Raw genomic sequence first — 115,343 nt, forward strand, 5'->3', positions numbered from 1 at the left:
GCCTCGCGGACTCAGCGACAGCACGGCCCGGCCGGCGGCGAGCAGCCGCTGGGCCGCACGCGCGATGTCGGCCACGTCCGTGGCCAGGGCCAGCCGGGACACACGTGTGTGCAACGCGGCGTCGCCATGAAGCAGTTCGAAGGTGCCGAGGGAACGCAGGCGCGTGTGGAGCGAGTCGTGCCGGCGCAGTTGGCCGCTCACCCATCGGCGGGTGGTGACGAGCAGTTCCTCCCCGGTGGGCCCCCCACTCGCCAGCGCCGACAACTCGGCGTCGACGGCGGCGATCGCCCGCCGCTGGTCCGCCCCGGCGGACTGTGTGATCGTACAGGCGAGAGTCTGGGGGTGGCACGCCTCGAAGGGGCCGCCGATGAGCCCGCACGCGGCGGTGACGGCCACGGCGGCGCGTTGTTCGAGCACGAGCCGGTGCCGCAGCCGCACTTCGAGCACCGCTGCGAGCAGGACGTGGGCGACGTAGCCGGGCAGGTCGGCGGCGGGATCGGGCAGGCGGTAGCCGATGCTGGTGGCGGGCAACGGGGCGAGCGGATCGGCGTGCCGGCCGTGCAGTTCGGTGTCCGGCTCCGGCTCGTGCAGATGCGGCGGTACGGCGGTCGCGCCGGCCGGTACCGCGCCGAAGTAGCCGGCCACCAGGCGTCGGGCCGTGCTGGTGTCGAAGGCGCCCACGACGGTGAGCAGGGCGTTGCCCGGGGCGTAGTGCTGTGCGAAGAAGTCCCGGCACTGCTCGATGGTGGTACGGGCGAGTCCTGCGGCGTCGCCGTACCCGTCGTGGGCGTTGGCGAAGGTGCGGTAGAGCAGTCGCGGCAGGGCGAACTTCGGGAAGCCGCCGTAGGGGCGGGAGGTGATGTTGCGACGGATCTCCTCGGCGACCACGTTCTTCTCGGTGCGCAGTGCCTGTCCGTCGATCCCCGTCCCGCGCATCCGGTCCGCCTCGCCGGCCAGCATGCTCTCCAAGGAACCCGCCGGTCCGACCTGGTGGAAGTCCGTCGCGTCGGGACCGGTCGCGGCATTGCGGTAGCCGCCGGCCAGTTCGACGGCGTGTGCGTGATCCGCCCGGTCGGCCCGCTGGAACATCAGGTGTTCGAGGAGATGGGCGAGCCCGCTGTGCCCCGGTGGGTCGGAGCGGAAACCCACACGGTAGTGGACGGCGACGCCTACGCAGCTCCCGGTGTGTTCCGGTGCGAGGAGCACGCGGAGGCCGTTGGGCAGCGTGAAGCGCCGCAGGCGGACGTCGGGCACAGCACCGTCCGCCAGGGTGGGGCCCAGCATGGCGCCAGCCGCCAGGTCAGGGACGGGCATGGCGCCGTCCGCCAGGGTGGGGACGGGCACGGCGGCGCGCGCCCGCGGGACAGCGGCGGCACGAGGCGCGTTCACCGGTCGGCTCCGGCGCGTTCGACCGGCAGCTGTCCCCCGACGAGTTCCCGGTAGGGCCCGCAGCGGTCGAGCAGTTCGTCGTGGGTTCCGGCATCGCGTCGGCGGCCCTCGTCGATCATGACGATGTGGTCGGCCTGCCGGATGGTGGAGACGCGGTGCGCCACCATGATGACCGCACGGTCGCGGGCCAGCTCGTCCACCGCTTCCCGCAACCGGGTCTCGTTGACGCCGTCGAGCTGGGAACTCGGCTCGTCCAGCAGGACGACGGAGGCGTCGCTGAGCAGGGTGCGGGCCAGGGCAAGGCGTTGGCGCTGGCCGCCGGAGAGGTCCTCGGCGCGGCCCAGGACGGTGTCCAGACCCTGCGGCAGGTCGGCGACGGCACGGTCCAGTGCCACCCGGGCGAGGACCTCGTACAGGCACGCGTCCGTCAGCGGGGTACGTCGGCCGAGCTCCAGGTTCTCCCGAACCGTCCCCTCGACCAGTGCGAACGTCTGGTCCAGATAGGCGACATGAGCGCGGAGGCCGTCCAGGGACCACTGTGCGACGTCTCGGCCCAGCACGCGCACGGTGCCGGCCTGCGGGGCCAGGAAGCCCTCGACGAGATCGAGAGCGGTCGTCTTGCCGACACCCGACGCGCCGACGAGAGCGGTGATACCCCGGCGGGGCGCGGTGAAGGAGAGTCCGTCGAGCGTGGGCCGGTCCTGCCCTGGCCGGTCCTGCGTGGGCCGATCCTGTCCGGACCGGTCCTGTGCGGACCGGTCCTGTGCGGACCGGTCCTGGCTGTGGCTGAAGACGACCTCCTCGAACTGGACGGCGTGCGGCATGTGCCCGGTTTCGGCCCGCGGTTCACCGGGGCCCGCGAGGAGCCGGCCGGGGGCCGTGGCCCGCGCGTCCTCGGTGGGTGTGGCGAGTATCTGCTCGATCCGGGACCCTGCGGCGAAACCGAGTTGCAGCCGGGCGAACCCGTTCGCCAACAGGCTGAGCGGGGCGACCAGTTGGAGCAGATAGAGCAGGAACGCGGCGAACTCGGCGACGCCGATCGCGCCGGAGGCCAGTCGTATGCCGCTGCCCATCACCACGGCGACCAGGGCGAATTGCTGGCCGAGTCCCATGATCGGGGTGACGAACGCCTGGCGGCGAGCCGCGTCGACCGCGGCGGTCGCCGCGGTCTCGGCGCACCGCACGATGCCGGACGCCACCTGGGACTCCGCGCGATGGGCCTTGATCGTGGGCAGCGCGGAGAGCGCGGAGGTGAAGCGCTGCGCGAGCTCTCCCAGTGCCGCCTGCTGGGCGGAGGTGCTGTTGCGGATCCCCTTCACGAAGGCCGTGATCGCAAGCGCCGCGACGGAGAAGGTGCCGACGACGATCAGCAGCAGCACCCAGTCCAGGAAGCCCATGATGATCAGGGTCGCCACGGCAGTCAGACAGGCCATCGGCAGCTGGGTGACGCCGATGTCGACAACGGAACGCAGCTGCGCGGAGTCGGACGTGACCCGGGCGACCAGTTCGCCCGCGCCGACGCGGCGCGCTTCGGGCAGCGGAAGTCTCAGCGCATGGGCCGTGACGCGTTGTCGGACGGTGAGCACGGTGTGCTCCCCCGCCCTGGCGAGAAAGAAGGCCGACAGGGCGGCGGCCACCGCACCGCCCAGGGCGAGCGCCGTCATCAGCAGGACCAGGCCGGTCACGCCCTGGTGGCCGACGTATGCCTGGACGATCCGGCGCATCACCATCGGCACCGCGAGTGTGGCCCCGGTGGCGGCCAGCGCCAGCAGGACAGCGGCGACGGTGTTGGTCCGGTCGGCCAGTACATGGCGGAGCAGGTGCAGCCGAGGAGACGCGGCCAGCGGCGGCCGTGGTGCGGACATGGAACGACTCCTCGATGGGTTGAGGGAGCGCAGACCGTACTGGTCTACCCGACCCGGTCCCCCAGTTGTCAAGTGTTGTCATTTTCCTTGACATACACCTCAACGAGCCCCACTCTCTTGGGTCATGAACGTTGACATCTCTGCGCGGCCGGTGGTCAGTACGCGCCGGAGGTTCCTGCCGACGGACCCGTCCGGCACCCCCTCCGTGGACCGGTTGCTGCTTCGCCTCGGCATGGGCCGCCTCCTCGATGAGGGGCTCACTGCCCACCCCGGCCGCAACGACAACTGGGCGGGGCTCACCGAGCGCGGCCAGGCGGTCTTCGTCAAGCGCATAGGCGGCACACCGGCCGAGTCCCTACGTCGCTTCCACCGGGTCCTCGCCTTCGAGCGCGCCGCCACGGCGGCGGCGCACCCGATCCGCGCGCCACGCCTGCTCGGCTCGGACGAGGATGCCCGCCTTCTCGTCTTCGAGCTGGTGGAAGAGGCCCGCACGGGTAGCGATCTCGCCGCCGAGGACGCCTTCGACGAGGAGCTGTCCCGGCGGGCCGGCCGCACCCTCGCCGCACTGCACGTCCTGCGTCCGAACGGTGAGCTGCCCGGGTCGCCGCCGTCCGTCCCGTCGGCGAGTTGGTTCGACGCGCTGCCGTGGCCCGTGTTCGCAGCGGCGAGCGCCGGAACGCTGGAGGCGTGGCGGCTGCTCCAGGGGGACGGTGCGCTGCACGGCGCGCTGCGGGAGCTGTGGGCCGGACAGGAGGGCGCGCCCAGCACACCGGTCCACGGCGACGTGCGGCTCGACCAGTTCCTGTTCGGCTCCGACGACGCTCTGATGCTCACGGACTGGGAGGAGTTCGGTCTCGGCGAACCGGCCCGCGACCTCGGTGCGTTCGCCGGTGACTTGCTCTACCGCGCGGTCCTGAAGGTCCCTTCCGGGCTCGACCACGGGTCCGGTGGGCCCGCGCCGCACGATCAGGTGGTGCGAGCGGGGGTGGCCGAACTGGACCGCATGGCCCCGCTCGTGGCCGCCTTCTGGTCCGGTTACACCACGCTGCGCCCCGAGGCGGCTTCCGATCCCCGCCTGCTGGAGCGGGCCACCGCGTTCGCCGGATGGCATCTGCTCGACCGCCTGTTGGCGTCGGCCCGTATGCAATCGCGTCTGACGGCCGCCGAGCGTGCGGCCGCGGGCATCGGTCGCACCGCGCTCCTCACGCCCCAGGCATTCGTCACCGTTCTCGGCTGGGGAGGACCCCTCGCATGACAACCGCACCTCGCATGACAACTGCACTGGCGCCAGGGATCGTTCAGCTGCTGCGTGAAACGCGGATCGCACCGGACGGCCGCAGTGCCGAGGTGCGGCAGCGGACCCTGAACGGCGACACCCCGTACGCCCTGCGGGCCCTGCTCGCCGAGGAGTTCTACCGGTGTCACCATGTGGGGCACACCGGAGAGCCGGAACTGCCCAGGCGCCCCTCCCGCGACCCCGATTTCGAGCAACGCCTCCTCGCGGTCATGCCGCACCGCCACACCTCGCGCGTCGTTCCGCTCCTGGCCCCGGTGGAGACGGCCACGGCCACGGTCGTGCTCGACGGCGTCCGGGTGGCGCTGCCCGCCGAGCGCGTGGCGTCGGTGGGCGGGGACGGGCGGTCGGCGCGCGTACGCCTGGACGCCGCACGGGCCGCGCTGTCCCCGGGATTCTTCCTGTGCGACGGATCACGGGAACGCCGTCTGCGCTCCACCGGCATGCTCCGGGTCTATGTGCACGTGGCGGACCCGGAGTCCGCGCCTGCCGTCTGGGGCGCCGTGCTCGCGGCGCTGGAGGACGAATCGATCCCCTACCGGGCCAAGGTCTGCTCGTCGCGGACGGCGTATCCGCGCCAGGACGGCCTGGTGGTGTATCTGGGCGCGGAGGGCTGGTACGCCGCCGAGCGGGTCACGGAAAGGGTCCTCGGTCTGCCCGGAGTGGGCGGCTCGACATCGGCGTTCGTGTGCGAGCTGGCGCCCGGCGTGGGCGCGGCCTGGGAGCCGGAGGACCGCCGGCCGGGCATGGGCAAGGTCAGTTTCGGCGAGCACCGGGCGGCCGCGCTCGCGCGCGGTCTGCTCCTGCACCACGAGAAGCCGGATGTGTACACCGTCGAGCAGGCGGTGTGTGAGGCGTTCCTTGAGGCGGGGATCGATCCCGCCGGCCCGGCCCGCAACATCGACTCCCCGCGCGGAGTGCTGCCGGAAACCGCTCCTTCGCGGCCGGCGACGGCCTCCTCGTGCTGAACGATTGGATCAAGAACCGTGCCGCTGTCCGCGCGTGCCGCTCCCGCTGTGATGGTCCCGCTCCAGCCGGACACCCCTGACGACGTCCTGCCCTTCGCCGAACTCGTCGCCCGCCGCCGCGGCCGGCGGCTGTGGATGGGGCAGTCGCTGCGCTGCGACGCCCACCAGGTCTTCAGCCACCTCGCCGGCCGCGGAGTGCGCGTCCCGGTCGGTACGGGTGTGTCCCTGATGCCCCTGCGCACACCGTTCGACGCCGCGCTGCAGGCCCGCTCGCTGGCCCTGATCACCGGGCGCCCGGTGGTGGCGGGGTACGGCACCGCGACACCCGCCTTCGTCGCTTCCCTGCACGGTGAGCCCTACCGCAGCCCGCGCACCGCCGCGGGAGAGTTCCTCACCGCCGTCCGCGCCCTCCTGGACGGCGGCGAGGTGGAGCTGGAGGGGCGCTATCACCGGCTGCGCGGCTCCCTGCCGCCCACGGGTCCGCACGCGGCCGTCGAGGTCGGCGCGGGTGTGCTGCGCCCCGCGATGGCCCGTACGGCAGCCGCCGCGGCCGACGTGGCGGTCAGCTGGCTCACCCCGGCCGACTATGTGCGGGACGTGCTGGTCCCGGCGCTGGCCGAGGGCGCCCAGGACCGGTGCCCTCCCCGGGTGGCCACCGTCGTGCACATCGCCGTCGACCGTCCCGGCCGGGATCCGGCACGGCTGGCGGACGCGGTGGTCTCCGGCCATCTGGTCGCCGACCACTACGTCGACATGCTGCGCCGGGCGGGTGTGCCGCTGCGCGCCTGCGACGACCGGCTGGTCAGGGCGAAGCAGTTGGTGGAGGCCGGGGTGTTCGTGTTCGGCACGCCGGCGCACATCGCCCGGGAGCTGTCCCGGTACACCGCGGCCGGCGTCGACGAGATCGTGCTCAACACAGGCGGAGTGCTCTTCACCCACGGCATGCGGGACGCACTCACCGATGTGGAGGACGTGTTCACCGCGCTGGAGGAACGCCATGGCTGACACCGCCGACGCGTCGAGCGCGCCCGCCACGGAGTCCCCGGCCGGGCCGTGGACGGCTCCGGGCCAGGGTCCCGCGCCCGGACAGGCCGTGCCGCCCTTCACGGCCCGGCGGCTGCTGGTCTTCGGCACCGGTGCGCTCAGTGTCGCCTTCCTGCCGTTCTGGCTGAACTGGCTGCGGATCACCTACCCCAGCACCCAGGTGCGGGTGGTCGTCACCCGCAGCGCGGAGCGGTTCGTCAGCAGGGCCGCCCTGCGAAGCCTGGCGGGTGACGAGGTACTGCTCGACACATGGCCGGACGGCACCGACTCGCCGTCGCCGAGCATCGACCACGTCGAACTCGCCGAGTGGCCCGACGCGGTGGCCGTGCACCCGGCCGGCCTGCACTTCCTCGCCAGGTTCGCGCAGGGATCGGCGGACACACCCGTGCTGCTGGCCCTGCAGTGCACCCGGGCGACCATCGGGATCGCTCCGGCCCTGCCTCCCGGCGCCGAGCGCGGTCCTGCCTACCGCCGCCACGTCGAAGAACTGGGACGGTACGACAATGTGCTGCTCGCCCCGCCGCACCCGGGGCGCTCCGCCTCGACCGGCAGGAACGACGCCTCGGCCGCGGCGCCGCTGCCCGCCCTCCTCGCCCTGATCGAACGTCATCACGCGCAACGTCATCACGCGCAAGGAGCAGCCGATGAACGGCCGGGACATGCCTGACGCGAGGACAGGGCAGACGGCTCCCGGACGGCCCGCGGACGGCTGGGGCGGCAACGGCTCCGCCGCCGTCGGGCCGGCCGTCGCGGCGCTGCCCGGACAGGGGAACAGCGGTGCGCCGACTAGTACAGCGGACGAACGCGTCATCCGTGTCTTCGGTACCGCCCGCGTCCGCACGACGGTCCTCGCCCGGCGGGACGGCGGTTACGTGTGGATGCGGCGGCAAGGTCCCGCGCCGGGCGCCGCCCTGCCACGCCCCGACGCCGCCACCGCCGCGTCGTTGTCCGCGTTGTCCCGCGACGCCCCCGTGCGACTGGCCCTGGCCGAACCCGGCGGTGACGGCGTGGCGGGGCTGCGGTATCCCGTTCCCGGTGTGTTCTCGGTGGCGCGTCTGCTGCACGACCCCGCACCACGCACCCGCGCGGCGATCCGGGACGCGTGCCACGGCATCGGTGCCGCCCTGCGCCTCATCCACGCCGTACCGGCCCCGGCGGGCACCGCGATCGTGCCGTCGGCGCCGGCCCGTCTCGTCCGGTGGTTGCGCACCGGCGACGGCCCCGGGTCGTCGCCGCGGTTGTACGAAGCCGCCCTCGCGCGGCTCGGGCCCGATCGGCTGTGCCTGGCCCGCACCTGGGGTGAATCGGCGGCCGACGGACCGGGACCGCGGGTCCTGCTGCACGGCGGCCCGGCCCTCGGCGCCCTGGTCATGCCCGCGGACCTGGGCCGTCCTGCCCTGCTCACGGGAGAGGAACTGGCCTGCGGAAGCTGGGAGTTCGACGTGGCCTGGCTCTTGGCGGAACTCACGGAACTGGCGCGGGCACGAGACCTGGGCATCGGCGGCGTCCCGGCGGCGGACTATCCGGCGCTGGCCGCGGCCGTGACGGACGGCTACGGCCGACGCCCGTCGAAGCGGGCCCTGCGGCGTGCCACGGCCCTGCGAATTCTCACGCACGCGCACGATTTCGCGGCGTACGTCCAGTGGCACGGGGAACTCCTCGCCTATCTCGACCTGGCCGCCGCGGCGGTCGAGGCAGCCGAGGACGGCACACCGGTCACGGGCACGCCCTGACCTCGGCGCCGCAGCGGACGGGGCGGCGCCGCGAGCCGAGTACCAGCAGCGGCGGGTTCGAGGCACCCGCGCGGCGCTCCCGTCCAGCCGTGCCGCGGGGGACGCACAGCGGTCGGGCCGCGGCGGTGCGCCAACGGCGGCGGAGGGGTACGACGCCGACGACCGTCGGCAGCGGACACCCCGCGATCCTGCACCGGCGGGGTGGGTGCCCCGTGTCAACCGCCGTGCACCACCGCGCACTCGGCGAGCGCCTTCCATGCCTCCGCGGCCAGGTCGAGGTTGCCGGAGCGGGTCACCTCGTCCGCGAGCCGCCGTAGTTCGCGCACCGCGGTATCGAAGGAGCCGGCGGCTGCCTCCGCCTGATGCAGCAGGATCTCCGCGCGGACTCGGTCATGGAAGCTCAGCGCACCGGGCTCCTCGACGACACCGCGGGACAGTGCGGCGGCGGTGGCGTGGTCCCCTTCGCCGAAAGCGATGCGTGCCTTCAGCGCGCGCACCTCCGCCAGATACTGCGGCAGGCCGATCATCCGCAGAGCGGACTGCGCCTCGTCGAACCAGGCGACGACCTCCGGCGCCAACTCGCCGTGCACGCGCAGGTGTTGCGCGACCCCGGCGAGCCGCAGCCGTGCCCAGGCGAGCAGGTCCTCCCGGGCGTCGGCGCCCGCGACCGCCTCCTCCAGCAGGGCCAGGCTCTCCTGCTCGGCGCCCCGTCGTGCCCGGACGGTGGAGGCCGTCCACAGGATGCGGGTGCGCTGCCCGCCGGTCGCGTCGGCGGACTGCGCGAGGAGCAGGTCGGTGTGCTCGGCGGCCTCGGTGAGCCGGCCGGCCTCCACCTCGGCCGAGGCCAGTACCAGCAGCGCGTCGAGACAGCCGGTGGTGCCCTCGCCGTCGGCGAGCGCCAGTGCCTCTCTGGCGAGGAGGATGGCACTGTCCACGTCGCCCAGCGCCCGGTCGCACTCGGCCGTGGCGGCCAGCACATGCGCTTCGAGAGCGGTCATGCCCTGTTCGGCGAGCAGCGGGCGGAGCCGGAGCAGGACGCGGCGCTGCTCCTCGCGGTCACCGAGCAGGGCGTGCGCCTTGGCGAGGTGCCACAGGATCTGCCAGGCCGTGTCCGCTGCGTCGTCCGTCGCCGCGCGGGCGGCCGCCGTCAGGTCCCGCACGGCGTCGGTGGCGTTGCCTTCGTCCAGCGCGGCCATCCCCGAGGCGAGCAGCGACACGGCCCGGTCGGCGCCCGCTGCTCCGGCGAACGACTGCACGGCGACGCCCAGGCGCTCCGCGAGATGGGCTGCCGCCGCCTCGGTCGCCGGGCGGTCCCCCGATTCCAGCCGGGACACATAGCTGGCGGACACGCCGGGGCCGGCCAGGTCGGCCTGCGACAGGCCCCGCTCGGTCCGAAGCCTGCGCAGCAGGCGGCCGAAAGCCGGTTGGCTCAACGTGTTCAACGGCGCATCCACCCATCCTGTTCAGTCCCCCACGGCCGGGGAGGGTCGCGGCCCCACGGAGGTGTCACGCATTTTGACACACGCCCGAGCGCTCGTGACCGCGGGTGCGGACCGGAGGGTGAAGGGGTTCCCACGGGATGCCCGGCCCGGCAAGGCGCCCGCTCTGCCGAATTCGTGCCCTGCTCCCTTCCCACCGAAACCCACCGCCATGACAAGCATGTCACGTTCCTTGACAACCATGTGTCATTGAATGGTAGAACTGAACTGCGCCCCACGACAGCGGAGTTGAGCGTTGGGAGGCGCGCCATCCACACGAACCGACAAGGAGACCTCATGTCTGCTCAGGACCTCATGAACGGCTACACCCAGTACACCGACGCGGAGGAGCTCGCCGCTCAGGTCATCGCCACCCCCGCACAGGAGTCCACCCCGATCTGCGTCAGCTTCATCACCGGCGTCTCCCTGTCGCTGACGGCCGAACACACCTGCTGACCCCCGCCCTCGGGCGGGGCCGGCCGGCCGGTACTCCGAAGCCGTAGCGGCCGGCCGACACAGGCAGAGGGGCAGGGAGCCCGGCGGCTCCCTGCCCCTCCTGCGTGCTACGGACCCGCCGCCACACCACCGTGTGCGCCTACGCGCCCCCCGGGGGCGTGACGCTCGCGTGCAGGGCGGCCGCCCGCCCCGCTCCCGTCAGGTGACCTTTCAGAGCGAAACTGTGTCCGGCCATGGCCGCCGAGTAGCGGGCCTCGGCCAGGCGGCCGCAGCGTCTTTCCACGTCGGCCCGGTCGAGCAGGGCGACGGCCAGGGCGGTGCGGGAGTCGGTCGCGGCGGCGGCCTCGACGGCACGGTCCGCCAGGGCAGCCGCCTCCGTGGCGCGGCCCCGCGCCGCGGCGATCCTGGCCCGCAGGCCGCTCAGGTCGGCAAGCGCAGGAGCCGCCGCGACCGGTGCCGGGTCCCCGGCACCGCATACGGCGAACAGTCGCAGCGCCGCCTGCTCGGGACGGTCCGCGTCCAGGAACAACCGGGCGGCGCTACGTGCCCAGACCGTCGCGAGCCCACCGGCACACGCCCCGAGCGCGGGAAGCGCTGACGCTGCGCCCTGGCATACCGGACCGGGGCCTTCGGCGGCCCAGGCGGCGAACAGGGCAGCCATCACGGCGACACCGGGCGGCCCCGGCCGGGCGGCGGCGCGCCGGACGACCGCGAGGCAGGCCCGCGACTCGTCCCGGCGTTCCCTCATGGCCCACAGCACAGCGAGCGGGCCGTTGAGCGCCGCGACGACCTCCGGCAGTTCGGTCCCGTGCCGGTCGAGCAGACCCAGGATGCGCTCGACCGCGACGGCCGCCGGCTCGGGTCCGTGCCACAGCGACACACCGAGCATCGCCACCGCCAGCGCCCGTTCACGTTCGGCGCCGCGCTGCCGGCCGCGTTCGATCGCCTCGGCGAGCAGGGCCGCGGCCGTCGCATGGGCGCCCCGCACCTGTGCATCGCGTGCTTCGTGGATGAGCACGGCCAGGTGACTGGGGGCCTCGTCCGTCCCGGCGGCAGGACGACCGGGGAACAGAGCGGCGCCGGTGACCCCCGACGCCGCGGCCAGCAGTGTCCACCGTGCTTCCGCTTCCCGCGGCGGGAGGCAGGCCGTCAGCTCTGCGAGGTCCACTGCGCGGATCCTCCCTGCCTCTGCGTGCGCCGATGCGCCGAACGGGGCGAGAGGAGTGGCGTCGCGGCGGCTCCACCGTTCCGCTGTGACCACGGCGGACCCGGCCATCGGGGTACCGCGCGCCGGGGGCCGTCCTGATGAGGTAATGCGGCCATACCTGTTCGCACCTTTCCCGCCGCTGCTCACGCGTGCGGCTCATCAGCTGAGATGAATGACGTGATGCCGATGATTTATATCAGAACACCTGCGCGCCATGGGCCGGATCTGTTCGACGCGGTACACAACTGCTCTTCCAGCAGTCCGCCACCGAAGGGTGTGCCCTCGGCTCGCGCTGGACCCGGGGTGTACTCCTGGGCGGGCGCCGGGAGTTGCCCGAAAGGGCGGTCCGCACTGCCCCTTCCCGACGGATCCGGGCCTGGACACGCACCGACCCCCGACGGACCCTGGAAGGAGAAAGGGAAGGGGACGGGGGCGTCGTCGGACCGTCGTCCAGGGCACCCACGGGCACCCATGTGTCAGTGAGAGGACTTCGGCATTCTGCTATCGCGCGGGGAGCGGCGGATGGGCTGTTACGAGCAGGGACGCGAAGGCGAGCACGAACACGACGAATCAGTCAAGGCGACCAGGAAGGGCAACCTGGAGACAGTCTCCGAGGCGTCCATCGGGTCGTCCTCCGACGCGTCCGCCCAGCCGCCTGCGGAGCTTCCCCATCTGCTTGCGGCGGCCGCCACCGGCCGTACGGATGTGCTCGGCAGCGCCGGAGTGACCGCTCTGCAACGGACGGTCGGCAACACCGCGGTCCGCTCGGCGCTCCGGCGGAGGGCCGAGGAGCCCGAAGCGGAGACTGTGCAGCGGGGCGAGCAGCGTTCCAGCGTCCATGAGGTGATCACATCCGGCGGCGGGCAGCCCCTGGACACCGACACCCGCACGGACATGGAGGCCAGGCTCGGCGCCGACTTCTCCTCCGTGCGGGTGCATACGGGCTCGGTGGCGCACGAGTCGGCGAAGGAGGTCGGCGCCCACGCCTACACGGTCGGCGACAACGTCGTGTTCCAACGGGACAGTTACGATCCGGCTTCTCATCGAGGCCGGGTCACGCTCGCCCATGAGCTGACCCATGTGATCCAGCAGCGCTCCGGGCCGGTGGACGGTACGGAGGCTCCAGGCGGGATCCGGGTGAGCGATCCGTCGGACCGCTTCGAGCTGGAGGCGTCGGCCAACGCGGAACGGGTCATGTCCGCCCCGGCTCGGTCCCCCGATTCACCCGCCCCAGCCGTCGACTCGTCCGGCCCGGTGTCCGCGCAGACCTCCTCGGCGCCGCCGCCCGCCACCGCCACTCCGGTGCAGCGTCAGACCGAGGACGAGGACGAGGAACCGGCGGACGTGCAGGGGTCGTTCGTGCAACGGGCCACGGACTCCGCGGTGGAGGAAGAAGAGGAGTCCGCGCCCGAGGAGTGACCGAGGAGTGACCGAGGGGTGACCGGGCCGAACGCCGGGGAGACGGCCGTCCCGCAGCCGTGACCGGCCGTACGGCCGGGTCACCCATGGGCCTTCGTGGACTCCGCGATCTTGCCGCCCAGGAAGAGTGACTCGGAGCACTGGGACGGCGCCGGGGCCCCGACCGGACGCCCCACCCGTCGGCAGTTGACGGAGACGGTGGTCCTGCCCGCGGACCGCACCTCGATGGGGGTCACGAAGTGGTAGTCGGAGTCCCGGAAGTTCTCCAGCGCCAGCGTGAGCAGCGGTCCGTCCTCGCCGGAGACGACCAGGGTGCCCGCGTCGCCCTGTGGGTTCTGGATGACGATGTCGGTCAGTTCGAAGGTCCGGCCGGCGGGCACCTCGTAGGCGGTGCGCCGGGTGGCCCCACCTCCCACCGCGTCCCGCACCTGCACCCGGGCGCTCTGCGGTGTCCCGCCACCGCCGGGCCCACCGGGCTCGGCGGTCGCGGAACTGCTCGGGGACGCGGACGCGTTGCCGCCGGAACCGGCCGAGCCCGCGGCTGCGCCTGCCGTCGCACCGCCGCCGGTCTCTCCTGGTCCTTGGCCGTCGCTCCCCGTGCCGCCCGCTCCGTTCGGATTCTGGTTCCCTTCCCGGAGCGCGGACTCGACGGCCTGCGGAGTGATCGCCTCACGAGCGGCCGACCGTACCGTGGGCCGCAGCACCGAGTACCAGAGCCCGACCAGAGCCGCGGCCAGCAGCACCGCCACGACCAGGACGCGGGGCAGCCAGCGGGGCAGGATGGCCTGCTGCTCGTAGGAACCGTCGAGGACCACCGGCTGGTACGGGTCCTGCCCCTCCCCCACCCGTGGTGTCACCGCCACCTGGAAGGGGTGGGTGATCGGCGTGCCGCGCCACAGCCGTTTGGCGGGGCGCACCGTCAGCGTGGCGAACTTGGCCTGGCCCGGCGGCACTTCGAGTTCGGCCGGGCTGAAGACCAGCCGGGACCGTTCGGTGGCACCCCGGGCGGTCAGGTCGACCGTGACGGGGGTGTTGCCCCTGCTGTCGACGGCCACTTTGTGCCGTCCGCGCCAGGGGCTGTTCGAGCCGGGCGGCACCAGCTCCGAAGTGACCTCCGTGAACGGCCCCACGGTCACGGCGCGTTCGAGAACGGCCGTCTCGCTGTGCTCGCTCGTCGGCACCACACGCAGCCCGAGCGGTGTCTCCCCGGGGCTCACCTGTGAGGTACGCGGGGGACGCAGGGTGAGGGTGGCGGTGCCGGACGCGCCCGGGTAGAGCGACAGACTCTCCGGTTCCACCGTGGTCCAGCCGGCGCACGGCCCCACCACTTCGAACCTGCACTCCTCAACGGTGGTACCGGAGTTGAGCACCCGCACCGGCAGTTCTGCCTCGCCCCCGGGCTCAACGGTGACGGAAGACTCGTCCACGCTCGCCGAAACAGTCATGCGGCGCACCGTAATGTCCGGTGTGACATACCGTCACCGGCCACACAGGAACACTTTCGGGCAATCACGCTGCCCCTTGAGTCATCGCCAATTCCCTTTGGGAATCCCGGGCATTACTGTGGTTGGTCGGTAAAGGGAGACCCATGTGAATGAAATGTGTGGACCCGTGCCCCTGATCTTCCCATGTTTCATCGGAGCTCTCCCGCAGTCGCCCGAGGGGAGAGAGCGACGTGCTACAGACGAACGGAGATCGCATTACGGTGGCGCTGCGCGCCCAGGACCCGGTGTCGCAGGCCGGAGTGTCCAGCCAGTTACGCGCCCGCCCGGAAGTCCAGGTCATCGACTGGGATGAACGGGACGGTACGGACGCACCGCAGGTGGTGGTGGTCGTCCTCGATGTTCTCGACGATGTCACGTTACGTGTTCTGCGCCAGATCCAGCGGACCAGTACCGCGCGGGGAGTACTGGTCACCACCCACATCGACGAACAACAACTGGTGAACGCGGCCGAGTGCGGGTTCGTCGGCGTCGTCCGCCGCGCCGAGGCGACCCCGGAGCGCCTGGTCAAGGTGATCGGCTCGGTCGCGAGGGGCGAGGGCCGGGTCCCGCCCGACCTGCTCGGCAGCCTGCTCCAACAGGTCGGACGGCTGCAGGGTCAGGTGCTCGCACCCCATGGGCTGAACCTCACCGGATTCACCGCCCGCGAGATCGAGGTCCTGCGACTGGTCGCGGAGGGGTACGACACCGCAGACATCGCGATAAAGCTGTCCTACTCGGAACGGACCATCAAAAACGTCCTGCATTCCGTCATGACCCGACTGAATCTGCGCAACCGGTCGCACGCGGTGGCGTATGCCCTGCGCCAGGGACTGATCTGAGTACGGCCCCCGCAACGTCGTTCACAACGCCGTTTCGTATCGCTCGGCACCGCGCGGTGCCCCATGGGGCAGCCGGTCCTTCCCGAAGGACTGGCTCGCCCTCCCCTGCGTAGCACACGGACGACCCGCGAGGGTGGGGGTCCGATCGCCGATCCTGACCGTGGGGTGTGCAGTGGGTTCTGTACGGGGGTTCGTGCGCGGCGTACGAGGGTTACTGCCCCCTGCACCCGGAGTCCGGCGCTTCCGCCCGCCGCGGCCGCCCGCCGTCACCCGGCCGCATGTCTTCCCCGTCGGCGTGCTGGCCACCGTACTGCTCCTGGTGGTCGTCACGGGTGTCACCGGCGTCGCGGGCGGAGCGCCGGCCGCGGTCCCGCGTTCGGCGGTCACCCCGGCCGTGGTGGACGAGTCGCTCGACCCCGGCGGCTCCCTCACGGTGGCCAAAGAGGTCAGCACACCTGTGGTGCCGCCGCGGCCGGACATCGTGCTGCTGGTGGACGGCACCGGCAGCATGGACACCACCATCGAGGGGGTCCAGTCGGACCTGGCGACCATCACGGACCGGGTCCGCCGGGAGCAGCCCGACTCCCGCTTCGCCGTGGCGACGTACGGCGACCAGGGAGTCGACGGAGCACGGGTCTTCACGGTGCTCCAGGAACTCACGGACGACCTGGCGGCCGTACGGTCGGGTGTCGACGACCTCGACGCCACCCGCGGCGGCTTCAGCCCGGGACCCGCGGAGGACTGGATCAACGCGCTGTGGGAGATCGGCAACGGGGCGGCGGGAGACTTCCGGGAGGACGCGAGCCCGGTCGTGGTCCTCGTCGGCGACGCGTCCAGCCACGACCCCAGCATGGGTCATACGCTCACCGATGCCGTCAACGCCCTGCTGAACGTGGGCAGTCGGGTCATCGGGGTCGATGTGGAGACGGTTCTGGGCGACGGACTGAACGGCAACGGCGACAACGGCAACGGTCCCGACCAGAACCGGGAGCCGACCCACGATCCCGATCAGGCCACCAGGGTGGTCGAGGCCACGGGCGGCCGTCTCTTCCAGGACATCGACCCGGACCAGGTGGCCGACACGATCGCCGCGGGACTGACCAACCTGCCCACCACCGTCGGCCACCAGACGGTCGGCTGCGATCCGGCGCTCACCGTCGCCCTGAGCCCCGCCGACCGACAGGTGGCCAGCGGAGAGGTCGCCACCTTCGAGGAGACGATCACGGTGGCGGATGACGCTCCGCAGGGCATGGCCCTGAGCTGCACCGTCCAGTTCCTGCTCGACGGCAGGGCACCGGGTGGGGAAGCGCCCGTCGACGTCACACCGGCCCGCGCATTCCGCGGCCAGCGGATCGCCCCCGACGAGGCCGACCACGGCGAGGACGCGCTCGGCGACGGGCCGGGCGTTCCCGACGGATCGTCCTCCGGCGGCGGGACCGACTCCGGCAGCGGGTCCGGCTCGGGCGGCGGCTCCGCTGCCGGAGGTGACGGAGCGGTCTCCGGAACCAGCGCCGGTGGCGTGGCCGGTGGTACGGACGGTGGCGGGAACGGCGGGCTTGTCGGCGGCGTGACCGGCGGATCCGGCGACTGCGGCGGCGGGCTCGTCGCCGGACTGCTCGGTGGTGTCATCGGCGGCCCCGCCGACTGCGGGCACGGCGGGAGCAGCAACGGAGGGAACGGCAACGGAGGAAGCGCCGACGAGATGAACGGCGGTTCATCCGGGGGCGGTTCATCCGGGGGCGGTGGGGCCGACGGCGGATCGGACGCCGGGGCCGTCGACGGGACGGACGCCGGAACGACCGGTGGGGCGGACGGTGGTGACGGCGCAACCGGCGGCGCCACGGCCGGTGTCGGCGGCAACCAGAACGAGGGCCGGAACGACGGTGGGGACCGGACAGACGTGCCGCACGGCAAAGGAAACGACGGTGGCGACCGCCGTGACGCAGCCGACCGTGTCGGCGCCGCCGCCGTCCCCGAGGACTACCAGCAGCACATCACCATCACGGTCAACGACCTGACCGCGCCCGTCGTCACCGTCGACGACCGCACCGTGGCAGCCACCGGCGACAACGGCGCGGTCATCGACTTCACCGCCACCGCCGAGGACACGGTCGACGGCACCCTGCCCGTCACCTGCGACCCCGCGTCCGGATCGCGTTTCCCCGTCGGCACCACCCGGGTCACCTGCACCGCGACCGACTCGTCCGGCAACACGGGCACCGGCACGGCCACCTTCACGGTCAGCCCGGCCCCCGTGCCGAACGAGGCGGACCTCGCCGTACGGGCCGCCGTGTCCCCCGCCACCAGCTACACGGGCCTGACGACACGCGCCGACTTCACCCTCACCAACGCGGGGCCGAGGACGGCGCGGAACGTCGTCCTCACCACCACCTGGCCCCGGGTGAACGGCTCCGGCGACCGCACGCTGTCATCGCCGTCGCACTGCACCCGCGCCAGGCCCTGCACCATCGCGCCGGGCAGCCGCGTCGTCGTCACCCAGACCGCGGTCCACGACACCGCCGTACGCGGTGAGGTCCGCGCCTCGGTCACCGGTTCGCCCGGCGACCCGCGGCGGGCGAACAACACCGCCACCGCTCCGCTACGCGTCCTGCAGCCGAAACTGACCGTCACCCCGACCGTGGCCCGGCCCGGCGACGTGGTACTCGCCCGCGGCGCGGACTTCCCGCCCGGCCGCACGATCGCCCTCACCTGGAGCCGCGGCATCACCGCGGCACAGCCGACCGTACGGGTCGCCCCGGACGGTACCTTCGAGGCCCAGGTGCCGGTGCTGCGCAAGGATCAGTTGGGCCCGCGGGTGCTCCGCGCCCGAGTGCCGGCGCTGGACCGGATGCATGGCCCGAAGGAGGATGTGCTGATCGTGCGACGCAGCCTCCAGCCACCGGACTTCGCGGGGCGGAGGTGAGCGGCCAGCCATGATCCACGAGGTCGACGAGGCGCTGCGCACGATGTTCCGCACCGACGCCCTGGCGGGCGGTCAGGTGGCGGTGGTCTTCGACGCCCCCACCCGCGACTGGGCCGCCAAGGTGAACGCCCCCACCGTCAACCTGTACCTGTACGACATCCGCGAGGACATGCGCCGCCGTGAGCGCGGCCTGCTCAACGAGTACGACGAGCAGGGCGCAATCGTGGCCAGGCGCCGCCCGCCCCGGTTCTTCAAGCTGTCGTATCTCATCACCGCGTGGACCAGACGCCCGGAGGACGAGCACCGTCTGCTCTCGTCGCTCCTCTCCTGTCTCCTCCGGTACGAGGCGCTGCCCGCCGAACGCCTGACCGGCACACTGGGCGAGATCGGTGTGTCCGTCCCCATGACGGTCGCGCTGCCGCCGCCCGAGGACCGGTCGTTCGCCGACGTGTGGAGCGCGCTCGGCGGAGAACTCAAGCCGTCGCTCGACCTGGTGGTGAGCGTGCCGGTCACCGAGTCCCCGGTCTATCCGGCGGGCCCGCAGGTCGGCGAGGAAGGGGTGCGGCTCGGCTTCGGCGAGCTGCCCCCGACCGAACCGCCGTCCACCGGGCCGACTCGGCGGACACCGGGCGGCGCGCACCTGCCGGTCTACGGGGCGCGCGGGGGCGGCATAGCGTCGCGCGTGACGGAAGAACGCGCGGAATGACGGCCCCCACCGGCCCGGCGGAATCGGCCGCCCCGGACAGGAACCTGCGCCACCTCCTCGACCGCGCCGTCCTCATCGAGCAACGGGTACGGCGGGCGGTCCATGCCCGGCAGCTCACGGATCCGGCCCCCGACGACGCCTTCCGCGGTCTGTACCTGAGCGACGAGACGGTCCACCGGCTCCTGGACGCGGGCCCCCGCACGTTCGCCGTCACCGCTCCCGACAGCACGGACACCGGCTTCCTGGCGGAGGTGGAGTCACGTGCCGACGCGGCGGAGGCGAGTGGCCGTCCCACCCGACTGCGCACCCTCGCCCACGACTTCGGCCTCTCGCCACTGGATGTCGAGATCCTGCTGATCGCCCTCCTCCCGGACCTGGACGACCGCTTCGAGCAGTTCTACGGCTATCTCAACGACGACGTCACCCGCCGCCGCCCCACCACGGGTCTCGCCCTGGGGCTGTGCGGCCTGTCACCCGCCGACGCGGCAGCCCGTTCCCGGCTGTCCTCGGGGGCCCCGCTCCGTACGGGCGGCCTCCTGCTGGTGGCGGAACCGGACCGCCCTTTCCTGGCCCGCGCCCTGCGCGTCCCCGACCGGGTCACCGCCCACCTGCTGGGCGACGACACCGCGGATCCACGCATAGTGGACCTGTTGGTTCCACGACCGAACACACCCGGCGTCGAACCCGGCGTCGAACCCGCTATCGGTACTGGTATCGGTACCGGTCCCGGTGTGGCCCTCGGTGCCGAACCGGGCATCGGCGACCCGGCTCCGCTGGCCCGCGCCCTGGCCGCCGGTGTCTCGCTCGCGTATCTCCGTGAGGAACAGGGCGGCGCGGGCTCGGCACTCGCCGCTGCCGCCCTGGCCCACGCGGGCCACGGTGTGCTGGCCGTCGACCTGGACCGGGTGGCCCGTGACATGAACCCCGCGGAGGCGATAAGGATCCTGACCCGCGAGGCGAAACTCACGTCCTCCGGGCTGGTGTGCGCCCCCCTGGACGCGCTGGCCCGGGAGCCTGACAGGACGGAGGTCATCCGCGCGGTGACGGACGTTCCGGTCCCCGCGGTTCTGGTCGGCAGGGTCCCGTGGGACGCGGCATGGTCGACCCGCCCGCCGCTGCTGCTGCACGCCCCGCGCGTGGAGCCCACGGCACGGGCGGCGCTGTGGGCGGCGGCGTACGCCGGTCCCCTTCCCCCGGGCCTGGACGTGACGCACGTCCTCTCCCCTTTCCTGCTGACCCCGGACCAGATCGCCCGCGCGGCCCGCGCCGCGGCCCAGACCGCGACGCTGGACGGCGGCGCCCTTCGCCCGGACCATATCCGCGTCGGCGCCCGCTCCCAGAACGCGGCGGGCCTGGACCGGCTGGCCCGCCGCACAGAACCGGCGGTGACCTGGCAGGACCTGGTACTCCCCCCGGACACGCACACCCAGCTCCGCGAACTCGCGGCCCGAGCCCGCCACCGGGACCAGGTGCTGGGTGAGTGGGGCATGCGACCGGGCGGCGGCCGGGGCCGAGGTGTGACGGCCCTGTTCGCGGGCGACTCGGGCACCGGCAAGACGATGTCGGCCGAAGTGATCGCCGCGGACCTGGGCCTTGACCTCTACACCGTCGATCTGGCGACGGTCATCGACAAATACGTGGGTGAAACGGAGAAGAATCTGGAGCGCATCTTCTCCGAAGCGGCGGGAATCAACGGCGTCCTGCTCTTCGACGAGGCCGACGCGATCTTCGGCAAGCGCTCGGAGGTCAGGGACGCGCACGACCGTTACGCGAACGTCGAGAGCGCGTACCTGCTCCAGCGCATGGAGACCTTCGACGGTCTGGCCGTCCTGGCCACCAACCTCCGCGCCAATCTGGACGATGCGTTCACCCGCCGCCTGGACCTGGTCGTCGACTTCCCCCTCCCCGACGCCGCCCACCGCCGCGCACTCTGGGACCGCTGTCTGGCCCCGATCCTCCCCGGCACCACGGACCTGGACCTGGACTTCTGCGCGGAGTCCTTCGAACTGTCGGGCGGCAACATCCGCTCGGTGGCGGTCACGGCCGCCTACCTGGCCGCGGACTCGGGCCACCCGGTGACCATGGCCGACCTGATCCACGCGGTACAACGCGAATACCAGAAACTGGGCCGCCTGACACTGGCTTCGGAGTTCGGGCCGTACACGCCCCTCCTGCTTACGGGCTGAATTTACGCGGAGCCTCGCGTTGCCTGCACCTCAGAGCCGTCCGGAAATTTCAGGGCAGCAATATGCGACAGCATCCGGGCATATGACGAGAAAGCAGGTTCGCTGGACCCTTCCAGCGGCTCTCCATTGAAGAAATTATCCCAGTAGTCCTCACCCGAGAACTCGTGGATGCGCCGGTCTTCAGGGTCTCGCAGGTTAATGGCAAGGGATGACTGGTTGGTGCCGAACCACGTTGCAATGGGATACATGCCCGCCTGATCGACAAAGAGATCCCGGTCGTCCTCACCCATGACGCCAACTTTGACTTGATACCATGAAACCATGTCTGAATCCGCTGCATTGCAATCGAAATCAAACCTACTGAACCTGACGAGGATGGGCGGGAATGCAACCCGCCCGACCTGAACAAAAGAGAGAGTCTCACGCACCCGACGGAACCACCTCGGAATCTGAACGCGATCCCGCCGCGCATAATCATCGAGTTGGCGACTCGATTCCCTGATAAAGCGAAGTGACGGAAAATTCTCGACGAACCCGCAAAGCCCCTCCTTCTCCTCATCTTCCAAGGAGGATGAGTTGATCCACCTCAACGCATCACTGAACGAGCCTTCTGCCGCTTCTCCGGAATGATTGTCGTCACGCACTGATCAGTCTCCATCGGAGAGTAGGTCGATCTTATTGATGACTGCCTCGTAATTTCCTTCCTGTCGAACGCCGGTGACTTGTTGACCGTTCTTGTCCACACACTCCGGGTGTACGTCGTACGGGTAGCTCCGCTTCCCGTCCCATACCCACTGTGCGGCAACACCTTTCAGATTCGCCGCCACCCCCGCTATCTGTTCTGCACCGTCGAAAACACCCCGGACAGCCTTGTGGAAGGCAGACTCGTATTTCGTCTGCTGATCCCCTTTGTAGTAGACGGCACCCACGTGCCCCGTAGGCACCGTGAACTTCTTTCTGGACGCACCGTCAAGCGATTCCTCCACCATTCTTGGAGGCGCTTGAGAAGAGTTATGAAAGACGAGGTGAGCAGTATCACTGCGCATTTCGTGATGGAAATCGATCCACTTTTCCCCTGCCGCAATGTCGCCTGCATTCTGGGCCCTGTCGAGCACGACAAGGATGTAATCACTCGGAATCCACTCATGATGCCCCGGCATGGCATCCCGGAATCTCTTCTTCACAAATCCACGCGCACTCTTGAACGGCCTCTTGTTCCAAGCCCTCTCGAACAACTCCATGTCAACTTTCACCTTCTCCCCCTCATGCTCAACAAGCTCATGCCCGCCCGCGGCCATCTTCTTCAGGAAAGGAACGATGGAACGCGCCGTAGGAATCGCCTTGCGCAGGATCTCCTTGTAATCTGCACTCGTTCGCTCTATCACGCCCGCCGCAACGGGAGTCGGGGGGCTCGCTTTGGCCGTGACCACAAAGTTCGCAGGATCCTGGCCGGATGAACTCACTTCAAGCGCTTTGAGACCCCTCGGCCGCAGCCGCATGAGAACCTTTTTGATTATCCGATCAAGTGCCTGATGGCTGGGCACGGGCTTTGATGTGGGTGTGGCGAGGAGTTCTCCAGCCTCCCTTTTCACGTCGGCACTGCGCCGCGTCTCTTTCTCCGGACGGTTTTCCGGACGGCCCTGCGGGTTCTTCTGGCCCGGCCGACTGTTGTATCGGTCACCTGCGCCCCTTCCGCGCCTTCCCCTCCTGAGCTGGTTCCAGACCTTCTTGCCGAACCGGGCGATCCGCGCAGCGATTCTGTCAATCGCTCGGTTGACCGGTCGGGAGACCTTCTGGAAGGTCTGTCGGATCTTGTTGGCCAGCCCTCCGATCCCCAGCAGCGAAGCCAGTAGTCCGATCAGCAGGGGAATGCTGGCGGCCAACGCCGTCTCAACCATTTTCGGGACGCCCGCCGAGCCACCGCCTGCGATGGCGATCACCGCGTCCAGGACCGCGTTCACGAACTCCACGAGCTGAGCACCCTGCGTCACGATGAAGGTGACGATGTCGATGATCGCCTTGACGGCACGGACGAAGGCCGATGCCGGGTTCAGCAGGGACAGAATCCATGTGACGCCGGCGACGATGACCGTCGGGATCAAGTAGGACTTGAGTTCTTCCAGGATCGTGGACTTGAGGTCGCCCACCTCGCCCTGGATTTCCTTCGTCGCGCCGGCCGGGCCCTCCGTCGCCAGTGCCTTCGCCACCGGGACCGACTGCTCGACCTTGGTCATCGCCTGGTCCGGGACGCCCTTGCGGGTGATGCGGGCTCTGATGTTGGCCCACGTCAGGCCCAGGAGGGAGGCGATGAGTTGGATGATTCCCTTGAGGTCGAACTTCGCCGGGATCTCCAGGCCCGCCTGCACCGATGTGCCCAACAGCCATGACACCAGGCCCGATTGGAGGTGGGCGGCGATGTTCGACAGGAACTGCTGCAAGCCCGCGCCGAGCGAGCGGACCAGGTTGCCCAGGAAACCGATCGGATCCTTGATGATCCTGGTGATCGCGCTTGCGGCCTTGGCCAGGACGCCCATCAGGAGGTCCTTGAGTTGCTTGATGGTCTGGATGACGCCCACCACCGCGTCGACCGCCTTCTGGACCAGGCCCTTGTTCGCCTCCTGGAGTTTCTTGATCTCCTCGTCCACCGCGTGCAGCGCCTGGGTGTATTTCTGTGCCAGGTTCTGGACCAGTTCCTGCGACTTGTCGTTGACCTCCGATTCGAGGTCGTCGAACTTGCCCGCGAAGTCCTGGGCCGCGTCCTCGCCGAACTGCCGAAGGTCCGCGGGGAGTTTGTCGACCTCCGCCTTCAGGTCCGCACGGCCTCGCGCGATACGCGCCTTGGCCCGGCCCAGTTCCCCGCCGATCATGTCGGCGATGGACGAGATGACGCTCTGCATCAGGTCGACGTAGAGTTTTCGGGACTCCTGGAAGAGCCGGTTCGCCTTCTCCGGCATGCCCGTCAATTTGTCCTTGGCCCATTTGGCCGGGCCGAGGAAACCGCCGTAGCGCTTGCCCTTGTACTCCTTCATCCGGCGCTTCTGGTCCCTGTTGAAGGCGTCCCGGGCCTTCTTCTCACCCTCCTCGAACTGCTTGTCGACCTTGCCGTCCAAGCCGTCCAGGATCTCCTTGACGTCCCGCTGCGTCGCGTCGAAGACCTTCTGGAGCTTGGCCGTCACCTCCGCCCGCTTCTGTTCGTCCTTCGACTTCGTCTCGCCCTTGCCGCCGTCCACCGCCTTGCCCGCCGCGTTGCGCTTGGCGGTCAGCGCCGCCATCGCCGTCGCCCCGGCCCCCGCGGCACCCGCCTTCGCCGTCGCCAGCTGCTGCTTCTCCGCGGCGCGTGCCTGTGCCGGGGCCGTCGCCGAGTGCTGTTCGGCCTTCTTCTTCTCTCCCAGCGCCTCGGTGAACTGCGGCTCATTGCCCCTGGCGAGCTGCTCCTCGGTGACGTCGGCTGCCGCCATCTGCTGATCGGTGTGGTGCGGGCCCGCGGAGAAGTCCGTGACCTCCGGCGGCTGTTGCTGCGGGGTGGCGTCGGCGGCGTTCGGCGCGCCCGGGTTGGCCGGCGGCTGGTCCGGCGTCATGGGCGTGACGTGCTTTTCCTTCGCCTGTGATGTGTCCGGCGCCGCCTTGGTCGTGGTCTCGATGTCCTTGGCCGAGGACTCCTTGCCCTCGGTGACCTTGCCGTCGACCGCACCCTTGATCTTGTCCGCCTTGCCCGAGTCGGCGAACTTGTCGGCCTCGTCCAGGTTCTTCGGCGCCTGGGCGTCGATCGCGTCATTGACCGCCGTGATGAAGGCGGCCTTGTCGAACTTCCCCGGCTCGGCCGCGTTCATCTTCTCCGCGTTGGCCGCCTTGCCCTGTGCCTGCTTGTCGTCGGGCGGGGCCTTCGCCGCGGCCTGCGCCGAACGGGATTCGGCACTCGCGGCCTTGTGCCGGGCCAGTTTCTGCTTCTTCGCGGCGATGTCGGCGTTCACCCTGCGCATGCCCGGTGCCTGGGAAGGCGGCGGCTTCACCGGAGCCGTGTAGCGCTGGGCCACCAGACGGGCGACGGCCGAGTTGCCCGCCGAGCCCTGAAGCCGCCGCAGGCTGCCAGGCGTCAGCCCCCGTCCGGAGGGCGCCTGCGCGGGCGCCCCCTCCAGCGTGCCCTCCGGTGTCTGCGCCGGTGCACGTTCCGGAGCCGGGTTCGCCGACCTGGCGGACACCGTGGGCTTCGCGGGCTTCTCCGAGGCAGCCTTCACCGCGTCACCCGGCCGGCCGGATGACGACGGAGTGGGACCCTGGTGCGCGGCGCGTCCGCAACATGTCTGTCAGAGTGCGGTCCGGCGGGGCGGTCCCCCAGGACGTCCGGGTAGGGCCGCGGGCAGAGATCGCTGCCCGATCAGGCCGGCCCACTGCACCTTGGGGCAACGACGTCTGTACTCCGGTGCGGCCGAAAGCCCTGTCTCACGGATCCCGTGTCCGGGAACAATCGCTCTCGCTTCCCTGGTCAACCCGGTCAACTGGTCGACCTGGTCGAGGAGACCCGGTCAAGGAGAGTGGTATGCCGTCGTACCTGTCCCCGGGCGTCTACGTCGAAGAGGTGGAATCCGGGTCCCGACCGATCGAGGGGGTCGGGACCTCGGTCGCCGCCTTCATCGGGTTCGCTCAGCAGGGTCCGTTCAACGAGCCGACCCTCATCACCAACTGGACCCAGTTCCTCAGCGTTTTCGGCGACTTCGTCGAGGGGACCTATCTCGCTTCCTCCGTCTACGGGTACTTCGCCAACGGTGGCGGTATCTGCTACGTCGTACGGATCGGCGGCGGAGCCGAAGAGCCGACGGGGGCGGTCGAGGGCCCTGCGGAGGGGACCGCCGGGCGGGTGGGGCCCACCGCCCGGCTCGGCCCGTACTCCGTGCGGGCGCTGCCCGGCGCCACCGGAGAGATCACCGTCGAGGTGGCCGACCCCGACGGCGAGGACCCGCCCCAGGACGTCTTCACCTTGATCGTGAAACGGGACGGACAGGTCGTCGAGACATACCCCTCCGTGACCACCAAGCGCAGCAAGGACAATGTGGCCACCCAGGTCCGGGCCCGGTCGCAGCTCATCCGGCTGGAGGAGCCCGGCAAGGGGGCCGCGCCCGCCCGGCCCGCGGTGCAGTCGGTGACGCTGGCCACGGCGCCCGGTGCCGGACCGGGCGGCGGGGTCGTCGGGGTCCCCGACGCGCTGTCCGTCGACTCCTATGTCGGCGATCCCGACCAGCGCACCGGGTTCGGCGGGCTGGAGGCGGTCGAAGAGGTCACGATGGTGGCCGTACCGGATCTGATGAGTGCGTACCAGCGTGGGGCGCTGGACCTGGAGACGGTGATCTCCGTGCAGCGCGGGCTGATCACCCACTGCGAGGCCATGGGCGACCGGATCGCGATCCTCGATCCGCCGCCCGCCCTGAGCCCGCGCCAGATCAAGACCTGGCGGGAGGAGACGACGGGTTTTGACTCCCGGTACGCCACGCTCTACTACCCGTGGATCAAGGTGTTCGACCCGGCCGTCGGCCGCGACGCCTTCGTTCCTCCGAGTGGGCACATCGCGGGCGTGTGGGCACGCAACGACGAGACGCGCGGGGTGCACAAGGCGCCGGCCAACGAGGTGCTGCGCGGCGCGGTCGGTCTGCAGACGCAGATCACCAAGGGGGAGCACGACCTGCTCAATCCCATCGGGCTCAACTGCATCCGTGCCTTCCCCGGCCGCGGCATCCGGGTATGGGGCGCGCGCACGCTCGCCGACGATCCGTCGTGGCGCTACCTCAATGTGCGGCGGCTCTTCAACTACCTGGAGGAGTCGATCCTCGCGGGCACCCAGTGGGTGGTCTTCGAACCGAACGACGACGCGTTGTGGGCCCGCATCCGGCGCACCATCTCGGCGTTCCTGGTCAACGAGTGGCGCAAGGGCGCCCTGTTCGGGCTGACACCGGACGAAGCCTTCTATGTGAAGTGCGACCGCGAGACCAATCCTCCGGAGTCGATCGAGGCCGGTCAGGTCATCTGTGAGGTCGGGGTGGCCCCCGTCAAACCGGCGGAGTTCGTGGTGTTCCGGCTCGCCCAGCTGTCGGCCGGGTCGGGTGGAATCGACGAGTGACGCCACGGCCCCGAGGGCCGTCACGACCGACAGAATCCGCAGTACCCGCAGGGACTAGGAGGCTGGCATGCCGCTCCCCGAACTCGACAGTTCCGTAGGACATTCCTTCGGCCTCGAATTCGACAGTGTGCTCATCAGGCAGATCACCGAGGTCAGCGGCCTGAAGATGGAGCAGGACGTCATCGAGTTGAAGCAGAACACCGCCGACGGCAAATACGCCATCAAGAAACTCCCGGGTCGTCCCAAGGCCGGTGAGGTCACCGTCACCCGCGGGCTGACGGAGGACAACAGCTTCGAGCAGTGGATCAAGGATTCCCGGTTCGGGAAGATGACCAACGCCCGCCGCAACGGCTCGATCATCGTCTACGACTACGAGGGCATCCCGATCAAGCGCTACAAGCTGATCAACGCCTGGCCCAAGTCGTTGGAGATCAGCACCCTCAAGGCCGGTGACACCTCCGTTCTCACCGAGAAGCTGTCGATCACCTACGAGAGCGTGGAAGTCGACTGATGCGGCGTACGATCGCGACGCCCTCCGCCACCGCACCCGGAACCGCGGCGACGACGGCAACGACGGCGGACCGGACCGGGCGTGTCGACACGCTGCGCACCGAGTTCGCCTTCGAACTGCCCCGCGGCTACGTGGACGAGTCCCAGGTCGTGCACCGCAGCGGGGTCATGCGGCTCGCGACCGCCCGGGACGAGCTGATCCCGCTCCGGGACGACCGGGTACGGGAGAACTCCGCCTATCTGTCCGTGGTGTTGATCTCCCGGGTGCTGGTGCGACTCGGCTCGATCGAGGACGTCCACCCGGGGATCGTCGAGGACCTGTTCGCCTCCGACCTCGCCTTCCTCCAGGACTTCTACCGCCGTATCAACGCCGAGGGACACACCCGCGCCGCGGTCACCTGCCCCTCGTGCCAGGAGAGCTTCGCGGTGGACCTGTCCGGTGGTGGTCGCCTGGGGGAATCATGACGTACGCGGCCGACCGGCTCCACGAGGAAGTCGCGTACCTCGCCTATCACTTCCACTGGTCGCTCGACCAGATCCTCGACCTTGAGCACCCGGACCGGCTGCGGTACGTCCAGCATGTCGCCCGGCTCAACGAAGGGTGACAAGGGTGACACGGATGGGATGGCTGCCCTGGCCGGCCGGGCGGCGCGGAGGCGACCCGCGGGGCGACGGCGCCAAGGGCCCGGTGCCCGCACCCACGCCTGCGTCGGAGACGAGCCGTCCGCCGGTGCGGGCCGCCGGGTGGCGGGACCTGCCGCCGCTCCAGCGCACGATGGACGCTCCCGCCCTGGTCACGGATCCGGTGGGGTTCCGCGGTTCCCTGGACACCTGGCGGGACGCGTCCTTCCGCACGCCGCTCGGACACCTGGTGAGCCCGCAGGCCCCGTCCGGCCTGGGCCATGGTCTCGCCACACCGGCCGCGCCCGGGGAGACACCGGCGGTCGGCCGCGAGGTCCGCGCCGACACCACGGGTGGGGCGCCGCGGTCGAACCCGCCGGTGCAGCGCATGGCGGGACCGACCACCGAGGACGCGGCGCACACGGCCTCGGCGGACACGGGGCGTACGGGCTCGGCCGACGTGGGGCCCACGGTCTCGATCGAGCCGCTGGTCTCGGCCCGCCCACCTGCCATGCGGGTACGTCAGCTCATCGCCGTGCCCGTCGACGCCGCACACTCCGACCCGCCCATGCCCCGGCCACCGTCAGCACTGTCCGCCCGGTCATCGCCGTCACCGTCCTCACCCCCCTCACCGCCCGCACCGCCGGTCCAGCGGGCCGCCGCACCCGGCCGCATCGGCCCGCATGCCTTCGGCCTCGGTGAGCCGCTGGCCGAGTTGCCGCTCACCGCCCGGCGTGACGACACCCCCGGCATCAGCGGTTCGCGGTCACCGGACGAGTCCGATGCCGTCGCCGCCTCCCCCGACGATCCGTCACCGGACCCGCCCGCCCGGCCGCTGCTCGCCGACGACCCGCTCGTCGTCCGTGCGGCGGACACCGGTCCGCTGCCGGAGCCGACGGCCGCCGCGCCCCCCGTACGGATTCAGCGGGCAGCCGCGGACGGGACACCGGCAGCTCCCGAACCGGGCCCGTCGAGCGAGCCGTTGGCGCCGCTCGTCGCGCAGCGTTCGGTGCCGCTCTTCTCCGGTGTGCGGCCACCGGAGGCGCGCGACGCGTCGGCCGGACCCGAGCAGCGGGTCGTGGTACCGGTGCGCTGGTTCCGGCCCGCCGAAGGGCACCGGACCCCGGGCACCGGCCACGCGGAAGGAGCACCGGCCAAAGGCACCGCGGACTCCGTACCGGCCGTGCCCGTGCCGTCCGCCCAACGGTCACTCGCCCCGGCTGCCGCATCCCTTCCCCCGCCGGCCGTCGCACGCTCACTCGCCCCGGCCGTGTCCCGGTCGCCGGTGGCGGTCGACGCCGGTTCCGTGGCCGTCGCCGCCGGGGTGGCGCAGCGCATGGCCGACGGTTCCGTCGTCTTCCGGCCGGGGTCCGCCTCGCCCGTGCGTCCTACGCCACCGTCGCCGCAGTCATCCGCCTCCGTGCCGTCGTACCCCTCCCTACCGTCCTACGCTTCCGTACCGTCGTACGCCGCCGGGCCGCTCCCGCCGTCCGTCCAGCGCACCCGTGCCGTCGCAGCCGCCGCCGGACCCGTTCGGTCCGCCCGGTTGTTCCCGACCGTTCAACGTGACATCGAGACCACCGAGCCGGATCCCCCCGCTCCCCCGATTCCCCCGGCTCCCCCGCTCCCGCCCGGCCTGCCCGATCCGCCCGCCCCGTCGTCACCGGATCCCGTTCCCGAAGCCTCGGCCACCGCCCCGGCCACCCCCGGGGAGCACACCGACGAGCCCGGCCCCGGCGGTCCGCCGAAGGTGGACGACGCACTGGTCCGCGCCCTGTTCGTGCCGCTCAGCCGACTGCTCAAGGCAGAGCTGCGGCTGGACCGGGAACGGGCCGGACACCTGATCGACACCAGGCACTGACCGGTCTGTGACCAGCCACCGGCCGCGTGCGGACCGCACGGACCGAACACAGAGAAGGGATACGGCATGGCCGTGACCGACGACCCGGCGGTCAGCGTCTGCTTCGTCGTCACCGTGGACGGCATCGAACTCGGCTCGTTCAACACCTGCGAGGGCCTGGGCTGTGAGGTCGTGCTGGAACAGCGCGAGGAGGGCGGCAACAACACCCATCTGTGGCAGCTGCCCACCCGCCTGAAGTACCCGAACATCAAGCTGTCCAGGCCGCTGACCCGGGAGACCGAGAAGGTGGCCAAGTGGTTCGCGAGCATGACCACCGGGATCAAACGCAGGACGGCCCACATCGAGGCACGTACCGGTGACGGACGGCCGGTGGCGAAGTGGGGGCTGCTGGAGGTGGTGCCGGTGCGCTGGACCGGGCCGGCGTTCAATCCGGAATCCCCCAAGGTGGCCATGGAGACGATCGAGATCGCCCACCACGGCTTTGTGACGATGGAGGACTGACCTGTGGGTTCCCCGGTGGCGTTCAGCGCGGCGGGCGCGGGTGCGGTCGCCGCCCAGGGGGGCGGGGCCCGGCCCAAGCTGGAGCACGCGTACCTGGAGCTGCGCACCCCGCCGCCGGGCGGGAGTCTGACGCCCGGCGGGCCGTGCGGGCGGATCGACTTCCAGTTCAACCCCAAGGAGCTGTCCCTGACCAAGGCGGCGGCCTGGAAGCGCACTCCGGCGAAGGGGGCGAAGAGCGCGGGGCCGCCGGAGTACCAGGGGCCGCAGCCCAGCAAGCTCACGGTGGAGATGTTCTTCGACGCGAGCGACACCCAGGACACCAGTGTGGTGACCGCGGTGGAGAAGCTGTTCGCGTGCTGTGTGCCGACGAGCGAGACACGGCAGCAACAACGGTCCTCACCGCCCTGGGTGGTGTTCCACTGGGGCGGACTCACCGGTTTCCCCGGTTATGTCAGCCAAGTGCAGGCGAAATACACCCTGTTCACCACGTCCGGTGTGCCGATCCGGGCGGTGTGCCAAGTGACCATGGAGGAGATCGCCGGGGAGACCCCGGGGCAGAACCCGACGTCGGGCGCTCTGCACGCGCGCCGTGTGCACCGGGTGCGTACCGGGGACTCGCTGGCGCTGCTGGCCTGGCGTGAGTACGGCGACCCGGCGGGCTGGCGGGCGATCGCGGAGGCGAACGGCATCGACGATCCGATGCGGCTGCCGGAAGGGCGCGAGCTGCTGCTCCCGGCGCTGGACGAACTGGAGCGGGCCGAGGGGCGGCACGGCACGCGCGGCGACGGACACGGCGGCGGACACGGCAGAGGTCGGTGAGGCGGGCGTCATGGTGAATCAGAGCGTGGCCAAGTCCCTGATGGTGGAGTTCGGCGGCCGTCCGCTCCCGCAGGCCCTGGCGAACACCCTGGTGGAGGGGTACGTGGACGACAGCCGTACCCTGCCGGATCTGTTCCTGCTGCGGTTCCGCGACCCCAGCCGGGTGCTGCTGGACCACACCGGGGTGCGGATCGGTACGGAGGTACGGCTGCTGGCCAGCGCCGACGGCGGTCCGTCGCCCCGTCCGCTGCTGACCGGGAGCGTGACGGCGCTGGAGGTGGAGATCGACGACACCGGGACCTACACGGTGGTGCGGGGACTGGACGAGTCCCATCGTCTCTTCCGGGGCCGCCGGGTCGCGGGCTACCAGAACATGACGCTGGCCGACATCTGTGTCCAGGTGGCGCGGCGGGCCGGGCTGCAGCCGGGCACGATCGACGTGGCGGGCCCGGTGCTGGAGCATGTGGCGCAACCCAACATCACCGACTGGGAGTTCATCGGCTCGCTGGCCGAGGAGGCGGGCGTCCAGGCGTTTGTGACGGATGGCCGGCTGCATCTGGCCAGGCCGACCGAGGCGGGCGGCGCCCCGGACCCCTCGGCCCGCGCCGAGCGCAACCCGCTGGTCCTGGAGATGGGTGACAACCTGCTGCGCTGCCGGGCCGGGGTGTCGGCCGCCGAGCAGGTGTCCGCGGTGGAGGTGCGCGGCTGGGACGTACGGGCCAAGCGGCCACTGATCGGCCGCGCCGACGCGGGCTCCACGGCGACGCTGGCGCTGGGGGTGACGGCGGCCGAGGTGGCGCGGCCGTTCGGCGCGGCCGACTTCGTGGTGTCGGACGCGCCGTACGGGAACCAGGCCCAGGTGGACCAGGCGGCGAAGGCGCTCGCGGCGCGGATCGCGGGGTCGTTCGCCGAGCTGGAGGCGGTGATCCGGGGCAATCCACAGGTGCGGGCGGGTGGCGCGGTCACCCTGGCCGGGGTCGGCGCCCCCTTCGAGGGCCGGTACACCGTGACCTCGTCGCGGCATGTGTTCGACCCGGTCCGCGGCTACGAGACCTGGGTGACGGTCTCCGGGCAGCAGGAACGCTCGCTGTTCGGGCTGACCGGCGGCGGCCCGGGAACCGGTGCGGCGGCGGGGGCCCGGTGTTCCGGACTGGCGAACGGCACGGTCACGGACACCAAGGACCCGGAGGGTCTGGGCCGGGTGAAGGTGCGCTTCCCGTGGCTGTCCGACGAGTATGCGAGCGACTGGGCGCGGACCGCACAGGCGAGCGGCACCGGCGGCGGGGAGGCGTTCATCCCCGAGGTCGGCGACGAGGTGCTGGTCGGGTTCGAACAGGGCCACCTGGACCGTCCCTATGTCCTCGCCGGGCTCTACAACGGGCAGGACAAGCCGGGCGGCGGGGGCGGCGGACCGGGGCAGGGTGCCGGTCCGCAGGCGGCGGAGGGCACCGCGGCGGTCGACCCCACCAGCGGGGCCGTCACCAGGCGTGCGTTCGGTTCCCGCAGCGGCGACAGGCTCGAACTGCTGGACGCCGCGAACGGCCCGCAGGGCGTACGGCTGTCGACGGGTGACGGAAAGCTGAGGATCAGCCTCGACCGCCGGGGCACCACCGTCGTGGTGCACAGCGACGGCGCGGTGGAGATCGAGGCGAAGGAACAGGTCTCGATCACGGCGGGCAACGGGGTCGCGCTGGACGCGGGCGGTGGAACGCTGGAGCTGACCGGCGACTCGGTGAAGCTCACCGCCCGTACCGGTGTCCACGTGGACGGCGGCAACGGCCAGGTGAAGCTCGCCACGGGCGGCGCGGTGGAAGTACGGGGCAACCAGGTGGCGGTGGCCGGCACCACCCGCACCGAGCTTCGGGGCGGCAGCACGCTGTCCGTCAACGCGCCACTCGTACGCATCAACTGAACGACGATCGCAGGCAACTCATCGCCAGGAACCGCAGGAACGTGATGAACCAGGCAGGGGGCACAGCACATGCCAGCAGCCGCACGCGTCGGTGATCCCACCGGGCATCCCGGGGTGGTCGGCCCGCCCGGAGAGCCCACCGTGCTGATCGGCGGGCAGCCGGCGGCCACCGTGGGCACCCCGCACCAGTGCGCCTCACCCGCCGCACACGCCCCGTCCACGATCGCCCCGCCGGGCAGTTCCAGCGTGCTGATCGGCGGTCGGCCCGCCGCCCGGGCGGGTGACAGGGCGGTCTGCGGTGCGCCGATCACGGCCGGGTGCCCGACCGTGCAGATCGGAGGCTGACCTGATGGGACGTCAATTCATCGGTGCGGGCTGGGCGTTCCCGCCACGCACGGACGCCACCGGCAGTATCGCGCTGGTCCGGGACGAACGGGAGATCGAGGAGTCGATCCGGCTGGTCCTGGCCACCTCACCCGGCGAGCGTCCGATGCGCCCCGAGTTCGGCTGCGCGCTCGGCGACTATGTGTTCGCGCCCGCGGACGCCGGTACGGCCGGGCAGCTCGCCTACGAGGTGCGGCTCGCGTTGGAGCGGTGGGAGCCGCGGATCGAGGTGGCGGACGTCGCCGTACGGTTCGACGAGGCGGACAACGGGGTGCTGTACATCGTCATCGGCTATGCGGTACGCGGCACCAACGACCCGCGCAACCTCGTCTTCCCGTTCTATGTGATCCCGGACGGTGCGGGAGCGGGCGGGGGATCCCTATGACGCTGCCCAGCCCCAACCTGGACGACCGGCGCTTCCAGGGCCTGGTGGACGAGGCCAAACGGCTGGTGCAGCAGCGCTGTCCCGAGTGGACCGACCACAATGTCTCCGACCCGGGAGTCACCCTGATCGAGGCGTTCGCCACCATGGTCGATCAGCTCGTCTACCGGCTCAACCGGGTACCGGACAAGAACTATCTGGCCTTCCTCGACCTCATCGGCGTACGGCTGTATCCACCGACGGCCGCCCGCACCGAGGTCACGTTCTGGCTGTCCGCACCGCAGCCCGACACGGTGCGCGTGCGGGCGGGTACGGAGGTGGCCTCGGTGCGCACCGAGGCCGAGGAGGCCGTGGTGTTCACCACCGGCCGGGACCTGTCGGTGGTGCCGTGCGAGCTGTCGCATCTCATCACCTGGCCGGCCATCGGCAACGCCACTGACCGGTCCGAGGAGTTGGCGCTCGGCCGCGATGTGCCGTGCTTCGGCCCCACGCCCGCCCCCGGGGACTGCCTCTGCTTCGGGCTGTCCGCTCCGGTGCCGGGCTGCGCGGTGGTGCTGCGCCTGGACTGCCGGGTGGACGGCGTCGGGGTCGACCCGCGCCGCCCGCCCCTGCGGTGGGAGGCGTGGGACGGCACCGCCTGGGTGGCGTGCGAGGTGGAGAAGGACGACACCGGGGGGTTCAACAAGGCGGGCGAGGTCATCCTGCACATGCCCGCCGGGCACACCGCCTCGGTGGTCGCCGGGCGGTCCGGCGGCTGGCTGCGCTGCCGGCTCGTGGAGGCGGCCGCGGACCGGCCGACGTACGTGGCGTCTCCGACGGTGCGCCGGGCGAACGCGTTCAGCATCGGCGGCACGGTGCAGGCCGCGCACGCCGAGACCATGGCGGAGGAGGTGCTGGGCCTGTCGGAGGGGATTCCGGGGCAGGGTTTCCGGCTGGCCCGGCCGCCGGTGGTGGCGGGCGAAGAGCCGTTCGTGGTGGAGGTGGCCGAGGGACCCGGCTGGGCGGGGTGGACCCGGGTGGACGACTTCGCGAACTCCACCCCGTACGACCGCCACTTCACCCTGGACCCCAACTCCGGTCAGGTGGACTTCGGTCCCGCCGTACGGGAGGCCGACGGCACGCTCCGGCTGTTCGGCGCCGTGCCGCCGAAGGGCGCCCCGGTGCGGGTGCGGTCCTACCGTACGGGTGGCGGACACCGGGGCAATGTGGCGCGGGGCGCGCTGCGGGTGCTGCGTAGTTCGCTGCCGTTCGTGGCCCGGGTGGAGAACCGGCGGCCGGCGCTGGGCGGGGTGGACGGCGAGACGGTGGCGAACGCGCGGGTGCGGGGGCCGATGACGCTGCGCACCCTGCACCGGGCCGTGGTGCCGCGTGACTACGAGTTGCTGGCCCGTGAGGTGGCGCCGGACGCTGCCCGGGTGGCCTGCGTGCCGGCCGGCCCGTCCGGTGACCGGGATCCGGGCCGGCAGGGCAACGAACAGGCTGGCGGGGTACGGCTGTTGGTGGTGCCGGCGGGGCGGGACGATGCACAGGGACGGATCCGGTTCGAGGAGCTGATCCCGCCGCGGGACACCCTGGCGATGATCGCGTCGTATCTGGACGAGCGGCGCCCGATCGGCACCCGGCTGGCCGTGGAGCCGCCGTACTACCAGGGCGTCACCGTGGTCGCCTCGGTGGTGGCGGGCCGTGGCGCGGCGGCCGACCGGCTGCGGGACGCGGCCCTGACCGCGCTGTACGGCTATTTCAACCCGCGCACGGGCGGGCCGGACGGGCGGGGCTGGCCGTTCGGGCGGCCCGTGCACTCCGGGGAGGTGTTCGCGGTCCTGCAGCGGGTGCCCGGTGTCGACCTGGTCGAGGACGTACGGCTGTTTCCGGCGGACCCGGTGAGCGGGCAGCGCGCCGAGGCCACCGCGAGGATCGAACTCGACCGGCATGCACTGGTGTTCAGCTACGAGCACCAGCTCCGGGTGCGGGAGGCGTGAGTGCGCGAAGGACTTCCAGGACTGCCGACGCCCCATCCGCTGCTGCATCAACTGCCCGCGGTCTACCTGGAGCAGCCTTTCGTCGAGCGGTTTCTGAGCGCGTTGGACGAGGTGCTGGCGCCGGTGCTGCTCACCCTGGACAACCTGCCCGCCCATCTGCATCCGCGGACCGCGCCCGAGGATCTGCTGGCGTGGCTGGCCGAGTGGGTCGCGGTGGAGGCGGACCCGGAGCGGCCGCTGGACCAGCGTCGCGCCCTGGTGAGCGGTGCGGTGGCCCGGCACCGCGAGCGCGGTACGCGGCACGGGCTGGCGGCGGCGATACGGCTGGAGACGGGCATCGAACCGGAGATCGAGGAGAGCGGCGGCACGTCCTGGTCCGGTGAGCCGGGGTCGGCGCTGCCCGGGTCGGCGCGTGCCTGGGTGAGGGTGCGGCTGCGGGTGGCGGACGAAGCGGCCGCCGCCCCGACGCGGGAACGGCTGGAGCGGCTGGTGGCCACCGAGGTGCCCGCGCATGTCGCGTACGAGGTGGACGTCGTCGTGGCGTCGGACGGGACGGGTGCGTGATGATCTGCCCCGAGTGCGGTCACCGCAATGCGGCGGTTACTCGCTTCTGCGGCTCCTGCCAGGCGTTCCTCGGCTGGGAGGAGGACGCGGCGGAGACGCCGGACGGCACCACGGAGGGTACGGCGGAGGGTGGGCCGGAGCGGGACGGAAACCGGCCGCCCGACGCGACGGCCCCGCCCGCTTCTCCACCGCCCGCGTCTCTCCCATCTCTCCCATCTCCCCCATCTCACCCGTCGCACCTGTCTGCGCCGGCCGTGCCACCGCCGTCGCCCGCCTCCGTCCCGGCCCCGGCGGACCCCGAGGGGCGGGCGGCGGCCCCGGTACGGCCCGGCGACCCCCGGCGCGACGAGTCCGGCGGCGGACCGGACCACCGCCCGGACCACCGCCCGGACCCGCCGGAGACGGCGACCACGCCCGCTGCCCCGCCGAGTTGGGCACCGCCCCGTCCGGACACCGCGCCGCGCCCGGCCGCTCGGCGCTGCCCGACGTGCGGTCGGGAGAACCCGTACGCCCGAAGGCTCTGCGTCGGCTGCGGCGCGCTGCTCGACCCCGCGCCGACGAGGACACCGACGCCGGATGTCTCTCCCTCGTGGTGGCGTCGGCTCGTGCCAGGCCGCGGGGAACGTCCGCTGGCCGCCGGGAGCCGACCCAGGTCAAGGCGTCCCAGGTGGCCCAGGCCGCGCCTGACACTGCCGGTGCTGCTGCTCGTGCTCGCCGCCGCGGCGTGGCTGGCCCGTTCACACCTGTCCGGTGTGCTCACGTTCACCGAGGACCGTGCAGGTGATCCGAAACCGCTGCACCCGATGACGGTGAGTGCGTCCAGCGAGTCGCCGGCCCACCGGGCGCAGACGGCCTTCGACGGGTTCAGCAACCGCTATTGGGCGCCGGCCGGCCGCGGGTCCGGCGCGGGGCAGTATCTGGACGCGGAGTTCGACCGTCCGGTGCGGCTGCGGAAACTGCTGATCACTTCGGGGAGTTCGGCGAAGGAGGACGAGTTCCTGACCCAGGCACGGCCGTCGGAGATCACCATCACCCTGATCTCCGCGAAGGGCGAGCGCACCACCAAGGGGATCAATCTCAACGACGCGCCCGGCCAGCAGAGTTTCGACGTGCGCGGCTCGGACGTGACACGGGTGAGGCTGACGGTGGACGCCGCTTACGGGGTCCGGGCCGACCGCCGGGTCGCCGTCGCCGAGGTGGAGTTCTTCGGCCGCCAGTGACCGCCCCGCACACCCCGTGCCGCGGAGGCGGCCCGGTGGGCTGGGGTGCTCGGGGCGTGGAAACGCCGACTTGAGTGCGCGTGCGACGTGCTTCAGGATCCTCTCATGATGTCTGAGCCACGTGACCAGGGCGAGCTTGTGGTGATCGGTGAGGCAGGCAAACGCTTCGGGCTGAGCGTCTCCACCCTGCGCTACTGGGAGGAACGCGGCCTGATCCACGCGACGGAACGGCGTGGGGGGCGCCGTTACTACGGCCCCGATCAGCTGCACCGCATCGGTCTGATCCAGATGTGGCGGGAGACCGGGCTGATGAGCGTGGACGAGATCGCCGTCGCCCTGGGCGGCGAGGGCGACTGGCGCGAGGCGGTGCAGGGACGCGTACGGGCGATCCAGGAGCAGATCGAACGGTTGCGGGTCGGCCAGGCGCATCTGGAGCACCTGTTGACGTGTCCCCGCGACGCTCCCGCCCTCGAGTGCGAGTACCTGCGCAAGGCGGTCGCGGAGCGGATGAGAGGCAACCCGGTCACCCCGGAGGATCTGCGCCACGACGGCGACGGGGATGCCGGGCCGCACCGCGGCCACCGGGCGTCCGCGCAGAACGGCCGTCGCACGTCCGCGTCACCGGCTCAGCAGAGCACGACGCGATAGATGCGCAGCCACTCGGCGGTCTGCAGCAGCAGGGCGAGGGTGTCCCGGACCCGCCACATGCCGGGACTGTCACAGGGGCGGTCGAGCAGCGCGAGCAGCGCGGCACGATCGACCAGGGGCGCCAAGGCCGAGTCCCGGTCGGACAGTTCGGCGCGCATCTGTTCCCGCAGGCCGGCCTCGTAGTCGGGATGTACGTTCACGGGGAACGATGTCTTGCGGCGCTCCAGGACATGGTCGGGCAGGGCGCCGGCCATCGCGTCGCGGAGCAGCCCCTTGACTCGGCCGCCGGGTGACTTGAGGTGCCACGGCGTGTTCCACAGGTATTCGACGAGCCGGTGGTCACAGAACGGGACCCGGACTTCGAGGCCGGCGCGCATGCTCGTCCGGTCGGTGAAGTCGAGCAGCAGCGGCAGCCAGCGTGTGAGGTTCAGGTGGAACAGCTCGCGCATCCGGGTGCCCAGCGGATCCTCCTCCCCGGCAAGCCGCGGCACCTCGGTCATCGCCTGTGCGTGGTCGTCGGTCAGATGCCGGGCGATGCGCCGCTTCAGGTCGTCGTTGAGGACGGGGCAGACGGCCTGGGGAATGGCCGCCCAGGGAAGGGCGTGCTCGGCGCGGGCGGCGGGCGAGTGGAACCACGGGTAGCCGCCCAGCGACTCGTCCGCCGCCTCGCCCGAGAGGACGACCGTGACCTCCTTCTTCACCGCCCGGAACATCAGGTACTGGGCGGCGTTGATGTCCGCGAAGCCGGGCACGTCGCGGGCGCGCAGCACCTCGGAGCGCGCCCGCAGCACGTCCTCGGTGGGCAGCAGGATCTCCGTGTGCCGGGTCCGCAGTGCCTGAGCGACCAAGTGGGCGAAGGCGGAGTCCTGTTCGGGGCGGGTGGCGTCGGGGGTGAAGTACTTCTCCTGGTCCTGGAATCCGACCGAGTAGGTGGCGGTGATGCCGTGGCCGACCCGGTCGGCGGCCAGAGCCGTGATCGCGCTGGAGTCGAGTCCGCCGGAGAGCAGGGCGCCGATCGGCACGTCGGACACGAGCTGCCGTTCCACGGCGTCCTTGAGCAGCTGCCGGACCGTACGGACGGTGGTGGGGTAGTCGTCCGGGTGCTCATGGCTCGCCAGCTTCCAGTACGGCCGTTCGCGGCAGCCGCCGACGTCGGCCAGGACGAGGTGTCCGGGACGCACGGCGCGGATCCGGCGGAACACCGACCGGCCGGGCACAGGGGTGACGCACAGCATCGCGGCGAGCCCGTCCTGGTCGACCTCGGGCGGTGCGAAGGGATGCGCGAGCAGCGTCTTGAGTTCGGAGCCGAACACCACCCCGTTCGGGTAGGGCAGGAAGTACAGCGGTTTCACGCCGAGGCGGTCACGGGCCAGCAGCAGCGTTCGCGGACCGGGATCCCAGAGGGCGAAGGCGAACATGCCGTCGAGGCGGGTCACACATTCCGGTCCCCACTCCAGGTAGGAGTGCAGCAGGACTTCGGTGTCCGAGGAGGTGCGGAAGCGGTGTCCGCGGGCGGTCAGCAGGCGGCGCAGCTCGCGGAAGTTGTAGATCTCGCCGCTGAACGTCACCGCACAGGGCGCCTCGCCGTCGCGCGCCGCGGTCATCGGCTGTCTGCCGCCCTCGACGTCGAGCACGGCGAGCCGGCGATGGCCCAGTGCCGCATGGCGTGACAGCCAGGTACCGCCGTCGTCCGGGCCGCGTGAGACGAGTGTCCCGGTCATCGCCTCAAGCACCTGGTGTTCGTTTCCCAGGTCCCGTTCCCAGTCGGCCCAGCCCGCGATTCCGCACATACTCCCTCGCTCCTTTTGGGTGGGACGGTTGCTTTGTTCGTCCCGTGTTGCGAGGTTCGCAGCTCAAGTCGGCTTGAGGTCAACCCGGGGTTGTCCCCGCCGGCCATCGCCCTTGCCCAGCCGACGCCGGACGGGGCACGACCCGTCACATTCGCCAAGTGCGAAGGTTTCTAAGTGTTCTGGACGTGGGCAAGGGCCAGGTCGAGCAGGTGGCGGAGGCGGGTCGGGCTGGGGGCGACGGCGGTCGCAAGCAGCGCCGGTCCGTTCGCGAGCGGGGCGATGACAGCGGCGCCCTCTTCCGGATCGCCGCCGATCAGGTGCGCTTTCCCTGCCGTGGGGGCCTCGGGATGGACGACGAGGAGCTGTCCGGTGGCCCGGTGTCCGCTCAGCACCGCGGGACCGTCCCAGGCGGAGGTCGGATCGCCGTAGGCGTTCTCCTGGTCGAGGAGCAGTCGGCCGTCCCAGCGCACCGTCAGGCGGGTGCTGAGGGATCCGGGCGGCTCGGCCGTGCGGCCGAGGAGTTGTTCCTCCCTGAACAGCAGCCGGGAGGTGGGGGCGAGGTCCAGGACGTAGGACTGGCGCAAGGTGCTGCCCCGGGTGCTGATCAGAGGGTGGGGCAGCCAGTGCAGGCGGGCCCGCTCCCCGACGGTGAGCCGTACGTCGTAGGTGGCGGGCGCGGGTGTGGAGCCGCGTAGCGCGAGGGTGGCGGCGGCTGTCGTCACTTCCAGCTCGGCGTCGGCCTCGGCCTCGATGTCGAGCCCGAGGCGGTCTCCTCCGAGTGGTGCGCTCATCGCAGCGATCACCCCGACGCGGGCAAGGCCGCCGCGGGTCCGCAGTTTCCGTAGGTGAAAGGGGCCGTCGGAGTGCAGCAGCGGCAGTGTCGTCGTATGGCCGTTGTGGGCGGCCCGGATACGGGCCGTGGCGTGGACGGCCGAAGGGGCGGGTGCGGCGGTGGACTGTTCCGGACGGTAGGTAGCGGTCCGGGAAGGCCGGTGGACCGCCCCGGCCGACGGTCGGGTGGGGCTTTTCATGCCGCTGCCCCGGTGCGCCACACGGCCAGACGTCCGGTGACCCAGTCGGCGACCGGCCGGATTCCGTCGGCCGAGGTGAGGCTGGTGAAGGCGACCGGCAGGGCGCCGCGCTGCTTCTCGGCGTCCGCCGCCATGCGGGCCAGGTCGGCGCCGACGTAGGGAGCGAGGTCGGTCTTGTTGATGACGAGGAGGTCGGCGGTGGTGATGCCGGGTCCGCCCTTGCGGGGGATGTCGTCGCCGCTGGCCACGTCGATCACGAACACCTGTGTGTCGACGAGCCCACGGGAGAATGTCGCGGTGAGGTTGTCCCCGCCGGACTCGATGAGGATCAGGTCCAGCGGCGCCAGGTCCTGCTCCAACTGCTCGGCGGCTTCCAGGTTGGCGGAGATGTCGTCGCGGATCGCGGTGTGCGGGCAGGCTCCGGTCTCCACGGCGGTGATCCGTTCCGGCGGGAGTACGGCTTCCCGGCGCAGGAACTCGGCGTCCTCCCGGGTGTAGATGTCGTTGGTGACGACGGCGATGGACAGCGTGTCGCGCAGCGCACGGCACAGCGCGGCCACGGTGGCGGTCTTGCCCGAGCCGACGGGCCCACCGAGCCCGACGCGCAGCGCGCGGCGACTGCCGTCGGGGCGGTGGACGTCGGCGCTGTGGGTGTGCCGTTCGGGCAGGGTCGCGGGATGGTCGAGGTGCACGGCGGCTCCAAGGGAAGGTCAGGAGGCGAAGAGTCGGACGGCCCAGGCGGCGTGTTGCTCCGCGGTGATGTCCAGCAGCGGAGCCGAGGCGGACGGCAGGACAGCGAGGCCCTCGGCCGGAACACGGGCCGCCGCGGCGGCGGCGATCGCGGCCACCTCGTCGACCTCGGGCGCGAGCCGGGCGAGCAGCGCGGTCGCGTCGAACGGATCGAGGCTCAGCAGGCGTACCGCCGCGGTCGCCGGTCCGCCGATGCTCTCGTACGCGGCGCACTGCGCGGCGTCGGCCACGGTCAGCGCGGCGGCACGTGCGGTGACGCCCAGCACGACGGGCTGGTGCGCTCCGTGCGGCCGGACGGCGGCGAGGTGGTCGAGGGCAGGTGCGGGCCAGGTCGCCCGGGCGGCCCGCAGCAGTTGCCGGCCGAGTCTGCGGGCGATGTGCCGCAGCGCCGGCATGGGTGTGCGGGCGTCGGCGGCCTCGTCCAGTTCCACGGGGTCGTGGCCGGCGGCCGCGGCGGCGGCGAGACCCGCCGCCGTCAGTCCGGTCGTGTGCAGGCGGCCCCGGCAGAACGCCTCCAGGCTTCTGGGGTCGTACACGCCTCCGGAGGCGACTGCCGCCTCGATGCCTCCGGAGTGGGCGTGCCCGCCTGCGGGGAAACGGCCGTCGGCGAGGACGAGCAGGGCGGCGTGGCTCATCGGGTCGGTGAACCGCCTTTCTCGGGTGAGCCGGTCCGGCGGTTTCGGCGGGCCGGACCGGGGAGCCGATCAGAACAGGAAGTAACGCTGGGCCATGGGCAGTTCGGTGGCGTAGTTCCGTCCGATCTGTTGTCCGTCCACGGTGGTGCGCACATCGCTGGTGGTGGCGCCGCCGATGGTGACCTCGAAGGAGTCGGGGTCGATGACGATCTCCGGCAGGCCGTCGTTGTGGACCATGTCGGCCTTGGTCACCTGGCGCGTGGACTTGATCGCCCGTAGCGGCTTGAGCAGGCCGATCCGTGACAGTTCGCCGTCGACGGCCGCCTCGGACACGAAGTTGAACGAGTTGCTCCTCGGGGACCGGCCGGTGAAGCCCCAGACCGGACGCGGCAGATACGGCTGCGGTGTCGGGATCGAGGCGTTGGCGTCGCCGATCTGCGCGTACGCGATCTGTCCGCCCTTGATGACCATGTGGGGCTTCACGCCGAAGAACTTGGGCTCCCACAGGACCAGGTCGGCCAGCTTGCCGTTCTCGACGGAACCGACCTCGTGGTCGATGCCGTGGGTGAGGGCCGGGTTGATCGTGTACTTGGCGATGTAGCGGCGGGCCCGGAAGTTGTCCGCCTCCGCGTCGTCCTCGTGCAGATGCCCGTAACGGGCCTTCATGACATGCGCGGTCTGCCAGGTCCGCATGATCATTTCGCCGATGCGGCCCATGGCCTGCGCGTCGGAGGACATCATCGAGATGGCGCCCATGTCGTGCAGCAGGTCCTCGGCGGCCATGGTGGAGGGCCTGATCCGTGAATCGGCGAACGCCATGTCCGCCTCGATCTCCGGATTGAGGTGGTGGCAGACGATCATCATGTCGACGTGCTCCTTGACGGTGTTGACCGTCAGGGGCCGGGTCGGGTTCGTGGAAGCAGGCAGCACGTTCGGCCGGCTCACCAGGCTGATCATGTCGGGCGCGTGCCCGCCGCCGGCCCCTTCGACATGGAAGATGTGCAGGCTGCGGTACTTGTCGCCGTCGATCTCGCGGCCGTCTCTGGTCGCGGCGAAGGTGTGCTGGACGAACCCGGACTCGTTCAGCGAGTCGGCGTGCAGGGCGACCTGGACGCCGGTCTCGTCGCAGACGCGCAGTGCCGCGTCGATCACCGCGGGCGTGGCACCCCAGTCCTCGTGAATCTTGAATCCGAGGGCACCGGCGGCCACTTGGTCGTGCAGCGCCTTCTCCGAGACCGTGCTGCCCTTGGCCAGCAGGCCGATGTTGACCGGGTAGGAGTCCAGCGCCTCGAACGTCCGCTGGATATGCCACTTGCCGGGTGTCACGGTGGTGGCCGTGCTGCCTTCGGCGGGTCCTGTGCCGCCCCCGATCAGTGTGGTCACTCCCGAGGCGAGCGCTTCGTGGATCTGCCCGGGGCACAGGAAGTGCACATGGGTGTCCACGCCGCCCGCGGTCAGGATGCGCCCGTTGCCGGCGATCACCTCCGTCTCGGGCCCGACGACAAAGTCCGCGGCGCGTCGGTCGTCGTAGGACCGTGGCGACATCGTCTCGGGGTTGTAGCCCCGGCCGATCGCCTGGATACGACCGTCGCGCAGTCCGACGTCGGCCTTCACCACTCCCCAGTGGTCGAGGATCAGCGCCCCGGTGATCACCGTGTCCACGGGTGATCGGTCGTCGTCCCGGGGAATGTGCGACTGGCCCATCGACTCGCGGATCACCTTGCCGCCGCCGAACAGCAATTCGTCACCGCTTCGGCCGGGGCCGCCGCACCAGTCCGCGTCGATGCGCAGGACCAGGTCGGTGTCGGCGAGCCGGATCCGGTCGCCCGTCGTCGGTCCGTAGAGATCGGCGTACCGGGACCGGGCCAGCAGGCCCGGGGTCGGTTCAGTCCCGCCGGCCATCGAGATGCGCCTCCTCTTCGCTCTTGCCCGCTTTGAGACCCCTGACGACGCGTTCGCCGGCGACCGGCACCAGATACACGGTGTGCTGTTCTCCGGGGCTGGGCTCGAAGCGGACGGAGGTCCCGGAGGGGATGTGCAGCCGCATGCCGTGTGCGGCGTCACGGTCGAAGGAGAGTCCTTCGTTGACCTCGGCGAAGTGGAAATGGGAGCCGACCTGGACCGGACGGTCCGAGGGATTGCTCACCTCCAGCCTGACGGGCTCGTGGCCTTCGTTGTACGCCACCGCGTACTCGTCCTCGTCCGGGAGCAGTTCCACCTTCCCTGGATGCACGGCCACCTCCTCGGCCGCCTCGTCGAACGGATCGTGGATGGTCACCAGCTTTGTCCCGTCGGGGAACGTCGCCTCGACCTGAACGTTGTTGATCATCTCCGGTACGCCGTCCATGACCTCCTCGCGGGTCAGGACGCGGCGTCCGGACTCCATGACCGAGTCGACCGTGGCACCGGCGCGGGCTTCCTCGTACACGTGCGCCGTCAGCAGCGCCATGGCCTCCGGATAGTTCAACCGCAGTCCCCGCTCGCGGCGCCGACGGGCCACATCCGCCGCCACGTGGACCATCAGCCGCTCCTGCTCATGCGGAGTCAGATGCATGCGGCACGCCCTCCTTCCTGTTGTCCGCCTGGGTCATACGGCTACGACGCATCGGGAGGACCGGAGCTGCCCACGCGTCAGCGACCGCAGGACGATCATCGAACACACACCGAACGAGCAGGCGGAGAAATCGCTCATTGCCCCCGATGGGATGAAAGAGATGCACGGGTGGCGCAGGGGGCGCATGCGTGGGTGGTCGGAGCACGTGGCCGGTGTGGCTGGTGTGCCTGATGTGGCCGGTGTGGCCGGTGTCGAGACGATCGGCGGCCACTCACGCCGGGCCTGATGCTGCCGCCCACCCGGGACAGCCGACCGGAGAAAGCACAGGAGTTCCCGGATAGAACTCCGCGCAACGGGGAGGACACCCCGGAGATTCGCGCGGCGGAGGCCGCCCGGCGCAAGGTCCGCCAGGAGGGGCCGTGGCTCGGGAAACGGGTGGGAGACAGTGAGCGCACGACGGTGGCCACGCCGGTTCGGTGCGGGGGCGCGCGGGTTCGGTGCAGGGGCGCGCGGGTTCGGTGCGGGGGCGCGCGTCGTCGGGAAGACCGCGGGCGTGGTGGTCGTGACGGCTGTGGTGGCGCTGCTCGTCGTCTTCGGGTACGGGTTCGTCCGGCAGGCGCTCGACGGGCTGAACGAGACCTCCACGGTCGCCGCGCACGGACGCACGACCGAGGGAACCGTCCTGGCGAAGGACGAGGTGACCGGGCCCCAGGGAAGCCGCACCAAGAGGATCGAGGTGCGGTTCACCACGACCGCCGGGACGTCCTACCGGTTCTGGGAAGGCGGCGAGGCGGAGGTCGGTGACACGATCCGCGTCCGCTATCAGCCGGGACATCCCGAGACCGCGACCACCCACTCCCTGACGGGCAACAGGCTCGGATACGTCATGCTGGCCCTGATAGGGCTCGCGCTCATGGTCCTCATGCCGCTGGTCGTCCTCGTACCTGCCTGGAACGCTCTCCGCGACCGTCGTCGAGCGGTGCGGAAACCGTCGGCGACGGAATGACGCCGCCGCCTCGGCAGCGCCCGCGGCCGGACCGACTCGCCACCCGAAGTGATGCCTGCCTTGAGGCCCCTCACGGAGCCACGGAGCCCGGGAGCAGACGTTCACGGTGAGATTGTGTTCGACCGCGCGCCGCCCCCGACCAGGCACAGTACAAAATGACAATCGGTCTTTGTCTGACGAAGTCGCTTGTGCGGCCACCCTGTTCATAGAAAGCGGAGGACACGTGCTCCAGTACGAGAAGGAGTTCGATCCCGTCGTCGACGGTCCACCGGCGCACGGCCGCACGGGGCGGAATCGTTCGGCGTCCGGTTACGCGGCGGACGACGAGGTGTACGTCTTCGACGACGACCGGCTGGTGCTGGCCGTCAACGTGGCGCTCAAGACCGGTCGGCCCCTGCTGCTGTTCGGACCTCCGGGGTCGGGGAAGTCCTCGCTGGCACCCAATGTCGCGCGCATCCTCGGCTGGCAGTACCACTTCCATGTAGTGACGGCACGAACCGAGCCCGAGGACCTGCTGTGGCGCTTCGACGCGCTGAAGCGCCTCAACGACGCCCAGGCGCAGACGCTGAGCGAGGACATCGGGACCTACTACAGCCGCGGACCGCTGTGGCTGGCCTTTGCGGACAGCGGCCCGCAACGAACCGTCGTACTCATCGACGAGATCGACAAGGCGGACCCTGACCTGCCCAACAGCCTGCTGGGCCCCTTGGGTTCGCTGTCCTTCCCCAAGCCGTGGGACGACGGCAGCCACGTCACCGTCGCCGAAGAGCATGCTCCCCTCGTCGTCATCACGACCAATGACGAGCGGGAACTGCCGCGGCCGTTCCTGCGCCGTTGCATCGTCTTCGAACTGGGCTCGCCCTCCAAGGAGCATCTTCTTCGTGTGGCCGAGAAGCACTTGGGCACGCACTACGACGAGGAGCTGGCCGAGCGGATCGCCGATCACCTCATCGAGCTGCGCAGCAGCCCGTTCGACGCGGCAGGTCCCAGCACCGCGGAGTATCTGGACGCTCTCAAGGCCAGCCACCAGCTGAGAGTGACACCGGGGACTCCCGAGTGGGACGTGCTGGAGGCGGTCACGCTGCTGAAGCGGCGTGACGGAACCGGCGGTCCCGCTTGAGCGCGCGAGGCGGTGTCTTCCTCGGTGATCTGGTGAAGGCCGTATCCCTGTTGAACGCGTGGGACCCGAAGACGGCCCTGTCGATCGCCCACCTGCTGGGCATGGGCTCTCGGCTGACGGAGCGGCCTGTGCCCGGCGATCTCCCCGCCCAGTCGCCGGCCGACGGGGAGGCTGCTCCCGCAACCCGGGAGGACGGGAAGCCGCGGGCGGCCGGGCCCGTCGGCCCGCCCGTCGCGGCCGTCACCGGCCACCTCCCTTCGGACGGCGCCGACGCAGTAGCCGGGGACGCCGTCCCGGTTCCGAACGAACAGTTCGAGCCGCCGACGCCCGCCCCCACCCTGGAAAGACAGTGGAGTCCGGCACCCAAGTTGACGGAACGCCCGCTGTCCTTCTCCTTGGCCCTCACCCGGCCACCGGTGGGCGACACGGTCCGGGAAGCGCCTGCGGCAACGGAGGACGGCGCCGACGACGCGCCCGGGGAGACCGGCGTCGATTCGCGCGAGCACGCGTGGGAACCGCCCTGGAGTCCCGAATGGGCGCGGGGCGTGATGGTCGCCGCCGTGTCGGCTCCCGTCGCGAGCCGCAGGATCGACCAGCGTGCTCTGGTGCGCGGGGTCTCCCGGCAGCAAGTGCTGCGGGCCGTGCCGTGGCAGCGCCGCCCCAGCACGCGGCGCGGCGTGCAACTGCTGCTCGACCACGGCGCCGCCATGGCCCCGTTCCGGGACGACCGGCGGTGGCTGCACGGGCTGATGGGCAGTGTCGCGGGACGCGATCGCATCGAGGTGCTGCGCTTCACCGGCTCTCCCTCGCGTGGCGTCGTCCGTGCCGACTCCGTGGTGCAGGAGGTCTATCGAGCGCCCGCTCCGGGGACTCCCGTGGTCCTTGTGTCCGACCTCGGCAAGGTTCGGCCGCCCTTCTCGGGGGACGCCACGGCCCGGTTCGACGAATGGGTGGACTTCGTGGATCGGGCGCTGCGCTGCGGTTGCCTTCCGGTGTGCCTCACCCCGTTCCCGGCCGCGGCGTATCCGGTATCGGTGCGCGAGCGGGTCGCACTGATCCCGTTCGATCGGCGTATCTCCCTGCGGCACGCCCAGGAGGCGACACGGAGGATCCACCGACTGCTGGAAACGCGATCATGACAGAGCCGAGTGCGGCCCGGACCATCGCGTACTTGTCGCGGCACCGGCCCGAGCTGGTCGAACTCGCCCAGTGCGTCTCGCTGGCGATCAGCGTCGACCGGAACTTCCTGCGCAGGGCGCGGCTGCGCTTCCTGCCCCGCACGACGGCCGGCCTTGAGGCCGAACTCTGGTTCTCGCCGATGGTGGAGGCGGCCGGCAGCCACGCCCTGCTCCTGAACACCGACATGGCGGACCAGTTGCGCACCGAACTCGCGCGGCACAACGACGACCTGCTCCGGCAGATAAGGGACTTCACCGCCGCCGAGCACGCCCGGGCGCCGCTCGTCGTGCGGCTCTACGAGAGGTCCCTGTGGTCCTGCCTTGCCGGGGCCCGATCCGCCGACCCGGAATCGGCGCGCCTCGCCCAGCGCGTCCTGCTGACGGTGTCGGGTACGAATGTCGCCGAACAGGTCGCCGACGACATGGGGCGCTGGGTTCTGCACTACGGACACCGGTTGCCCAAGCGCCTGATGGAACGCGACGACCTCTGGCAGATCCAGGTCGCCTCCTGCGAGCGGCTCGGCCTGGAGCCGCCCAGGGACCCGGTCGGCCGGCCGACGGCGGTGACCGCGGAAGCACGGGCGCGCGTGCAGCAGACCATGGCCGTCGGGGTGACGGTCCGCTCGGACGGCATCGTCCTCAGCCGGCCCCCGGCGAGCGGGAGCCGCATCCTGCGGGCCAAGGGGACCAAGCACCGGGTCCGCATCGACGCCCTGAGTTCGCTCGGCCATACGCCGGAGCCCGTCCGCCTGGAGATCCTGGACAAACAGAGTGTGCATCTGCCCTTCACGGTGGTACAGCGGATCGGCCCCGACGGCGAGGTGCGGATGAGCCTGAGCCACCCGGGAACGGCACTGGAGGTCGCGGTCTCCCCGTTCACCGGCACGGGCCCCGACCGAGCACACTGCGCGGTGCTGCTGCCCGACGGCACGATCGCCCTCCACGGCGGAGACGGGTCGCAGAGCGCACGGATCGCACCGGAGCCGGAGTCCGGCGCACGCGAGGGGTTGGCCCTGTCCGCAGACGGTTCGGTCGTGTCGTTCGTCCAGGACGGCCGCAGGGTTCACCGACCACTGCGGTCCGGCGCGGCGAGCTGGACCGACCCGGCCGAGGAACGCACGAGCGAACCGGTGGCCGGCTCCGGGGACGGCCGTGTGACCGCCGAGGCGACCGCCGACGGCCGGATCCTGGCCATGTTCACCGGACCATCCGGGAGACCGCGTACGCGGGTCGTCGGGCAGGTGCCCTGGCAGGCGACCTCACTCGCCATCGACAGGGACCGGCACGTGGTGGCGGTGGTCGGCAACGACCTGACGCTGTTGGAGTTCCCCCTTCCCTCGGAGTTCCTCGACGTGGCAGCCCGCGACGACAGACCCCGGGAGACCGTGCTGCGCTTCTGCGCGAGCCGCATCTTCGGTGTCGGCGACGGAAGTTGGGTGGTCGCCGGGAGCGGCGGCCCCGTCGAGATAGGCACGGAGGACGGCCTTGGTTACCGCGTCACGCCGGATTTCGAACCGGCCCACGACACCGCCTCCGTGCCCGCGTGGGGCCGCGGCTGTGTGCTGGTCGAGACGCCGGTCGCCCTGCTGGAGACTCTCGCGGAGATGTATGGGGTGGACTGCCTGGCGGTGGAAGAAGTCGCCGTCGCGGACGAGTTCACCGGGCGCCTGGCGGCGGCTCGCCGCCGTCATGCCCTGCGGATCGTGGTCGGACTGGATGTCACCGGGCCGCCGGACGAGGTGCTCGACGCTGTGGTCCACTGGCTGGACCAGGGGGCGGACGGTCTGCGGCTCACCGGCACCGCAGGCGTCGAGGCGTCCCTGCTCGATGACGTACGGCACCTCCTCGACGGTTATGACGACCGCATGCTGCTGTGTGCCACCCCGCCCCCGACCAACCACGGCAGCGGGTTCCAGGTGGCCCCGGCCTCGGCGGTGATCTCGGCGCTCGGCTTTGCCCTCCGTAGCCGCTCCATGGCAGCGGGCGCCTTCGAGCGGTCCATGGCCCAGCTCAGAAGCGAGATCAAGGTTGCCTTCCCACGGCCCGCCGGAACGCCTGGGCGTCATGAGCCGACTCAGTGGAGTCTCGCGCTGCCGCCCGCACTGCCGACGACCGTCCTGAAAGTGGCCGCGGCCATCGTGCTCTCGCTGCCGGGCTGTCCCGTCCTGCCCGGCGGCATGCTTGTGGAGGACGCCGCGGGCGGTCTCGCGCTGCGGCCGCTGCTGGAGCTACGGCGCCATCACCTCGCGCTGTCCCGCGGCGACTGCGAGGTACTCGACGTGGACACCCCGCATGTGCTCGCCGTGGCACGCCGGCACGGTGACGACACGGTCCTGTGCCTCGTCAACGTCGCACATATCCCTACGGTCGCGATGCTCACGCCGGGGCGGCTCGGGGGCGTGGCGCGGCTCCAGGATCTCTTCAACGGCTCGGTCCTCGCGCTGTCCGATGGGACGGCACTCCCCCTGAGCATGGCCGCGAGCTCCGTTCGCTGGTTCCGGATGCTCGCACAATGAGTACGTCGACGCCCCACCGCAGGAGCCCGTCCATGGCGCGCCCGAGAATTTTCGTCAGTCACAGTTCCCACCCGGACAAGTGCGCTCCGGCCAGCTGCGCGTGCGTCGCCCACCGCGACGCCATCGTGGCGCTGTTGGACGAACTGGGCTGCGATCCCGTCATCGACCAGAGTCTGCTGCGCACGGGCGACGAGTGGCACCGGAAGCTGATGGTCGAACTGTTCCACTGCCAGGGCACCGTGCTGCTGCTGTCGCCGCACGCCCTTGACTCCAAGTACGTCATGGAGGAGGCGATGCTGTCCACGATCCTGCGGGAGGTGACCGGGGGACGGTTCGTGCTGCTGCCGGTGATGCTGCCGGGCGTTCGACGTGCCGACCTGGAGCAGAGCCGACTGGCGGGACTCGGCCTCGGCCGCCTCGACCTGGCCAGGTGGTCGGGATCCGCACAGTCCGACGCTGCGCCGGTCAGGCTCACGGACCGGCTGCGGGCACTGGTGGAGTCGCACGGCTCCCTCCCCTACCCGGAGGTGACGGAGTACTTGGCGGGCCGCATCGAGAACGTGTCGGCGCCGATGCTGTCCAAGGTTGCCCGGCAGCTCGGCATGGAGCACATCGCCTACACCTCCGACCATTCCAACTACGTTGTTTCCGCTGGCCTGTTGAGCGAACGTCCGGTGGCGGAGTACGGCGCCGAGTGCTCCATGCGCGAGGCCCTGAGAGAGCTGCTGCCCCATCTTCGACACAAGGACCACCGTCAGGAGGTCGTCGACGTGGTGGTGCCCTTCGCCCGTGTGCCCGGCGCGGCAGCAAGGCAGTTGCACACCCTGTGCGAGACCTTCTCGGAGGGCCGGGTCGCTGTGCTGACGGCGACGAACGTCAAGACCGCCGAGATGTATGTACGCCGTGCCAGCGAATCCCCCGCCCCTTGGCTCCGGCACACACCCGTACCGCGGCCGGGCATGGATTTCGTCGACAGCCTGATCGCCGAGATCCATGAGTTCCTCGTCGACCAGTTCCTCGGATTCGACATGCACGAGGACGAGTTGCGCCGCTGGCTGGCCCGCGAGGAAGAAGAGTCCGGGCCCGTCACCATCGTCCTGGGCGTGCAGCCGGACGCCGAGCTGCTGCGCCGCCTGCTGGCTGCCTTTCCGCATCTGCTCTTCCTCTTCGTCCACGAGCAGGCGAACGTCGACGGCGCCGCGGCGGACCTCATGTGTCTGGAGGCTCTGTCGCCGGGCCAGGAGCGCGACATGTTGGGCACGTACCGAAGGTTGAGCCGGATCAGCCAGTAGGCCGGGGCCCGACGCGCACCCGCACCGTCGCCAGGGCACTCCGCAGTTCTTCGATGTCGGGATCGCCGTCCGCCGGCGCCTCCCACAGGTTCAGTTCGCGCAGCCGGCCGGCCCCGGCCAACGCTTTGAGGGGCGGCACCGGATGGCCGGGGCCGACCTCGATGAACATCACTCCGGTGCCGGCCGCCCCGGCCCAGTCGCGGAGGGAACCGCAGCCGGTCACGGTGAGGAAGCGAAGCCTCTGGCAGCCTTCCAACTCGTCCAGGTGCGACAGCGTCGCATTGTCGGCGATCACCAGGGAGCGCAGCGCGGGCAGGTCGCACAGCGTACCGAGGTCGGCGACGGCACCATGGCAGACCACGTGGTGGACATGCGCGCTGCCGGCGAGCCGGGCGAGTTCCTCGCTTGAGCGGACCACGACGTTCCTGGTCGGCGCGGAGGCATCGGTGTCCTTCGTCGTCCACGTCCGCACCAGGTGCCGCTGCACGGCGGGCCGGTGCGGAGCCCAGGATCCGGCGGGACGCTCGGGGAGTGATCCGGCGATACGCCGCTCCGAGACGCTCACCGGGCGCCGCTCCTGCGCGACCTCCCCGGCCCGGGACCTCTTGTCGTCGTACATCCGTAGATCCGCTGTCCGCAGCACTTCCTCGACCGGCGTCCCACAGGCCGCCCAGGCACAGCCGAAGCTGGCTTCGACCCGTACGACGCGCCCCTCGATCCGCATGGGTGCCCTCAGCGCCGCTCTGAGGGAGTCGATCAGCTCAGGCGATTCCGTCGGGCCGATCCCATCGATCAGCATGACGAACTCGTCGCCCCCGTATCTGGCGACCGTGTCGTCGTCACGCAGGAAGTTCCGCAGCCGTCGTCCGACCTCCACGAGGACCGCGTCGCCGAAGGGAGGACCGAGACGCTCGTTGATGGCGCGCATTCCGTCCAGGTCGCAGAAGAACACCGCGAGCCCTTTCGTACGCTTTTCTCTGTCGCCCTCGGGCGCGAAGGTGTGGTCATGGCCGTCGGCCGGAGTCAGGTCAGGGGCCGGGCACAGTCTGTCCGCCAGCCTGGCGCGCGCTTCCCCGGCGTTCGGCAGGCCGGTGAGCGCGTCGTGGGTGACACGGTGGAAGAGGTCCAGTTCGCGGCGCTTGCGCTCGTGGATGTCCTCGACGTGGGTGAGGAGGAAGCGGGGGCCTTCGGCGGCGTCGGCGACGACGGAGTTGCGCAGGGACACCCAGACGTATGAGCCGTCCCGGTGCCCGAGCCGCAGTTCGGTCCGGCCGCCCTCCGGCGAGGTCCGCAACAACGTGCCGATGTCCTCGGGATGGACGAGGTCGGAGACCGAGTAACGGCGCATCGCGGAGGCGGGTCGGCCCAGCATCCGGCACAGCGCGTCGTTGCTGCGCAGGATGCGCCCGTGCTGGTCGCCGCCCATCTCGGCGATGATCATGCCGGAGGGGGCGTACTCGAATGTCTGCCGGAAGGACTCCTCACTGGCGCGCAGGGCCTGCTGTTCCCGCTCCAGCCTGACCAGGGCCTTCTGCATATTGCCTCTGAGCCGCGCGTTGCTGATCGCGATGGCCGCTTGGAAGGCATACATCTGGAGCGCTTCACGGCCCCAGGCTCCGGGGCGCTGCCCGTTGCGCGGCCGATCCACGGAGATGACCCCCATGAGGTCGCCGTCGTTTCGGACGCCTGGCGTGTACAGCGGTGCGAAGAGGCGGTCGCCGCGCTGCCACTCGTCGGCGTTCCAGGGTGCGGGTTCTTGCGCGTACCGGGGCAGGTCGTCGCCGTCGAGTTCGCGTCCTTCGGTGGCGGGGACAAAACGTAGCTCGCCCCATGCCTCGCCGCCGGCCAGCCGGAGTTCCCAGATCTCACGGGACGCGACCTGCCCCGTCTTGTCCGCACCGTCGTCTGCCTCGCCGCCGGCCGAGGAGACGACGAGGTCGCCGTCCGAGCGCACGAGATGGACGCTCGACAGCTCGTAACCGAGGCCGGTGAGTACCCCGTCCGCGACGCTCTGCAGCGTGTCCGCGAGGCTCCGAGCGGTGTTCATGTCCGCGACGGTCTGCTGCAATTGCCGCAGAGAAGCGAGTCGCACGAAGGGCTCGCCTTCGTCGACCGGCCCATTCGCCCCGTCCGCCGGTGGATGTGCCGCCGCCACGCGTACCCCCAACTCCCGTGTCTCCCCAGAGGGTTCAGGATATGAGGCCAAGGGCAGCTGAACATCTGCCCGGATTCGGCGAATTCGGCACGCGGGCGGTGCGGGGCCGCGGTTACTGATGGGACGTCGGCGTTGTCGGCGGTGAGAGGCCGCCCGGGCTAGTCAGCGGCCCACTTCGCCATCCATGCCTCGTTCTGCGCGGAGATCACGAGTTCGCAGCGGCTCACGAAGCCGTCGTCCGCCGCCGCGTCGGACCGCTGCCGGGCGGACCAGCGGGTCAGCAGGCGGTCCAGTTCTGCGGCGGTACGGGAGAACTCCAGCTCCTGGTACGCGTAGCGGGCGGCCGCGGCATGCGCGGTGACGGCCGCGCTCACCGTGGTGATCGTGCCCACCCACAGCGCGGGCTGGTCCACACCGAAGGCGGCGGTCACCGCGCCCAGCACCACCGCTGCCGCCGCGAGAAACAGTTCGCTGCGTCGCACGACGGCGCAGCGGCGGCTCATCAGCACGGCACGCGGCCGGTAGTAGTCGCGGATCTGACCGGCCAGGCGCACTGCGGCGTAGGACTCCACATCGGCGATGTCGGGCAGGGGGCGCTGCCGGGGTGCGAGACCGATGGTCAGGTGGGCCAGGTCACCGGCATCGGCGAGGATGCGGTGGGCCCGGTCGAGGAGCGTGCCCGCACCGCCGGTGCGGTAGGCCCCGGCCCCGGCCAGGCAGGTGCAGACCTCGCTCTTCAGCGCCTCACTGACCGAGCGCAGCCGGGTCCACTCCCGTAGTGCGGCCGGACCGGACCAGGTGGTGGCGAGGGGGACGAGCCCGGCCGAGATGGCGGCGAGCATGACCAGAGCCCGGCCCGGGACGGACTGCCAGGACATGACCTGGGAGCCGAGGGTCGACAGCGCCGCCGCCACGATGCCCAGCGTCAGTCCGAAGGCACGCGCCCTGCCGATCGCCGCCTTGGCCGAGTCGGCCGCCTGTGACCAGACACTCTGCTGGTCCCAGACCTGTCGAACCGCCGTATCAACTGCTTCCGCCATACGAGTGATTCTGCCAGCCTTGACGTGACGTCTCGTCATGGTCCGGGGCTGACGGAGGGGGAAGTCATGACCGAGGAGCGGCAGCCGTCAGCCGGCCGGCGACCGCCGCGACCGCCCACCCGGCTGCGCCAGTCGCGCTCCCTGGGCCTGCTGCTCCAGGTCGTCGGTACCGCCTCGGCCGGCCTCGGGATGGCCAGTGGAGCGGTGGCCTATCGGTCGCTGCGCACCTGGCGGGCCGAGCAGGGATGGCTCACGACCGCCGTCGAACTCGCGCTGATGGTGTGCCTGCTGGCGGCCGGGCGTTGGGCGATCCGGCAGGGGTACCGGCACCGGGCCGCGGTCCTGCGGCCGCTCACCGAACTGCCCGAGGACGAACCGGTCGTGCTGTTCCTGCGTTCCTTCGCCGACGACGCCGGGCTCGCCCGGGTCCAGCACGGCTCGATGCGGGACGGCCCCTGGGCGGCGTCCACCGAGACCGAGGAACAGCAGTTGGCCCGCGCGGTCGCGCCGTTCGGCCGGATGGTGGCGCTGGGCCGCCCCGGCGACCGGCTTCCCCAGCCGGGCGCGGGACGCCATTACAGCTCCGACCTGGCCTGGCAGCAGGAGGTGCTCGCGGCTCTGGACCGAGCGTCGCTCGTCCTGCTGGCCTGCGGTCCGGGGCGGCAACTGCGGTGGGAGGTGGAGCAGATCGTCGCCCGCGGCCGACCCGAACGGCTGGTGCTGATCGGTGTGCGGGACGCCGATCAGTACGAGACCTTCCGGCTGGTGATGCAGGACGCCTTCCCGAAGGGCCTGCCGCCCTCGGCGCCGGTCAGGAGGGACCGGACGGACCCCCCGGAGACGTATGTCCGCGAGGCCATCTGGTTCGAGGCGGACTGGACTCCCCACCTGGTCCCGCTCGGCAGCGACGACCCCGAGATCGAGGCGCTCTGGCTGCTCGACCGCAACGCCTGGGTGGAGACCGCCTTCCCCCTGGCCGTCCGGCCGGTCTTCCTGCGATCCGGTCTCGCCCTGCCGGGCCTGCCGATGGGCCGTACCGCGCGGCCCCGGGCGGTCAAGGCCGCGGTGCCGCTGCTGGCACTGGCATGGGGGGTGTTCCTGGCCGAGTTGGGGGGCGGACGGACGGGCAACATCCCGGTGGTGCTGGTCATCGCGACGGTGGCCGGTCTGCTGCTGTACCGGACCTGGCGGGCGGGACAGGTCACGACGGGGTTCCTCAAGCTGTACTCAGGATTGTTCGGGACGGTACTCGTGCCGATGTCCTTCCTGGGCGGCTCCGCCCTCCCCGGGCCGCTGGCCTTTCTGGTGGGGCTGGGGCTGATCGCGGGCGTACTGCTGCTCAGCCGGACGGACGTGCGCCTGTGGCGCGCCTCGCACGGTGCGTACCGGCGGACGGGGGGTGCCGGTACGGCGGCAGCGGACGGCAGAGCGTCACCGGAGGTGCGGTAGGCGCCCGGCGCCTGCCGCGTTGCAACCTGTCGAGCCACCTCGGTGACACGGGACCACCGGGCGGCACAGCCGCCTCCTCCGTCACAAAGAGGCGCATTCGGCGGTCCGGAGCGCCCTGGGGTAGCGGACGGGGTCACGTCCGCGCGTTCGGCGAGCGGATTCTGCTTCCCGCCACCCCCTCCTCACTCGTGTGGGTGATGACTGCGGACGCTCCCAGCGGGATGCTGAATATGCGTGTGCATGGGGACGGCCGTTCGTCCTGGTTCCTTTTCCGCTTCTGGTTCCCTTTTCGGTTCCGTTTCCGTTTCCACTTCTGGTTCCCTTTTCGGTTCTGGTTCCCTTTCCGGTCCCTGTTCTGGTTCTCGTCCGGCCCTTGCCCTGATTCGTGTCCTGGTTCTTGTCCTGGTTCTTGTCCTGGCCCTCGTCCTGGTCCGTGTTCCGGCTGTCACACAACAACCCCTTGCGCAGGTCCCCCTGTGCGCCCCCGAACGGGGCCGGTGCGGCCCCCCGAAGGACGGGGGTCACCGGCGGTGTCTTTCCTCCTTCTTCTCACCTTCTCCGGTCCGTGCCGCCGACCGCTGCCCGCGCAGGGCGGGCGGCACGGGCCTTCTCGGAATTCTTCCGGTTCCGCTCTGTTGTCGCTCTGTGTGGAGGAGTTGCCGTGGCCGAGCGCTGCGCTGTCGTGTTCCCGGGGCAGGGGGCCTACCTGCCCGCTGTTCTCGCCCGGCTCGCCGTGGATGAACCGCTGGTCGAGGAGACACTGCGCCTTCTGGACGCCACCGCCGTCCGCCTGGGACGGAACGCCCCCTCCCGCTTGCTGCTCGACGAACAGGCGCCGACATTGGCCGAGTTGGCGGGCGAGGCACCCGCGGACCTGCACACGGCGCTGTTCGCCGCCGAGATGACGCTGTTCCGATTGTTGACGGAGCGTCATGGCCTGCGTCCCGACGTGCTGCTGGGACACAGCTTCGGCGAGTTGGTGGCCCTGACCGCGGCCGGTGTGTACGGGCTGGAGGAGGGCATGGCGCTGGTCGCCGCCCGCGACGAGGCGTTCGCCGCCCGCCCGCCGGAGCGCGGTGGAATGCTGGCACTTGAGGTGTCCGCCTCCCGCGCCGAAGGACTGCTGGTGGGTCTCGGGGAGTGGGAGGTGACCCTGGCCGCGGACAACAGTCCTCGTCAGTGCGTGGTGTCCGGCCCCGCCGAACCCTTGGGCCGGGTACGGCGAGCCGCCGAAGCGGTCGGGGTCAGGGCGACGGCGCTTCGGGTCCCGTACGCCTTCCATCACCGCATGCTGGCCGCCGTGGCGGGCGACTTCACCCGCCGGGCGACCTCGTTGCGGGCCGGGCCGGCGCGGCAGTTGCTGCACTCGGCGATCCTGGGACGGCGGGTGGACGACACCGACGCGGTGGCGGACCTGGTCGCCGCCCATCTGGTGCGGCCTACGCGGTTCACCGGCGCAGTCCGTCTGCTGCACGCGGAGGGGGTGGAGGTGTTCGTGGAGTGCGGCCCTCGCGGTGTGCTGAGCGATCTGGTGACGGCGACGGTGCCGGGCGTGCGGGTGGTCACGCCGCTGCGACGCCGGGTGAGCGGCGCCGAGTTGGCCGAGGCACTCGGCGACCTCGGCCCGACGTCGGCCCGCCCGGCGCCCTCGGTTCACCGGCCCCCGGCCGCCTGGACCGGGACCGGTGCGGCCAAGGACCGTACGACGTGGGCGCGTGCGGGTTCCGCGGCCACCGGGACCGTGACCGTGGCCGAGGATGCCGCCGGGGCCGTATCCTGCGCAGCCGCCGACACCATGGCCGAGGAACCCTCGCCGGGTACGCGGACGCTCCCGGACCGGCGGTCCATCGTGGCCACGCTGCGGACCCTGTACGCGGCGGCGCTGGGGTATCCGCCCGAGGTCCTGACCGACGATGCCGATCTGGAGGCGGATCTGGGGGTGGACTCGATCAAACAGACCGAACTGTTCGCCCGGGCCGCCGCGCGTTTCGGACGCACCCTGCCGCCGGACGGCTCCCGCCTGACCAGCTGCACCACACTGGACGCGCTGGCCGGGCTGCTGAGCACACTGCCCGCGGACGGCCTGCGCGCGGGGGTGCCGGCATGAGTGGCCGACCCGAGGTGCCCGCGGCACGGGATCTGACCGGGAAGATCGCCTTGGTGACCGGGGGTGGCAAGGGGGTCGGTGCGGCGATCAGCCGTGAACTGGCCAGGCACGGCGCCTTCGTGGTGGTCAATTCCTTCCACTCGCCCCGGGCCGCCGAGGAAACCGTCGCGTCGATCCGTTCCGCCGGGGGGCGGGCGGCGGCGCTGCGGGCCAGCGTCGCCAAACACGACCAGGTGACCGCGATGTTCGCGGCACTGGCCGAGCGGCACGGCGGTGTGGACATCGTGGTCAACAACGCCGCGCGGGGCGTGTTCGCCCGCTTCGACGATCTCAGCGACTCCGAGTGGCAGCGGGCGCTGGACACCAACGTCCACGGCGCCCGCTGGTGTGCCCTTGAGGCGGCACCGTTGATGGCCGCGCGCGGCGGCGGTGCCATCGTGAACGTCTCGTCCATCGGCGCCGCACTTGCCATGGACAACTACCTCATGGTGGGGGTGTGCAAGGCGGCGCTGGAGGCGATGACCCGGTATCTGGCCGCCGATCTCGGCCCGTTGGGAATCCGGGTGAACACCGCCTCGGCGGGGCTGTTGGACAATTCCACGGCCGCCCTGTTCCCCGGTGCGGACGCCCTGCGGGCGACCTGCGCGGCGGCGGCCCCGCTCGGCGGGGTGGGCCATGAGGACGACCTTGCCCGGCTGGTGGCCTTCCTCGCCTCTCCGCAGGCCCGCTGGATCTCCGGGCAGTGTCTGCTGGCCGACGGCGGACTGTCCGTGGGCCGCGCCATGCTCACCCCGAGCCACCCCGAGCCGTCCACCGCCCCGACTCCCCCACCTCCGTTCCACACCGGTGCCGCACCAGCTCCTTCCCCTCCGTTCCACAACGGTGCCGCCCCGGCCGAGAACCCACCGGCCGACGCCCCGCACCCCGCCCCCGAACGACCTCCCGCCCCCGTCGAGCCACCACCCACCGACGCCCCAACCCCCTCTTCCGTACGACCTCCCAACCCCACCAGGGCGCCATCCGCCGACGGCCCACCCACCTCTTCCACACGGCCCGCCAACCCCACCGCGGCACCACCCACCCAGAACGCGGCCGTGGTAAGCGGTGACGGCGCGGAGCGGGTGGCGGCACACACGGTGGCCGTGGTGGGCATGGGTCTGGTGGCCCCGGGCGCCGAGGGACCGGACCCGCTCTGGCACCGGCTGATGGAGGGCATACCCCAGTTCAGCGAGCCGGGAGAGCGGTTCCCGCTGGAGCATTTCTGGTCGCCCGAGGACATCGCGGACCGCACCTACAGCCGGGTCGCCGGTTACATCCACCCCGCGTCGGACGCCGAAGAGGACTTCCTCACCGTCTGGACGCGAACCGCGCTTCTCCAGTGCGACGCCCCGCGCCTGGCGTCCGGCGCCGGCGTCCGCACCGCGTGCTTCGCCGGTGCCTGGGCCGAGGGATCGCAGCACATGGAGGAGAGCCTGCTCGTCGAGGCCGCGGCCGACGGCATCGCGGAGCACTGGAGCGGGAGCGCGGCCGAGAATCCCGAGACGCTGCGTGCGCTGCTCGTCCGCTGGCTGCGGTCCGTCCACCGGCACGCGGGCACGCCGACCGGGCACCTGCCGTCGGCGGCGCTGCGTGCCGCCGTCGCGTCGCTGCTTCCCGCGCCGACGCCGGTGCAGGTCGTCGACACCGCGTGCTCCTCCGCGCTGTACGCCATCGACCTGGGCGCCCGCGCCGTGCTGGACGGGGAGTGCGACCTCGCCCTGTGCGGCGGGGTGTTCTCCCTGGGACCGCGCTACAGCGTGTTGTTCTCCCGACTGCGCGGGCTGAGCCGGTCGGGTGCGGTCCGTGCCTTCGACGCGCACGCGGACGGGGTGCTGTTCGCCGACGGGGCGGCGTTCGTCGCCCTCAAACGGCTGGATGCCGCCCGGGCCGACGGCGATCACGTTCTCGGGGTGCTGGCCGGGTTCGGCGCGGCGTCCGACGGGCGTGGCCGGGCCGTCCACGCCCCCAACGCCACCGGTCAGGAGCGGGCGCTGGCCCGCGCTCGCGCCGTGTCCGGCGTCGTACCGGAGCAGATCGACTGGGTGATCGCCCATGCCACCGGCACCCCGGTCGGCGACCGGGTCGAACGCGGCGTGCTGTCGGGGCAGTTGCCGCACGCCTGGTGCACGTCGAGCAAGTCGGTGTTCGGCCACACCGGTTGGGCGGCCGGTGCGCTCTCGGTCGTCCATGCCTTACAGGGTCTGGCCCACTCCACGATCCCGCCGCAGATCCCCTACCGCTGTCCCGACGACGCGCCGCCGCTGCGGGTGCCGACCGATCCGGTGCCCTGGCCGCGCCCGGCCGACCGGCCACGGACGGTGGGGGTGTCGGCGTTCGGGTTCGGCGGGACCAATGGCCATCTGCTGCTCCAGGACGCCCCCCGGCCCGGCGATAGAGCACCGGCCTCCCTGCCGGCCCTCGTCGAGGACGATCCGGTGGTGGTCGTGGCCTGGTCGGCCCATCTGCCCGAAACCCCGGACGCGGCGGACGTCGCCCGCCGCCTGGCCGATGGCCAGAACCCCGCGGCACGGCGCTCGTTCGGAGCCCGGTACCCGCTCCCGTCCTTCGCCGAGATACGCATCCCCGCGCGCACCGCCGCGGGCGTCGACCGGGCCCAGCTGATGGCGTTGCAGGCCGTCGCCGCACTCGTCCCGCCGGATGCCTCGCCCTGGTGGGAGGGGCTGCGGGAGACGTGCGGGGTCTTCGCCGCGCACGCCGGTGTCCCCGCCGCCTCGCCCGATATGACCGTCCGCTGCCACGCCGCCTCGCTGGCCGAGGCCACCAGGCACCCGCTGCCCCGCGGGCTCGATCGCGCCGAGTTGTCGAAGGCCACCTCGGTGTTCCTCGACGCGGTGCGCGAGCGCACCGGTCCCGGGGAGGACACCCTGGCCGGGCTGATGCCGAACGTGATCCCTGCCCGGGTCGCCGCGCTGCACGACCTGCACGGTCCCACGATGACACTCGACACCGGGCTCACCTCGGGCCGCAGCGCCCTCCAGGCCGCCGCCGCGCATCTGCGGCGCGGGGAACTGGAGATGGCGCTGGTGCTGGGCGTCAACGGCGCCGCCGGTCCTCTGTTCGCCCGCCTGCACGACATCGGCGGGTCCCGGGAGCCGGCCGAAGGGGCCTTCGCCCTGGTGCTCACCCGGGCATCCGTCGCGCGCGCCCGTGGCTGGCCCCTGCTCGCCGACCTCGGCACCCTGTTGGACCGGCTGCCTGTCGAGCACCACGAACCGGACGAGTGGAGCTACCTGGGTGCCGACGACCTGGTAGCCGCCCTACGGCACCTCGTCGCCCGTGTGCCGGTCCCCACGTCGGCGGCTTCGGCGCCGACGGCTTCGGCCCGGCCCACCGAGAGCGCCCCGGCTCCGGTCACCCGGCGGCACACCCTGAGCTGGGAGCCGGCCGGACCATGCGGCAGCGGGGTACGGCCGTTGCCGGCCCGCACCCTGGTGATCAGCGACTCCCGGTACGCGAGCGGTCTGCGCGCCAAGGTCGACGCCGGAGCTTCCTGCCGCCTGGTCGCCGTCGACGGGGACCAGGACCCGCAGCAGGCGGTCGACCGAATCCTGCGTGAGAGCCCGGAGGGGTTCCGGCATCTGCGGGTCGTCGCCGACCTGCACTCCGCGCCCGCCTGGCCCGCCCCGCCCACCACCGACGTACTGGCCGTGCAGGAGGCGGCGTTCTGGGCGGTCCGTGAACTGCGTGACCGGATCGCCGCGGGCGGCACCGTCGCCGTGGGGGTGACGGCGCCGTTCCTCGGCGAGGAGGCCGCCCCGCACGCCCATCTGTTCACCGGCTTCGTGAAGTCCCTGGCCTGGGAGCTGACCGGCTGCACCATGCGCGCGGTGGTGGGCGACAGCACCGAACCCCAGGCCGTACTGGCCGCTCTGGAGGACGAACTCGCCCGCCCCGCCGACGGGTTGCCCGTGGTCCGTCATCGCGGTGCCATCCGTTTCGTCCAGCGTCTCACCGAGGACGGCTCTCCCGTGGCGGGCGGCGCCCCGCCGCTCGCCCCCGCGGCGGTGGTCGTGGCCACCGGCGGCGCCCGCGGCATCACCGCCGCCTGCCTGCTCGGCCTGGCACGTCACGTACCGCTGCGGGTGCACCTGGTGGGGTCCAGCCGCCCCGGCGACCTACCGGACGACCTGCTGCACACCCCCGACCAGGAGCTGCCCGCGGCGCGCGCCCGCTACATCACCGACCAGCGCTCCCGCACGCCGCGGCGGCCGGTGGGCGAGATCAGCGCCGCCTTCGACCGCCTCCTGCACGCCCGTGAGTCCGCCCTGACGCTACGGGCCCTGGGTGAGTCCTGCGGCGCCGACCAGGTCCACTTCCACAGCTGCGACGTCACGGACGCGGACGCCGTACGCGCCCTGGCCGACGCCGTACGCGCCCGGGAGGGCCACGTCGACCTGCTCGTCAATGGCGCGGGACTGCACCACCCGGGCGACATCACCCGCAAGACCCTGCCCGGCATGCGCCGTATCCGCGACGTCAAGCTGTCCGGCTACCACCATCTGCGCGCCGCGTTCACCGGCGCGCTCGCCCCGCGACTGTGGTGCAACTTCGGCTCGGTCACCGGGGTGGCCGGACTGCCCGGCGAGAGCGACTACTCACCTGCCAACGACTTCCTGTCCGCCGCCGCCCAGGTCGGCGCCGACGGCGAATTCACCCTCGCCTGGACCATCTGGGACGAGACCGGCCTCGGTTCCGGAGCCATCGTGCAGTCCCACACCGCCCGCACCGCGCGCCTGTCCCGTATGACCACCGCCGAAGGAGTCGCCCACTTCCTGACCGAACTGCGTCGTCGCGCTCACGGCGAGGGCGGGAAGGACCGGCTCGTCACCTTCATCGGCGACGCCGAACACCGCTCCTTCGACGCCCGTTTCCCGGGCCTGCGCACCACCGGGCACCCCGACCGACACCACCCGACCGCACCCGCGCACACTCCACGTCCCACCGATGACGCCCTCCCGGCCGGACCGCCCAGCAAACCCACCCCGGCCGGACCGCCCAGCGAACCCACCCCGGCCCCACTACCCGGCGAGCCCACCCCGGCCGAGCTGCTCGGCGAACCCACCCCGGCCCAACTGCCCACCGAACCCACCCCTGCGGGGCTGCTCGGCGAACCCGCCACCCGCCACGCCGACCACGCCATCTGGCACCTGGTCCTCGACCTGGACGCCCACGGCTTCCTGCGCGACCACTTGGTCGACGGCAAACCCACCGTGCCGGGTGTGATGCTGGCCGACATCGCGGTCCAGGCAGCCCGTGCCCTGGCCCCCGGACTGCCGCCACGCGGCGTCGACGCCCTCGCCTTCAGTGCCTGGGTCCGCGCCCGCACCGACGGCAAACCCGCCCGATATCGCGTCGAGGCCCGTCGTCGCGGTGCAAGGGCGGCCTGCGCGGTCAGTGTGACCATCCGCTCCGATGTCGTCGCCCCCGACGGACGTGTTCTGGCACGCGACCGGGAGCACTTCCGCGCCACGGTCCGACTCGGCGGCCCGGTCCCGCTGCCCGAGCCGTACGGCCCGCTCACCGGACCGCACCGTACGGTCGACGATCCGTACTACGACACTGCCTCCCCGGTCCTGCTCACCGGCGTCTTCCGCGCCACCGACCAGTGCCGCACCACCGGCTCGGGCGCCGGCGCCCGCTGGTGTCCCGGCCCGGAGCGGCTGTCCGCGCTGCCCCGGCTCGCCACCCCGGCGGTCCTCCTGGACAGCCTCGCCCGCACCTCCGCGCTCGCTCCCACGCCGGACGGACACCACGCCGTCGCCGTCCCCCACCACATCGAACGCATCGCCCTGTACGAGTACGGCGACGACCACGACCTGGTCCGGACCCACCCCGCCGGGCTGCGGCTCCACCACTCAGCCGCCACCGGCACCAGCACCGCCACCACCCAGGACGGCCATGTCGTCGCCCAGATCTCCGGCATGCGCGCCACCGTCCTCGCCCGTGTCCCGGCCCACGCCCCCGCACCGGCCGATGCGACCGAGGTCCCATGACGCCGACGGTGCACACACTCGCCGGTGCCCGCCACTGCCGGGTGACCTCAGCGGCGGGCCCGGTCGACCTCTGGTGGCACCTCGGCCCGCAGGGGCGTCCCGTGCCCGGCCGGGTCCTGCTGCGCCATGCCGTCGCGGTGCGACACGCCCGTCCGCCCGGCACCGTCACCGTGGTCCGCGATCCGCTCGGCCGCCCCATGCTCGCGCCGGGACAGGACCTGCCTCCCCAGTACCTCACCGCCGCCCACTGCGGGCCCGTCACCGTGGCCGCGCTGATCGCAACGCCCCGGGACGGCACCCGGATCGGCATCGACATCGAGCATCTGGCCTCCCTCCCGCCGCCGGTGCTGCTGCGGTGCGCCCTCCGTCCGGGCGAGCGCGCCGCGTTGGCGGACCGGCCCACGACCGTACAGCGGGCGGAGTTCCTGACCCTGTGGACGGCCAAGGAGGCCATCGCCAAGGCCCTGGGCTGGCCTCTGCTGCGTGCCCTGGTCGACGTGGAGATCACCCTGCGCCCCCGGCCCGCCCTGGTCCGGCTCGGCCCGGAACCGGCCCCCCTGGGCTGGCAGTTGCTGCCCCTGGGCCTGCCCGGGATTCCGCACACGGTCACCCTCGCCACCCACCACCCGCCACCCGGTCCACAACGGGAGAGCACATGGACCTCACCGGCAAAACCGCACTGATCACCGGGGCCACCCGCGGCATCGGCCTGGCCCTCGCCCATGCCCTGCACGCCCACGGCGCCCGGCTCGTCATCACCGGCCGTTCCAAGGACAGCGGCCGCGCGGCTCTCGCCCTGCTGGACGCCGGAGACGACGTCACCCTGTGCGTGGCCGACGCCACCGACCGGGCCGACGCCGAGCGCGCGGTCGACGAGACGGTGGACCGCTACGGGCACCTCGACATCGTCGTCAACAACGTCGGCGGTGCCACCGACTTCGCCACCGTCGCCGACATCTCCGACGACACCTGGCACCACACCCTTGCCCTGAACCTCGACTCCGCCCTCTACACCACCCGCCGCGCCCTGACCCACCTGGTCCCGCAGCGCTCGGGTCGCGTCATCAACATCTCCTCCATGGAAGGCCGCGACCCGGACCCCGGTCTGTGCGCCTACGCCGCCGCCAAACACGCGCTGATCGGATTCACCCGGGTCCTGGCCAAGGAGGTGGGCCCGTACGGCGTCACCGCCAACTGTGTGTGTCCCGGCGCCGTCGAGACCGACTGGTTCACCGAACAGGGTCCCCGGGCCGCGCGTGTCCTCGGCACCGACTACCCCGGCCTGGTACGCCACTTCACCGGCCGCACCGCCACCGGCCGCCTGACCCGGCCCGAGGAGGTCGCCGCCGCCGTTCTGCTCCTCGCCTCCCACGCCGGCTCCGGCATCACGGGCGCCTGCATCCCCGTCGACGGGGGCACCACCGTGTGAAGAGATCACTTGATCCATGACGTTCCGTGGCGGTTGGTCAGGTCGGTCCGGTCGGCAGCGACGATATTGAGTTGAGGGGGCAGCCAGGGCGGACCAGAATCCCCTCCCATGCCGAACGTCTCACCCACCAGTCCCCGACCCGTCGCTCTCGTCACCGGTGCGGGCGGACGCACGGTCAACATCGGCGCTGCCGTGTCCCGTCGCCTGGCCGAGACGGGCTGGGACGTCGGCTTCACCTACTGGCACCCCTACGACAACGACCAGCCGTGGGAGCCCGAACCCGACGCGCCCGACGCGCTCGGTCGCGAATTGGAGGGCCTGGGCGCCCGATACACCTCCATGGAAGCAGACCTCGCGGATACGGCCGTCCCCGCGACCGTCTTCGACTACGTCGAGAACAACCTTGGGCCGGTCAGGGCCCTGGTGATGTGCCACTGCGAACAGCAGGACCTGAACCTCCTCACCACGACCGTGGAGAGCTTCGACCGGCACTTCGCCGTGAACGCCCGTGCCGCATGGCTGCTCATCCGCGAGTTCGGGCGGCGCTTCAAGGGCACGGCCGGCGACACCGATCCCGGGCGCATCATCGCCTTCACCGGCGACCATGTCGTCGGCAACCTCCCCTACGGCGCCAGCAAGGGCGCCCTGGACCGCATCACCCTCGCCGCCGCCCACGAGTTCGCCCATCTCGGTGTCCGCGCCAACGTCATCAACCCCGGCCCCATCGACACCGGTTGGATGACAGATGAGGTTCGCGCCTCCTGCCGCGAACAGACACCCGCCGGTCGCCTCGCCGGCCCCGAGGAGCCCGCCGATCTCGTCGCCTTCCTATGCTCCCCACAGGGCCGGTGGATCAACGGCCAGCATCTCTTCAGCAATGGCGGCTTCCGCACCGCTCTCTGATCCCAGCCGGGGAGATCGAGTCATGCCCGCCATGAAGAACTGCCGCAGTGAACACAGGACTTCGTGTCGCGTGATCGCTATGCTGCGACCATGGCAGGTGGTCGCGGCTCGGATGCGGGCAAAGGCGGCGGCATCCGAAACAACAGACCATCGGTAGCTCCTGGGTACGCATCGCTGCCCGCCGGGACGGATCCCCGGACTCTTTCAGTCACGAGAGGGAGTCGCTTTTATGTCGGCTGACTTCGTACCAGCGATTCTGGAAGAGTTGCGGTTGACTCCCCAGAAGCCCGATGTGCCCTTGGAAACCCGCTCCGGCGCCTGGGTCCTCGCCGTGCTCACGGCCGACGGCCAGGCCGCCTACCTCAAGGCCACCCCCGCCCCGCTGGATACACAAGCGATCGCGCAGGCGCGGCGAGAGCTGCGCTTCTACCAGAATCTCGCCTCGATCATGCCGGTGCGCACGCCGGGGCTGCTCGCGTGCCGGGACACTGAGGACGGGGTGGCCGTGCTGCTGGAGGCAGTGGGCGAAACGAATCCGGCTGCGGTGTGGACAGCGCCCATGTGGGCGGAGTTGGGTCGTGCACTGGCTCGCCTGCACACCATGGCGCCACCGAAAGGTGCGGAATGGAATCGGCCCGATGTATTGAAGGAGGCTCTCGCCGAACCGGACCTGGACCGGATCAACGATTTCTGGGGTGGCATGCTCCCGCAGCTCACCGAACTCCTCGCCCGAAGAAATGAGTTGTCGGACGAGATCAGTGCGCTCCAGCCCGTCTTCACCCACGGCGACTGTCATGTGGGGAACCTTCTGCACTCCGCGGGATCACTGGTCCTGTGCGACTGGCAGCAAGCCGGCATCGGCCGGGCCGTCTCCGACCTGTCGTTTCTCAGCGTCCGCGCCACACCCGCAGGCGTGACGATTCCCTCCGCGCTGATCGACGCGTATCTGGAGAACCGGCCGTCCGAACGCGGGATTCTGCGCCACGCACTCGTGGCGGAGGAACTGGGCACTTTTGTCTTCCTCTGGCCGCCCTTCGCTGCCTTCAACAGCCGCCTGGGGATCACCCGCGTCCGGCACAGGACTCTCGCACTCGCCGAGCAGTGGCTCGACTCCAAGACAAAGGTGAATGGAGCCTGATGTGAGACTGCTCTTCATGCCCTACCCCTCGACTTCCGGCACCTGGGGCTGCACCGTCTACCACTTGGCCATCGCCCAGGAAGCCAAGCGGCGCGGTCATGATGTCGTGTTCCACGCCTGCCCACCCAGTTCACGCCTGCTGGTCCAGAACGGTTTCGAGGTACGGTCCTTCGACGGGGCGGTGGGCAGCTCAGAGACCAGTGCCGTCAACAACATCTACGACGTGTTCACCTTGCTCGGCCTGGACGATCCCGGTTACTGGCAGTATTTACTGGAACGCGAACGAGAAGTCATCGAGGCCGTCCGTCCCGACGTCCTGATCGCCGGCATGCGGCCCACCGCCACCATCTCCGCCCGGCGTTTCGGGATCCCACTCGTCGGCCTGGCGGCGGTCGGCACCGATCCGCGGCTGCAAACACCTCCTGCCGATCAGCCGTTGGACGCATTGGCGCGGAAGGCCGCCCAACCGTATCTCGATCAGCCGGTTGATTCCTTTCCCGACCTGTTGTTCTGGTTGGCCGACCACAGGATCGCCACCAGTTTCGAGCAGTTCGAACCGGAACTCAGCGACATCCCCGGCCTGCCGTATGTCGGATACCTCAACGGCACCAACCGCAGGGGGCTGGAGGGTCTGCCACCGCGTCCAGAACGCCTGGTGGTGGCCTACCTGAGCACCGTCGGCTGGAATTCCGCGGCCATGGTCCGGTCACTGGCCCGCTCCGCCGCGCTCGCCGGTGTCACCATCTGGTGTGTCACGAACGCCAACGGAACGACGGAATGGGTGGACGACCGCCTCAGACTCTTCGACTATCTTCCGCTCGACGCACTACTGCCCGAGTGCAGCGCTCTCCTCTTCCACGGGGGGCAAGGGACCTCTCTGGCCTCCCTGTTCCATGGGATTCCCGCCCTTGCCTGTCCCGGTCAGCACTACGAGCGCCAGTACAACGCCGACCGTATCCAGGCTCTTGGGTGTGGCATCCACGCTTCCGTCCTGGACCTCCGTCCACGTGTGCTGTCCGGTTTGCTCGCACGGCTTGTCGACGAGTCAGCCTTCAGTGCCGCGGCGAGCCATGCACAGAGTCTGCTGCGGGCCCTGCCGGGAGCCGCCGGTGCCGTGGACGCCATCGAGAGCGCGCAGGGGTGCCGCGCCATGGTCTGAGAGAGGGTGCGCCTTCTCATGCAGGGTGCTCGACCCGCACTCCGTTCGGCACAACATGTCCCTCGAACGCCGCGGCGACCCGGCCGGCGATGGCCGGGGCGAACTTGAAACCCACCCCTGAACACGCCACCAGGGTGGCGATCCGGGGAGACACCCACCGCAGAACGAAGGAACCGTCCGGCGGCATGGTGTACGAGGCGGGGATCGTCACCCACTCGGTGACCTCGCCGAGTCCTGGCATGTGTCGCCGTAGAGTCCCGATATCGCGCAACCAGGTCACCCGGGCCAACTCCGCGGCGTTCATCCGGTGTACGGCCGCGGGCAAAGAGAAATGTCCGAACTGGAGTCTGCTCCCCGGGCCGGAACCGAGAGGGATGGCACAGAATCGGTCGGCCTCGTCGTGGATGAGGTAGAAGGCGTCCTCGTTGGGCGCGGACAGTCCTCCGCTGAACGTGGCCACCTGCATATATGCGGGCTGGACCCGCAGTCCGGGTATCCGGGCCCAATCCGGAAGTTCCGTACTCCATGCACCGGCGCAGACCAATACCTTCTCGGCTTTGCATTCCTCATGGCCCACCCGCACCGTAACCGGGGCGTCCTTTCTGGTATGTGTCCCGGACAGCACGGCCTTGTGTCCAAAGGTCAACTCGGCTCCCGCAGCGATGGCTTCGTCACGCAGGCCCGGACGCTCGCGGGGGCGTCCAGCAGACCGCACGCGCTGTCCTTCCGAGCCACCCACCCCGGTCGAACCGCAACCCCATTCAGGAGGGGATCGTCAGCGGCGAGGTGACGTAACTGTCCCGCCGCCGCGGCGGACCCGCGGCGCTCGCCGCCCGGCTCGACGATGACGCCGGGCGCGGGCCGCAACAGGGGCTTTCCCCGCACCCGGGACAGCGCCTGCCAGTGCTCGAACGACTCCATGGCCAGGGGTGCGAGCCGGGCCTGCTGCGGATCGGCCAGGCGCACCATTCGCATCGGGCCACGCGAGGCACCTCGAACCTGGCCGTGCCGAGAGTGTTCCACTCCCAGCACTCGCCACCCGCGTGCCGCCAGCTCGCGAGCGGCAGCACTTCCGTGAACGCCCAATCCGATGACGATGACGTCGGCGGACTTCACCTCGGCACTCCCTCCGTCGTCCACAGAACAGGCACATTCGAACAAGACCCGATCTGGATATACTCAATTCGCGCACGATTGCCCTCACCAGCATAGTCGCGAGAATGGACCCTTATGAACAGCGAGACGGTCGGTCAACCCGGTGGTGAGAAATTTGTGCAGACCATCACGCCGCTTGATATCGGACGGATTCCGGTGCGGGTGCGTTCCGCCACTCTTTCCTATTTCGGAACGAACGTGGCACGCCTGCTCGGAATGAAATCCGAGGCCCTGCACCAACGCCTCGGCAACTCGCCCTTCCTGCATGCTCTCAGGGCCACCCCGCTGGGCACCGCCGCGGTGATCATCATCCCTTTCAGCTACCGGGACATGGTTCGCCAGGCTCAGCGCGGCGCGAGCTACGCCCGGACGGCCGTGGACATGGCCTTCGCCATGGGGGCTGAGTGTGTCTCGCTGGCCGGGCTCCTCGCATCGGCCTTGGACTACGGCGAGAACCTCGGTCTACCGCAGGACCGGCTCACCACCGGACACGCGACCACGGCGGCTTCGATCCTCAAGACCGTCGAGGCTGTGCTTGCTTCGGTGGGCCGTGCGTGGCGGACGGAGTCGGTCGCGGTCCTGGGCGTCGGTTCCATAGGCCATGCCACGATCGCGGCGGCACTGGCCCAATTCGGCACCCCGCGACGCCTGATCCTGTCGGATCTGGTCTCCAAGGAAGCCGAGGTCCGGGAGTTGAGCCTGCGCCTCCAGACAGATCACCCGGGGCTGGAGGCGTCGTTCGTGGACGCGGCCGGCGAGGAGAACGAGCTGCTGTACCGGTCCAGTCTCGTCATCGGCTGTACGAGTACACCGAACGTCTTGCGGGCGGACCGCCTGCGGCCGGGATGCATCGTCGTCGACGACTCCGTGCCGCACTGCTTCGATGTCGAACGTGCCCTGGTCCGGGCGGCCGAGAAGAGGGACGTCGTGCTCGCCAACGGCGGCATCGTTCGCTTCCGGGAGCCCTTCCGTACGACGCAGTACGCGCCGCCGTTGTTCCATGACGAGCTGGGCTGGGCGGCCGGCGTCAGCCACGAGTCGGACCTGACCAGTTGCGCCCTGTCACCGCTGCTGATGTCCCACGATCCGGCCCTGCCCGCGACACTCGGCAAAGGCGCGTCCATCTCCGCCGTGTCGGCGAACTCCCGTGCGTTCGACCGGTTCTCCCTCACGGCGCCGCCGGTCCGATGTGCCGGAAGGTCCCCGTCGGCCGCTTATCTGGCCCAGTTCGCGGAGCGTTTCGGCGAACCCGGCACCTCGACGCCCTGACTGTCCTGAGCTGTTGGCCTGCGCCGCACTCCGTCATCCCTGACGGCGGGTGGGTCCGCGCGGCCAGTCGGTGCGCGCGAGATACTCGTAGAACTCGTCCAGGCTCAGCCTGACCCTGTCCTCGCTCGGCCGGGCCGCCAACCAGGGCTTCACCGCGGTCAGATGCCGGATGAAAACCCGTTCCGGTGCCGCACTGAACTCGTTGCTCATGATCCATTGCTGGGTGGTGACATTCCAACCGGCATCCAGTTCGACCCACTTGTCGGCGCAGACGACATTGAGTGCGCCTTGATCCATGATCTGGTGAGCCCGCGCCACGGCCTTTGAACGCCGCCCGATCTGCTCGCGGAACCATCGCCGCGTGTCGATCGCCAGGACGCCGGAGTTGAACCGGCGGCCCGGTGCGGCGCCTGCCCCGGACAGCCGTCCCGTCCCGCGGTCGAAGAGCGTGTAAGTCCGGTCGTAGACGGCCCCGAGGGCCTTGTCCGCCAAGTCGGTGGCGAGCAGGCGCCGGATGTCCACGCGGACGACGGTGTCAGCGTCCAAGTACACGCAACGCGTCGGATCGACCAGCTCCGCAGTGATGGTGAAGAGGGCGAACGCGGTACGGCTGATCCGCGTGCTCACCCCTTGTCCGGAATGCTTCGGCAGCATCTCGGTCCGGATGTCGACGAATTGCAGGGCCTTCGGACAGGGCACGGAGTCCAGGACGCGCCGTTTGCCTTCCGGTGATACCCCGTCACACAGCACGGTGACGGTCAACGAGGCCGCGTCGGTGTTCTCCTGGAGTGAGCGCAGGGAGACCGAGAGTGGGATCAGGTACTGCTCGTCACTGACATAGACGACATCGGCCGGGCGCACTGCGTTGTTCGACGTCATTGTCATGGCAGCCGTTCTTCTGCGGGCCGCGACAGCATGGGCAAGGGAAGCACCCGCCATGTCGTCCCGTCCCGGAAGCGCACGTCGGTGTCCGGTGCGACGGTGGTGGGCAGGCCGGCGAAGCAGAGTTCCCGACCGGCCCTGGGGGAATATCCGGATGAGGTGACGTACCCCTCGGACGTTTCCACCGTGTCGCTGACGAAGCGTTCTCCGATCGACCGCCGAGGTGCCGTGGAACTCTTCGCCATCAGCCCGCCGACCCACATCCGGCCGCCGAACCGATCCGGGTTCCACAGCGCCTCACTCCCGATGAACGCGCTCTGTTTCCTCTTCGTGACGAGGTAGCCGAGGCCGGCGTCGCGAAGATATGTGCCGCGGTGGATGTCCAGCGGGCACAGGTAGAAGGCGAACTCCGGGCATTCGAGTCGGAATGTTGCGAGGATGTCCCAACCGCATGGTGTGTACCGGCCCGGGTCACTCATCATGTCCCGCCAGGCCGTGTTCATCACCTCTGGGGTTCCCCACAGCTCGATGCCGATCACCGTGCGGACGACCCAGGCGTCCGCGCCCCAGCGGGTGCGGACCCGCATACCGCGAAAGGTCCCGAGCTTGTCCAGGCGGTTGGCGAACTCGTCGCTGAGCAGCAGTGACATATCCCGCAGACGGCCTGCTCCCTTGATGTTGAAGGAGCTCAGCTCGGCCTCTTCCGCATGTGTGTCCGGATAGGCGTCGATGGCGTCGTGCAGCCAGGTCGGCGGGCGGGTGTCACCCCCCACGGACACCGTGAACGATTCCTCGCCGTCGCGGAGAACGACACATTCCGTGTCCACTGTCCCCTCCGGCGTTGTGAAGATCGCGAAGGTCGCCTGCCCGACCTCCAGCACATCGATGCGTCGGGGGGTGAGGAGATTCAGGACGTGCGCGGCGTGCGGTCCGGTGATGGTCAGGTAGTACATTCCGCCGCAGGGGAAGACGCCGGCGCCATGGGTCACCGCCTCGTACTGCTCGTCGAAGGTGACCCCCGCCCAATTGCCGACCGACGCCACATTGCCCCCGAGCACGCAGTACGACGTCGGCTCGCCGTACTTTTCGGCGATCACGCTCAGGGCGTCACCGGGGTCGTTGCGGCGCAGGGTCGGCGGGTTCCCGAGGAGTGCCGGGTGACGTGGGGGGAGCGTGCGCCAGGTCCATCCGTCGATCAGTGGGCTGCGCAGTTCCGAGTCGAAGCGTGGTGCCACTTCCCAGGGGAGTGGCACCGGACCAGCGGATATCTGATGCCTCATCATTTCTCCTTTACCTGGCCTACTGTCCGACGGACTGTGTCGAGAATCGCGTCGAGTTTGGGTTCCTCGGCCGCATGGTCCCGCTCCGCTGCCTGCAAACTGTCCACGGAGAAGGCGACCCGGTTGTATATCGGCTGGAACTGCCCCGTGAAGTATTTGCCGAGCAGCGCCCGCAGATCGTGGCGAAGGGCCGACGTCCGATCTCCCATATGGAGACTCAGCTCGGCGTAATGCTGATCGGTGAGGCGGGCGAGGCAGTCCATCTCGGGCCGCCGGACGGACTCGAATCGCCGGCCCACCTCGGCCCAGTCGGCGCTCGGGTGTAGCAGAGCGGCGAGTTCGCGGGCGTCGGCCAGTGCGGCGTTGGCGCCTTGGCCCAGGTAGGGAGCCGTGGCGTGGGCCGCGTCCCCGACGACACACAACCGGCCGGCATGCCATACCGGGCATCTCACCACACGTACCTCGTCGTGGTTCCGCAGTGAGGCCACGTACTCATCCCGAGACAGCCGCAACTGCGGGGCGAGGGCTTGGAGTTGCTCGTAGTCCGGAAAGGTGCCGCCGCCGGTGACGAACAACAGCACCGTCTTGACCGTGTTCCGGTTGGGGAACGCGATGAGCATGATCGGAGACTGTGGCCACACGTCCACCGCGTCAGGGATGGAGCCGGGCCAGGAATCCGGCACCTTGAGTTCGAGCCATCTCGTTGTGGTCTTCAGCGGCTCGGCGCCGTGGGCTCCGGTGGCTTTGCAGATCGCCCGGCGCACCGCCGAGTTCAGCCCGTCCGCTCCTACGATGAACTCTGCGCGCAACCGTGTGCTTCCGGACTCGTCCTGCTGAACGACGGCTGTCCCGTCCGGCTGGGCATCGAGCAGGCGCTCGCCGCACCGCATGGTGATGCGCTCCTCCGCGAGCACCTCGTCCAGCAGCAGACCGACAAGATCGTTTCGCCGTAGTGAGAGGATCGCCTCACCGGCGTCGCCGTAGGGCTGAATCGTGGACTCTCCGGAGCGCTGATGGATGTGCCGCGCCTTTGCGGTCACGCTCAGCTCCGTAACCCGCTCGGCGAGACCCAGCCCACCCAGCGCGGCCAGCCCACGAGCCCCAAGAGTGAGGTTGATCGAGGGGCGACCGGAGACCAACTGGTCGAGCGTGGAGCGCCGTTCGGATATCCGCACCTTCACCCCGCGTCGGGCCACGCTGAGCGCCGTGGCCAAACCGCAGATCCCGGCGCCGATGACCAGGACCTCCGCTTCCTCTGTGCTCATTCCGCCTCCCCGGTACTCAAGCGCACCTTCCCTGTGGCGGTCCTCGGGATCTCTTCGACCACGCGTACCTCTCTCGGAACTTCCGCATCGCGTAACGCGCTGCGGCAGAAGGCGATCACTTCCTGTGGCGAAGCGGTCAGTGTTCGGGCTTCCGCAAGGAGGACCGGCACAAGCCCCAGACGTTCGTGTCGGCCGGCCACCAACGCGAAGTCGCCGAGACCGGGGCACCGGCTGATGATGTCGCGGACCTGGGCGAGGTCGACGTTCTGTCCCGCAACCTGCATCACCTCATCGAGTCGGCCGGAGATGGTGAGGCGACCGTTCCGAAGGAATCCGAGGTCGCTGGTGCGGATCCTCCCGGGGAACGGTTCCAGCTCACCCATGCGCCGGTACCCGGCCGCGCAGCCGGCGCCGCCGACGCTCAAACGTCCTTCCCGGCGGTCAGGGCCGAGCGGTTCCACCGTGATCTCGACTCCGTCCAGTGGTTGGCCGACCGTGGTGCGCAGTGCGTCCGGGTCGTCGTCGGTGTTGAGCGTCACCGTGCCTGCCTCGGCGAGACAGTAGGAGCTGCGGGGAGGGACGCCGAGTCGTGCCCGGACCCGGTCGAACGTCGCGCGGGGCAGCGGGGCCGAGCTGCAGATCGCCCACCTGAGAGTGCTGTGATCGACCGGTCCGGCCGACCTCGCCAACACCTCGTACATGTACGGCACCCCATAGATGAGCGTGGGGCGCGTCACCTCGATCTGCTTGCGGGCCGACGCGATGCGCGGGCCGCTCAGTCGGCCGACGTGGACCACCGCGTCGGCCAGCAGGCCCGGCAGAACGACCATGCCGAGCACTCCGGCGAGGGACAAGGACAGGGGCGAGTAGAGGACGTCACCCTTCGTGAGTTCCAAGCGGTTCGCTATGGCTCGCACGTTGCTCGACAGCGCGCCGTGTGTGAAACTCACGCATTTCGGGTCGCCGGTGGTCCCGGAGGACGCGATGTCCAGGGCGATATCGCCCGGCACACATGTCTCAACTCCGATCGTGTCGGCGCCGCCCGCCAACAGGGCGGCGAATGTGCCCCCTTCACCGGTGGGCGGCGGCTCGCTTCGGACGACGAATGTCACGCCCCCCTGCCGAACGACGGAATTCATCTCGGTTCGACTGGCTGAACCGCTGACAACGGTCGCTCGCGCGCCGATCCACCAAGTGCCGATGAGTACCGTCAGAAGTTCCGCGCCGCCGCCGTCGTCCACCAGGGCGATGCCGTCGCCGCCCCGTACCCCACGGGCCCGCAGGCCGGCGGCCGCCGTGCGCGCCCCGGCGACCAGGTCGGCGGCGGACAGCCGGATTCCGTCCACCACGACCGCGCCTCGACTCGCGCGGACCAACTCCAGAAGTGTTTCTCGCTGCATTTCCGTGAAGCCCCCGTCTGCCCCGCTACCCCTTTTGCGTTCCCTCCGCCGGTGCCCGGTCCGTCAAGGCCCGAATGGATGTGACGAGGTCATCGACCGACTTCCACCAGTCCGAACTCGTCTCCATGATCCGGTCGGAATCGATGTCGAACTCTTCCTCGAGAGAGACCAGAAGTTCCAGGACCTGAAGAGAATCAAGGTCATTGAGATGCTTGATGCCGGGCTCCGGGGCATGGCCGATGATCTGTTCGACCACCGCGAGAATTCGCTCACGGATGCCATGCTCGTCAACGGGCTGGTTCGCCATTAGCGTTCACTCCAATAGGTGGGAACCCGATCACTGAGGGGAACTGGTACTGGTTGCGTACTCTTTCGGCCGCCGGTGCCACGTCCCGTCGAGTCAGTCGAAGCGGACGTACTGCGGCCTGACCGGCTTTCCGTGGACGTCCTTGGTGATGGTGGCAACGATCTCGAGCTTCTGCGGAACCTTGGTGGAGCTGAGCTGCTCGCGGCAGTAGGCCAGAAGGTCTTCGACCCTCGCCGGTCGACCCACGACGACGTGCGCCACCGGGATCTGCCCGAGACGTTCGTGGTTCTCGCCGAAGACGTATGCCTGCGTGACAGCGGGATGCCCCATGAGGACGCCTTCGAGCTCCTGTGGATCCAGCTTCGCGGCATCGAAATGGATCTTGTGATCGTTGCGGCCCGTCAGATGGAGATAGCCCTGTTCGTCCAGGTGACCGACATCGGAGCCGACGACCCAGTCGCCTTGGAAGACCGCCGCGGTCCCCTCCTCCGGATCGTTGCGGTAACCCGTGGCTGCGAACGGGCTCCTCACCCGGATTCGGCCCGCCTGACCGGCCGGCAGGACACGGCCGTCGTCTCCCCTGATCTCAACGGTGACTCCGGGCAGCGGCCGGCCGACGGACCGAGCGAGCAGTTCGGGATCCTCGGTGTCGTTGTAGGCGATGGTCCCTGACTCACCGCTGCACATGACGTTGCGCACGGCGACGCCCGTGTCCCGCAGCACTGTGCGGATCGTCGACGGCCGCAGTCGCGCCGATGTCGTCAATGCCAGGCGGACGCTCTTGAGTTGATGGGGATCGGGTCGTCCACGAGCGGCGAGTTCGTAGGTGTAGGGCGTCCCCGAGATCACACTGAGGGACTGCTCGCTGATGGACTGCCAGAACTGGCGCGGCGAGTGGAGGGGAACCCGGACCACCGTGGCCCCCGCGCGGATCGCCGGCAGCACGGAGGTCGTGGACAGGGCGGTGCTCATGGCGGTGACCCGGTCGTCCGCCGTGAGGCCGGTCACCCGTACCAACTGGTCAAGATCCTGGCTCAGTCGGCTCACCGGACGCTCGACGCAGGTCGAGCGGCCCGCCGCCCCGCTCGTGAAGGTCAGCAGCGACGCCGTGGACTCGGCGAAGCCCCATCGGTCTCGCGGACTGTGCAGCAACGTGGAGAACGCCATGGACTGCGGTAGGTCCGGTGACCGGTCGGAGATGGTCACACACGGGCCGCACGCGGCCAGCGCGAAACTGAGTTCCCTCGCCTTGAGATACGGCGGGACCGCGGCCACCCGGAAGCCGAGCGACCAGCCGGCCAGGGTGAGCGCGAGGGATTCCGCCAGACCTGGATGAGAGACGACGATGCATAAGTTGTCTTCCGGCGGCAGTGTGCGTTGCAGTCCACCGGCCAGGCGGCGCGTCAGCTCGATGAGTTCCCGGTACGAAATCGTCCGTGTCTCCCCGACAATGGCGGGACGCTTGTCCCCGGCATGTTCTGCTATTTCCTCCACGATGCCTGCCATCAGCGGCTCCTCGATTTCCTGTTGAACCTGTTGCGTGCCTTCTGTTCCCGCCGGCCCTCCCGGCGTAGTTCATATCGGCGATCCTTCGCCAAGGTCGCGTCTCCCCAGATCGTATGGGTGTCGCAGTGCCCTAACAAGGTCTGATCCGTGCCGCGACTCGATTACCGGAGAGCGCCGATGTGACATCAGGACGGCGGAGAAGGTGAATATTCCGTTCGCCGGCTAAGAAGTGGCACCGGTGTACCGTTTGAGACCCTGCTGGAAGAGCCCGATGGCGAACAGCACAAAGCCGGCGGTCAATGCCAGTCCAGTCGCCAGAGTAGTACCGGGGCTGGTTCCCTTCAGCGCTGCGGCAGGCAAGGTGATCATGCCGGCGAGTGGAATCAGATAGGTGACGACGCTCCGCAGGGGCTGCCGATAGACCTCGGCGGGATTCCGGCCGATGTCCCACAACGACGCCATGAGAGGACTGAGTTCGAAACGGCCGGCCCAGAACCCCAGACAGGCGATCGCGAGGGACAATGCCCAGGCGATCGCGATCGCGCAGCAGGTCAGGACGACGGCGACGACGACGGCCACGAGGCCCGGGCGCGTGGGCAGCCCGCCGATGCCCACCGCGACGATACCCGCGCCCAGCAGGGACTGGCCGAGTGCGAGCGGAGCATGATCACGACAGGTGGTGGTGAACCAGCTCGGCGCCGGCCGCAGCAGGGCCTCATCCAGTGTGCCGTCCCGGATCGTACTCACAAACGTCATCAGACTGGGATCGATGAAGGCCGCGCGAATCCCCGAAACGATCGCGAACATTCCGACGAGGACGAGCGCCTCCGGCTTCGACCAGCCCGCCAACCGATGGGTCTGCTGGAACACCGCGAGCGTGGTCACCAGCGCCGTGACAATTCCGATGACCGACTGGCCCAAGTCGAAGGCGAGATTGACTCTGTGTGCCAGAACCCTGCGCAGTGAGAGCGAGAAAGTGGCGCACAGCAGTCGCAGCAGCTTCATGTCAGCCTCCCGCAGCGGTGTAACGCATCAACCCTCGCCGCCACAAGGTCACCGCCAGGACGCCCAACAGGACGAGCCACATACCTTGTACGGCGACCCCGGCCGCGGCGGTGCCCGTGGAGAGTCCGGCAGTGGTGTCAGCGGGTAGGCCGACCATCGAATAGAACGGCAGGAAGCGAGCGATGACATCCCACCCGGAAGGCAGTAGGTCGATCGGTACGGCATTTCCTCCCAGCAGAAATGCGAATGTGGTCGCGAATCCGGTGATCGCATGCACACGCTCGGTCCAGAATGCCGTCATCGCCAGGCACCAGGTGAAGAGGAACCGTAAAAATCCGGCCCCAAGCCATGAGGGCAGGGCCATCAGCAGGTCCGTGAAATTGAACGTCACTTTGGTGACTGTCGCCATGAGCAAGGCGGCCGGCACCGCGAAGATGCTGATCCATACGCGAATGGCGATGTTCTCCCCGAACGGCGCGAGGACGACGGGTTGTGGCTTGACCAACTCGTCGGCGAGGGTCCCTCGGTAGATGGCCTGGGAGAACGTGTGGTTCTCGTACGAGGCTGTCGTGGCGACGACGAAGATGAGCGCGACGTAGTACGTGGAGACATGGGTGGAGTCGGGGAACACGCTGCGCCACACCGCCAGTCCCACGAGCGGAGGGAGGACCTGGCCGGCCGCCAGAGCGAAGACGAACCACCAGGACCCCGACCAGCTCAGGACCTGGCGTACGACGTGCAGACGGAGCAGCCTGGCCAGCCGGGTCATCGAACCTCCGCTTCGCTCCGCCGGTAGATCTCGTCCATCAAGACGTCGAGGGGCGCTTCCTTGATGCTGACGTCCAAAACCGTGGTGTCCGCCAGCAGTCTGCTGACCACTGCCGGGACGTCCTCGCGTGCGACGCTCAACTCGCAGCGTGTGTCGTACCTGGTGGCCTCGATCCCGGCGGGCAGTTCCGCGCCTTCGGGAAGCCAGACCTCGATGAGCTTGTCGCGTTGGACTCTTTTCGTGAGCTCGGCGAGGCTGCCGTCGTAGACCTTCTTTCCGTGGTTGACCAGCACCACACGTGGACACAGCTCGGCCACATCGGCCATGTAGTGGCTCGTCAGGAGCATGGTGGCACCGGTGTGTGCCACATACCTCCGCAGAAAGGCACGAGTCTGCACCGCCGCCGAAACATCCAGACCGATGGTGGGTTCGTCCAGGAAGAGGACGGTCGGCCGATACAGCAGGGCCATCGCGAGGCCCGCCCGCATCCTCTCGCCGAGCGAGAGCGCCCGTATCTGACGGTTGAGAACAGGGCTGATGCCCAGCAACTCGACCAGTTCGTCAAGGTTTTCGCTGAACTGCCGTTCCGTCAGGTCGAACACGAGTCGCTGATAGCGCAGTGAGTCCATGACGGTGAGTTCGGGGGTGTTGCCCAGTGGTTGACTTCCGCGTACCAGGGCGATGCGGCGCAAGTGTTCGGGTTTCCGGTCGAAGGGTTCCTGGCCGAGTACGCGCGCTTGTCCCTCGGTGGGTTTGAGGATGCCCGCGAGGATCTTCATCAATGTGGTCTTGCCGGCTCCGTTGGGTCCGATCAGGCCCACGGACTCCCCTGCTGTGATGTGCAGATCGACCGAGGACAGAGCCTCCACATTCCTTGTTTGCCGCCGCCAAAGACTCCGGAGAGCCGCTCCGAGACTTGCCTCCCGTACCGGGACCCGATAGGTCATCGATAGCCCGACCGCATCAATGCAGGGTTCAGTCGTGAGCATGCGCCAATCGTACGAGCGGGGCACCGTGGTGACAACCGGATTGATCTTCGATACCGGGTGAACGGGTATTCTTGCGGCTCACCTTGACGTGCCGCGATGGTCGCCTGCGAGAATCACACTCCACGCAACCGACGATTTATGGCGCGACCCGACCAACTCAATCCCTGGAGCCCTGGAGAGGTCAATGCACCTGCTTTACAGCGCCAACAGGCCGTATCTGTTTCCCATGGCCGTCTCTCTCTTCTCGGCCATGCAGAATGCCAGTTCACCGATTTCCGCGACGATAGCGGTGGAAGCGATCGACACGCGCTGCCAAGAAGCCCTGCGTTCTCTGTTTCGCGACATGGACGTGCGGTTCAAGAAACTTCCTTCACATCAGGAGGGCGTGAAATGGCCGGTCGCCATGTTCGCCCGCCTGCTGATCGACAAGCTCGTCCCCAAGTCAACGGAAAATGCCCTGTACCTCGACAGTGACACCATCGTTCTGGGGGATGTGAGCGAGCTGGCGGGATCAATCCCTCAAGACAAGATCGTCAGCGCGGTGCAGGACGATTTCGCCAATCGAATGCACGGCTGGTCGGCGTACTTCAACTCCGGAGTGATCTCCGTTCACATCCCGGCCTGGAAGGCCGCCGGCGTGGGGCCAGCCGCGATGCAACTGGTGAGCAGAGAGGAGATGTCCGACCAGCACGCACTCAACACCGTGCTGGCCGGCCGGTGGGCACCGTTGGATCCGAGGTGGAACGTCATGACTCACTTCTACGCGCCGAGCGTCCGCTGGGAGTATGCGACCGATGCGCGCCAGCGGCCCGCCATACGCCACTTCACCGTGCACAAGCCTTGGCTCTCGGAGCGAAAGGGGATGGGCGCGTCACACTTCCATGCCGCTGCGGCCGGGCTGCACGAACTCGACGCCGACGCATGGGCCGTCCTCAAGGAAGCGGCCACCGAAGCCCACTGACGGCGCTCATGGCACCGGTCCGCCCGCTCCGTGCGCGTCGGGCCGACGCTGTTCAACTGCTGGAAACGAGCAGTTGAACAGCGCGGGACGTCTCTTCGCTGCCGAGACACGACCCCGTTCCCGTGCTGCCGTCCACACGGCCGTGGCCGACCCACTGCGGGAACCCGCGCTCGTTGTCAGCGCTCACTGGCTCTTGGTGACTCGTGCCAGTTCGTCGCCCAGTGCCCGCCAGACCTCGGCATAGCCTTGAACGATTTCCGCTATCGAGCCGCGGCAATGCGCCGGCAGACTGTCGACGATCCGCTGCTTCTCCTGAGCTGCGATGGCGCAGGCGTCAAGCATGCGGAGCACCGTTCGCCCGACCTCGTTGAAGCGCAGCGAGGGATCCCTTCGGAGCCTTTCGGACAGTGCCACCAGTTCGGACAGCGACTTGGCGACATCCGTGGGCCTGGCTCCGCCGGCCTGTTCGACGACAGTGGAGCCGCGCCGGCCCTCCGATGGCCGCTGCCGTGCGGGGAGCGGGTCGACGCCGCGCCGCAGGCGGTCTCGGACGTCGGCCGCCGTGGCGGGCGAGATGCCGGCCTCCTTCGCGATCTGACGCAGTGAGGCATGAGGGTTCCGCTGTATCAGTTCGCTCGCGCGTACCCGCCCTTGTGCGCCGTCGACCGGTCTCGACCGACCGTCGCGGCCCAGCCTGGCCTGCGGAGCGTCGGCCCCTGCCGCCCGGTGCCGTATGTCGGCCACCTTCGTCGCCGACATGCCGGCAATGGCGGCGACCGCCCGGTCCGACCAGTGCGGGTGGGACAAGAAGATCCGTTCCGCGGCCAGCACGCGATCGGCTGTGGACAGCGGCAGCCCGTGGGCCACGTTCACCGCTACAGACAGCGCAAATATTTCGTTGTCGGGTCCTTCGTCGAAGTAAGCTCGAATGTGGTGCTCACCACGCAGCACGGCCGCGCGAATACGATGTCTGCCATCAATGACTTGCATTGTCCCTCGATGGACGACGATCGGGGGCAGGACGGATTCCGCCTCGGCAAGTGCTTCGACATGCTCGACTTCTTCACCGAGGCGGCGCGGGGAATCCGCCTCCATCAGCGAACTGATCGCCACGAGTTCGACAGGTGACGACCGTATCTCCTGTAAGCGTTGCTGCACCGACTGGAACGGATCGTTCGCACGATTTCCTTTTTCTTGAACAGAGATCACCCATATTCCTTACCGCAGGAAGCGGCCAAGCCGTCCCACTTGCGTCCGTTACCTCGATATGGTGAACCACTCGCTCGGCACATCCGGCGCGCATAGCCGCACGGGACAACTAGGAAACATGTGAGGTTCATGGGTTGCGGGGAAGCGATCCGAAAGTCGCCGCACCGGCGGTCACTCGGCCCGCGAGGGATCGGCCCGTGGTGTCGGGCGCCCGTCAGCCGGAAAGGGGCCGTCTGTCAGGGGAGTTGGCGCCCAGAACACGGTGGCGGTGTCGTGGAGGCGGCTGCTCGCCTCCGGTCACGGAAGGAGGCCCTGCGGCCGACCTGTTGGTGTCGTGGGGTCTTGACGGTGGCGTCCGAAAGAGCGATACACGGCACCTCTCAAGCGGTGATGAGGGGCGATGCGGGGCTACGTTTGATCGTTATAAGAGGCTAACCCTCAGCTCAGAGCACTGGCAATCCCCTTGGAACGCTCAAACCGCTCGGCCCTCACGACCGTCCTACGTTACTCACCGGTGGCGTAGCCGCGCTCGACGTATCCGGGCCCTGCTTGCGGGGTCCGATGCCCCGACCGGCCGGCCGCCCGGATGCGAGCCCCGCAGCCGCCGTCTCAATCGGGGACGATGATGTCGATTCCGTACGCCGCCACCGCGAGGCACGCGGCGAAGCACAGCACCGCGGCGCCCGCGGCCACCCGCGTCTGTCCACCGCCCGCCGAAATGCCGCGCAGGCCACCGGCGCGGTTCCAGGCCACGATGGCGAGCGAGAACAGCACGACCACCACGATCGTGACCCCGAAGCTGGCCAGGGACACCTCCCCGAGGTTGTCCCACTTGATGTCCATCGCGCGCTCCTTCTGCGCCTGCGGGAACCAGCGGACTGGGGTGATCACCTGGCGGACGGGCCGGTGAGTTCACGTTCCCGGGGCGGTACATCGTTGACATTGTCCGGGTTGACCGGCCGACGCCGGGACAGCACGTAGAAGCCGGTCGCCGCGGCCACGGCCACGCCTGCCACCAGGGCCACCCCCAGGTCGCCCTGGTCGGCCACCCACGCCGAGACCCCGCCGACCGCTGCCGCGGCCGGCAGCGTCAGCACCCACGACACCGCGATCCGCCCGGCCACGCCCCACCGCACCGTGGCCAGCCTGCGGCCGAGCCCCGAGCCCAGGATGCCGCCGGTGCAGACCTGCGTGGTGGACAGCGCGAACCCCAGGTGCGACGAGGACAGGATGACCGCCGTCGCCGTCGTCTCGGCGGCGAAGCCCTGCGGGGCCTGGATGTCGGTCAGGCCCTTGCCCATGGTCCGGATGATCCGCCAGCCGCCGACGTACGTGCCCAGGGAGATCGCCAGCCCGGCGCTGAGCACCACCCACCACGGCGGCTGCGAGCCGTGCGGGAGGAAGCCGGTGGAGATCAGTGCGAGGGTGATGACGCCCATGGTCTTCTGTGCGTCGTTGGTGCCGTGGGCCAGGGCCACCAGGGAGGCCGATCCGACCTGGCCCGCACGGAAACCCTTGTTGACCCTGCGCTCGGCGGTGCGCCGGGTGATCTCGTAGGCCAGATACGTGGCGATCAGGGCCACCACACACGCCAGGATCGGCGAGGCGATCGCCGGAATCACGATTTTCTCCACCACCTGCGTGAACTGGATCGCCGATCCGCCCGCTCCCACCCACACCGCACCGATCAGTCCGCCGAACAACGCGTGCGACGAACTGGACGGCAGTCCGAAGAGCCAGGTCGTCAGGTTCCACAGGATCGCGCCGACCAGACCGGCGAAAATCATGACCAGGGAGACCTTGGAGTCGTTGACGAGCCCGTTCGAGATCGTCGAGGCCACCTCTGTGGAGAGAAAGGCACCAGCGAGGTTCAGCACGCCCGCGACCGCGACGGCCACTCGGGGATTCAGTGCCCCCGTCGCAATGGATGTCGCCATGGAATTGGCGGTGTCGTGGAAGCCGTTGGTGAAATCGAAGGCCAAGGCGGTCAGCACGACCGCTATGAGCAGGAAGGAAAAGCTTTCCACCGCCGACGGCCTCCCACTCGATACGTCGTACGAGTAGCTGAACGTCCTTCCCCCGCCCCACGCCGACGCCCTGCCCAAGCCGCCTGAGTACCCGACGTGTCGGCCGCGGAGGCCCACGATGTGTCGGCCACGGAGGAATCCGCACAGGTGACAAGGGCCCGCGCGGCAGCGTGTCACCGCATCCCTTTCGCTATCCATCCTGACGGCGCCGCCGCGACACGCAACCCGAGCGCCAGGACTCTGCTTGAGCACGTGCCGCGTTCAGGACTCCCCGCGCGGGCCGAGCAGACGGCGCAGGCCCGGTTCGATGTCCGGGGCGCTGATCGAGCCATAGCCGAAGACGAAGCCCGGACGTGCGGAGCGGTTCGCGGCGACCTCCGCCAGGGTGTGGATCGCAATGCCGGATGCGCGGGCCCGGCCGGCCCGGTCCGCGAGGGCCTCGGGGTCGGCGAGGCGGCCTCGGGTGAACGCGGTCATGTGCAGGCCCGCGGCGGACGGCACCAGTTCGGCCAGGTCCTCGAAGTGGTCGGTGAGCGCACGGGTGAGGGCTTGGTGCCGGGTCGTGTAGGTGTGCCGCATCCGGCGAATGTGCCGGGCGAGCAACCCGTCGTCGACGAAACGGGCGAGCGCCGCCTGCGTGGGGACCGCTGTGTGCCAGTCGGCGGCGTACTTGGCGGTGCGCAGCGCTTCGCGCAGCGGGGCGGGCGCCACCAGGAAACCGACCCGCAGAGAGGGCAGCATCACCTTGGAGAACGATCCGACGTAGATGACGTGTCCGTGCCGGTCCAGGCTCTGCAGTGTCTCGACCGGCCGCCCGCCGAAGCGGAATTCGCTGTCGTAGTCGTCCTCGATCACCGCGGCGCCGTGCCGCCGCGCCCACCGCAGCAGCGCCGTTCTGCGCTGCAGGGACATCGGCATGCCGAGCGGGAACTGGTGGGCGGGGGTGACATACACGGCGCGAGTGTCCGGCGGGATGGCGTCGACCAGCAGGCCCTCGGCGTCCACCGGTACGCCCGTGACCTCGGCGCCCTGTGCCAGGAACGGCAGCCGGGCCGGTGGGTAGCCGGGCTCTTCGACGGCCACCCGGTCGCCCGGTTCGAGCAGGACCCGTCCGACGAGGTCCAGGGCCTGCTGCGTGCCGGTGGTCACCAGCACGTCGTCCGGGCCGGTCCGCACGGCGCGGGAGAGTCCGAGATGCCGGGCGAGCGCGGCCCGCAGTCCGGCGTGGCCGGCCGGATCGCCGTACCCGACCGTCCCGGCCGCCGAGACGCGCAGTTCCCGGGCGATCAGGGGGCGCAGGGCGTGGTAAGGGAAGAGCCGGGCGTCCGGCAGACCGACCCGGAAGTCGTGGGCCGCCGTCGTCGCTCCCGTGGTCTCCGGACCTGTCCATGGGGACAGGCCCGCCCACAAGGCGCGCGGGCGCGGTCCCGAGCCGGTGGTGTCGGCGTCGGTCGCGGCCTCGCGCGTGGGCAGGCCCGTAGGGCGCACATAGGTCCCGGAGCCGACCTTGCTGACCGCGTACCCCTCGGCGACGAGCCGTTCATAGGCGGCGCCGACGGTATTGCGGGCCACGGCGAGGTCCCGGCCCAGCTCCCGGGTCGGGGGCAGCGGATCGCCTGGCCGGAGCAGCCCGTCGTGGATCGCGGTGCGCAGCTGGCGGTAGATCTGGCCGGACAGGTCGCGTTGCCCGTCGAGCCTGACGTGCACGTCCATCTCGGTCAACGGCTTTCGGTTCGGCTGGTGTCGGTTCGGCTGGTGTCGGTTCGGCTGGTGTCGGTTCGGCTGGTGTCGGCTCGCGGCCGGGCGATTGGCTCAATCAGTTGGCAGCACATTGGCTCTAGGGCTGAGCCGCTGTGTGATCTTACGCTCTGGCCATGGACTCACGACGACTTGACCGCGAGGCGCTGTCGCTCACCGGGGAGGCGGTCTCCCAGGTGAAGACCGCCCAGCTGAGGCTGGCGACACCGTGCGCGGACTGGACCCTGTACGGCCTGGTTCGCCATCTGGTCAGCCAGAACAAGGGGTTCGCCGCCTCCGCCCGCGGCGCGGGCGAGCCGTGGGCCGTATGGCGGGACGGCGACCTCGGTGACGACCCGGCCGCAGCGTACGAGGCGTCGGCGGGCGAGGTCACCGCGGCGTTCGCGGAAGACGATGTGCTGGAGAGGCGGTTCGCGCTGCCGGAGCTGGGCGAGGGTTTCACCGTCCCCGGACGGGTGGCGATCGGCTTCCACCTGCTCGACTATGTGGCGCACGCCTGGGACGTCGCGGTGACGATCGGTGCCTCGTGGGAGCCCAGCACCGAGCTCACCGCCGCCGCGCTGCACGTCGCCGCCCTGGTCCCGGACGAGGGCCGCGGGCCCCAAGGCGCGTTCCGCCGACGGATCGCCCTCCCCGACGACGCGCCGCCGGCCGACCGGCTGCTGGCCCTGCTCGGCCGCGACCCGTCCTGGACGCCGGGATCATGCTGAGGAGCCGCTGGTGCCGGGGCCCGGCCGGGCACTCCCCCGGCGACCGCGCCCCCGCGGACGGCTTCGGCGTCGACGGCGACGGTGACATGCGCGGTCGCCGGAGCGGCCCGCTGATCGTCAGCGTCACCGACTTCACCAGCGACGCCTACCGGGACCTGCCGGGCATCACACGTCATGGCTTCGCGCTGCGGCGCCGCTGGCCGGATCTCGACGGGGCAGTCGGCATGTGGTTGTGGGTCGCGCCTTTGGCCCGGCGCTGCGGATCGGTCTCGGTGTGGACCGGACGGCAGGCTCTGGGGGAGTTCGTACGCCTGCCGGAGCATGTCGCGATCATGGACGAGTACCGCGAGCGAGGCACGATCAGGTCAGTGATCCGGGAGTGTGCGAGCTTCGACTCGGCACAGATCTGGCGGGATGCCGAGGCATGGCTGATGTCGGACGATCGCCACCGTGCCGCGCGGGGGGCGGCACGGCGGCACCGCTGACACCGGCTTCTCGGCTCAGAGGCCGGGACCACCGGACCGAACCGGTCCGCCGACCCGGAAGGAGTCGGCGAACGGCGGACCGGACGTCGACGACGCGTGCGAGGCCGTGCTTGATCACGAAGCGCCGGAGCCGACGAGCACCGGCGGGTACGGCCTCAGACGCGCACCGGCGGGTAACGCGTCAACCGAACGAAGGGTCTGCACGAGCGGGGATGGTCCGGCAACGGCAGCATTGCCCCGGGCGCTCCGCCTCGTGCATGATCACCGGCATGAGCGCTGACACTCCCTGCCCCGTCCGCCTGGTCGGCGGCGGGGCCGAACTCGTCGACCGACTTGAGCCGTTGTGGCTGGCGTTGCACGCGCACCACCAGAGCGTCGACCCGCGCGGGATCTATTTCGACGACTCGGAGTCCTGGCGGGTGCGTCGTAGCAGCTATGTGCGCTGGCTCGCCGAGCCCGGCTCCTTCGTACTGATCGCCCAGACCGAGGCCGGCGAGGACATCGGCTACGCCCTTGTGGCCGTCACCGAGGGGCCGGACGACACCTGGGTCACCGATGATCGGCTGGCGGAGGTCGAGTCGCTCGCGGTCCTGCCCGCTCACCGGGGTTCCGGCGTCGGCACCCGGCTCCTGGACGCGGTAGACGCCGAGCTGGACCGGTTGGGTATCGGTGACCTCTTCATCGCGGCCCTCGCCCAGAACACCGAGGCGATCCGCTTCTATGAGAAGAGAGGTCTGCGCCCGGTCCTGACCAAACTCGCCCGCTTCCGGGCGGAGCGGCGGTGACCGCGAAACGGGAACAGAAGTGGACACCCTCGTCGGCTGACGAGTCCCTTCCGGTCAGGTCGGCCCGGCCGGTTCCGTACGCCTCCCCCTCCGGGGCATACGGAACCGGTGTTCGAGAGGCCGCGTCAGCGGTAAGCGGGCTGACCGGTGAGCGCCTCGCCGATGACCAGCGTGTGGATCTCGCCGGTGCCCTCGTAGGTGAGGACGGATTCCAGGTTGTTGGCATGGCGCAACGGCGCGTACTCCAGCGAGATGCCATTGGCTCCGAGGATGGTGCGGCACTCGCGGGCGATGGCGAGGGCCTCGCGAACGTTGTTGAGCTTGCCCACGCTGATCTGCTCCGGCCGGATCCGCCCCTGGTCCTTCAGACGCCCCAGGTGCAGGGCGAGCAGTGCCGCGCTGCCCAGCGAGACACTCATGTCGGTGAGCTTCTTCTGGGTCAACTGGAAGGCGCTGATGGGCTTGCCGAACTGGATGCGCGCGTCGGCGTATTCGAGGGCGGCCTGGAGGGAGTCGCGGGCCGCGCCGACCGCGCCGAACAGGATGCCGAAGCGGGCCTCGTTCAGGCAGGACAGCGGGCCGCGCAGGCCCTGGGCGTGCGGCAGACGGGCGGAATCCGGCAGGCGTACGTTGTCGAAGTACAGCTCGGAGGTGATGGAGGCGCGCAGCGACATCTTCTGCTTGATGTCCTGGGTGGTGAAGCCCGGCGTCGCCTTGGGGACGAGGAACCCCCGGACACCGTCCTCGGTCTGCGCCCAGACGGTGGCCACGTCGGCGATGCCGCCGTTGGTGATCCACATCTTGGAGCCGTTAAGGATCCAGTCGCCGCCGTCTCGGACGGCTCTGGTGCGCATGTCCGCCGGGTTGCTGCCGAAGTCGGGTTCGGTGAGACCGAAGCAGCCGATCGCCTCGCCGGCGGCGAGCCGGGGCAGCCACTCCCGCTTCTGCTCCTGTGAGCCCCACTTCCAGATCGAGTACATCGACAGCGAGCCCTGCACGGAGACGAAGCTGCGGAATCCGGAGTCGGCCGCTTCGAGTTCCAGGCAGGCGAGCCCGTAGCTGACGGCGTTGGTGCCCGCGCAGCCATAGCCCTCCAGGTGCATGCCCAGCACACCCAGCTTGCCCAGCTCGGGAGCGAGTTCGCGGGCGAAGTGGGCGTTCTCGAACCACTCGCCGATGTGCGGGCGTACCCGGTCGGTGAGGAACTTGGCGACCGTGGCCTGGATCTCCCGTTCCTCGTCGGTCAGAACGCTGGACAGGTCGAGCAGATCGAGAGGGTCCTTCAGGGGTTTGGTACTGCTCACTGCGTGCTCCTACGGGCGGTGGTGATCGGTTCGGGAGGGGGAAAGCCCAGGGCCGGGAGGCCCAGGGTCCGGAAGCCCAGGGCCGGGAGGCCCAGGGTCATGAGTCCAGCCATGCCTTGATGTCGTCCGTGTGTTCTCCGAGGCCCGGGGGACGACGCTCGTAGCGGGGTGGGGTGTGGGAGAGGCCGATGGGGTTGGCCACCAGGTCCATGGCCGGACCGTCCGGTGGTCCGACGGTGGTACGGGGTTCGAGGCCCAGTCTCTCGGCCAATGAGAACGCCTCCGCGAGATCGTTGACCGGACCGCAGGGCACGCCCAGCGGGGTGAGGAGATCGAACCATTCGTCCGCGGTCCGGTGGGCCAGTCTGCCGCCCACCTGTGCGGCCAGTTCCTCCACATGGGCGACTCGCCGGCTGTTGGTGGCGAAGTGGGGGGCGTCGGCGAGGCCCGGCAGGTCCAGGCCCCGGCACAGGGCGGCGAACTGCCGGTCGTTGCCCACGGCGATGACAAGCGGCCTGTCCTTGGTCTGGAACACCTCGTAAGGGGCGATCGACGGGTGCCGGTTGCCGAGGATGCCGGGAACGGCTCCGGCCAGGACGTACCCCCCGGACTGGTTGACCATGCTGGAGAGCAGACAGGACAGGAGACTGACCTGCACATGTTGCCCCACGCCCGTCGCCTCGCGATGGCGCAGGGCGGCGAGCACGCCGACGGCCGCGTGCAGCCCGGTGAGGACATCGACCAGCGCGACGCCGGTCTTCACCGGCTGACCGGGCGCCGGGCCGGTGACGCTCATCAGGCCACCGACCGCCTGGACGAGCAAGTCGTATCCGGGCAGCTGCGCGCCCTCGCCGGTACCGAAGCCGGTCACCGAGCAGTAGACCAGCCCCGGGTTTGCCTCCCGGGCCGCCTCGTAGCCGAGTCCGTACTTGGACATGGTGCCGGGACGGAAGTTCTCGAACAGGACGTCGGCCCGGCGTACCAGTTCCGTCGCGCGGCGTCGGTCCTGCTCGTCGCGCAGATCGAGGGCCACGGAGCGCTTGTTGCGGTTGACCGACAGGTAATAGGTCGCTTCGCCGTGGGCGTACGGCGGACCCCAGGCACGCGTGTCGTCACCGGTGGACGGGTTCTCGACCTTGATCACATCGGCGCCCAGGTCGGCCAGGAGCATCGTGGCGTAGGGGGCGGCGAGGACGCGGCCGAAGTCGGCGACCAGTACGCCGGACAACGGCAGTGCTCCGGTCCCGCTCACCGGTCCTCTCCCCCGGAGGCGCGCAGGTAGACCGTCTTGGTGCGAGTGAAGAACTCAAGGGCGGCGCGGCCCTGTTCCTTCGGTCCGTAACCGCTGTGCTTGGCGCCGCCGAACGGAACGTGCGGTTCGGCGCCGGCGGTCTCGGAGTTGATGTGCAGGATGCCGACGTCGATCTGTTCGACGGCTTGGCTCACGGATCGCAGGTCGTCGGTGAAGACGGCGGCTGACAGCCCGTAGTCGCTCTCGTTGACGAGGTCGACGGCATGCTGCGCGTCGCGTGCGCGGCGGACGGCGAGGACCGGCCCGAACAGCTCCTCGCGCCACAACGGGTCGTCGCCGGCCAGTTCGACCACCGTGGGCCGCAGGAACGCGCCTGTCGCACGATCGTCGTCGTAGGGACGCCCGCCGGTGAGGATGTCGACACCGGGGCGGGCCGCTCCCGCTTCCAGGGTCTGCTGGATCTCGTCCCGGGTCTGGAGCGAGATCACCGGGCCCATCTCGGTCCTCTCGTCCAGGGGGTCGCCCACCCGCAGGTCGGCCACCCGCTTGGTGAGCCGGTCGAGGAAGTCGTCGGCGACGGCGTCCTCGACGATGAGACGGGACGTGGCCGTGCACTTCTGGCCCGTGGAGCGGAAGGCACCCGCCGCCACCTCCTGCACCGCCAGGTCGAGGTCGGCGCTGGTCAGCACGACGGCCGCGTTCTTGCCGCCCATCTCCGTCTGTATCGGCCTCGCCAGCCGACCGCACTGCGCGATCAGGTTCCGGCCGACGGAGGTCGATCCGGTGAAGGTCACGGCGTCCACACCGGGGTGCGCCACCAGTCGGCCCCCGAGTGCGCCATCACCGATGAGCAGGGACAGGACGCCCTCCGGCAGTCCCGCTTCCACCAGGGCCTCGGCCAGGCGGACGGCCAGCAGCAGGACGGAGCCGGCGGGTTTCCACACGACGGCGTTGCCGTAGCCGAGGGCAGGCGCGATCTTCCAAGCGGGGATCGCGATCGGGAAGTTGAACGGGGTCACCACGGCCAGCACACCGACCGGTCGCCGGAGCACCTGGATCTGCTCCCCCGGCCGCGGCGAGGCGAACACCTCACCGACCGGGCGCAGTGCTTCGCCCGCGTAGTAGCGGAAGATGTCCGCCGCACGCCGCACCTCACCGATGCCCTCCGCGCGGGTCTTGCCCTCTTCCCACGCCAGCTCCTCGCCCCACTCTTCGGCGCGGGACTCCATGAGATCGGCCGCGCGGTTGAGGATCCGGCCGCGCACCGGATGTGGTGTCGCCGCCCACTTCGGGAAGGCGTCACGCGCGGCGGCAACAGCCTGGTCGAGGTCGTGGTTCTGGGCGAGCCGGCCCACTGCCACGGCCTCACCCGGTCGCGCCGGGTTTGTGTCGATCAGCTCTCCGCCGTCGCCGAGCCGCCACTGTCCGGCAATCAGATGGCGCAAGGTCCGGGCCGCCCGGTCGGATCCACCTGCCGTCGTGGCACCACTCGCACCGTGTCGCATCGACCTTCCTTTCCACCTGGCCGCCGCTCTCCTCGTCGGCGCACCTTGGCCCTCTTGACCTGATCAGAGGGCCATTGTGGGGAGCGGACGCACGGCCGCGCACCAGACGAAACGTCCCGTCCACCGGGGCAGGGGCACGCCGATCCGTCCATTACGCGGGCGGAACCACGACGGACTCGGCCCGGCGGCCGTCCCCTACGGCCCCCGGAGGATCTCTCGATGTCCTGTGCCTCCCTCCGGCCGACCGCCCCGGACCGGGCCCCGGGGTGGGTACGGTGGCTCGTCAGTGAGATCCCCGGCCCTCGTTCACCGCGTTCCCGCGTTCCCGCATTGGCCGCACTGGCCGCACTGGCCACGCGGGCAGGATCGATCGCCAAGCGCTCCCACGCGGACAGGCCGTTCGTGCCGACCGCCGGAGGCTACTGACAGCGGAAGGTTGCTGACAGCCGGAGGCTACGGCAGTTGTCCGGCGTTTCCCGGCCTCCGCGGTCAGCCGTCGCGGCCGGGCTCCTGCCAAGCCGACAGGGACAGAAGGAGTTCGGCCCGGACATGGGCCGAGTCGAGGTCGACGTCGAGGAGGTCCCGGATCCGCTCCACGCGACTGCGCAGGGTGTGACGATGCACACCCAATGCGGCGGAGGCCGCCTCCCAGTGGCCATGGTGTTCGAGGAAAGCCCGCAAGGAGGCGATCAGTTCGGTTCCCTGGCTCGTGTCGTACGCGGCGAGTGGGCCGAGCCGGGCGGCCGCCAGTGATTCCAGTACCGATCTGGTCTCGGGGGTGGTGAAGAGCACCTGTCCCGCGAGTGACTCCGTGGAGACGACGTCGTGGGAGCCCCGTGACTGCGCGACGGACACGGCGTTCAGCGCCTGGCGGAGGGCCGCTGAACCGTTCTCAAGGGTGTGTATGCCGCTCATGCCGGCCCATGCCCGCGAGGACGCGTGGGCCGACGCGGCATCGGCGACCGTCCGCGCCGTCCGAGCGTGACTGCCCGGCAGCAGGAGCACCGCACAGCCTTCGTGCACGGTGCCGAAGAGCGGCAGACCCTGCTCGGCCAGTACCTCACCGGCCCTTTCGAGCATGTTGCGGACCTCGCCTCCCCGCAGGGCCAGGACCCGGATGCCGTCGCGGACCGGGAATCCCGCCTCGTTGAGCTGGTCCTGGGCGGCAGGTGCCGTCACGGCTTCGTTCAGGAGCATGCACAGAAACATGCCGTTCACCCGGTGCTGTTCGTCGCGTAGTCGAAGCGGTTTCTCGGCTTCCAGGGCTAGCAGGGATGCCGCATGGCCGAGCAGAAGGTGATCCATGGGGGTGAGGGCCCTTCCGCCGGCCAACACCAGGCGGCCGTGCACGCGGGGGCCCACCCGCACCTGGTGGACGGCTGCCACTCCGTCCTGCGTCGACATCATGGACGCCGCGGCCTGCTCTGGAAGCGGCGCTTCCGTGTGCACGAGGAGGTTCGGTGTCCGGGTACCGGGAGGATGCGCGGCGCGTGTTCTGCCCTCTCCGTCGAGGTAGAGCACGTCCGTCTCGGTGGAGACGGCCAGTTCCCGAACGACCGCCTGCACTCCGCCCTGCAACGCGGCCCGGGTCATCCGGGGCTGGATGCGGGATGCCTGGACCACGTCTTCGTACTGCTGTTCCGCCAGCCGTTCCATGAGGGTTTTGGTGATGGCCAGGAAGGGGGTGGGAAGCGGCACCTCCAGCAGGGGCATGCCCGCTTCTTCGGCCGCCTCCACGAGTTCGTCGGGGACGTTCTGATGCGACAGGCCGACCCCGAAGCCCACCGCCGTGACGCCGGCCCCCGCCAGCTGCCGGACATAGTCCGCACGCCCCGCGGCGGTGTCCGGCAGTCGCATACCGGTGGTGAGTACCAGCTCGCCTCCGCGCAACCACGGTACGGGGTCGGCGAGTTCGATGCTGTGCGCCCATACCACTTCACGGTCCAGGCCGTTCCAGCCGGCCAGCACCTTCAGGCGTAGCTCCCGCTGCCGGATCAGCCAGGCCAGCGGTATGCCCGCAGCCCTCACATTCTTCGCCATGCGGTGACGTTCGATCATTCCTTCAGTGGTCCTTCGTGCGCTGGGTAGGGGCGAGGTCGGCACATGGCCCCGCGGCCCGTACGGCCAGTATCTGCGAAGGTGCGCCGAGACCGGCCGGAACGAACGAAGGAGAGGTTTGTCGGGCAAACCGACCTGGGACCTAGGCGGCTGCGACTGGGATCGCCCGCGCACTCGGGGGCGTGCGGCTGCCACCGTCAGGGCCCGCCCGGGAGTGGGCCGCGCCGTGGCCGCAGGCCCAGTCAGCCGGTGCCGTCACCGATGCCGAGCTTTTCGACGATCGTTTCATCCGGGCCGACCGGGCGGCCGTCGCCGGAGCGGACCTCCAGCGGGCTCAGGGGGTGCCCGCTGCGGCGGTCGAGGAGCAGTGAGTGCGCCTCCCCGGGCTCGAAGCAGTGGCTCTCGCCCCACTGGCGCAGCGCCACGATGACGGGGAACAACGCGCGCCCCTTCTCCGTGAGTACGTATTCCTGGTAGGGGCTGCGGTCGGAGGCGGGCACCGTTCTCATCACCCCGGCTTCCTCCAGCGTGCGCAGCCGACTGGTGAGGATGTTCTTGGCGATGCCCAGGCTTCGCTGGAACTGGCCGAAGCGGCGGCTGCCGTCGAAGGCGTCGCGCACGATCAGCAGGGACCACCAGTCGCCGATGGCGTCGATCGACCGGGCAACGGGACACGGATCCGCATCGAACCGCGTACGGGCAACCATCCCACTCTCCTCCTCCACACCACACCTGGTTGCAACATGCTACCGCCTGACCTAGGGTCCGGCGGGTAGCAAGTTGCAACCACTATCGGGGAGGGTGCCCCATGCCGAGCGACCGCCCAGCGGACAACGGCCGGACGGCCGTGAACACCAACCTCGCACCGCCCGGGCCGCCGTCCGCGCGCCTGATCCTGCTCTTCGCCCTCGCCTGCGGCAGCGCCGTGGCTAACGTCTACTTCGCCCAGCCCCTGCTGGTCACGCTCGGCGAGCAGTTCTCACTGAGCTCCGGACTGCTCGGCGCGGTCGTCACCGTCACCCAACTCGGATATGCGGCGGGCCTGTTCCTGCTCGTCCCGCTCGGTGACCTGGTCGACAGGCGGACGCTGATCACGCTCCAGCTCGGCCTGCTCGCTGTCGCGCTGCTGGCCGTCGGCCTGGCGCCCGGGACCGCCGCGCTGCTCGCCGCCCTCGCCGCGGTCGGAGCACTCGCCGTCGTCGCCCAGACCATGGTCGCCGCGGCGGCCCACCTCGCCGCTCCGGCCTTTCGCGGGCGGGTCGTCGGCGCGGTCACCAGCGGGGTGATCACCGGTATTCTGCTGGCCCGCACGGTGGCGGGCGTAGTAGCCGACCTGGCTGGATGGCGCGCCGTCTACCTCCTCTCGGCCGTGCTGACCGCGGCGCTCGCCGCGCTCCTGCGCCGCACCCTGCCGACCGACCGGCCGCCGACGGCCACCATGCCCTACCGGCGTCTGCTGAGATCGACCGTCGCCCTGTTCGCCCGCCACCCTCTGCTGCGGGTTCGCGGCGGGCTCGCCCTGCTGGTCTTCGCGGCCTTCAGCACGCTGTGGAGCAGCGTCGTCCAGCCGCTCAGCAGCCCGCCCTGGTCGCTGACGCACACCGCGATCGGCGCGTTCGGGCTCGCCGGAGCGGCCGGAGCCGCGGCCGCGGGCGCTGCCGGCCGATGGAACGACCGCGGTCTCGCGCAGCGCACCACGGGTACCGCGCTGGTCCTGCTCGCACTGTCATGGCTGCCGCTGGCATTCACCCGGCAGTCGCTCTGGGCGCTGGCGGTCGGAGCGGTCCTCCTGGACTTCGCCGTCCAGGCCGTGCACGTCACCAACCAGTCCCTCATCTACGCGGTGCGCCCGGATGCCGGAAGCAGAATCATCGGCGGCTATATGGTCTTCTACTCGGCCGGCAGCGCCCTGGGCGCCATCGGCTCCTCCACGGCGTACGCGGCGGCCGGGTGGACCGGAGTATCCGCCCTGGGAGCCGCGTTCAGCTGCGCCGCCCTCCTGCTCTGGGCGACGACCCGGCACCTGCACAGCCGCCCGGCATCGTCCACGACAGTCACGTCCTCCACAGCCACCCCCTGACCGGCGAACAGAGCCCACAGGGCCCGGTGGCGTGACCACCACGCGTCCAGGTCTCGGCGCCGAGTCGTCGTGGAGCATCGGGCGGCCGAGTAGTGCTCACCTACTCGACGCTCTCCCGCGACGAAGGCCGCGGGAGCAGTTCGCTCAAGTTGCCGGTGCGCGCCAGCTGGGAATAGAGGCGACCGCTGGCCTTGACGGTGCGACGCTGGGTGGGGTAGTCGACGTGCACGATCCCGAATCGCTGGCTGTAGCCGAAGGACCACTCGAAGTTGTCCAGGAACGACCAGGCGAAGTAGCCGATGACGTCAGCTCCCAGACGCAACGCCTCGTGGACCGCGCCGAGGTGCCGTACGAGGTAGGCACAGCGGTCGGCGTCGTCGATCGCTCCGTCGGGGTCCACACAGTCGGGCCATGCCGAGCCGTTCTCGGTGACCGCCAGCCGGGTGCCGGCCGGGCCGGTGTACTCCTCGTGCAATCGCCGAAGGATGCGGGTGAGTCCCTCGGGCTGTACCTCCCATCCGATCCCGGTGCGGAGCAGGCCGCGGGAGTGTGGGTGGATGTGCCGCGGTGTCAGCCACGGCGGCGATGTCGGACGGTCGCCGGTCGGTACGGGCGTGGGCGGCCATGGGTCGGGGCGGGCGCTGACGACCGCATCCACGTAGTAGTTGATGCCAAGGATGTCGATCGGTGCCTGGATCGTGTCGAGGTCCCCGTCGTGCACCACGTCGTCGAGCACCCCGCCCAGACCCTCCTGCTCAAGATCAGCGAGGAGGTCCGATGGATAGACACCGCGGAAGAGCGGATCCAGGAACAGCCGATGCTGCTGGGCATCCGCACGGCGGGTGGCGTCGACGTCAGCCGGGTCGTCGGGATCGGCCGGTGTGTGTGGTCCCACGTTGAGGGCCAGCCCCAACGTCGCCCGGGGCGCTGCCTCCCGGATCGCCTCTGTGGCCAGTCCATGCGCCAGCAGTAGGTGATGCGCCGCCCTCAGCCCATCGACGCGGCTCTGCCGACCCGGTGCCTGCACGCCGGCCGTGTACCCGAGAAAGGCCGCGCACCAGGGCTCGTTGAGTGTGGTCCAGACGTTGACCCGGTCTCCCAGGGCGTCATGGACGGTCATCGCGTACTCGACGAAGCGCAGCGCCGTATCCCGGCTGGTCCAGCCTCCGGCCTCTTCGAGGGCCTGCGGCAAGTCCCAGTGATAGAGCGTCAGCCAGGGCTCTATATCGCGTTCCAGGAGCGCGTCCACCAGCCGCGCATAGTAGTCGAGGCCGGCCCGGTTGACGCCTCCGGCGCCCGTTGCCCCGTCAGGGCGCACACGCGCCCAGGACGTGGAGAACCGGTAGGCGCGAAGGCCCAGTTCGGCCATCAACGCCACGTCGTCGCGATAGCGGTGGTACTGGTCGCAGGCGACCTCGCCGTCGTCGCCGCCCAGGACCGCTCCCGGAAGGCGGCAGAACGCGTCCCATATGGAGTCGGTTCGGCCATCGATGTGCGCGGCTCCCTCGACCTGGAAGGCCGCGGTGGCACTGCCCCAGATGAAACCCTCGGGGAAGCGCATCAGTTGCTCGGTCATCGCTTGTCAGTCCTGCCGGTTCAATGAGCTTGGGTAACGGGGGCGATGTCGACGTCTTCGGTGGGCACGTGGTCATGCACGGTGCCCAACTCACGGATGGACAGCGGCCACTGAAGAGGGATGCCGAGCCTGCTGTTGAGCAGGTGTTGCAGGTCTGCGACCGCGCTCGGGCGGGACGCCGTGGCCTGGGGGGTGAGTCCCGTGCGCGCACACTCCACGGCGAGTCCCGCGACGGCCTCCCCGATCGACCATTCGACGGGGTGCAGTCGGTAGGCGCCATTGGTGATGTGGGTGGTGCCGATGTTCTTGTTGGCGGGCAGCAGGTTCGTCACTCGTTGCGGAACGAGGGCGCCGAGGGGAATCTGGAAGGGGAGGCAGTCGATGTCGACGTAGCTGCGACCTGCCGTGCTGGGGTGCAGATCGATGCGGTAGTAGCCGATTCCGACACTGTCGTCGAACTGCTCGGCCGCCGCGTCGGCGCCCCGCATCTGGCGCCCGATGTGCGCCTCGGTGACGGTGAACGCCGCGCGGATACGGCGCGACTCCCTGATGTAGGGCGCGATCGCCAGGTGGTCGTCGCTGCCGAGCAGGTCACCGCGGGGCTTGAGCCCCGGATAACCGACGCCGCCATCGTGCCGAGGTGCCTCGGTCTGCATCCAGTACAGAAAGGACAGGGACAGTGCGCGGGCGCCGGCCAGAGCCGCGGCCTGCTGCTCAGGGGAGACGCCGAGCAGCGGGGCCGCCCAGTAGTCGATCTGCGGCCAGTTCACCAGCGAGACATCATGCTCGAGGAATCCCCGCTGGAACTGGCTGCGGGCCAGGATGCGCCGGAAGTGCCAGAGGTCCTCGACCCGGGCGGCGTCGGTCGGACCGGCGAAGATCGGCCGGGTCCGGTGCTGGAGCGTGATCGGCTCGATGTCATCCCATGACAGCTGTGGTCCGGGCCAGAACGGGTCACTGTGGGTGCGCCAGTGGTCGTAGGTGGCCGGACGTTCCACGGTGTGGTCCTCGCCGGGGCGATACTCGATCGCGAAGCACCACGACACGGCCTGCTGGTCCATCGGATCGGCAACCTCTGGGGCGTGCAGCTCGCCGGTCTCCGTGGCACTCTCGGCGCCGAAGACATGTTCCACCCCGGCCAGCGGCAACAAGTCGCCCAGCTCGGTGGCATCCACGAACATCGGCCCGGTCAGGGTGCGCCGCTCTCCGTCAGCGGTACGGCGCACGGTCACCGCCCGCACCACGTCGCCGTCCACGTCGGCTCGCTCCGGCACATGGCCGCGCAGCACCGTGAGTCGTCCGCTCGCGATGTGCGGGGCGAGCATCTCCTCGATCACGGCGGCGAAGACGCGTGGCTCGGCGCAGAGCCGCGATACGAAGCCGAGGCCGGGATTGAGTTCTGGGTTCTGAGCAGCCGCCGCCGTCAACGGGTACAGCCTTCGGTAGTACGCGCGTACTCCTTCGCGCAGGCGACGATATCGAGGGGATGCCAACTCGCCCTCGATCCAGGGGTTTTCGTCCGGCGGGACGGCCTGTGTGGTGAGCTGACCGCCGAGCATGCCGTATTCCTCGGTAAGGACGACCCGACAGCCGAGTTCGGCGGCCGCGAGGGCCGCGGCGACGCCACCGAGACCACCGCCCATGACAATGAGGTCGGCGTGCAGTTCGGCTGGGGACATGGAGATTTCTCGCTTTCTGAGCTGTTCGAGGGCGCACGGCAGCATTCAGCCGTCGCACGGGGAAGAGGAAGGAAGAGGAGGAAGAGGAGGAGCGCGGGCCCGTCAGCCCTTGGCGCTGCCTTCGGTGAGGCCGGAGATGAAGTGCCGTTGGTTGAACAGGAAGACGGCGAGGACCGGCAGTGTCACCAGCACCGACGCCGCCATCAGGGCTCCGTACCGGACGTTGCCGCTGCCGACGAACCGGGTGAGCGCAAGCTGGACGGTCTGTGTCTCCTGTGAACTGGTGACCACCAAGGGCCACAGGAAGTCGTCCCACACGCCGGTGAAACTGAAGATCGCCACCACCGCGACCAGCGGACGTGCCAAAGGCAGATAGATCAGCAGGAAGATGCGCAGCTCTCCCGCGCCATCGATCCGTGCGGCTTCCGCCATGTCGCCATCAAATGCGCTGAAGAACTGCTTCGCCAAGAAGATGTTCATCGGCATGATCAGGTAGGGCAGCACCACGCCGCCGAGTGTGTCGAGCAGGCCGGTGCCCCCGGCGCCGGTGATGTCGTTGCCGCCGGCGAGCGGGAACGACTTGGCCATGAGGAACAAGGGGATGAGGGTGGCGGAGATGGGCACCGCCACGGTCGAGACCAGCGTGTAGAAGAGGGCGTTGCTGCCGCGGAAGGGCAGGAGCGCGAACCCGTATCCAGCGCCGATGGCGAACAGGCAGTTCGTGGCGACGGCGATGGTGGTGACGATGAGCGAGTTCACGAATGCCTGGCCCAGCGCGCCGCCCGACCAGGCGCGGGAGAAGTTGTCGAGCGTGGGATCGCTCGGCACCAACTGGGCCGAACTGAAGGCCGCTTCTTCCGGTGTGAACGCCAGCGACACCATCCACAGAAACGGTACGAGCACAAGGAGTGTCGCGATCACCAGGACGGCGATCGAGCCCGGGCTGCGCCGGGACAGAGCACGTCGCCTACGGGCGCCGGGAATGCGGGGCTTTCCCACGGTGGCAGCGGACCGGGGTGGGGCGGTCGTGGTCATGACTTCCTCCCGGTCATGGCGCGGATGGAGATGAACGAGAAGCCGGCGATGAGGGCGAACAACACGAAGGCCATGGCCGAGGCACTGCCCAACTGGTTGTGCTGGAAGGCTTCGTTGTAGATCAGATAGTTCGCCGTGGTGGTCTTGCCGAGCGGCCCCCCTTGAGTGAGTACGAACAGCTCCGCGAACGACTGGGAGAGATAGATGATGTCCATCGTCACGACATAGACCAGCATGGGGCGCAGTCCCGGCAGCGTGACATGGCGAAACTGCTGCCAGGCGCCCGCTCCGTCGATGCGGGCGGCCTCGTACAGATGCCCTGGAATGCTCTGGAGTCCGGCGAGCAGCAGCACCATGTTGGAGCCGAGCGCCTTCCACACACGCATCGCCGACACCGCGGGAAGGGCGCTGTCCGGCTCATAGAGCCAACGTTGCGCGTCGACACCGACGACGCCGAGCAGGTCGTTGACCAGACCGTCGCGGGAGTAGATCCACAGCCAGATCATCGACACGGCGGTGAGGGAGACGACATGCGGCAGATACAACGCCGAGCGCAGCGCGCCGATACCTCGGAAGGGCTTGTTCGCCAGGACCGCGAGGGCCAGCGCACACACGAGGAGCACGGGCAGCACCATGAGCGTGTAGCGCGCGGTGACGCCGAGAGCCTCGCCGAACTCCGGATCGCGGAACAGTGCCGCGTAGTTGTCCAGACCCACGATCCGAGGGGCTGCCCGTGCCAGCGGGGAGTACTCGGTGAAGGACAGGCCCAGGCCGTAGAGCACGGGAATCAGTGTGAACACCACGACCATCACGGCGGCCGGCAGCACGAACCACAGCCCGGCCAGGCCGCCGCGACGGCGCCGCCTGCGCGCGGGAGCACCGTCGGCCTCGATCTTTGCTGCCGAAGCCGCGTCGAGCGCACGTACGGGGTTGCTCATGACCTCGGCCTCAGTCGTCGGTCAGCAGTGTGGAGGCCTTGTCGGCGGCGTGCGCCAGGGCCGTCCGCGAATCCGACTTGCCGAACAGTGCTTCCGTGATCGCAGCGTCGATCACGTCACGCATCCCGACCCAATTGGGCACGTTGGGGCTGGGTTCAAAAGCGGGCGCGGCCTTGATGAACGCCTTGATCACCGGGTCGGTCTTCACATAGGCGGAGTCGGCGGCGGACGCGTGCAGCGGTATGGCGCCGATGCCCTGTGTGTACTGGGCCGACACGTCGGGTTCAAGCATGTAGTTGATGAACTCCCATGCTCGCTTCTTGGCCTTCGAATCCTTGTTGATCATGAGTCCGGGGCCGGAGCCCCCGAGCCACGCGGGCTTGTCGGAGTCCGCGAACCGCAGCGGCGGCATCACCCGTAGATCCTTGTTCGGGGCCGCCTTGACGGCCTGTTCCATGGCCGGCGACATCATGAGGGCCATCGCCGCGTCGCCCTTCACAATGGGCTGCTGCGTCGGCGGCTTGTTCACATAGTCCTCACCGAGCAGATTGGAGACGGGACGGTCACCTCGGTACAGGTTCACGAAGTAGTCCAGGGCCTTGCGGCCTTGCGGAGAGTCGAAGGCCACCTTGCTCCCGTCGCGGGTGAGTATGTCACCGCCTGCCGCCGTCAGAAGTCCCGAGAAGGTCTGCTGCGCGGCGATGGGGTTGGACGGAACGAGCAGCCCGGCACGCTTCACGGTGTCGCCGTCGTGGACTGTGAGCTTGTCGGCGGCGGTGCGCAGCTCCTCCCATGTCTGCGGCGGCTTGTCGGGATCGAGACCCGCCTTGGTGAACGCGTCGGCGTCGTAGACCACAAGGGACCCCTGGACCGACAGCGGCATGAGGTACTGCTTGCCGGCCACCTGTCCGCCGGCCAGTGACGTGGAGATGTCCTTGCGCAGGGACGGGTCGAGACGGTTGACGTAGGGGTCCAGGTCCTCCACTCGGTCGTGCTTGACGAAGTCCGCGACGGCCGCGGGGCCATGCCCGAAGACATCCGGCGCCGTGCCCGCGGCGAATGCGGCGTTGAGCTTGGGCGACAGGTCGACCCAGTCGACAAAGGTCACCTTCACATCGGTTCCGGTCTTCTTCTCGAAGGCCGGCACGATCTTGTCGTTGACGAGGTCCATCTCGACCTGGTTCGCGCCCGGGAACCAGACGCTGATGGACGAGGCGTCCCCTCCGTCATCGGCTCCGCTCTTCTCCGGACTCAAGCCGCAGCCGCTCGCCAGGAGCAGGCCGGCACCGAGTGCGGCAAGCGGCGCCAGCCGTCGCGAAGTGAGAGCTCCCATGGGCGATCACCCTTCCTAATACGTAACAGCAACTGATTCTGTTGAGTTCTGGTTCGGACTTGCGATCTGAGTTCTGGTTCGGACGTGCGATCTTGGATTACACGTTTCGTTACGCGTCCGGCAGTCCGGCGGCCGACCCGCCCGGTGCTGCCGTCCGTGGCGGAGCCACCGTGGTACGAGCCACCGGCCCGCACGCCAATGCCTCTCGATAGTCGGGTGCGACCTCCCCTTCGAGCAGACCCAAGAGAATCTCGACCGCCCGGACCCCCATCTCCCGCCGAGGCGCGTCCAGATGACTCCACGTCGAGATCGGACCAGCAGCATGGTCGAGTACGATCACAGACAGGTCCCCCGGTACCTCGATGCGTGACTGCGCCGCCGCTTCCGACAGAGCCTGGGCGAGAGGGGGCGTCTCGCAGACGACGGCAGTGATACCCGCGTCGACGAGCCGGGTGATCAACTCGGCCTTGACCTCGGTCGGTTCCAGGAACTCCTCGATGACCTTCACCGACTGCATGTCCTGCAAGAACCAGCGAAATGCCTCGTGTCGCTCGGTGAGCGGGGAGAACCGGTTCACCGCTCCGAGATACGCGAACCCCTCATGGCCGGCACCGGCGAGCACACCCATCGCTGCACGCGTCCCGGCACCGTATTCCGCCGTGACATAGGGGAACATCGCGCCAGGCACCTCACGCCGCCCGACGTAGACGAACGGATACTGCTCCTCTGCCAGAGCTTTCAACTCCGCGTTGTTCTGCTCGTGCCCCAGGATCACCGCGCCGTCCGCAAGGCGCAGCCGGTTGCCACCGGGACCGTAGATACGCCGACTGCCGTCGGGACGTTCCGTCGAGGCGAACAGGATGAGGTCCTGGCACGCCTTCGCGGCGGCCTGCTCGATGCCGATGAGGAATTCGTGGTAGTAGTCGTCGAGGGCCACCGGGAAAACGGACTCGTAGGTGTGCACACCGATCAGGTTGTTGCGTCCCCCGCGCAGTGACCGGCCCGCCACGTCCGGGACGTAGTTGAGCTCGGCGATGGCGGCCAGCACCCTGTCCTGGGTCGCCTGGGCGAGGTTGTACTGATCAGCCTTGCCGTTGAGCACCATGGACACCGCCGTCTGCGACACCCCGGCTACGCGGGCGATGTCTCGCTGACTGGGCCGCTGCTTTCGCGTGCTCATCGACTGCCTTTCACTAATACGTAACAGCAACGCAATCTAGCCATCACTCAGGGACTGGTCAAGGTTTTCGGACAACTTGGATCGGGCCCGCATGCTTGGCGGGCAAGGCCCGCGGCCGGGTGACAGCAGGTGTAGGTGAAAGCCGTGGCGGTCACAGCGTCCCAGGGCCGGCGGCGCTCCTGACTCAGTTCGCCGGAAACGCGGTTGTCGGGCCCTCCTCCGCCACCGACCCCGCCGGGGCAGACGCTCCCGAGCACGGTCGCTCCGGCACACACGTGAACTCCGTAGCCTCCGTGCTCACCCTTCGGTTCACCATCTGCCTTCGGTTCACCATCTGCCTTCGGTTCACCATCTGCCTTCGGTTCACCATCTGCCTTCGGTTCACCATCTGCCTTCGGTTCACCATCTAGTCGAGCCACACGACTATGCCGGTCAGGCCGCTCAGCACCGCCGCGACACCGGCCCGGACGGCGCGTCCGGCGCGTTCGGGTGTGAAGGTGTCCGGGTCGTACGACGAGGACATGCCGAGTCCCTCGCCACGGAACGACGCGCCGGTCCAGTCGGCGGCGGTGACATTGTCCGTCGGCTCCGCCAACTCGGCCCCGATCACAAGGAACTGCTGGTCGAGGTGGCTGGCCGTGACCACAGCCAGGGGGTCGATGAGATCGTTGCCGACGCTGATGACGAGGTCGGGTGACAGGTCGATCGCCTCGCTGATGCGCGGTATGAAGTCGGCCGACTTCGTGGCCGTGATGGTCTTGAGGCTGACGTGTTCCTGGTCGGCCCAGTTCGTCACGGCGTTCACCAGCGTCTTGGTCTGCTTGTCCTTTCCCGCGGTGAGAAGCACCACACGGTAGTCCTTGGAGGGATGGAGTCCGTCCCAGGAGCCGGGGCGCGGTGTGATCGTCCCCATCGGGGTCGGCGGCGCGCTCGGGTCGGAGAACCCCGGGCCGAGGGTGCCGACGGCAGTGGGCTTCGCGTGCGGCCGGGACCAGTCGTCGCCGGAGCTGCATCCGCTGACCAGACCGACCAGTGCGGCGGTCGCGACCGCCGTGGCCGGCAGTCCGACGGGCAGAAGCCGAGAGGGCATGGGGATCGTCCTTCGGAATTGCGAGGAAGCGGCGGGTGGTGGCACCCCCAAAAGGGCAGGGGGTAGCGGGGGGCGTGCCTACTTCCTACCCCATTGCGCACGCCTTTTGCAGTGGCAGGCGTCCTGGTCGGGTTCGGTTCGTCACCGGTTTCTGCACGGACCGCCGTTCGTTCATCTGAGCCCTTCCGGTGCTCGCCCTGCTGCGGCGCCGCCACCCTGTCGCGGGGCCGTGGACAACGGAGGTGATCGCGGCACCGGCGTGCCGACGTGTCGGTGAGGGGGGTCTGGTGTGGTCCGCGCCGCGCTCCCTCTGCACCCCTTCTCTGCACCCCTTGAGCCCTCGACATCTGGGATACCGGCGCACTTTCCGGCAAGCGCAAGTGTTCCCTAGCCCTTCGTTCACCTTGAAGACACGGTCTTAGGAAATTTTTACTCAGCTCCCACCCCCCGCCGTACTCGAAAGAACGGAAGCCGATGAAGCTCCCCAAGGGGACACAGAGAAACGGGCTCGCCCGACGCCGCGTGGCCACGAGCGCCACCGCGGTGGCCATGGGCGCCGCGATGATGTTCGGCAGTGGCCTGACGACCGCGGCGCACGCCGACGGTTCCGCGACGGCCACCGGCATCGTGCTCGGTGTGGGCGCCGGCGAATCGCAGCGCGTCGTGTCCTGGTACACCTCGGCCAACACCCCGCAGGTGGTTCAGGTCGCACCGACTTCCCAGCTCCGCGACGGCCAGTTCCCCGCGAACGCCGTCACCTTCCCCGCCGCCGTCGCCGCGAACAGCGTCAACGGTGGCTACAACGCGCACGCCACCATCGACAGCCTGCGCAAGAACACCACGTACTCCTACCGCGTCGGCGCCCAGGGCAGCTGGTCCCCGACCTACTCCTTCAAGACTCGGTCGTTCAAGGGCGAGTTCGACTTCCTGTTCTACGGCGACCCGCAGATCGGCTCGTCCGGCAATGAGGCGAAGGACGCCGCCGGGTGGAAGGACACCCTGGACGTGTCCCTCGCCGCCAACCCGAACGCCGAGCTGCTGGTCTCGGGCGGTGACCAGGTCCAGACCGCCAACACCGAGTCGCAGTGGAACGCCTTCCTCGGTCCCGACAAGCTGCGCCAGTACCCGTGGGCCGCCACCATCGGCAACCACGACGTCGGCGGCAAGGCGTACGACCAGCACTTCTGGACACCGAACACCGACCGTTCCGCCGCGTACTACAAGGGCGACAAGGCGACCGAGTCGGGCGGTGACTACTGGTACAAGTACAAGGGCGTCCTGTTCATCGACATCAACAGCAACGCCTACGCCAAGGGTGCCGACGAGGCGCACATCAGCTACATCAGCGATGTCGTCAAGCAGCACGGCGCCGACGCCAAGTACACGGTGCTCGTCTACCACCACTCGATCTACTCCCCGGCCGACCACGCCAACGACTCCGACAACAAGCAGCGCCGTCAGGACTTCCCGACCGCGTTCTCCAAGCTCGGTGTCGACCTGGTGCTGCAGGGTCACGACCACAGCTACTCCCGTAGCTACGTGATCAAGAACGGTAAGAAGGCGAACCCGGCTGAGCAGCCCGGTGCCAACCAGGTGGTCCAGGGGCCGGGCGGCGTCATCTACGTGACGGCGAACTCGGCCTCGGGTTCGAAGTACTACGACCTCACCGCTCCGGACACCACCCAGGACCCGAACTACGGCCCCGACCCGCTGAACCCCAAGAACCACTGGGCGAACTCGGTCGAGAACCAGGAGCACGTCCGTACCTATGTGAAGGTCCGGGTGCGCAACAACAAGCTCATCGTCGAGAACCTGCGCAGCGGCACCTGCGCCGCTCCCAACGCCGCCGTCGAGGTGGGCAATGTGAAGTGGTGCGGCCCGAACGACGGTGCCGACTCCGCTGCGCCGGTCGGCTCCATCGTCGACAAGGTGGTCATCCACCCCTACCGCGGCAAGGACTCCGGCAAGCCGGCCGACGTGGCCGCGGCGGACACCCCGGCCGAGTCGGACTGGCTGCAGTAGCCGACTGAGGGTGGTGCAGTCCGCTCCACCCGGTGGGGTGGGCGCCCTCGGGTGCCCACCCCACCGCATGTGTTCCTCCCGTCTCTCCTGCCGTTCCCGAACCGCAGAGGATCATCAGATGCACAATTCACCCAGACTTCGAACGGCCGCAGCAGCCACCGGGGTTGGTGCCCTCGCCCGAGCCGCAGTCGTGGTCCTGCTCGCCGCGCTCAGCGTTCTGGGGGTTCCCGGCGTTCCCGGATCGACGGCCGGGTCCGCCGCGGCGGCGGACGGCACTGTCGCCTGGACGGTCGGTACGGCCACCAATGGCTTCGGGTCCGGCAGGCAGAACTACCGCTACACCCTCAACCCGGGCGCGCGGCTCACGGACGGTCTTGTGATCGTCAATCACGGCAGCACACCGCTCCGTCTGGCTGTGTACCCGGCCGACGGGTTCACCACCGAGGCGGGCAGACTCGACCTGGTCGGCAAGGACGCGACGTCGACACGGGTGGGTGCGTGGGTCCACCCGGACCGGTCCGAGGTGACGGTCCGGCCCGGCCGGTCGGCCGAGGTGCCGTTCACGGTCGGCGTTCCGGACGGCGCCACGCCCGGCGACTACATGGGCGGCATCGTCACCTCCCTCTCGCAGCCTGGCGAAACGGAGCATCGCCGCGGCATCCGGATTCGGCTTCGCGTGGGCGGAGAGCTCAGGCCGAGCCTGTCGGTGGACGACCCACGTGTGCGCTACTCGGGCACATCCAACCCGCTCGGGAAGGGCGGGGCCGCCGTCACCTACACGATCCACAACACCGGCAACGCCATTCTTACCGCCCGTCAAGCGGTGTCCCTCTCTGGCCCCTTCGGGCGGCTGCGCGCCGCCCCGGGAAAGATCGATGACTCACCAGAACTGCTCCCGGGCGACACCTGGAAGGTTTCCGTTCCGGTGCACAGTGTGTCCCCCGCGCTGAGATTGACGGCGACGGTCACCCTCACCCCGCTGCTCACCGACGCCTCGGGCTCGGTCGCCCCGCTCACCGCCGCCGAGACCACGACACACACCTGGACCGTCCCCTGGGCACTGCTCCTTCTCCTCGCCGCCCTGTGCGGGCTGGTCGTGGCCATCGGGCTGGCTTTCCGGCGCCGCCGCCGTCGACGCGCCGGACTCCGCGAGGACGGGGGCGAGGACAAGGACGGGGGCGAGGACAAGGGCGGGGAAGAGGACCAGGGCACGGACGGCAAGGAAGGCGGCGAGGAGGGGCTACGCGAGCGGGAGACCTCTGACCAGTAGCGGTTCGGATCCGACGGGCGGCACGATCGACACGGTCGTCCTTCCCGGCGGGTGGTCAGTGTGCGGGCACCGCTTTCTCCAGGGCGGCGGCCAGGTCCGCGATGAGGTCATCGGGGTCTTCGAGTCCCACGGACAGACGCAGCAGGCCGTGGGCGCGGAACACCTCGGGGAACAGGGCGGCACGTCCGACGGCGGCGTCCTCGTAGACGATGAGGGTCTCGTCGTGGCCCAGGGACACTGCCGAGGTGATCAGCCGCAGGTTGTTCACGAAGGCATTGCGGGTGTCGTGATCGGCGTCGAGAGCGAAGGCGATCATCCCTCCAAAACCCTGGCCGCCGAACTGCCGCTCGGCCAACTCGTGTTGCGGATGAGAGGGAAGTCCCGGGTAGGCGACATGCAACACGCGGGGCTGGCTGTCCAGGAACTCCGCTATGCGCTGGGCGCTGGTGAGGTGCTGACGCAGGCGAAGCGGCAGCGTGATCGAACCGCGGGAGATCAGCCATGCGTTGAACGGGGAAATGGCGGCACCCACGTTGATCATGGCCTCGGACTTGATCGGAAGAATGAGCTCCCGCGGCCCGATGACGGCTCCGCCCATCGCGTCGCCGTGCCCGTTGATGTACTTGGTCAGGGAGTGCACCACCAGGTCGGCGCCGTGCTCCAGCGGACGGAACAGCGGTGGAGGCGTAAAGGTGGAATCGACGGTCAGCAGCGCGCCTGCCTGATGGGCGATGTCGGCCAGGGCCTGGATGTCAGCCGTTTTGACGGTCGGGTTGGCGATGACCTCGGTGTGGATCATCCGCGTGGTGGGACGCATCGCGGCACGCACGGCGGCGAGATCGGTGATGTCGACGAACGTCGCCTCGATCCCCGACTTGACCGGCAGCAGCTCGGCGAACAGATGCCATACGGCGCTGTATGTGACATCGGAGACGATGACGTGATCCCCGGTGCGCAGGTGAGTGAAGAACACGGCGTGCAGAGCCGCGACGCCGGTGCTCAGCACGACCGCGTCCTCGCCTCCCTCAAGGGTGGCGAGCCTGGCCTGGAGCCCGAGCTGATTGGCGCCGGTCTCGCGGGTGTAGACGAGCAGGTCGGGGTTGTCCTTGTCGAGCGTGTACGGGTCATCCGGGAGGGCATAGGAGTTCGACATGATGATCGGCGTTCGGATCGCGCCCGTGCCGACATCGGGCTGGTTCCCACAGTGCACGGCCTGAGTCTGGAAGGCGAGTGTGGCCGGATCGTGCTTGTCGGGCCGGGAGGGCACCGTGCTCTGGTTCGGCATGAGACTCCTTCGAATTCCTGTCGTCGATATGTGCCCCTGGCAGGTGGGTGGAGCGGACGGCTGTCGCCGAGGAACAGAACTGCCGTCCCGCAGGCATGCCTTGCGCAGGGTCTGCTGGGGCCTCCTGCTGGGTGGCGGCTCCACCAGGGTGCGCGCGGCCTCGGCAAGCAGCTTCCTACGCTCTCACACTGTGACCGATTCCGTGGACGGTTGACCGATACTGACTGAGAGCGTGGGGCTCTGGCGGGCCTCGTCACCTTCGCCACGATGATCATGTACGTGTACGGCTACTCGCCCGTCACCCTGCATGCGCTGCGGCTGCGCGCCCCGGACCGGCCCCGCCCGCACCAAGCCCCGGCCTACGCACGCTTTCCGGGACTCCCCGAGCCCGCCGGCGCAGCCGCCCAGTGACGGGCGCCGTGGATGGAGCGGATGCGGTTGGTGTGCGCGAGGATGGCGGTGGTCAATGCCTCCACGGGTTCCGCGGGCGCGTGCGGGTTCGTCAGCAGGACCAGGTCGATTTCGCCCAGTTCGGGCAGTCCGGCGGCGCCTGGAAGTTCGACCAGGTCACTGGGCAGCAGGCTGCGGGTGAAGATCGCGAGGCCAAGGCCGGCGCGGGTCGCGGCGAGCACGGCATTGACGCCTCGGGCCGTGCAGACCACACGGTGCCTGATGCCCGCCTGCTCCAGCGCCTGCACGGCCAACGCCCTGCTGGGGCTGGGTGCCTGGTACACGATGAGCGGCACCGGTCGTTCCTCGTCCCACTGGTGGCTGGTGCCCTCGGCGGCAGCCCAGACGAGCCGGTCCCGCCGCACCAGTCGGCCCCGCCCGTCCCCGGCGGTGGTCTTGATGAAGGCGACGTCGACATGGCCGGATTCCACTCGGCGTTGCAGATGTACCCCTTGGGAGACGGTGAGGTCCAAAGTGATACCGGGGTTGAGATGCCGGAAGTCCCGCAGGATCCGCGGCACCTGGGTCAACGCGAGATCGTCGGTCACTCCCAGTCGCAGTCGGCCCCGCACACCGGCGCCGGTGAAATAGTCCGACGCCTGAGCATGTGCGGCGAGGATCGAGCGGGCGAAGCCGACCATCGCCTCCCCGTCGACGGTCAACGCCACGCTGCGGGTGTCCCGGACCAACAACGGCCGGCCCACCGCCTCTTCAAGTTTGCGGATGTGCTGGCTGACCGCAGGCTGGCCGAGCCCCAGCGCCGCCGCGGCCTGAGTGAAGCTCAACGACTGCGCCACCGCCAGAAACGTCCGCACCTGCTCAGGAGGAAACACGCCCCGATACTAGACCCGACTCATCACGATCTGCAATCAGTATCGTTGCACCGATTCTCATGCCCTATGCCCCATGCCCCGTGGCCCATGGGCCGGTATGAGATCGGCTCAGCCCTTGAGCGCTCCCTGGACGAGCGCGTTCTCCATCCGGCGATTGAGAACCAGGTAGACAAGGAAGACCGGCAACACGGAGATGAGCGTCCCGGCGCACACCAGGGAGTAGTCGGTCACCCCCTTGTTTCCCACCAGCGTGGGCAACGCCACCTGTAGGGTCCGCACCCTGGGGTTCACACCCACGATGATCATGGTGTAGAGGAACTCGTTCCAGAAGCTGATGAAGTTGAGGATCGCCACGGTCGCTATGCCCGGCAGTACCAGCGGCAGGTAGATGCTGCGCACGATGCGTAGCCTGCTCGCCCCGTCGATGATGGCGCTCTCCTCCAATTCCACCGGCACGGTGCGCATGAACTGCGCCAGCAGAATGACCGCGAGGGGCTGGGCCGTCGCGGACATGTAAATGATCATGAATTCGCGGGTGTAGAACATATTCAGTTTGATCGCCAGCAGCAGGGTCGGCACTAGGGAGGCGAACGCAGGGATGAGAAATCCCAGGGCGTAGGTACGCTCGACAATCGTGGCAACTCGGCTGCGGGAGCGGGCGATCGCGTAGGCGGCCGGCACGGCGATCAGGATGGACAGGCCGAGTGACGCCGTCGTGATGTACAGGGAGTTGAGCATCGCCGTGCCCAGGTCCAGCAGCGACCATACCCGGGTCAGGTGCGCAAACCCCGCGGAGAAGGTGGGTATGAAGGGTTCACTGACCGTCTGGAGCGGCGTTTTGAACGCGGAGATGACAAGCCAGTACAACGGTAGGACCAGGGTCAGCGCGTAGACCACGACAGCCACGTAAGAGACGGTAATTCCCGCGGTGAAGCGCCGCTGCCTGCGGACCTTGGCAGCCGACGGGCGCACGTGCCGTCGTGCGGGGGACACACTTTCCCGGCCGGCCTGTTCGGTGATCATCGACATCAGTCCCTCGCGCTGAATACTCGCCGGATCATGACCAGCCCGGCGATGCCGAGCACGAACAGCACCAAACCGATGGCCTGGCTATAGCCGATCCGGGCAGATTGGAAGCCGAAGTAGTACACCAGCCACGACAAGGTCGTCGTTGCCTCGCCCGGTCCGCCGCGGGTCAGCAGCAGAATGAGGCCGGCGGAGCCGAACAGGGTCCACAGGTACTGCAGCATGGCCAATACGCCGAAGTAGTCGCGGGCGATGGGGAATGCGATCCGCCACATCTTCTGCCAGTGGTTCGCTCCGTCGAGGGAGGCGGCGGCGAAGACATCCTCGTCGATGGCGGCGAGGCGGGCCGCGAAGAGGATGGCGGTGAAGCCCGTTCCGGACCAGATGGTGACACCGATGAGCGACGCCATGGCCGTGTCCGGGTCGGCCAGCCAGGCAGTGGTCCACGCGTGCCGGTCGATCGTGTCCAGCGTGGAATTGATCAGACCCGTCGGCCCGAGAACGGCGAGGAACATCATGCCCAGCGCTGACAACGAAATCAGCGCGGGAATGAACATGATGACCCGCAGGACACGGTGGCCGGGCAGTTGGAGGTTCAGGAAGTAACCGAGCATGAAGCCGGCTACCAGAATGACCGGAAGGGACATCCCGAGATGGACGACCGTGTTGCGCAGCGCGGTGTGGATGCGCTCGTCATGAATGAGCTTGTCGAAATTGTCCAGGCCAGTGAATCGGCCCTCGGTTGCCAGGCTTTTTCGGTCCGTGAACGCGATCACGAACATGGCGATGAGCGGACCGACGGTGAAGATGAGATACCAGGCCAGTGACGGGAACGCGAAGGTGATCACTCCGCGTCCCTTGGCACGAGTCAGGCGGTCGGCGGGGCGGCGGCCCGGGGCAGTGGGGGGCCTCGCGGTGGCTGAAGTCATCGACCTCTCCTGGTCGCAGAACGGGCCGGCCGACCTGCCGCCGAACCCTGAGCCGTGGACTACTGATCGACGTACAGTTTGTCCAGCGCCTTGCAGTATGTTGCGCCGGTCGCTCCCTTATGACCGAGGAACTCGGTGCCGACGGGCGCGTAATCCATCCCTGCCGGGAGGTAGTTGTCCGGCAGCACCATGAAGTCGACCGTGCGGTTGGTGACGGAAATACCCTTCTGCACCAGCGGGTCACTGGCCTTGGCGTTGCCCAGCGCCTCCGGTTTCATGGCGAGAATTTGCTGACCGTCGGAGACCCAGCTCTGCAAACTCGGCTGAGAGTACATGAACTTCAAGAACTTCTCGATGGTACCGATCTTCTTCTCACCGTTCGGGGAGAGGAAGAATCCGGACCCGGCGCCGTAGAACGCGGTGGGCTTGCTGTACACGCCGGCCGGTGCGACGGGGAAGCCGGAGAGTTCGGTGAGCTTGCCGACCTGAGCGGGAACCTGTGTGTAGGCCCACGACCCGGCCGGCATCATCGCGGCCTTGCCACTGAAGTACGCGGACGACATCTGGTCGGCGTTGTAGCCCTGTACGTTGTCCACGAACACACCCTCGTCGCGCAGCCGGCCGAACAGGTCCAGGCCCTTGACCGCGCCCGCGCTCTTGCAGAACCCGCCCTTGCTGAACAGTTTCTTGGCTTCGTCCGGCGCTGTGTACTGCTGAACCATCCAGGTGGTGAAGTTCATGACGGGCCAGTCGCCACCGCCTAGCGACATGGGCTGGATACCGACGGCGCGCAGCTTGTGGGCATCGGCGATCAGTTCGTCGGTCGTGGCGGGCACCTTGGCCACACCGGCCTTCTTCAGCAGGTCCATGTTGTACCAGATCGGCCAGTTGAACGCGAGGAACGGGAATCCGGCCACACCCTTGTCGCCC

General features: G+C 69.8%; 93 protein-coding genes and 1 pseudogene (1 of these 94 running past the window's edge). 46 read left to right on the forward strand and 48 right to left on the reverse strand.

Annotation, left to right across the window (positions count from 1 at the left end; translation table 11 throughout):
• Positions 1-1,389 (reverse strand): M16 family metallopeptidase (locus ACWEKM_RS05355; RefSeq protein ID WP_451619818.1); only part of this gene is annotated, 1,389 nt, incomplete at its 3' end.
• A complete protein-coding gene (locus tag ACWEKM_RS05360) occupies positions 1,386-3,254 on the reverse strand; it encodes an ABC transporter ATP-binding protein (protein ID WP_451619819.1) in 1,869 nt (622 codons plus the stop codon). The genes ACWEKM_RS05360 and ACWEKM_RS05355, both read right to left, overlap by 4 nt.
• Before the next feature lie 124 nt (positions 3,255-3,378).
• Here ACWEKM_RS05360 and lxmK point away from each other — a divergent pair, with 124 nt between their 5' ends.
• Genes lxmK through ACWEKM_RS05385 form a run of 5 tightly spaced genes read left to right on the forward strand, consistent with a single transcriptional unit; the run spans position 3,379 to position 8,293 of the window.
• Complete coding sequence (gene lxmK, locus ACWEKM_RS05365; protein WP_451619820.1) at positions 3,379-4,509, forward strand: class V lanthionine synthetase subunit LxmK; 1,131 nt, start codon at positions 3,379-3,381, stop codon at positions 4,507-4,509.
• Between the two features lie 14 nt (positions 4,510-4,523).
• On the forward strand, positions 4,524-5,516 hold the full coding sequence (locus tag ACWEKM_RS05370; protein ID WP_451619821.1) for a T3SS effector HopA1 family protein: 993 nt from the start codon (positions 4,524-4,526) through the stop codon (positions 5,514-5,516).
• 18 nt (positions 5,517-5,534) lie between these two features.
• On the forward strand, positions 5,535-6,521 hold the full coding sequence (locus ACWEKM_RS05375) for an LLM class flavin-dependent oxidoreductase (RefSeq protein WP_451619822.1): 987 nt from the start codon (positions 5,535-5,537) through the stop codon (positions 6,519-6,521).
• A complete protein-coding gene (locus ACWEKM_RS05380; protein WP_451619823.1) occupies positions 6,514-7,227 on the forward strand; it encodes a flavoprotein in 714 nt (237 codons plus the stop codon). The genes ACWEKM_RS05375 and ACWEKM_RS05380 overlap by 8 nt, the downstream gene beginning before the upstream one ends.
• A complete protein-coding gene (locus tag ACWEKM_RS05385; protein WP_451619824.1) occupies positions 7,205-8,293 on the forward strand; it encodes a hypothetical protein in 1,089 nt (362 codons plus the stop codon). Before ACWEKM_RS05380 ends, ACWEKM_RS05385 begins: the two co-directional genes overlap by 23 nt.
• Positions 8,294-8,508: 215 nt before the next feature.
• Here the strand turns inward: ACWEKM_RS05385 and ACWEKM_RS05390 are convergent, their stop codons facing one another.
• On the reverse strand, positions 8,509-9,726 hold the full coding sequence (locus ACWEKM_RS05390) for a helix-turn-helix domain-containing protein (RefSeq protein WP_451619825.1): 1,218 nt from the start codon (positions 9,724-9,726) through the stop codon (positions 8,509-8,511).
• A 342-nt stretch (positions 9,727-10,068) separates the two neighbouring features.
• Between ACWEKM_RS05390 and ACWEKM_RS05395 the strand changes: the two genes are divergently transcribed.
• Complete coding sequence (locus ACWEKM_RS05395; RefSeq protein WP_451619826.1) at positions 10,069-10,227, forward strand: LxmA leader domain family RiPP; 159 nt, start codon at positions 10,069-10,071, stop codon at positions 10,225-10,227.
• Positions 10,228-10,366: 139 nt separating this feature from the next.
• Here the strand turns inward: ACWEKM_RS05395 and ACWEKM_RS05400 are convergent, their stop codons facing one another.
• Positions 10,367-11,395 carry a hypothetical protein gene (locus tag ACWEKM_RS05400; RefSeq protein ID WP_451619827.1) on the reverse strand — a complete coding sequence of 343 codons (1,029 nt, stop codon included), beginning with the start codon at positions 11,393-11,395 and terminating at the stop codon, positions 10,367-10,369.
• 561 nt (positions 11,396-11,956) lie between these two features.
• Here ACWEKM_RS05400 and ACWEKM_RS05405 point away from each other — a divergent pair.
• On the forward strand, positions 11,957-12,853 hold the full coding sequence (locus ACWEKM_RS05405) for an eCIS core domain-containing protein (protein WP_451619828.1): 897 nt from the start codon (positions 11,957-11,959) through the stop codon (positions 12,851-12,853).
• A gap of 80 nt (positions 12,854-12,933) precedes the next feature.
• On the opposite strand, the gene ACWEKM_RS05410 is transcribed toward ACWEKM_RS05405, so the two are convergent.
• Positions 12,934-14,298, reverse strand: a complete 1,365-nt coding sequence (locus ACWEKM_RS05410) for a COG1470 family protein (protein WP_451619829.1) — start codon at positions 14,296-14,298, stop codon at positions 12,934-12,936.
• Positions 14,299-14,528: 230 nt separating this feature from the next.
• Here ACWEKM_RS05410 and ACWEKM_RS05415 point away from each other — a divergent pair, with 230 nt between their 5' ends.
• From ACWEKM_RS05415 to ACWEKM_RS05430, 4 genes are all read left to right on the forward strand, one after another.
• Positions 14,529-15,176: a helix-turn-helix transcriptional regulator gene (locus ACWEKM_RS05415; RefSeq protein ID WP_451619830.1), complete on the forward strand. Its 648-nt coding sequence runs from the start codon at positions 14,529-14,531 to the stop codon at positions 15,174-15,176.
• A 295-nt stretch (positions 15,177-15,471) separates the two neighbouring features.
• Positions 15,472-18,099: an HYR domain-containing protein gene (locus ACWEKM_RS05420; protein WP_451619831.1), complete on the forward strand. Its 2,628-nt coding sequence runs from the start codon at positions 15,472-15,474 to the stop codon at positions 18,097-18,099.
• A gap of 10 nt (positions 18,100-18,109) precedes the next feature.
• Positions 18,110-18,805, forward strand: a complete 696-nt coding sequence (locus ACWEKM_RS05425; RefSeq protein WP_451619832.1) for a DUF4255 domain-containing protein — start codon at positions 18,110-18,112, stop codon at positions 18,803-18,805.
• Positions 18,802-20,991 (forward strand): ATP-binding protein, encoded by a 2,190-nt coding sequence (locus ACWEKM_RS05430; protein WP_451619833.1) that lies wholly within the window; start codon positions 18,802-18,804, stop codon positions 20,989-20,991. The genes ACWEKM_RS05425 and ACWEKM_RS05430 overlap by 4 nt, the downstream gene beginning before the upstream one ends.
• A gap of 2 nt (positions 20,992-20,993) precedes the next feature.
• On the opposite strand, the gene ACWEKM_RS05435 is transcribed toward ACWEKM_RS05430, so the two are convergent.
• Positions 20,994-21,635, reverse strand: coding sequence for a hypothetical protein (locus tag ACWEKM_RS05435; protein WP_451619834.1), 642 nt, complete (start codon positions 21,633-21,635; stop codon positions 20,994-20,996).
• Positions 21,636-21,638: 3 nt separating this feature from the next.
• The gene (locus tag ACWEKM_RS05440; RefSeq protein ID WP_451619835.1) at positions 21,639-25,226 is read right to left on the reverse strand and encodes a hypothetical protein; all 3,588 of its coding nucleotides are present in this window, start codon (positions 25,224-25,226) and stop codon (positions 21,639-21,641) included.
• Between the two features lie 302 nt (positions 25,227-25,528).
• Here ACWEKM_RS05440 and ACWEKM_RS05445 point away from each other — a divergent pair, with 302 nt between their 5' ends.
• The 14 genes from ACWEKM_RS05445 (at position 25,529) to ACWEKM_RS05510 (ending at position 38,501) form a co-directional block, all read left to right on the forward strand.
• Complete coding sequence (locus ACWEKM_RS05445; protein ID WP_451619836.1) at positions 25,529-27,100, forward strand: phage tail sheath family protein; 1,572 nt, start codon at positions 25,529-25,531, stop codon at positions 27,098-27,100.
• A gap of 67 nt (positions 27,101-27,167) precedes the next feature.
• A complete protein-coding gene (locus tag ACWEKM_RS05450) occupies positions 27,168-27,611 on the forward strand; it encodes a phage tail protein (protein ID WP_451619837.1) in 444 nt (147 codons plus the stop codon).
• Positions 27,611-28,075: a hypothetical protein gene (locus ACWEKM_RS05455; RefSeq protein ID WP_451619838.1), complete on the forward strand. Its 465-nt coding sequence runs from the start codon at positions 27,611-27,613 to the stop codon at positions 28,073-28,075. The genes ACWEKM_RS05450 and ACWEKM_RS05455 overlap by 1 nt, the downstream gene beginning before the upstream one ends.
• The gene (locus ACWEKM_RS05460; RefSeq protein WP_121890066.1) at positions 28,072-28,215 is read left to right on the forward strand and encodes a DUF6760 family protein; all 144 of its coding nucleotides are present in this window, start codon (positions 28,072-28,074) and stop codon (positions 28,213-28,215) included. Before ACWEKM_RS05455 ends, ACWEKM_RS05460 begins: the two co-directional genes overlap by 4 nt.
• Before the next feature lie 14 nt (positions 28,216-28,229).
• Positions 28,230-30,092 (forward strand): hypothetical protein, encoded by a 1,863-nt coding sequence (locus ACWEKM_RS05465; RefSeq protein WP_451619911.1) that lies wholly within the window; start codon positions 28,230-28,232, stop codon positions 30,090-30,092.
• A gap of 66 nt (positions 30,093-30,158) precedes the next feature.
• Positions 30,159-30,593, forward strand: coding sequence for a phage tail protein (locus ACWEKM_RS05470; RefSeq protein WP_451619839.1), 435 nt, complete (start codon positions 30,159-30,161; stop codon positions 30,591-30,593).
• A gap of 3 nt (positions 30,594-30,596) precedes the next feature.
• Positions 30,597-31,412, forward strand: a complete 816-nt coding sequence (locus ACWEKM_RS05475) for a CIS tube protein (RefSeq protein WP_451619840.1) — start codon at positions 30,597-30,599, stop codon at positions 31,410-31,412.
• A 10-nt stretch (positions 31,413-31,422) separates the two neighbouring features.
• Positions 31,423-33,324 (forward strand): VgrG-related protein, encoded by a 1,902-nt coding sequence (locus ACWEKM_RS05480; RefSeq protein WP_451619841.1) that lies wholly within the window; start codon positions 31,423-31,425, stop codon positions 33,322-33,324.
• A 69-nt stretch (positions 33,325-33,393) separates the two neighbouring features.
• Positions 33,394-33,669, forward strand: coding sequence for a PAAR domain-containing protein (locus ACWEKM_RS05485; RefSeq protein ID WP_451619842.1), 276 nt, complete (start codon positions 33,394-33,396; stop codon positions 33,667-33,669).
• Positions 33,670-33,673: 4 nt separating this feature from the next.
• On the forward strand, positions 33,674-34,093 hold the full coding sequence (locus ACWEKM_RS05490; RefSeq protein ID WP_451619843.1) for a GPW/gp25 family protein: 420 nt from the start codon (positions 33,674-33,676) through the stop codon (positions 34,091-34,093).
• Entirely contained in the window at positions 34,090-36,069 is a 1,980-nt protein-coding gene (locus ACWEKM_RS05495; protein WP_451619844.1) for a putative baseplate assembly protein, read from the forward strand. Before ACWEKM_RS05490 ends, ACWEKM_RS05495 begins: the two co-directional genes overlap by 4 nt.
• Positions 36,070-36,633, forward strand: coding sequence for a phage tail protein (locus ACWEKM_RS05500; RefSeq protein WP_451619845.1), 564 nt, complete (start codon positions 36,070-36,072; stop codon positions 36,631-36,633).
• A 695-nt stretch (positions 36,634-37,328) separates the two neighbouring features.
• A complete protein-coding gene (locus ACWEKM_RS05505) occupies positions 37,329-37,853 on the forward strand; it encodes an NADase-type glycan-binding domain-containing protein (protein ID WP_451619846.1) in 525 nt (174 codons plus the stop codon).
• Between the two features lie 108 nt (positions 37,854-37,961).
• Positions 37,962-38,501, forward strand: a complete 540-nt coding sequence (locus ACWEKM_RS05510; protein ID WP_451619847.1) for a MerR family transcriptional regulator — start codon at positions 37,962-37,964, stop codon at positions 38,499-38,501.
• Here the strand turns inward: ACWEKM_RS05510 and asnB are convergent.
• The 6 genes from asnB to ACWEKM_RS05540 all read right to left on the reverse strand — a co-directional run bounded on the left by asnB (position 38,480) and on the right by ACWEKM_RS05540 (position 45,261).
• Complete coding sequence (gene asnB, locus ACWEKM_RS05515) at positions 38,480-40,291, reverse strand: asparagine synthase (glutamine-hydrolyzing) (protein ID WP_451619848.1); 1,812 nt, start codon at positions 40,289-40,291, stop codon at positions 38,480-38,482. The genes ACWEKM_RS05510 and asnB overlap by 22 nt on opposite strands.
• A 170-nt stretch (positions 40,292-40,461) precedes the next feature.
• Positions 40,462-41,322 (reverse strand): urease accessory protein UreD, encoded by an 861-nt coding sequence (locus ACWEKM_RS05520; protein WP_451619849.1) that lies wholly within the window; start codon positions 41,320-41,322, stop codon positions 40,462-40,464.
• Positions 41,319-42,014, reverse strand: a complete 696-nt coding sequence (gene ureG, locus ACWEKM_RS05525; protein WP_451619850.1) for an urease accessory protein UreG — start codon at positions 42,012-42,014, stop codon at positions 41,319-41,321. The genes ACWEKM_RS05520 and ureG overlap by 4 nt, the downstream gene beginning before the upstream one ends.
• Before the next feature lie 18 nt (positions 42,015-42,032).
• Positions 42,033-42,707, reverse strand: a complete 675-nt coding sequence (locus ACWEKM_RS05530; RefSeq protein WP_451619851.1) for an urease accessory protein UreF — start codon at positions 42,705-42,707, stop codon at positions 42,033-42,035.
• A gap of 69 nt (positions 42,708-42,776) precedes the next feature.
• Entirely contained in the window at positions 42,777-44,609 is a 1,833-nt protein-coding gene (locus tag ACWEKM_RS05535) for an urease subunit alpha (RefSeq protein WP_451619852.1), read from the reverse strand.
• Entirely contained in the window at positions 44,593-45,261 is a 669-nt protein-coding gene (locus ACWEKM_RS05540; protein WP_451619853.1) for an urease subunit gamma, read from the reverse strand. The genes ACWEKM_RS05535 and ACWEKM_RS05540 overlap by 17 nt, the downstream gene beginning before the upstream one ends.
• 553 nt (positions 45,262-45,814) lie before the next feature.
• Between ACWEKM_RS05540 and ACWEKM_RS05545 the strand changes: the two genes are divergently transcribed.
• The 5 genes from ACWEKM_RS05545 (at position 45,815) to ACWEKM_RS05565 (ending at position 52,373) form a co-directional block, all read left to right on the forward strand.
• A complete protein-coding gene (locus tag ACWEKM_RS05545) occupies positions 45,815-46,267 on the forward strand; it encodes a DUF3592 domain-containing protein (RefSeq protein ID WP_451619854.1) in 453 nt (150 codons plus the stop codon).
• A gap of 169 nt (positions 46,268-46,436) precedes the next feature.
• Positions 46,437-47,387: an AAA family ATPase gene (locus tag ACWEKM_RS05550; protein ID WP_451619855.1), complete on the forward strand. Its 951-nt coding sequence runs from the start codon at positions 46,437-46,439 to the stop codon at positions 47,385-47,387.
• Positions 47,384-48,526: a hypothetical protein gene (locus ACWEKM_RS05555; RefSeq protein WP_451619856.1), complete on the forward strand. Its 1,143-nt coding sequence runs from the start codon at positions 47,384-47,386 to the stop codon at positions 48,524-48,526. The genes ACWEKM_RS05550 and ACWEKM_RS05555 overlap by 4 nt, the downstream gene beginning before the upstream one ends.
• Positions 48,523-51,081 (forward strand): hypothetical protein, encoded by a 2,559-nt coding sequence (locus ACWEKM_RS05560; protein WP_451619857.1) that lies wholly within the window; start codon positions 48,523-48,525, stop codon positions 51,079-51,081. The genes ACWEKM_RS05555 and ACWEKM_RS05560 overlap by 4 nt, the downstream gene beginning before the upstream one ends.
• A gap of 32 nt (positions 51,082-51,113) precedes the next feature.
• On the forward strand, positions 51,114-52,373 hold the full coding sequence (locus ACWEKM_RS05565; protein ID WP_451619858.1) for a toll/interleukin-1 receptor domain-containing protein: 1,260 nt from the start codon (positions 51,114-51,116) through the stop codon (positions 52,371-52,373).
• Here the strand turns inward: ACWEKM_RS05565 and ACWEKM_RS05570 are convergent.
• The 3 genes and pseudogenes from ACWEKM_RS05570 to ACWEKM_RS05580 all read right to left on the reverse strand — a co-directional run bounded on the left by ACWEKM_RS05570 (position 52,363) and on the right by ACWEKM_RS05580 (position 55,568).
• Positions 52,363-52,938, reverse strand: a complete 576-nt coding sequence (locus tag ACWEKM_RS05570) for a hypothetical protein (protein ID WP_451619859.1) — start codon at positions 52,936-52,938, stop codon at positions 52,363-52,365. The genes ACWEKM_RS05565 and ACWEKM_RS05570 overlap by 11 nt on opposite strands.
• Positions 52,935-54,528, reverse strand: a pseudogene (locus ACWEKM_RS05575) (diguanylate cyclase domain-containing protein). The gene ACWEKM_RS05570 and the pseudogene ACWEKM_RS05575 overlap by 4 nt, the downstream one beginning before the upstream one ends.
• A 158-nt stretch (positions 54,529-54,686) precedes the next feature.
• Entirely contained in the window at positions 54,687-55,568 is an 882-nt protein-coding gene (locus tag ACWEKM_RS05580; RefSeq protein WP_451619860.1) for a DUF4231 domain-containing protein, read from the reverse strand.
• A 66-nt stretch (positions 55,569-55,634) separates the two neighbouring features.
• On the opposite strand from ACWEKM_RS05580, the gene ACWEKM_RS05585 reads away from it, so the two are divergent.
• The 8 genes from ACWEKM_RS05585 (at position 55,635) to ACWEKM_RS05620 (ending at position 69,806) form a co-directional block, all read left to right on the forward strand.
• Positions 55,635-57,017 carry a hypothetical protein gene (locus ACWEKM_RS05585; protein WP_451619861.1) on the forward strand — a complete coding sequence of 461 codons (1,383 nt, stop codon included), beginning with the start codon at positions 55,635-55,637 and terminating at the stop codon, positions 57,015-57,017.
• Positions 57,018-57,678: 661 nt separating this feature from the next.
• Entirely contained in the window at positions 57,679-59,124 is a 1,446-nt protein-coding gene (locus ACWEKM_RS05590; protein WP_451619862.1) for an acyltransferase domain-containing protein, read from the forward strand.
• Positions 59,121-65,177 carry an SDR family oxidoreductase gene (locus ACWEKM_RS05595; protein ID WP_451619863.1) on the forward strand — a complete coding sequence of 2,019 codons (6,057 nt, stop codon included), beginning with the start codon at positions 59,121-59,123 and terminating at the stop codon, positions 65,175-65,177. The genes ACWEKM_RS05590 and ACWEKM_RS05595 overlap by 4 nt, the downstream gene beginning before the upstream one ends.
• The gene (locus ACWEKM_RS05600; RefSeq protein WP_451619864.1) at positions 65,174-65,860 is read left to right on the forward strand and encodes a 4'-phosphopantetheinyl transferase family protein; all 687 of its coding nucleotides are present in this window, start codon (positions 65,174-65,176) and stop codon (positions 65,858-65,860) included. The genes ACWEKM_RS05595 and ACWEKM_RS05600 overlap by 4 nt, the downstream gene beginning before the upstream one ends.
• The gene (locus ACWEKM_RS05605; protein WP_451619865.1) at positions 65,833-66,606 is read left to right on the forward strand and encodes an SDR family NAD(P)-dependent oxidoreductase; all 774 of its coding nucleotides are present in this window, start codon (positions 65,833-65,835) and stop codon (positions 66,604-66,606) included. Before ACWEKM_RS05600 ends, ACWEKM_RS05605 begins: the two co-directional genes overlap by 28 nt.
• Before the next feature lie 108 nt (positions 66,607-66,714).
• On the forward strand, positions 66,715-67,509 hold the full coding sequence (locus ACWEKM_RS05610) for an SDR family oxidoreductase (protein ID WP_451619866.1): 795 nt from the start codon (positions 66,715-66,717) through the stop codon (positions 67,507-67,509).
• Between the two features lie 229 nt (positions 67,510-67,738).
• Complete coding sequence (locus tag ACWEKM_RS05615; protein ID WP_451619867.1) at positions 67,739-68,647, forward strand: phosphotransferase family protein; 909 nt, start codon at positions 67,739-67,741, stop codon at positions 68,645-68,647.
• 1 nt (position 68,648) lies between these two features.
• Entirely contained in the window at positions 68,649-69,806 is a 1,158-nt protein-coding gene (locus tag ACWEKM_RS05620; RefSeq protein WP_451619868.1) for a glycosyltransferase, read from the forward strand.
• Positions 69,807-69,822: 16 nt separating this feature from the next.
• On the opposite strand, the gene ACWEKM_RS05625 is transcribed toward ACWEKM_RS05620, so the two are convergent.
• Together ACWEKM_RS05625 and ACWEKM_RS05630 are read right to left on the reverse strand one after the other, a co-directional pair.
• Positions 69,823-70,545 carry an FAD-dependent oxidoreductase gene (locus ACWEKM_RS05625; protein ID WP_451619869.1) on the reverse strand — a complete coding sequence of 241 codons (723 nt, stop codon included), beginning with the start codon at positions 70,543-70,545 and terminating at the stop codon, positions 69,823-69,825.
• Positions 70,449-70,922, reverse strand: a complete 474-nt coding sequence (locus tag ACWEKM_RS05630; protein ID WP_451619870.1) for an FAD-dependent oxidoreductase — start codon at positions 70,920-70,922, stop codon at positions 70,449-70,451. The genes ACWEKM_RS05625 and ACWEKM_RS05630 overlap by 97 nt, the downstream gene beginning before the upstream one ends.
• 255 nt (positions 70,923-71,177) lie before the next feature.
• Here ACWEKM_RS05630 and ACWEKM_RS05635 point away from each other — a divergent pair, with 255 nt between their 5' ends.
• Positions 71,178-72,230 carry a hypothetical protein gene (locus ACWEKM_RS05635; protein ID WP_451619871.1) on the forward strand — a complete coding sequence of 351 codons (1,053 nt, stop codon included), beginning with the start codon at positions 71,178-71,180 and terminating at the stop codon, positions 72,228-72,230.
• A gap of 33 nt (positions 72,231-72,263) precedes the next feature.
• Here the strand turns inward: ACWEKM_RS05635 and ACWEKM_RS05640 are convergent, their stop codons facing one another.
• From ACWEKM_RS05640 to ACWEKM_RS05680, 9 genes are all read right to left on the reverse strand, one after another.
• On the reverse strand, positions 72,264-73,115 hold the full coding sequence (locus ACWEKM_RS05640) for a glycosyltransferase family 8 protein (protein WP_451619872.1): 852 nt from the start codon (positions 73,113-73,115) through the stop codon (positions 72,264-72,266).
• Positions 73,112-74,392: a hypothetical protein gene (locus ACWEKM_RS05645; protein ID WP_451619873.1), complete on the reverse strand. Its 1,281-nt coding sequence runs from the start codon at positions 74,390-74,392 to the stop codon at positions 73,112-73,114. The genes ACWEKM_RS05640 and ACWEKM_RS05645 overlap by 4 nt, the downstream gene beginning before the upstream one ends.
• Positions 74,392-75,657, reverse strand: a complete 1,266-nt coding sequence (locus ACWEKM_RS05650) for an FAD-dependent oxidoreductase (RefSeq protein ID WP_451619874.1) — start codon at positions 75,655-75,657, stop codon at positions 74,392-74,394. Before ACWEKM_RS05650 ends, ACWEKM_RS05645 begins: the two co-directional genes overlap by 1 nt.
• Positions 75,654-77,006, reverse strand: a complete 1,353-nt coding sequence (locus tag ACWEKM_RS05655; RefSeq protein ID WP_451619875.1) for a class I adenylate-forming enzyme family protein — start codon at positions 77,004-77,006, stop codon at positions 75,654-75,656. Before ACWEKM_RS05655 ends, ACWEKM_RS05650 begins: the two co-directional genes overlap by 4 nt.
• 76 nt (positions 77,007-77,082) lie before the next feature.
• Entirely contained in the window at positions 77,083-77,364 is a 282-nt protein-coding gene (locus ACWEKM_RS05660; protein ID WP_451619876.1) for a hypothetical protein, read from the reverse strand.
• 93 nt (positions 77,365-77,457) lie between these two features.
• A complete protein-coding gene (locus ACWEKM_RS05665; protein WP_451619877.1) occupies positions 77,458-78,870 on the reverse strand; it encodes a class I adenylate-forming enzyme family protein in 1,413 nt (470 codons plus the stop codon).
• A gap of 222 nt (positions 78,871-79,092) precedes the next feature.
• Positions 79,093-79,875, reverse strand: coding sequence for an ABC transporter permease (locus tag ACWEKM_RS05670; RefSeq protein ID WP_451619878.1), 783 nt, complete (start codon positions 79,873-79,875; stop codon positions 79,093-79,095).
• A gap of 1 nt (position 79,876) precedes the next feature.
• Positions 79,877-80,644 carry an ABC-2 family transporter protein gene (locus ACWEKM_RS05675; protein ID WP_451619879.1) on the reverse strand — a complete coding sequence of 256 codons (768 nt, stop codon included), beginning with the start codon at positions 80,642-80,644 and terminating at the stop codon, positions 79,877-79,879.
• Positions 80,641-81,513 carry an ABC transporter ATP-binding protein gene (locus tag ACWEKM_RS05680; protein ID WP_451619880.1) on the reverse strand — a complete coding sequence of 291 codons (873 nt, stop codon included), beginning with the start codon at positions 81,511-81,513 and terminating at the stop codon, positions 80,641-80,643. The genes ACWEKM_RS05675 and ACWEKM_RS05680 overlap by 4 nt, the downstream gene beginning before the upstream one ends.
• Positions 81,514-81,817: 304 nt before the next feature.
• Here ACWEKM_RS05680 and ACWEKM_RS05685 point away from each other — a divergent pair, with 304 nt between their 5' ends.
• Positions 81,818-82,594 carry a glycosyltransferase family 8 protein gene (locus ACWEKM_RS05685; RefSeq protein ID WP_451619881.1) on the forward strand — a complete coding sequence of 259 codons (777 nt, stop codon included), beginning with the start codon at positions 81,818-81,820 and terminating at the stop codon, positions 82,592-82,594.
• Positions 82,595-82,777: 183 nt separating this feature from the next.
• Here the strand turns inward: ACWEKM_RS05685 and ACWEKM_RS05690 are convergent, their stop codons facing one another.
• From ACWEKM_RS05690 to pdxR, 4 genes are all read right to left on the reverse strand, one after another.
• Positions 82,778-83,803 (reverse strand): transcriptional regulator, encoded by a 1,026-nt coding sequence (locus tag ACWEKM_RS05690; protein ID WP_451619882.1) that lies wholly within the window; start codon positions 83,801-83,803, stop codon positions 82,778-82,780.
• A gap of 609 nt (positions 83,804-84,412) precedes the next feature.
• Positions 84,413-84,694 carry a hypothetical protein gene (locus ACWEKM_RS05695; RefSeq protein WP_451619883.1) on the reverse strand — a complete coding sequence of 94 codons (282 nt, stop codon included), beginning with the start codon at positions 84,692-84,694 and terminating at the stop codon, positions 84,413-84,415.
• Entirely contained in the window at positions 84,691-85,830 is a 1,140-nt protein-coding gene (locus ACWEKM_RS05700) for an anion permease (protein WP_451619884.1), read from the reverse strand. The genes ACWEKM_RS05695 and ACWEKM_RS05700 overlap by 4 nt, the downstream gene beginning before the upstream one ends.
• Before the next feature lie 261 nt (positions 85,831-86,091).
• On the reverse strand, positions 86,092-87,543 hold the full coding sequence (pdxR, locus tag ACWEKM_RS05705; RefSeq protein WP_451619912.1) for a MocR-like pyridoxine biosynthesis transcription factor PdxR: 1,452 nt from the start codon (positions 87,541-87,543) through the stop codon (positions 86,092-86,094).
• A gap of 161 nt (positions 87,544-87,704) precedes the next feature.
• Between pdxR and ACWEKM_RS05710 the strand changes: the two genes are divergently transcribed.
• The 3 genes from ACWEKM_RS05710 to ACWEKM_RS05720 all read left to right on the forward strand — a co-directional run bounded on the left by ACWEKM_RS05710 (position 87,705) and on the right by ACWEKM_RS05720 (position 89,568).
• Positions 87,705-88,298 (forward strand): TIGR03086 family metal-binding protein, encoded by a 594-nt coding sequence (locus ACWEKM_RS05710; RefSeq protein WP_451619885.1) that lies wholly within the window; start codon positions 87,705-87,707, stop codon positions 88,296-88,298.
• On the forward strand, positions 88,292-88,783 hold the full coding sequence (locus tag ACWEKM_RS05715; protein WP_451619886.1) for a hypothetical protein: 492 nt from the start codon (positions 88,292-88,294) through the stop codon (positions 88,781-88,783). Before ACWEKM_RS05710 ends, ACWEKM_RS05715 begins: the two co-directional genes overlap by 7 nt.
• 269 nt (positions 88,784-89,052) lie before the next feature.
• Positions 89,053-89,568 (forward strand): GNAT family N-acetyltransferase, encoded by a 516-nt coding sequence (locus tag ACWEKM_RS05720; protein WP_451619887.1) that lies wholly within the window; start codon positions 89,053-89,055, stop codon positions 89,566-89,568.
• Positions 89,569-89,693: 125 nt separating this feature from the next.
• Here ACWEKM_RS05720 and ACWEKM_RS05725 read toward each other — a convergent pair whose 3' ends face one another.
• The 5 genes from ACWEKM_RS05725 to ACWEKM_RS05745 all read right to left on the reverse strand — a co-directional run bounded on the left by ACWEKM_RS05725 (position 89,694) and on the right by ACWEKM_RS05745 (position 96,394).
• A complete protein-coding gene (locus tag ACWEKM_RS05725; protein WP_451619888.1) occupies positions 89,694-90,872 on the reverse strand; it encodes an acyl-CoA dehydrogenase family protein in 1,179 nt (392 codons plus the stop codon).
• Between the two features lie 97 nt (positions 90,873-90,969).
• Positions 90,970-92,124, reverse strand: a complete 1,155-nt coding sequence (locus tag ACWEKM_RS05730) for a CaiB/BaiF CoA transferase family protein (protein ID WP_451619889.1) — start codon at positions 92,122-92,124, stop codon at positions 90,970-90,972.
• On the reverse strand, positions 92,121-93,629 hold the full coding sequence (locus ACWEKM_RS05735) for an aldehyde dehydrogenase family protein (RefSeq protein WP_451619890.1): 1,509 nt from the start codon (positions 93,627-93,629) through the stop codon (positions 92,121-92,123). Before ACWEKM_RS05735 ends, ACWEKM_RS05730 begins: the two co-directional genes overlap by 4 nt.
• Before the next feature lie 489 nt (positions 93,630-94,118).
• Positions 94,119-95,669, reverse strand: coding sequence for a PucR family transcriptional regulator (locus ACWEKM_RS05740; RefSeq protein WP_451619891.1), 1,551 nt, complete (start codon positions 95,667-95,669; stop codon positions 94,119-94,121).
• A 260-nt stretch (positions 95,670-95,929) separates the two neighbouring features.
• On the reverse strand, positions 95,930-96,394 hold the full coding sequence (locus ACWEKM_RS05745; RefSeq protein WP_451619892.1) for a winged helix-turn-helix transcriptional regulator: 465 nt from the start codon (positions 96,392-96,394) through the stop codon (positions 95,930-95,932).
• A gap of 101 nt (positions 96,395-96,495) precedes the next feature.
• On the opposite strand from ACWEKM_RS05745, the gene ACWEKM_RS05750 reads away from it, so the two are divergent.
• Positions 96,496-97,767 (forward strand): MFS transporter, encoded by a 1,272-nt coding sequence (locus tag ACWEKM_RS05750; protein ID WP_451619893.1) that lies wholly within the window; start codon positions 96,496-96,498, stop codon positions 97,765-97,767.
• Between the two features lie 100 nt (positions 97,768-97,867).
• Here ACWEKM_RS05750 and ACWEKM_RS05755 read toward each other — a convergent pair whose 3' ends face one another.
• The 7 genes from ACWEKM_RS05755 to ACWEKM_RS05785 all read right to left on the reverse strand — a co-directional run bounded on the left by ACWEKM_RS05755 (position 97,868) and on the right by ACWEKM_RS05785 (position 106,598).
• Positions 97,868-99,343, reverse strand: a complete 1,476-nt coding sequence (locus ACWEKM_RS05755) for a GH1 family beta-glucosidase (protein WP_451619894.1) — start codon at positions 99,341-99,343, stop codon at positions 97,868-97,870.
• Between the two features lie 20 nt (positions 99,344-99,363).
• The gene (locus ACWEKM_RS05760; RefSeq protein ID WP_451619895.1) at positions 99,364-101,022 is read right to left on the reverse strand and encodes an FAD-dependent oxidoreductase; all 1,659 of its coding nucleotides are present in this window, start codon (positions 101,020-101,022) and stop codon (positions 99,364-99,366) included.
• 102 nt (positions 101,023-101,124) lie between these two features.
• A complete protein-coding gene (locus ACWEKM_RS05765; RefSeq protein WP_451619896.1) occupies positions 101,125-102,057 on the reverse strand; it encodes a carbohydrate ABC transporter permease in 933 nt (310 codons plus the stop codon).
• Positions 102,054-102,995 (reverse strand): carbohydrate ABC transporter permease, encoded by a 942-nt coding sequence (locus ACWEKM_RS05770; RefSeq protein ID WP_451619897.1) that lies wholly within the window; start codon positions 102,993-102,995, stop codon positions 102,054-102,056. The genes ACWEKM_RS05765 and ACWEKM_RS05770 overlap by 4 nt, the downstream gene beginning before the upstream one ends.
• Before the next feature lie 10 nt (positions 102,996-103,005).
• Positions 103,006-104,328, reverse strand: coding sequence for an ABC transporter substrate-binding protein (locus ACWEKM_RS05775; RefSeq protein WP_451619898.1), 1,323 nt, complete (start codon positions 104,326-104,328; stop codon positions 103,006-103,008).
• A gap of 109 nt (positions 104,329-104,437) precedes the next feature.
• Complete coding sequence (locus ACWEKM_RS05780) at positions 104,438-105,508, reverse strand: LacI family DNA-binding transcriptional regulator (protein ID WP_451619899.1); 1,071 nt, start codon at positions 105,506-105,508, stop codon at positions 104,438-104,440.
• Positions 105,509-105,914: 406 nt separating this feature from the next.
• On the reverse strand, positions 105,915-106,598 hold the full coding sequence (locus tag ACWEKM_RS05785) for a hypothetical protein (RefSeq protein ID WP_451619900.1): 684 nt from the start codon (positions 106,596-106,598) through the stop codon (positions 105,915-105,917).
• A gap of 474 nt (positions 106,599-107,072) precedes the next feature.
• Here ACWEKM_RS05785 and ACWEKM_RS05790 point away from each other — a divergent pair, with 474 nt between their 5' ends.
• Both ACWEKM_RS05790 and ACWEKM_RS05795 read left to right on the forward strand, forming a co-directional pair.
• Positions 107,073-108,620, forward strand: a complete 1,548-nt coding sequence (locus tag ACWEKM_RS05790) for a fibronectin type III domain-containing protein (protein WP_451619901.1) — start codon at positions 107,073-107,075, stop codon at positions 108,618-108,620.
• Between the two features lie 118 nt (positions 108,621-108,738).
• A complete protein-coding gene (locus ACWEKM_RS05795; protein ID WP_451619902.1) occupies positions 108,739-109,890 on the forward strand; it encodes a WxL protein peptidoglycan domain-containing protein in 1,152 nt (383 codons plus the stop codon).
• A 55-nt stretch (positions 109,891-109,945) separates the two neighbouring features.
• On the opposite strand, the gene ACWEKM_RS05800 is transcribed toward ACWEKM_RS05795, so the two are convergent.
• The 5 genes from ACWEKM_RS05800 to ACWEKM_RS05820 all read right to left on the reverse strand — a co-directional run.
• Complete coding sequence (locus ACWEKM_RS05800; RefSeq protein ID WP_451619903.1) at positions 109,946-111,175, reverse strand: trans-sulfuration enzyme family protein; 1,230 nt, start codon at positions 111,173-111,175, stop codon at positions 109,946-109,948.
• Positions 111,176-111,534: 359 nt separating this feature from the next.
• Complete coding sequence (locus ACWEKM_RS05805; protein ID WP_451619904.1) at positions 111,535-112,458, reverse strand: LysR substrate-binding domain-containing protein; 924 nt, start codon at positions 112,456-112,458, stop codon at positions 111,535-111,537.
• A gap of 108 nt (positions 112,459-112,566) precedes the next feature.
• A complete protein-coding gene (locus ACWEKM_RS05810) occupies positions 112,567-113,481 on the reverse strand; it encodes a carbohydrate ABC transporter permease (RefSeq protein WP_451619905.1) in 915 nt (304 codons plus the stop codon).
• A gap of 5 nt (positions 113,482-113,486) precedes the next feature.
• Positions 113,487-114,332, reverse strand: a complete 846-nt coding sequence (locus tag ACWEKM_RS05815) for a carbohydrate ABC transporter permease (RefSeq protein ID WP_451619906.1) — start codon at positions 114,330-114,332, stop codon at positions 113,487-113,489.
• A gap of 140 nt (positions 114,333-114,472) precedes the next feature.
• On the reverse strand, positions 114,473-115,343 hold the 3' portion of the coding sequence (locus ACWEKM_RS05820; protein WP_451619907.1) for an ABC transporter substrate-binding protein. 425 nt of this gene lie beyond the right edge of the window; only the last 871 of its 1,296 coding nucleotides appear in the window; its start codon lies off the right edge, out of view — the gene reads right to left on this strand; it ends in the stop codon at positions 114,473-114,475.

The organism is Streptomyces sp. NPDC004752 (assembly GCF_053601275.1).

Coding starts and splice junctions, on each gene's coding strand:
- ACWEKM_RS05360 (WP_451619819.1), bottom strand. CDS start 3,254: ATGTCCGCACCACGGCCGCCGCTGGCCGCGTCTCCTCGGCTGCACCTG.
- lxmK (WP_451619820.1), top strand. CDS start 3,379: ATGAACGTTGACATCTCTGCGCGGCCGGTGGTCAGTACGCGCCGGAGG.
- ACWEKM_RS05370 (WP_451619821.1), top strand. CDS start 4,524: ATGACAACTGCACTGGCGCCAGGGATCGTTCAGCTGCTGCGTGAAACG.
- ACWEKM_RS05380 (WP_451619823.1), top strand. CDS start 6,514: ATGGCTGACACCGCCGACGCGTCGAGCGCGCCCGCCACGGAGTCCCCG.
- ACWEKM_RS05385 (WP_451619824.1), top strand. CDS start 7,205: ATGAACGGCCGGGACATGCCTGACGCGAGGACAGGGCAGACGGCTCCC.
- ACWEKM_RS05395 (WP_451619826.1), top strand. CDS start 10,069: ATGTCTGCTCAGGACCTCATGAACGGCTACACCCAGTACACCGACGCG.
- ACWEKM_RS05405 (WP_451619828.1), top strand. CDS start 11,957: ATGGGCTGTTACGAGCAGGGACGCGAAGGCGAGCACGAACACGACGAA.
- ACWEKM_RS05410 (WP_451619829.1), bottom strand. CDS start 14,298: ATGACTGTTTCGGCGAGCGTGGACGAGTCTTCCGTCACCGTTGAGCCC.
- ACWEKM_RS05425 (WP_451619832.1), top strand. CDS start 18,110: ATGATCCACGAGGTCGACGAGGCGCTGCGCACGATGTTCCGCACCGAC.
- ACWEKM_RS05430 (WP_451619833.1), top strand. CDS start 18,802: ATGACGGCCCCCACCGGCCCGGCGGAATCGGCCGCCCCGGACAGGAAC.
- ACWEKM_RS05445 (WP_451619836.1), top strand. CDS start 25,529: ATGCCGTCGTACCTGTCCCCGGGCGTCTACGTCGAAGAGGTGGAATCC.
- ACWEKM_RS05450 (WP_451619837.1), top strand. CDS start 27,168: ATGCCGCTCCCCGAACTCGACAGTTCCGTAGGACATTCCTTCGGCCTC.
- ACWEKM_RS05455 (WP_451619838.1), top strand. CDS start 27,611: ATGCGGCGTACGATCGCGACGCCCTCCGCCACCGCACCCGGAACCGCG.
- ACWEKM_RS05460 (WP_121890066.1), top strand. CDS start 28,072: ATGACGTACGCGGCCGACCGGCTCCACGAGGAAGTCGCGTACCTCGCC.
- ACWEKM_RS05465 (WP_451619911.1), top strand. CDS start 28,230: ATGGGATGGCTGCCCTGGCCGGCCGGGCGGCGCGGAGGCGACCCGCGG.
- ACWEKM_RS05470 (WP_451619839.1), top strand. CDS start 30,159: ATGGCCGTGACCGACGACCCGGCGGTCAGCGTCTGCTTCGTCGTCACC.
- ACWEKM_RS05480 (WP_451619841.1), top strand. CDS start 31,423: ATGGTGAATCAGAGCGTGGCCAAGTCCCTGATGGTGGAGTTCGGCGGC.
- ACWEKM_RS05485 (WP_451619842.1), top strand. CDS start 33,394: ATGCCAGCAGCCGCACGCGTCGGTGATCCCACCGGGCATCCCGGGGTG.
- ACWEKM_RS05490 (WP_451619843.1), top strand. CDS start 33,674: ATGGGACGTCAATTCATCGGTGCGGGCTGGGCGTTCCCGCCACGCACG.
- ACWEKM_RS05495 (WP_451619844.1), top strand. CDS start 34,090: ATGACGCTGCCCAGCCCCAACCTGGACGACCGGCGCTTCCAGGGCCTG.
- ACWEKM_RS05510 (WP_451619847.1), top strand. CDS start 37,962: ATGTCTGAGCCACGTGACCAGGGCGAGCTTGTGGTGATCGGTGAGGCA.
- asnB (WP_451619848.1), bottom strand. CDS start 40,291: ATGTGCGGAATCGCGGGCTGGGCCGACTGGGAACGGGACCTGGGAAAC.
- ACWEKM_RS05520 (WP_451619849.1), bottom strand. CDS start 41,322: ATGAAAAGCCCCACCCGACCGTCGGCCGGGGCGGTCCACCGGCCTTCC.
- ACWEKM_RS05530 (WP_451619851.1), bottom strand. CDS start 42,707: ATGAGCCACGCCGCCCTGCTCGTCCTCGCCGACGGCCGTTTCCCCGCA.
- ACWEKM_RS05535 (WP_451619852.1), bottom strand. CDS start 44,609: ATGGCCGGCGGGACTGAACCGACCCCGGGCCTGCTGGCCCGGTCCCGG.
- ACWEKM_RS05540 (WP_451619853.1), bottom strand. CDS start 45,261: ATGCATCTGACTCCGCATGAGCAGGAGCGGCTGATGGTCCACGTGGCG.
- ACWEKM_RS05560 (WP_451619857.1), top strand. CDS start 48,523: ATGACAGAGCCGAGTGCGGCCCGGACCATCGCGTACTTGTCGCGGCAC.
- ACWEKM_RS05565 (WP_451619858.1), top strand. CDS start 51,114: ATGGCGCGCCCGAGAATTTTCGTCAGTCACAGTTCCCACCCGGACAAG.
- ACWEKM_RS05580 (WP_451619860.1), bottom strand. CDS start 55,568: ATGGCGGAAGCAGTTGATACGGCGGTTCGACAGGTCTGGGACCAGCAG.
- ACWEKM_RS05585 (WP_451619861.1), top strand. CDS start 55,635: ATGACCGAGGAGCGGCAGCCGTCAGCCGGCCGGCGACCGCCGCGACCG.
- ACWEKM_RS05595 (WP_451619863.1), top strand. CDS start 59,121: ATGAGTGGCCGACCCGAGGTGCCCGCGGCACGGGATCTGACCGGGAAG.
- ACWEKM_RS05600 (WP_451619864.1), top strand. CDS start 65,174: ATGACGCCGACGGTGCACACACTCGCCGGTGCCCGCCACTGCCGGGTG.
- ACWEKM_RS05605 (WP_451619865.1), top strand. CDS start 65,833: ATGGACCTCACCGGCAAAACCGCACTGATCACCGGGGCCACCCGCGGC.
- ACWEKM_RS05610 (WP_451619866.1), top strand. CDS start 66,715: ATGCCGAACGTCTCACCCACCAGTCCCCGACCCGTCGCTCTCGTCACC.
- ACWEKM_RS05615 (WP_451619867.1), top strand. CDS start 67,739: ATGTCGGCTGACTTCGTACCAGCGATTCTGGAAGAGTTGCGGTTGACT.
- ACWEKM_RS05635 (WP_451619871.1), top strand. CDS start 71,178: ATGAAATCCGAGGCCCTGCACCAACGCCTCGGCAACTCGCCCTTCCTG.
- ACWEKM_RS05640 (WP_451619872.1), bottom strand. CDS start 73,115: ATGACAATGACGTCGAACAACGCAGTGCGCCCGGCCGATGTCGTCTAT.
- ACWEKM_RS05645 (WP_451619873.1), bottom strand. CDS start 74,392: ATGAGGCATCAGATATCCGCTGGTCCGGTGCCACTCCCCTGGGAAGTG.
- ACWEKM_RS05650 (WP_451619874.1), bottom strand. CDS start 75,657: ATGAGCACAGAGGAAGCGGAGGTCCTGGTCATCGGCGCCGGGATCTGC.
- ACWEKM_RS05660 (WP_451619876.1), bottom strand. CDS start 77,364: ATGGCGAACCAGCCCGTTGACGAGCATGGCATCCGTGAGCGAATTCTC.
- ACWEKM_RS05665 (WP_451619877.1), bottom strand. CDS start 78,870: ATGGCAGGCATCGTGGAGGAAATAGCAGAACATGCCGGGGACAAGCGT.
- ACWEKM_RS05670 (WP_451619878.1), bottom strand. CDS start 79,875: ATGAAGCTGCTGCGACTGCTGTGCGCCACTTTCTCGCTCTCACTGCGC.
- ACWEKM_RS05675 (WP_451619879.1), bottom strand. CDS start 80,644: ATGACCCGGCTGGCCAGGCTGCTCCGTCTGCACGTCGTACGCCAGGTC.
- ACWEKM_RS05685 (WP_451619881.1), top strand. CDS start 81,818: ATGCACCTGCTTTACAGCGCCAACAGGCCGTATCTGTTTCCCATGGCC.
- pdxR (WP_451619912.1), bottom strand. CDS start 87,543: ATGGACGTGCACGTCAGGCTCGACGGGCAACGCGACCTGTCCGGCCAG.
- ACWEKM_RS05710 (WP_451619885.1), top strand. CDS start 87,705: ATGGACTCACGACGACTTGACCGCGAGGCGCTGTCGCTCACCGGGGAG.
- ACWEKM_RS05715 (WP_451619886.1), top strand. CDS start 88,292: ATGCTGAGGAGCCGCTGGTGCCGGGGCCCGGCCGGGCACTCCCCCGGC.
- ACWEKM_RS05720 (WP_451619887.1), top strand. CDS start 89,053: ATGAGCGCTGACACTCCCTGCCCCGTCCGCCTGGTCGGCGGCGGGGCC.
- ACWEKM_RS05735 (WP_451619890.1), bottom strand. CDS start 93,629: ATGCGACACGGTGCGAGTGGTGCCACGACGGCAGGTGGATCCGACCGG.
- ACWEKM_RS05740 (WP_451619891.1), bottom strand. CDS start 95,669: ATGGCGAAGAATGTGAGGGCTGCGGGCATACCGCTGGCCTGGCTGATC.
- ACWEKM_RS05745 (WP_451619892.1), bottom strand. CDS start 96,394: ATGGTTGCCCGTACGCGGTTCGATGCGGATCCGTGTCCCGTTGCCCGG.
- ACWEKM_RS05750 (WP_451619893.1), top strand. CDS start 96,496: ATGCCGAGCGACCGCCCAGCGGACAACGGCCGGACGGCCGTGAACACC.
- ACWEKM_RS05755 (WP_451619894.1), bottom strand. CDS start 99,343: ATGACCGAGCAACTGATGCGCTTCCCCGAGGGTTTCATCTGGGGCAGT.
- ACWEKM_RS05760 (WP_451619895.1), bottom strand. CDS start 101,022: ATGTCCCCAGCCGAACTGCACGCCGACCTCATTGTCATGGGCGGTGGT.
- ACWEKM_RS05765 (WP_451619896.1), bottom strand. CDS start 102,057: ATGACCACGACCGCCCCACCCCGGTCCGCTGCCACCGTGGGAAAGCCC.
- ACWEKM_RS05770 (WP_451619897.1), bottom strand. CDS start 102,995: ATGAGCAACCCCGTACGTGCGCTCGACGCGGCTTCGGCAGCAAAGATC.
- ACWEKM_RS05775 (WP_451619898.1), bottom strand. CDS start 104,328: ATGGGAGCTCTCACTTCGCGACGGCTGGCGCCGCTTGCCGCACTCGGT.
- ACWEKM_RS05780 (WP_451619899.1), bottom strand. CDS start 105,508: ATGAGCACGCGAAAGCAGCGGCCCAGTCAGCGAGACATCGCCCGCGTA.
- ACWEKM_RS05785 (WP_451619900.1), bottom strand. CDS start 106,598: ATGCCCTCTCGGCTTCTGCCCGTCGGACTGCCGGCCACGGCGGTCGCG.
- ACWEKM_RS05790 (WP_451619901.1), top strand. CDS start 107,073: ATGAAGCTCCCCAAGGGGACACAGAGAAACGGGCTCGCCCGACGCCGC.
- ACWEKM_RS05795 (WP_451619902.1), top strand. CDS start 108,739: ATGCACAATTCACCCAGACTTCGAACGGCCGCAGCAGCCACCGGGGTT.
- ACWEKM_RS05800 (WP_451619903.1), bottom strand. CDS start 111,175: ATGCCGAACCAGAGCACGGTGCCCTCCCGGCCCGACAAGCACGATCCG.
- ACWEKM_RS05810 (WP_451619905.1), bottom strand. CDS start 113,481: ATGATCACCGAACAGGCCGGCCGGGAAAGTGTGTCCCCCGCACGACGG.